The 111,187-nt window shown below is 58.9% G+C and carries 122 protein-coding genes, 1 tRNA gene and 1 pseudogene (2 of these 124 cut by a window edge); 71 read left to right on the top strand and 53 right to left on the bottom strand.

The genetic code is table 11. The features are described 5' to 3' along the window. The 4 genes in view from A6U86_RS05390 to A6U86_RS05375 are tightly spaced (at most 15 nt apart) and all read left to right on the top strand, a layout consistent with a single transcriptional unit that may run on beyond the window. Window positions 1-166: the final stretch of an HAD-IIIC family phosphatase gene (locus A6U86_RS05390; RefSeq protein ID WP_083196722.1), read on the top strand. The gene continues 1,553 nt to the left of window position 1, outside the view; only the last 166 of its 1,719 coding nucleotides appear in the window; its start codon lies off the left edge, out of view; its stop codon occupies window positions 164-166. Between the two features lie 15 nt (window positions 167-181). Further along, complete coding sequence (locus tag A6U86_RS05385; protein ID WP_068386913.1) at window positions 182-409, top strand: hypothetical protein; 228 nt, start codon at window positions 182-184, stop codon at window positions 407-409. Window positions 410-414: 5 nt separating this feature from the next. Then, on the top strand, window positions 415-1,668 hold the full coding sequence (locus tag A6U86_RS05380; protein ID WP_068386908.1) for a hypothetical protein: 1,254 nt from the start codon (window positions 415-417) through the stop codon (window positions 1,666-1,668). Beyond that, window positions 1,668-2,144, top strand: coding sequence for a VOC family protein (locus A6U86_RS05375; protein ID WP_068386905.1), 477 nt, complete (start codon window positions 1,668-1,670; stop codon window positions 2,142-2,144). Before A6U86_RS05380 ends, A6U86_RS05375 begins: the two co-directional genes overlap by 1 nt. A 13-nt stretch (window positions 2,145-2,157) precedes the next feature. On the opposite strand, the gene A6U86_RS05370 is transcribed toward A6U86_RS05375, so the two are convergent. Beyond that, entirely contained in the window at window positions 2,158-2,898 is a 741-nt protein-coding gene (locus A6U86_RS05370; protein ID WP_068387939.1) for an ABC transporter permease, read from the bottom strand. Window positions 2,899-3,252: 354 nt separating this feature from the next. On the opposite strand from A6U86_RS05370, the gene A6U86_RS05365 reads away from it, so the two are divergent. Genes A6U86_RS05365 through A6U86_RS05350 form a run of 4 tightly spaced genes read left to right on the top strand, consistent with a single transcriptional unit; the run spans window position 3,253 to window position 4,950 of the window. Next, complete coding sequence (locus A6U86_RS05365; RefSeq protein WP_158008729.1) at window positions 3,253-3,807, top strand: peptidoglycan-binding protein; 555 nt, start codon at window positions 3,253-3,255, stop codon at window positions 3,805-3,807. A 54-nt stretch (window positions 3,808-3,861) separates the two neighbouring features. Then, window positions 3,862-4,251 (top strand): hypothetical protein, encoded by a 390-nt coding sequence (locus tag A6U86_RS05360; RefSeq protein ID WP_068386900.1) that lies wholly within the window; start codon window positions 3,862-3,864, stop codon window positions 4,249-4,251. Between the two features lie 14 nt (window positions 4,252-4,265). Further along, the gene (locus tag A6U86_RS05355) at window positions 4,266-4,580 is read left to right on the top strand and encodes a hypothetical protein (RefSeq protein ID WP_068386897.1); all 315 of its coding nucleotides are present in this window, start codon (window positions 4,266-4,268) and stop codon (window positions 4,578-4,580) included. A 25-nt stretch (window positions 4,581-4,605) separates the two neighbouring features. Beyond that, window positions 4,606-4,950, top strand: a complete 345-nt coding sequence (locus tag A6U86_RS05350; RefSeq protein WP_141683631.1) for a hypothetical protein — start codon at window positions 4,606-4,608, stop codon at window positions 4,948-4,950. A gap of 95 nt (window positions 4,951-5,045) precedes the next feature. Here A6U86_RS05350 and A6U86_RS35120 read toward each other — a convergent pair whose 3' ends face one another. Next, window positions 5,046-5,750 (bottom strand): hypothetical protein, encoded by a 705-nt coding sequence (locus tag A6U86_RS35120; RefSeq protein ID WP_141683630.1) that lies wholly within the window; start codon window positions 5,748-5,750, stop codon window positions 5,046-5,048. A 507-nt stretch (window positions 5,751-6,257) separates the two neighbouring features. Between A6U86_RS35120 and A6U86_RS05335 the strand changes: the two genes are divergently transcribed. Next, complete coding sequence (locus tag A6U86_RS05335) at window positions 6,258-7,478, top strand: hypothetical protein (protein WP_068386885.1); 1,221 nt, start codon at window positions 6,258-6,260, stop codon at window positions 7,476-7,478. 517 nt (window positions 7,479-7,995) lie between these two features. On the opposite strand, the gene A6U86_RS05330 is transcribed toward A6U86_RS05335, so the two are convergent. The 4 genes from A6U86_RS05330 to A6U86_RS35560 form a co-directional block, all read right to left on the bottom strand. Continuing rightward, the gene (locus A6U86_RS05330; RefSeq protein ID WP_068386880.1) at window positions 7,996-8,412 is read right to left on the bottom strand and encodes a hypothetical protein; all 417 of its coding nucleotides are present in this window, start codon (window positions 8,410-8,412) and stop codon (window positions 7,996-7,998) included. Between the two features lie 477 nt (window positions 8,413-8,889). After that, window positions 8,890-9,162, bottom strand: a complete 273-nt coding sequence (locus A6U86_RS05325) for a hypothetical protein (protein WP_068386877.1) — start codon at window positions 9,160-9,162, stop codon at window positions 8,890-8,892. Between the two features lie 165 nt (window positions 9,163-9,327). Then, entirely contained in the window at window positions 9,328-9,489 is a 162-nt protein-coding gene (locus A6U86_RS35395; RefSeq protein ID WP_158008728.1) for a hypothetical protein, read from the bottom strand. Between the two features lie 212 nt (window positions 9,490-9,701). Continuing rightward, window positions 9,702-9,869: a hypothetical protein gene (locus A6U86_RS35560; protein ID WP_198929022.1), complete on the bottom strand. Its 168-nt coding sequence runs from the start codon at window positions 9,867-9,869 to the stop codon at window positions 9,702-9,704. A gap of 573 nt (window positions 9,870-10,442) precedes the next feature. Between A6U86_RS35560 and A6U86_RS05320 the strand changes: the two genes are divergently transcribed. Then, a complete protein-coding gene (locus A6U86_RS05320) occupies window positions 10,443-10,760 on the top strand; it encodes a hypothetical protein (RefSeq protein ID WP_141683629.1) in 318 nt (105 codons plus the stop codon). A 298-nt stretch (window positions 10,761-11,058) separates the two neighbouring features. Further along, window positions 11,059-11,592, top strand: a complete 534-nt coding sequence (locus A6U86_RS05315; protein ID WP_068386871.1) for a hypothetical protein — start codon at window positions 11,059-11,061, stop codon at window positions 11,590-11,592. A 66-nt stretch (window positions 11,593-11,658) separates the two neighbouring features. Here the strand turns inward: A6U86_RS05315 and A6U86_RS05310 are convergent, their stop codons facing one another. Further along, on the bottom strand, window positions 11,659-12,153 hold the full coding sequence (locus A6U86_RS05310; protein ID WP_068386868.1) for a peptide deformylase: 495 nt from the start codon (window positions 12,151-12,153) through the stop codon (window positions 11,659-11,661). A gap of 307 nt (window positions 12,154-12,460) precedes the next feature. Here A6U86_RS05310 and A6U86_RS05305 point away from each other — a divergent pair, with 307 nt between their 5' ends. Beyond that, on the top strand, window positions 12,461-12,850 hold the full coding sequence (locus A6U86_RS05305) for a MerR family DNA-binding transcriptional regulator (protein WP_034480869.1): 390 nt from the start codon (window positions 12,461-12,463) through the stop codon (window positions 12,848-12,850). Between the two features lie 96 nt (window positions 12,851-12,946). After that, window positions 12,947-13,387 (top strand): hypothetical protein, encoded by a 441-nt coding sequence (locus A6U86_RS05300; protein ID WP_141683628.1) that lies wholly within the window; start codon window positions 12,947-12,949, stop codon window positions 13,385-13,387. 57 nt (window positions 13,388-13,444) lie between these two features. On the opposite strand, the gene A6U86_RS05295 is transcribed toward A6U86_RS05300, so the two are convergent. From A6U86_RS05295 to A6U86_RS05285, 3 genes are all read right to left on the bottom strand, one after another. Further along, entirely contained in the window at window positions 13,445-13,918 is a 474-nt protein-coding gene (locus tag A6U86_RS05295) for an isoprenylcysteine carboxylmethyltransferase family protein (RefSeq protein WP_068386863.1), read from the bottom strand. Window positions 13,919-13,930: 12 nt separating this feature from the next. Next, a complete protein-coding gene (locus A6U86_RS05290; RefSeq protein ID WP_068386860.1) occupies window positions 13,931-14,920 on the bottom strand; it encodes a DUF1624 domain-containing protein in 990 nt (329 codons plus the stop codon). 64 nt (window positions 14,921-14,984) lie between these two features. Continuing rightward, entirely contained in the window at window positions 14,985-15,677 is a 693-nt protein-coding gene (locus tag A6U86_RS05285) for a DUF599 domain-containing protein (RefSeq protein WP_068386857.1), read from the bottom strand. Between the two features lie 200 nt (window positions 15,678-15,877). Here A6U86_RS05285 and A6U86_RS05280 point away from each other — a divergent pair, with 200 nt between their 5' ends. Both A6U86_RS05280 and A6U86_RS05275 read left to right on the top strand, forming a co-directional pair. Next, a complete protein-coding gene (locus A6U86_RS05280) occupies window positions 15,878-17,287 on the top strand; it encodes an L-serine ammonia-lyase (protein ID WP_068386854.1) in 1,410 nt (469 codons plus the stop codon). 58 nt (window positions 17,288-17,345) lie between these two features. Further along, entirely contained in the window at window positions 17,346-17,780 is a 435-nt protein-coding gene (locus tag A6U86_RS05275; RefSeq protein ID WP_068386852.1) for a DUF1489 family protein, read from the top strand. Window positions 17,781-17,793: 13 nt separating this feature from the next. Here the strand turns inward: A6U86_RS05275 and A6U86_RS05270 are convergent, their stop codons facing one another. From A6U86_RS05270 to A6U86_RS05240, 7 genes are all read right to left on the bottom strand, one after another. Further along, window positions 17,794-18,069, bottom strand: a complete 276-nt coding sequence (locus tag A6U86_RS05270; RefSeq protein ID WP_068386849.1) for a hypothetical protein — start codon at window positions 18,067-18,069, stop codon at window positions 17,794-17,796. 127 nt (window positions 18,070-18,196) lie between these two features. Further along, window positions 18,197-19,702: a D-alanyl-D-alanine carboxypeptidase gene (locus tag A6U86_RS05265; RefSeq protein ID WP_083196721.1), complete on the bottom strand. Its 1,506-nt coding sequence runs from the start codon at window positions 19,700-19,702 to the stop codon at window positions 18,197-18,199. Between the two features lie 116 nt (window positions 19,703-19,818). Continuing rightward, the gene (locus A6U86_RS05260) at window positions 19,819-20,589 is read right to left on the bottom strand and encodes a hypothetical protein (RefSeq protein ID WP_083196720.1); all 771 of its coding nucleotides are present in this window, start codon (window positions 20,587-20,589) and stop codon (window positions 19,819-19,821) included. 342 nt (window positions 20,590-20,931) lie between these two features. Continuing rightward, on the bottom strand, window positions 20,932-21,537 hold the full coding sequence (locus tag A6U86_RS05255; RefSeq protein WP_068386840.1) for a transglutaminase-like cysteine peptidase: 606 nt from the start codon (window positions 21,535-21,537) through the stop codon (window positions 20,932-20,934). A 390-nt stretch (window positions 21,538-21,927) separates the two neighbouring features. Beyond that, the gene (gene pip / locus A6U86_RS05250) at window positions 21,928-22,890 is read right to left on the bottom strand and encodes a prolyl aminopeptidase (RefSeq protein ID WP_083196741.1); all 963 of its coding nucleotides are present in this window, start codon (window positions 22,888-22,890) and stop codon (window positions 21,928-21,930) included. A 73-nt stretch (window positions 22,891-22,963) separates the two neighbouring features. Continuing rightward, a complete protein-coding gene (locus tag A6U86_RS05245; protein WP_244509842.1) occupies window positions 22,964-23,494 on the bottom strand; it encodes a PilZ domain-containing protein in 531 nt (176 codons plus the stop codon). Window positions 23,495-23,677: 183 nt separating this feature from the next. Continuing rightward, on the bottom strand, window positions 23,678-24,340 hold the full coding sequence (locus A6U86_RS05240) for a PAS domain-containing protein (RefSeq protein ID WP_068387935.1): 663 nt from the start codon (window positions 24,338-24,340) through the stop codon (window positions 23,678-23,680). A 317-nt stretch (window positions 24,341-24,657) separates the two neighbouring features. On the opposite strand from A6U86_RS05240, the gene A6U86_RS05235 reads away from it, so the two are divergent. After that, window positions 24,658-25,428, top strand: coding sequence for a rhomboid family intramembrane serine protease (locus A6U86_RS05235; protein ID WP_068386831.1), 771 nt, complete (start codon window positions 24,658-24,660; stop codon window positions 25,426-25,428). A 168-nt stretch (window positions 25,429-25,596) separates the two neighbouring features. After that, entirely contained in the window at window positions 25,597-26,031 is a 435-nt protein-coding gene (locus A6U86_RS05230) for a CBS domain-containing protein (RefSeq protein WP_068386828.1), read from the top strand. Window positions 26,032-26,105: 74 nt separating this feature from the next. On the opposite strand, the gene A6U86_RS05225 is transcribed toward A6U86_RS05230, so the two are convergent. The 3 genes from A6U86_RS05225 to folE all read right to left on the bottom strand — a co-directional run bounded on the left by A6U86_RS05225 (window position 26,106) and on the right by folE (window position 28,258). Next, window positions 26,106-27,065, bottom strand: coding sequence for a patatin-like phospholipase family protein (locus A6U86_RS05225; RefSeq protein ID WP_068386826.1), 960 nt, complete (start codon window positions 27,063-27,065; stop codon window positions 26,106-26,108). 106 nt (window positions 27,066-27,171) lie between these two features. Further along, on the bottom strand, window positions 27,172-27,621 hold the full coding sequence (hisI, locus tag A6U86_RS05220) for a phosphoribosyl-AMP cyclohydrolase (RefSeq protein ID WP_068386823.1): 450 nt from the start codon (window positions 27,619-27,621) through the stop codon (window positions 27,172-27,174). A 25-nt stretch (window positions 27,622-27,646) separates the two neighbouring features. Then, entirely contained in the window at window positions 27,647-28,258 is a 612-nt protein-coding gene (gene folE, locus A6U86_RS05215; protein WP_068386820.1) for a GTP cyclohydrolase I FolE, read from the bottom strand. Between the two features lie 402 nt (window positions 28,259-28,660). Here folE and A6U86_RS05210 point away from each other — a divergent pair, with 402 nt between their 5' ends. The 5 genes from A6U86_RS05210 to A6U86_RS05190 all read left to right on the top strand — a co-directional run bounded on the left by A6U86_RS05210 (window position 28,661) and on the right by A6U86_RS05190 (window position 33,192). After that, window positions 28,661-29,122 carry an iron-sulfur cluster assembly scaffold protein gene (locus A6U86_RS05210; protein ID WP_068386818.1) on the top strand — a complete coding sequence of 154 codons (462 nt, stop codon included), beginning with the start codon at window positions 28,661-28,663 and terminating at the stop codon, window positions 29,120-29,122. 15 nt (window positions 29,123-29,137) lie between these two features. After that, entirely contained in the window at window positions 29,138-29,557 is a 420-nt protein-coding gene (yidD, locus tag A6U86_RS05205) for a membrane protein insertion efficiency factor YidD (RefSeq protein WP_068386815.1), read from the top strand. 4 nt (window positions 29,558-29,561) lie between these two features. Then, window positions 29,562-30,089, top strand: coding sequence for a DUF1697 domain-containing protein (locus A6U86_RS05200; RefSeq protein ID WP_068386812.1), 528 nt, complete (start codon window positions 29,562-29,564; stop codon window positions 30,087-30,089). A gap of 127 nt (window positions 30,090-30,216) precedes the next feature. Then, window positions 30,217-32,208, top strand: coding sequence for a threonine--tRNA ligase (gene thrS / locus A6U86_RS05195; RefSeq protein WP_068386810.1), 1,992 nt, complete (start codon window positions 30,217-30,219; stop codon window positions 32,206-32,208). A gap of 144 nt (window positions 32,209-32,352) precedes the next feature. Further along, window positions 32,353-33,192: a lysophospholipid acyltransferase family protein gene (locus tag A6U86_RS05190; RefSeq protein WP_068386807.1), complete on the top strand. Its 840-nt coding sequence runs from the start codon at window positions 32,353-32,355 to the stop codon at window positions 33,190-33,192. 60 nt (window positions 33,193-33,252) lie between these two features. Here the strand turns inward: A6U86_RS05190 and A6U86_RS05185 are convergent, their stop codons facing one another. Continuing rightward, entirely contained in the window at window positions 33,253-34,374 is a 1,122-nt protein-coding gene (locus A6U86_RS05185; protein WP_068387932.1) for a hypothetical protein, read from the bottom strand. Window positions 34,375-34,483: 109 nt separating this feature from the next. Here A6U86_RS05185 and A6U86_RS05180 point away from each other — a divergent pair, with 109 nt between their 5' ends. The 4 genes from A6U86_RS05180 to A6U86_RS05165 all read left to right on the top strand — a co-directional run bounded on the left by A6U86_RS05180 (window position 34,484) and on the right by A6U86_RS05165 (window position 37,432). Next, window positions 34,484-35,071, top strand: a complete 588-nt coding sequence (locus A6U86_RS05180; RefSeq protein WP_068386804.1) for a nitroreductase — start codon at window positions 34,484-34,486, stop codon at window positions 35,069-35,071. After that, window positions 35,071-35,676, top strand: a complete 606-nt coding sequence (locus A6U86_RS05175; RefSeq protein WP_068386802.1) for a flavin reductase family protein — start codon at window positions 35,071-35,073, stop codon at window positions 35,674-35,676. The genes A6U86_RS05180 and A6U86_RS05175 overlap by 1 nt, the downstream gene beginning before the upstream one ends. A gap of 108 nt (window positions 35,677-35,784) precedes the next feature. Then, window positions 35,785-36,936 (top strand): DUF2336 domain-containing protein, encoded by a 1,152-nt coding sequence (locus A6U86_RS05170; protein ID WP_141683626.1) that lies wholly within the window; start codon window positions 35,785-35,787, stop codon window positions 36,934-36,936. Window positions 36,937-36,967: 31 nt separating this feature from the next. Continuing rightward, window positions 36,968-37,432: a GNAT family N-acetyltransferase gene (locus A6U86_RS05165; RefSeq protein ID WP_068386796.1), complete on the top strand. Its 465-nt coding sequence runs from the start codon at window positions 36,968-36,970 to the stop codon at window positions 37,430-37,432. Here the strand turns inward: A6U86_RS05165 and A6U86_RS05160 are convergent. From A6U86_RS05160 to parE, 3 genes are all read right to left on the bottom strand, one after another. Further along, window positions 37,404-38,618, bottom strand: a complete 1,215-nt coding sequence (locus tag A6U86_RS05160) for an AI-2E family transporter (protein WP_068386793.1) — start codon at window positions 38,616-38,618, stop codon at window positions 37,404-37,406. The genes A6U86_RS05165 and A6U86_RS05160 overlap by 29 nt on opposite strands. Window positions 38,619-38,759: 141 nt before the next feature. Next, the gene (locus A6U86_RS05155) at window positions 38,760-39,893 is read right to left on the bottom strand and encodes an esterase-like activity of phytase family protein (RefSeq protein ID WP_068386790.1); all 1,134 of its coding nucleotides are present in this window, start codon (window positions 39,891-39,893) and stop codon (window positions 38,760-38,762) included. A gap of 149 nt (window positions 39,894-40,042) precedes the next feature. Next, entirely contained in the window at window positions 40,043-42,106 is a 2,064-nt protein-coding gene (parE, locus tag A6U86_RS05150) for a DNA topoisomerase IV subunit B (protein WP_068386786.1), read from the bottom strand. 206 nt (window positions 42,107-42,312) lie between these two features. Between parE and A6U86_RS05145 the strand changes: the two genes are divergently transcribed. The 4 genes from A6U86_RS05145 to A6U86_RS05130 all read left to right on the top strand — a co-directional run bounded on the left by A6U86_RS05145 (window position 42,313) and on the right by A6U86_RS05130 (window position 46,535). Further along, the gene (locus A6U86_RS05145; RefSeq protein ID WP_068386783.1) at window positions 42,313-43,209 is read left to right on the top strand and encodes a dienelactone hydrolase family protein; all 897 of its coding nucleotides are present in this window, start codon (window positions 42,313-42,315) and stop codon (window positions 43,207-43,209) included. Window positions 43,210-43,348: 139 nt separating this feature from the next. Then, window positions 43,349-44,119 (top strand): triose-phosphate isomerase, encoded by a 771-nt coding sequence (gene tpiA, locus A6U86_RS05140; protein ID WP_068386780.1) that lies wholly within the window; start codon window positions 43,349-43,351, stop codon window positions 44,117-44,119. A gap of 113 nt (window positions 44,120-44,232) precedes the next feature. Next, complete coding sequence (gene secG / locus A6U86_RS05135) at window positions 44,233-44,763, top strand: preprotein translocase subunit SecG (RefSeq protein WP_068386777.1); 531 nt, start codon at window positions 44,233-44,235, stop codon at window positions 44,761-44,763. A gap of 143 nt (window positions 44,764-44,906) precedes the next feature. Continuing rightward, window positions 44,907-46,535, top strand: coding sequence for a CTP synthase (locus A6U86_RS05130; protein ID WP_068386774.1), 1,629 nt, complete (start codon window positions 44,907-44,909; stop codon window positions 46,533-46,535). On the opposite strand, the gene ftrA is transcribed toward A6U86_RS05130, so the two are convergent. Continuing rightward, window positions 46,498-47,535: a transcriptional regulator FtrA gene (ftrA, locus tag A6U86_RS05125; RefSeq protein ID WP_068386770.1), complete on the bottom strand. Its 1,038-nt coding sequence runs from the start codon at window positions 47,533-47,535 to the stop codon at window positions 46,498-46,500. The genes A6U86_RS05130 and ftrA overlap by 38 nt on opposite strands. A gap of 65 nt (window positions 47,536-47,600) precedes the next feature. On the opposite strand from ftrA, the gene A6U86_RS05120 reads away from it, so the two are divergent. The 4 genes from A6U86_RS05120 (at window position 47,601) to A6U86_RS05105 (ending at window position 51,677) form a co-directional block, all read left to right on the top strand. Continuing rightward, complete coding sequence (locus A6U86_RS05120) at window positions 47,601-47,993, top strand: rhodanese-like domain-containing protein (RefSeq protein WP_068387929.1); 393 nt, start codon at window positions 47,601-47,603, stop codon at window positions 47,991-47,993. Window positions 47,994-48,136: 143 nt separating this feature from the next. Beyond that, the gene (locus A6U86_RS05115) at window positions 48,137-49,186 is read left to right on the top strand and encodes a HoxN/HupN/NixA family nickel/cobalt transporter (RefSeq protein WP_068386767.1); all 1,050 of its coding nucleotides are present in this window, start codon (window positions 48,137-48,139) and stop codon (window positions 49,184-49,186) included. Between the two features lie 85 nt (window positions 49,187-49,271). Further along, entirely contained in the window at window positions 49,272-49,805 is a 534-nt protein-coding gene (locus A6U86_RS05110; protein ID WP_083196740.1) for a FecR domain-containing protein, read from the top strand. A 12-nt stretch (window positions 49,806-49,817) separates the two neighbouring features. After that, window positions 49,818-51,677: a CHASE2 domain-containing protein gene (locus A6U86_RS05105; RefSeq protein WP_068386764.1), complete on the top strand. Its 1,860-nt coding sequence runs from the start codon at window positions 49,818-49,820 to the stop codon at window positions 51,675-51,677. Window positions 51,678-51,704: 27 nt separating this feature from the next. On the opposite strand, the gene A6U86_RS05100 is transcribed toward A6U86_RS05105, so the two are convergent. Then, on the bottom strand, window positions 51,705-52,304 hold the full coding sequence (locus A6U86_RS05100) for a LysE family translocator (RefSeq protein ID WP_068387924.1): 600 nt from the start codon (window positions 52,302-52,304) through the stop codon (window positions 51,705-51,707). A 98-nt stretch (window positions 52,305-52,402) separates the two neighbouring features. Between A6U86_RS05100 and A6U86_RS05095 the strand changes: the two genes are divergently transcribed. Continuing rightward, the gene (locus tag A6U86_RS05095; RefSeq protein WP_198929028.1) at window positions 52,403-53,278 is read left to right on the top strand and encodes a LysR family transcriptional regulator; all 876 of its coding nucleotides are present in this window, start codon (window positions 52,403-52,405) and stop codon (window positions 53,276-53,278) included. Window positions 53,279-53,301: 23 nt separating this feature from the next. On the opposite strand, the gene A6U86_RS05090 is transcribed toward A6U86_RS05095, so the two are convergent. Beyond that, on the bottom strand, window positions 53,302-54,390 hold the full coding sequence (locus A6U86_RS05090; protein ID WP_068386758.1) for a citrate synthase/methylcitrate synthase: 1,089 nt from the start codon (window positions 54,388-54,390) through the stop codon (window positions 53,302-53,304). A gap of 84 nt (window positions 54,391-54,474) precedes the next feature. On the opposite strand from A6U86_RS05090, the gene A6U86_RS05085 reads away from it, so the two are divergent. Beyond that, window positions 54,475-55,608, top strand: coding sequence for a citrate synthase (locus A6U86_RS05085; RefSeq protein ID WP_068386755.1), 1,134 nt, complete (start codon window positions 54,475-54,477; stop codon window positions 55,606-55,608). A gap of 30 nt (window positions 55,609-55,638) precedes the next feature. Here the strand turns inward: A6U86_RS05085 and A6U86_RS05080 are convergent, their stop codons facing one another. Both A6U86_RS05080 and tehA read right to left on the bottom strand, forming a co-directional pair. After that, on the bottom strand, window positions 55,639-56,010 hold the full coding sequence (locus tag A6U86_RS05080; RefSeq protein ID WP_068386751.1) for a VOC family protein: 372 nt from the start codon (window positions 56,008-56,010) through the stop codon (window positions 55,639-55,641). Between the two features lie 31 nt (window positions 56,011-56,041). Then, entirely contained in the window at window positions 56,042-57,037 is a 996-nt protein-coding gene (gene tehA / locus A6U86_RS05075) for a dicarboxylate transporter/tellurite-resistance protein TehA (protein WP_068386748.1), read from the bottom strand. A 96-nt stretch (window positions 57,038-57,133) separates the two neighbouring features. On the opposite strand from tehA, the gene A6U86_RS35115 reads away from it, so the two are divergent. Beyond that, window positions 57,134-57,385 carry a hypothetical protein gene (locus tag A6U86_RS35115; protein ID WP_141683625.1) on the top strand — a complete coding sequence of 84 codons (252 nt, stop codon included), beginning with the start codon at window positions 57,134-57,136 and terminating at the stop codon, window positions 57,383-57,385. Between the two features lie 22 nt (window positions 57,386-57,407). After that, window positions 57,408-58,433 (top strand): phosphogluconate dehydrogenase (NAD(+)-dependent, decarboxylating), encoded by a 1,026-nt coding sequence (gene gnd, locus A6U86_RS05070; protein WP_068386745.1) that lies wholly within the window; start codon window positions 57,408-57,410, stop codon window positions 58,431-58,433. A gap of 65 nt (window positions 58,434-58,498) precedes the next feature. Here gnd and glp read toward each other — a convergent pair whose 3' ends face one another. Genes glp through A6U86_RS05045 form a run of 5 tightly spaced genes read right to left on the bottom strand, consistent with a single transcriptional unit; the run spans window position 58,499 to window position 63,990 of the window. Beyond that, window positions 58,499-59,725 carry a gephyrin-like molybdotransferase Glp gene (gene glp / locus A6U86_RS05065; RefSeq protein ID WP_068386742.1) on the bottom strand — a complete coding sequence of 409 codons (1,227 nt, stop codon included), beginning with the start codon at window positions 59,723-59,725 and terminating at the stop codon, window positions 58,499-58,501. Between the two features lie 3 nt (window positions 59,726-59,728). Next, window positions 59,729-60,223: a cyclic pyranopterin monophosphate synthase MoaC gene (moaC, locus tag A6U86_RS05060; RefSeq protein ID WP_068386739.1), complete on the bottom strand. Its 495-nt coding sequence runs from the start codon at window positions 60,221-60,223 to the stop codon at window positions 59,729-59,731. 1 nt (window position 60,224) lies between these two features. Continuing rightward, a complete protein-coding gene (gene trpC / locus A6U86_RS05055; protein WP_068386736.1) occupies window positions 60,225-61,040 on the bottom strand; it encodes an indole-3-glycerol phosphate synthase TrpC in 816 nt (271 codons plus the stop codon). A gap of 12 nt (window positions 61,041-61,052) precedes the next feature. Further along, the gene (gene trpD, locus A6U86_RS05050; RefSeq protein ID WP_068386733.1) at window positions 61,053-62,069 is read right to left on the bottom strand and encodes an anthranilate phosphoribosyltransferase; all 1,017 of its coding nucleotides are present in this window, start codon (window positions 62,067-62,069) and stop codon (window positions 61,053-61,055) included. Window positions 62,070-62,097: 28 nt separating this feature from the next. Then, window positions 62,098-63,990 carry a peptidylprolyl isomerase gene (locus tag A6U86_RS05045; protein WP_068386730.1) on the bottom strand — a complete coding sequence of 631 codons (1,893 nt, stop codon included), beginning with the start codon at window positions 63,988-63,990 and terminating at the stop codon, window positions 62,098-62,100. Between the two features lie 181 nt (window positions 63,991-64,171). Between A6U86_RS05045 and A6U86_RS05040 the strand changes: the two genes are divergently transcribed. From A6U86_RS05040 to A6U86_RS05025, 4 genes are all read left to right on the top strand, one after another. Next, window positions 64,172-64,453: a hypothetical protein gene (locus A6U86_RS05040; RefSeq protein WP_068386726.1), complete on the top strand. Its 282-nt coding sequence runs from the start codon at window positions 64,172-64,174 to the stop codon at window positions 64,451-64,453. Between the two features lie 317 nt (window positions 64,454-64,770). Continuing rightward, on the top strand, window positions 64,771-65,235 hold the full coding sequence (locus A6U86_RS05035; RefSeq protein ID WP_068386723.1) for a MarR family winged helix-turn-helix transcriptional regulator: 465 nt from the start codon (window positions 64,771-64,773) through the stop codon (window positions 65,233-65,235). Then, window positions 65,228-66,457, top strand: coding sequence for an HlyD family secretion protein (locus tag A6U86_RS05030; protein ID WP_068386719.1), 1,230 nt, complete (start codon window positions 65,228-65,230; stop codon window positions 66,455-66,457). The genes A6U86_RS05035 and A6U86_RS05030 overlap by 8 nt, the downstream gene beginning before the upstream one ends. Beyond that, window positions 66,450-67,994 (top strand): DHA2 family efflux MFS transporter permease subunit, encoded by a 1,545-nt coding sequence (locus A6U86_RS05025; RefSeq protein WP_068386714.1) that lies wholly within the window; start codon window positions 66,450-66,452, stop codon window positions 67,992-67,994. The genes A6U86_RS05030 and A6U86_RS05025 overlap by 8 nt, the downstream gene beginning before the upstream one ends. A 74-nt stretch (window positions 67,995-68,068) precedes the next feature. Here the strand turns inward: A6U86_RS05025 and A6U86_RS05020 are convergent, their stop codons facing one another. Beyond that, a complete protein-coding gene (locus tag A6U86_RS05020) occupies window positions 68,069-68,665 on the bottom strand; it encodes a DNA-3-methyladenine glycosylase (protein ID WP_068386711.1) in 597 nt (198 codons plus the stop codon). Window positions 68,666-68,818: 153 nt separating this feature from the next. Between A6U86_RS05020 and A6U86_RS05015 the strand changes: the two genes are divergently transcribed. Next, window positions 68,819-68,908, top strand: a tRNA-Ser gene (locus tag A6U86_RS05015). Window positions 68,909-69,003: 95 nt separating this feature from the next. Here the strand turns inward: A6U86_RS05015 and A6U86_RS05010 are convergent. Next, window positions 69,004-69,600, bottom strand: coding sequence for a MarR family transcriptional regulator (locus A6U86_RS05010; protein WP_068386708.1), 597 nt, complete (start codon window positions 69,598-69,600; stop codon window positions 69,004-69,006). Between the two features lie 261 nt (window positions 69,601-69,861). Beyond that, window positions 69,862-70,752, bottom strand: a complete 891-nt coding sequence (locus A6U86_RS05005) for a LysR family transcriptional regulator (RefSeq protein ID WP_068386705.1) — start codon at window positions 70,750-70,752, stop codon at window positions 69,862-69,864. Between the two features lie 120 nt (window positions 70,753-70,872). On the opposite strand from A6U86_RS05005, the gene A6U86_RS05000 reads away from it, so the two are divergent. From A6U86_RS05000 to A6U86_RS04955, 10 genes are all read left to right on the top strand, one after another. Next, on the top strand, window positions 70,873-71,598 hold the full coding sequence (locus A6U86_RS05000; protein ID WP_068387921.1) for an SDR family oxidoreductase: 726 nt from the start codon (window positions 70,873-70,875) through the stop codon (window positions 71,596-71,598). Between the two features lie 77 nt (window positions 71,599-71,675). Continuing rightward, entirely contained in the window at window positions 71,676-71,948 is a 273-nt protein-coding gene (locus A6U86_RS04995; RefSeq protein ID WP_083196739.1) for an Atu4866 domain-containing protein, read from the top strand. A 111-nt stretch (window positions 71,949-72,059) separates the two neighbouring features. Then, on the top strand, window positions 72,060-72,686 hold the full coding sequence (locus tag A6U86_RS04990; protein WP_068386700.1) for a flavodoxin family protein: 627 nt from the start codon (window positions 72,060-72,062) through the stop codon (window positions 72,684-72,686). Continuing rightward, a complete protein-coding gene (locus A6U86_RS04985) occupies window positions 72,683-73,555 on the top strand; it encodes a sigma-70 family RNA polymerase sigma factor (RefSeq protein ID WP_068386697.1) in 873 nt (290 codons plus the stop codon). The genes A6U86_RS04990 and A6U86_RS04985 overlap by 4 nt, the downstream gene beginning before the upstream one ends. A 21-nt stretch (window positions 73,556-73,576) precedes the next feature. Next, on the top strand, window positions 73,577-74,080 hold the full coding sequence (locus tag A6U86_RS04980) for a GNAT family N-acetyltransferase (RefSeq protein ID WP_068386694.1): 504 nt from the start codon (window positions 73,577-73,579) through the stop codon (window positions 74,078-74,080). 323 nt (window positions 74,081-74,403) lie between these two features. Continuing rightward, window positions 74,404-75,579, top strand: coding sequence for a septal ring lytic transglycosylase RlpA family protein (locus A6U86_RS04975; RefSeq protein ID WP_068386691.1), 1,176 nt, complete (start codon window positions 74,404-74,406; stop codon window positions 75,577-75,579). Between the two features lie 70 nt (window positions 75,580-75,649). Further along, window positions 75,650-76,861, top strand: coding sequence for a D-alanyl-D-alanine carboxypeptidase family protein (locus tag A6U86_RS04970; RefSeq protein ID WP_068386688.1), 1,212 nt, complete (start codon window positions 75,650-75,652; stop codon window positions 76,859-76,861). A gap of 152 nt (window positions 76,862-77,013) precedes the next feature. Further along, window positions 77,014-77,697 (top strand): dTMP kinase, encoded by a 684-nt coding sequence (tmk, locus tag A6U86_RS04965; protein WP_068386685.1) that lies wholly within the window; start codon window positions 77,014-77,016, stop codon window positions 77,695-77,697. Continuing rightward, window positions 77,694-78,725, top strand: coding sequence for a DNA polymerase III subunit delta' (locus A6U86_RS04960; protein WP_068386683.1), 1,032 nt, complete (start codon window positions 77,694-77,696; stop codon window positions 78,723-78,725). Before tmk ends, A6U86_RS04960 begins: the two co-directional genes overlap by 4 nt. Before the next feature lie 27 nt (window positions 78,726-78,752). Continuing rightward, on the top strand, window positions 78,753-79,196 hold the full coding sequence (locus A6U86_RS04955; RefSeq protein ID WP_068386681.1) for a hypothetical protein: 444 nt from the start codon (window positions 78,753-78,755) through the stop codon (window positions 79,194-79,196). Window positions 79,197-79,246: 50 nt separating this feature from the next. On the opposite strand, the gene A6U86_RS04950 is transcribed toward A6U86_RS04955, so the two are convergent. Continuing rightward, window positions 79,247-79,711, bottom strand: coding sequence for an SMI1/KNR4 family protein (locus tag A6U86_RS04950; RefSeq protein ID WP_068386678.1), 465 nt, complete (start codon window positions 79,709-79,711; stop codon window positions 79,247-79,249). Between the two features lie 41 nt (window positions 79,712-79,752). Then, entirely contained in the window at window positions 79,753-80,553 is an 801-nt protein-coding gene (locus A6U86_RS04945) for a sulfite exporter TauE/SafE family protein (RefSeq protein ID WP_083196719.1), read from the bottom strand. A 250-nt stretch (window positions 80,554-80,803) separates the two neighbouring features. On the opposite strand from A6U86_RS04945, the gene metG reads away from it, so the two are divergent. From metG to A6U86_RS34605, 5 genes and pseudogenes are all read left to right on the top strand, one after another. Next, complete coding sequence (gene metG, locus A6U86_RS04935; RefSeq protein ID WP_068386672.1) at window positions 80,804-82,357, top strand: methionine--tRNA ligase; 1,554 nt, start codon at window positions 80,804-80,806, stop codon at window positions 82,355-82,357. An 8-nt stretch (window positions 82,358-82,365) separates the two neighbouring features. Beyond that, complete coding sequence (locus A6U86_RS04930) at window positions 82,366-83,148, top strand: TatD family hydrolase (protein WP_068386669.1); 783 nt, start codon at window positions 82,366-82,368, stop codon at window positions 83,146-83,148. 4 nt (window positions 83,149-83,152) lie between these two features. Further along, window positions 83,153-83,980 carry an MBL fold metallo-hydrolase gene (locus A6U86_RS04925; protein ID WP_068386667.1) on the top strand — a complete coding sequence of 276 codons (828 nt, stop codon included), beginning with the start codon at window positions 83,153-83,155 and terminating at the stop codon, window positions 83,978-83,980. Further along, the gene (locus tag A6U86_RS04920) at window positions 83,977-84,468 is read left to right on the top strand and encodes a YbaK/EbsC family protein (protein WP_068386666.1); all 492 of its coding nucleotides are present in this window, start codon (window positions 83,977-83,979) and stop codon (window positions 84,466-84,468) included. Before A6U86_RS04925 ends, A6U86_RS04920 begins: the two co-directional genes overlap by 4 nt. Before the next feature lie 199 nt (window positions 84,469-84,667). Next, window positions 84,668-84,811 (top strand): annotated as a pseudogene (locus tag A6U86_RS34605) (helix-turn-helix domain-containing protein); the annotation flags it as partial. 542 nt (window positions 84,812-85,353) lie between these two features. Here A6U86_RS34605 and A6U86_RS04910 read toward each other — a convergent pair. Further along, the gene (locus A6U86_RS04910) at window positions 85,354-86,451 is read right to left on the bottom strand and encodes an agmatine/peptidylarginine deiminase (RefSeq protein WP_068387917.1); all 1,098 of its coding nucleotides are present in this window, start codon (window positions 86,449-86,451) and stop codon (window positions 85,354-85,356) included. A 171-nt stretch (window positions 86,452-86,622) separates the two neighbouring features. Then, window positions 86,623-87,474, bottom strand: coding sequence for a D-alanyl-D-alanine carboxypeptidase family protein (locus A6U86_RS04905; protein ID WP_068386660.1), 852 nt, complete (start codon window positions 87,472-87,474; stop codon window positions 86,623-86,625). Window positions 87,475-87,849: 375 nt separating this feature from the next. Between A6U86_RS04905 and A6U86_RS04900 the strand changes: the two genes are divergently transcribed. Further along, entirely contained in the window at window positions 87,850-88,458 is a 609-nt protein-coding gene (locus A6U86_RS04900) for an outer membrane protein (RefSeq protein WP_068386658.1), read from the top strand. Window positions 88,459-88,634: 176 nt separating this feature from the next. Here A6U86_RS04900 and A6U86_RS35390 read toward each other — a convergent pair whose 3' ends face one another. Together A6U86_RS35390 and A6U86_RS04890 are read right to left on the bottom strand one after the other, a co-directional pair. Further along, complete coding sequence (locus A6U86_RS35390; RefSeq protein ID WP_068386655.1) at window positions 88,635-89,006, bottom strand: hypothetical protein; 372 nt, start codon at window positions 89,004-89,006, stop codon at window positions 88,635-88,637. An 11-nt stretch (window positions 89,007-89,017) separates the two neighbouring features. Continuing rightward, the gene (locus tag A6U86_RS04890; RefSeq protein WP_068387912.1) at window positions 89,018-89,242 is read right to left on the bottom strand and encodes a DUF1127 domain-containing protein; all 225 of its coding nucleotides are present in this window, start codon (window positions 89,240-89,242) and stop codon (window positions 89,018-89,020) included. A 99-nt stretch (window positions 89,243-89,341) separates the two neighbouring features. Between A6U86_RS04890 and A6U86_RS04885 the strand changes: the two genes are divergently transcribed. Beyond that, window positions 89,342-90,238: a LysR family transcriptional regulator gene (locus A6U86_RS04885; RefSeq protein WP_068386652.1), complete on the top strand. Its 897-nt coding sequence runs from the start codon at window positions 89,342-89,344 to the stop codon at window positions 90,236-90,238. Window positions 90,239-90,279: 41 nt separating this feature from the next. Here the strand turns inward: A6U86_RS04885 and A6U86_RS04880 are convergent, their stop codons facing one another. Next, window positions 90,280-90,936 carry a dihydrofolate reductase family protein gene (locus tag A6U86_RS04880; protein ID WP_068386649.1) on the bottom strand — a complete coding sequence of 219 codons (657 nt, stop codon included), beginning with the start codon at window positions 90,934-90,936 and terminating at the stop codon, window positions 90,280-90,282. A 229-nt stretch (window positions 90,937-91,165) separates the two neighbouring features. Here A6U86_RS04880 and A6U86_RS04875 point away from each other — a divergent pair, with 229 nt between their 5' ends. From A6U86_RS04875 to A6U86_RS04850, 6 genes are all read left to right on the top strand, one after another. Beyond that, entirely contained in the window at window positions 91,166-93,055 is a 1,890-nt protein-coding gene (locus tag A6U86_RS04875) for an ABC transporter ATP-binding protein (protein WP_068386645.1), read from the top strand. A 2-nt stretch (window positions 93,056-93,057) separates the two neighbouring features. Then, a complete protein-coding gene (locus tag A6U86_RS04870) occupies window positions 93,058-94,959 on the top strand; it encodes an ABC transporter ATP-binding protein (RefSeq protein WP_068386642.1) in 1,902 nt (633 codons plus the stop codon). A 195-nt stretch (window positions 94,960-95,154) separates the two neighbouring features. Continuing rightward, complete coding sequence (locus A6U86_RS04865) at window positions 95,155-95,745, top strand: NADPH-dependent FMN reductase (protein ID WP_068386639.1); 591 nt, start codon at window positions 95,155-95,157, stop codon at window positions 95,743-95,745. A gap of 70 nt (window positions 95,746-95,815) precedes the next feature. Further along, the gene (locus A6U86_RS04860) at window positions 95,816-96,322 is read left to right on the top strand and encodes a helix-turn-helix domain-containing protein (RefSeq protein ID WP_068386636.1); all 507 of its coding nucleotides are present in this window, start codon (window positions 95,816-95,818) and stop codon (window positions 96,320-96,322) included. 18 nt (window positions 96,323-96,340) lie between these two features. Then, window positions 96,341-97,606, top strand: a complete 1,266-nt coding sequence (fabF, locus tag A6U86_RS04855) for a beta-ketoacyl-ACP synthase II (RefSeq protein ID WP_068386632.1) — start codon at window positions 96,341-96,343, stop codon at window positions 97,604-97,606. A 59-nt stretch (window positions 97,607-97,665) separates the two neighbouring features. Continuing rightward, window positions 97,666-98,085 (top strand): DUF4864 domain-containing protein, encoded by a 420-nt coding sequence (locus A6U86_RS04850; RefSeq protein WP_068386629.1) that lies wholly within the window; start codon window positions 97,666-97,668, stop codon window positions 98,083-98,085. A 55-nt stretch (window positions 98,086-98,140) separates the two neighbouring features. Here A6U86_RS04850 and A6U86_RS04845 read toward each other — a convergent pair whose 3' ends face one another. The 7 genes from A6U86_RS04845 to coaD all read right to left on the bottom strand — a co-directional run bounded on the left by A6U86_RS04845 (window position 98,141) and on the right by coaD (window position 103,963). Then, the gene (locus A6U86_RS04845; protein WP_068386625.1) at window positions 98,141-99,046 is read right to left on the bottom strand and encodes a cell wall hydrolase; all 906 of its coding nucleotides are present in this window, start codon (window positions 99,044-99,046) and stop codon (window positions 98,141-98,143) included. A 258-nt stretch (window positions 99,047-99,304) separates the two neighbouring features. After that, a complete protein-coding gene (locus A6U86_RS04840) occupies window positions 99,305-99,724 on the bottom strand; it encodes a VOC family protein (protein ID WP_068386622.1) in 420 nt (139 codons plus the stop codon). 243 nt (window positions 99,725-99,967) lie between these two features. Then, complete coding sequence (gene tgt, locus A6U86_RS04835) at window positions 99,968-101,098, bottom strand: tRNA guanosine(34) transglycosylase Tgt (RefSeq protein WP_068386619.1); 1,131 nt, start codon at window positions 101,096-101,098, stop codon at window positions 99,968-99,970. Window positions 101,099-101,104: 6 nt separating this feature from the next. Next, window positions 101,105-102,190 (bottom strand): tRNA preQ1(34) S-adenosylmethionine ribosyltransferase-isomerase QueA, encoded by a 1,086-nt coding sequence (queA, locus tag A6U86_RS04830; protein ID WP_068386616.1) that lies wholly within the window; start codon window positions 102,188-102,190, stop codon window positions 101,105-101,107. A gap of 74 nt (window positions 102,191-102,264) precedes the next feature. Further along, window positions 102,265-102,765, bottom strand: a complete 501-nt coding sequence (locus A6U86_RS04825; RefSeq protein WP_068386614.1) for a peptidylprolyl isomerase — start codon at window positions 102,763-102,765, stop codon at window positions 102,265-102,267. 83 nt (window positions 102,766-102,848) lie between these two features. Then, on the bottom strand, window positions 102,849-103,421 hold the full coding sequence (locus A6U86_RS04820; protein WP_068386608.1) for a peptidylprolyl isomerase: 573 nt from the start codon (window positions 103,419-103,421) through the stop codon (window positions 102,849-102,851). A gap of 29 nt (window positions 103,422-103,450) precedes the next feature. Then, a complete protein-coding gene (gene coaD, locus A6U86_RS04815; RefSeq protein ID WP_068387908.1) occupies window positions 103,451-103,963 on the bottom strand; it encodes a pantetheine-phosphate adenylyltransferase in 513 nt (170 codons plus the stop codon). A 91-nt stretch (window positions 103,964-104,054) separates the two neighbouring features. Between coaD and A6U86_RS04810 the strand changes: the two genes are divergently transcribed. Both A6U86_RS04810 and A6U86_RS04805 read left to right on the top strand, forming a co-directional pair. After that, window positions 104,055-104,390, top strand: coding sequence for a hypothetical protein (locus tag A6U86_RS04810; protein WP_244509826.1), 336 nt, complete (start codon window positions 104,055-104,057; stop codon window positions 104,388-104,390). A gap of 637 nt (window positions 104,391-105,027) precedes the next feature. Further along, window positions 105,028-105,918, top strand: coding sequence for an NAD(P)-dependent oxidoreductase (locus tag A6U86_RS04805; protein WP_068386605.1), 891 nt, complete (start codon window positions 105,028-105,030; stop codon window positions 105,916-105,918). 156 nt (window positions 105,919-106,074) lie between these two features. On the opposite strand, the gene gyrA is transcribed toward A6U86_RS04805, so the two are convergent. Beyond that, window positions 106,075-108,870, bottom strand: coding sequence for a DNA gyrase subunit A (gyrA, locus tag A6U86_RS04800; RefSeq protein WP_068386602.1), 2,796 nt, complete (start codon window positions 108,868-108,870; stop codon window positions 106,075-106,077). Window positions 108,871-109,097: 227 nt separating this feature from the next. On the opposite strand from gyrA, the gene A6U86_RS04795 reads away from it, so the two are divergent. Then, window positions 109,098-109,730 (top strand): MarC family protein, encoded by a 633-nt coding sequence (locus A6U86_RS04795; protein ID WP_068386600.1) that lies wholly within the window; start codon window positions 109,098-109,100, stop codon window positions 109,728-109,730. Window positions 109,731-109,853: 123 nt separating this feature from the next. Continuing rightward, window positions 109,854-110,090, top strand: a complete 237-nt coding sequence (locus A6U86_RS04790; protein ID WP_141683624.1) for a hypothetical protein — start codon at window positions 109,854-109,856, stop codon at window positions 110,088-110,090. Between the two features lie 77 nt (window positions 110,091-110,167). Here A6U86_RS04790 and A6U86_RS04785 read toward each other — a convergent pair whose 3' ends face one another. Further along, window positions 110,168-110,734, bottom strand: a complete 567-nt coding sequence (locus A6U86_RS04785; RefSeq protein ID WP_068386595.1) for a single-stranded DNA-binding protein — start codon at window positions 110,732-110,734, stop codon at window positions 110,168-110,170. Window positions 110,735-111,005: 271 nt separating this feature from the next. Here A6U86_RS04785 and uvrA point away from each other — a divergent pair, with 271 nt between their 5' ends. Further along, a protein-coding gene (gene uvrA, locus A6U86_RS04780; RefSeq protein ID WP_068386592.1) for an excinuclease ABC subunit UvrA crosses the window boundary here: on the top strand, window positions 111,006-111,187 show its beginning. Its footprint extends 2,740 nt past the window's final position; only the first 182 of its 2,922 coding nucleotides appear in the window; it begins with the start codon at window positions 111,006-111,008; the stop codon falls past the right edge of the window.

Here is a 111,187-nt window from a genome sequence, read left to right as displayed (position 1 = left end):
CGTCAACTTCCGCGAAACCGGAAAAAACAAGCCATCACGAGACTTTATTTTGAGCCTTGATTTGCCGCTGATTGATGGGGAGTTCGTAGACTGCAGCGAGCTCCTGGCCGCGATGCCGCAGATCTATTCCTCAATCGAAACCAAGAACAATGCATACACGCCATAAATGTGAGGAATCCAAATGATTGATCTGAACCAGGTCGAGGAAGCAGTGCGCGTTCAGTTCCCCGATTATCTGGGGCCGGTAACACGTGAGACGTCTGCAGCGGAAATCCCTGGATGGGATTCGATCGCTCACGTTCAGCTCATGCTTCTGATTGAGGAAATCAGCGGCCAAGAGGTGAATGTGGGTGCCACGATGACTGCAAAAGACATCGGAGAGTTGCTCGATTTGTTCGAAAATAAGTGAAATTCATGAAGAGCTTGCTTGTATTTGATGGGAACTGTCTATCGCAGCATCTCGCATCGATGTTTGATGGAAGTGGCCTTGCGGACGCAATCTACGTCGGAAATGATTTCGGATATATTCCTGCGTATCGAGGAGTTGGTTGCAAATTCCTTTCCCCCCAGGAAGCTGTAGCCAAAGTGAAAGCAGCTCGACAGAGCGGCCGAAAAACATATCAGGTCTCTCAGACATCACAGAGATCGGGAGCTGGTAATTTCGCTTACACTGAGCATGTTGATCATGTTCTGAAGTTCCCGCATGTTCAATTCTACGCGATGGCCCCGCAAGTCTTCCAGCAGGAATACGGCAGAGGCATGAAGGTATCTCGGCTGTTCGATTTAGACATGGAGGTGATTCGCGCGTGCCAGGCTAACGCTGGATCGTCCATCGACTTCGCGACTATCATTGCAAGGGAAGCGCCTCGCCGTAACATCTTCCACGCTGTGACGCATCCAAGCGGCTTTGTGAATGCACTCAAGTTTCGGCTCATCGCATCACAGATCGAGGGTCTTGAAGAGGCTGAGTGGAAAAGAGTTGAAGAGGACATAGCGAAGAGCGAAGGAATAAATTTCCCTTCGCAGCACCCGCTCAGCCGGGAGGTTTATACGGAGCTTGGCGCCAATTGGGATGGCTACGACGAGTACTGTGGGTTTCTGGCTTTAGCATCCGCTCAGGAGTGGGGTAAGATACTCCGTCAATCGGATGAGATTATCGCGCAATTTGGCTATGACAGCCAAGCTATTTTGGCGTTGATCCGCGCATCGATTGCGCTGAACGATGAGCCTACTGCGAATTTTGCCACTGGCCGGTTTTTAGAGCTATCCCCTGGTTTCTACCATTCTTGGCTGCTGCGTTATGAATACCTGATGAAATTCAAGCAGGGTGACGGCATTGATGAATTGATGCTGATGGCCAAGGGTTTCTATGGTGAGCAGCGTAACTCCCAGTTGGTCCTTGGCTGGATCAATCTTCATCTGAGGAGATACGCCGACGCCGCCCCATATATTGAGCGCTGGGTAAAACTCGCGCCAGATCTGGCAAATGCTATCGTTCCTATGCTTCATCTACTTGTTCGCACAGGCAGGCCGGAAGAAGCCTCGGCCGTCGCACTCGACTATGTAAGGGGCCGGAAGAAATCTGAATTCAACACAATCAAACGCTTCTATGATGACATTGGTGGATTCTCGTTTGATCCGGTTGCTATGGAAAGCGTGATGGTCTGATGGGCGGTATCTCGTTACGAGGCTTGCCAGATTCGTGTGGCCTCCGATTTCATCATTTCGGCCTCGCGGTCAGGCAACCAGACCAGGCGGTACGCTTCCTAACGGCTCTCAATTATCAATTGGGAGAGGCTGTGTTTGACCCTCTCCAAAACGTGATGTTGGCGATGGGCACCCACATCAACATGCCTGACGTGGAGCTTATTTACCCTGCAGATAGCGGATCTGGCCCAATAGGTCGGCTCCTCGCATCGCACAAGGATGGCTTGATTTACCACCTCTGCTACGAGACTGATGATCTTGAGGAAAGTCTATCGGCTTTCAAAAATGGCGGCTCAGCGCGCGTCGCTTGCGTCGTGCCCCCTAAGCCTGCAGTTTTATTCGGGGGCAAGCCTGTATCATTCTACATGGTGAGTGGCGTTGGTTTGATCGAGATTATTGATAACGCGGCCATTGGTAATCAATCCTCTGAAACCTAATCCTGCGACGGGCTTAGCTCTCCAGCAATTTTCCTCTGGCGAATTTTTCCATAAGAAGGCCAAGGCACAAAGAGCCCAAACCGAACCCGACGAGGTATTCCTTATCCAGCAGCCGGTTGCTGTAGGTCTCGAAATAGGCAGTACGCATCCATTCTGTGCACTGGATCACAGGATTGTAAGACAATGGGATAGCGATTGAATCCGGCAGGTTCGATGCGACAAACAAGGCCCCGGACGTCAAATAAAATAGGATCCCCATCAAAGCGTACACGGTGACAAAGACCGGAAGAAACAGCGATGCGACGCCTGCCAATGTCCCAATGCCGACAGCCAGCAAAATCGTTGCCATGTATGCCAAAACCGCTTGCTCTAGATCGACGGGCATAGGGTCAACACCGAGGCACACGAATATCGCTACGACCATCGCCAGAGTTATACAGCCGGCGATCACCTCAAGGAACGCTCTGCCAAAGAGAATGTCGGTTATTCGGACGACCGGAAAGGCGAGCATCGGCTTGTTGAGAACGAGTGACAGGCACATGAACCGCGAGATGTATATGAACGTCAGTGCCGGTATAATTCCAGTCGCGAAGAACAGTATCGGGCTATCGCCAACTGGTGCGGTCCTCCCCAAAGAAGCGCTCATCCCCAAAATCACAAACATATGCACCAGTGGCCAAAGGGACTGCACCAGAAATCCAAGCCCATGATTAAAAAACCGAGTCCGCATATCGCGGAGGATAACAGCGTTCATGACATTCCGCCTTTCGGAGAGCGCGCTTATGATCGAATGGCGTTTGTTGTTAGGGGTTGTCCTAGCCATGACGAACTGTCTTTCCTCGGTTGAGTGCAGAAGAGTTTTTACGGGGAATTTCGCCCCACGCAATGGGCCGAAAGCACTTAAGTAAATCCGAAAAAAGGAAGAATCATGCGTCTCTCTCCTAACGGAGCGGCCGATATCCGGCTGCACGAAGGCTTTTCCGCGTCTTATTATGCCGATCCAGGCGGCGTCGGGACCATCGGAACCGGCTTCACATGGGCTTCTGCGTCCTTCCGCGAATGGTGGGCTAAAAATCGGCCTGGTCAGACCTTTGGTGCTGGCGCGACGATGACCAAGGCAGAATCCGATGCAGTGCTACAACTGATCTCTGATGAAGAATACGGCGCTGCCGTCGATAAGTTCCTGGCTGGTCGAATGACGCCCCAGACTGCCTTTGATGGCGCGACCTCGGTTGTCTTCAATTGTGGTGCCGGCGCTTTAGAGTGGACTTGGGCAACGGCGATCAAGGCCGCAGAATATGACCTAGCGGGAACTCGATTGCTTTCGACCGCAGTCACCCAAAAAGGAAAGGTTCTTGCCGGGTTGGTTGCTCGGCGGAAGGATGAGGCTCGACTGATTTCGCAGGGCATTTATGCCAGCGGCGGGGCGGGGGCGACGATGCCTGACCCTGCAATGGCAGATGGCATCCTTGAACGCGGCGAACGAGGACCATCCGTCCTACAGCTTCAGCATCGCCTTATCGCCGCTGGCTATAAGCCCGGCAATCCTGATGGCATCTTCGGCTACGGCACCCAATCGGCCGTTCTGGCCTTCCAGCGCGCTAAAGGCCTTCAGGCGGATGGTTTTGCCGGCCCGAAGACGCTCGCGGCCCTAGCGGCTTAATACCGCCCGCGCGGATCGCGGATCTCCTTCCTCAATAATCCAAGGACATCTCCCATGCGCATCTTTAGCTTGGTGGCAGTAGCCGCCATGACGATCTCGCTCGGCTCGTGTGCGGCCCTGCAGAAGCTCTCCAGCACCGAAGTCCCCGTGTCAGCCATCATCGTGGCAGGCAATAGCGTGAACGCCGCTGAGACGGCCGCCACCGCCTACATTCGATACTGCACACCGAACCCATCGCCGGCCGGCTGCAATGACAGCGTGATCAGGACCAAGATAGTTCCTGCCGTGAAGTCGATCCGCATCGCTCGTGATGCCGCGGAACAGTTCGCCGTGGACAATCCGAATGCGACGCTCGGGCCCGCGACGCTCGTTGATGCCGTCACCACTTCGGTCTCGGCTCTGACGGCGATCCTCGCCCAGTACAACATCCCCACCAAGTCCTAAGAGACCAGACCCCCATGAACCTCTCTATTCTCCTCACGGTGCTGAATGCCTTCCTGGCGATCATCCCGAACATCTCGAACTCGACGGCGCTGAACAAGGTTGTTGCGGCGATCCTGTCGTTCGAACCGATCATCACTCAGTTCTACAGTGAGATCAAACCGACGATCGAGAACATCATCGCCGCGGTTTCCGCCAATCCGACTTCAACGGCGACACAACTCGCCGCCCTGAAGGCGCTCGATGCCGCCACCGACAAGGCATTTGACGACGCCTTCGCGGCGTACTCGGCCAATCATACCGATGCGGCTCCGGCCGCTGCTGCCAGTTGAAGCTCCAAAGAAGGAAGTCCTGAAAATGGTTGACACTCAACTTCAGATCAAAGCCCAGATGGCCGAGGTAGTGACTTCGGCTGTCGCCAATCCGAAGGTTCAGGCCGAACTTGCCGCCGTACCGGCTATCATCGACGCCCTGACGCCGGTCGTGAATGCCATCCTCCACTCGACCAATAACGAGCCGTGGTATCAGAGCCGCGTGACGTGGGGTTCCATCATCACCGTCGTGGGCCTTGTAACTTCTGCGGCCGGCATCAATCTCGGCGCCAGCACGCAGGAATTGCTCGTCACCCTTGGGGTGACCCTGGCGGGGCCACTCGTCACACTCTGGGGCCGTTATTGGTCGAAGAAGCCCATCGGCTCGTGATCTCTCGCCTCTATCTCCTCGGCTTCATCATATCCATAGCCACGCTGGCGGGGTTTGTCCTACTGGCGTGGTCATCTGTTAGATGATGCGCAGATCTACTCTAGCCATGCCCAGCTTTTCTTACGTTTGATTTTCGTGATGGCGGTTCGGCTGACGCCATAGCGGATCGCCAAATCGCTTGGCAGATCTTCAGAAGAGCGAATTGCTAGAACATCATCGGCGCACAATTTGGCCATCCCATGATTCTCACCTCTGTTATGTGTGCCGTGCCTTAGTTTGTCAGCCTCATTCTCGGTTTTTGTTTTCCAGGATAGGTGTCGAGGATTGACGCAACCGAGATTCCCACGGCCGCAATCGTGAGCGGCCTCAAAGTCTTTCGCTGGCGGCTCTCCATGCGCAGCAATGCACATAATGCGGGAAGCATTCGAAAACTCTCCGTTATGATATGCGGTGCCGTATCCGATGATGCTGTACGAGAATGGCCAAGTCAGGCATTCGTCACTTTGATAGGAGCGATGCGCCTCAATCCAGGCAGATGTTGCCTTCATTGATGTGCCGCCACCGGTTGGATCACCGTGACGCAAAAATCTTTTGTAATGTGAGACGCAATATCCGTGCGCAGTCGGCTGCTTATTGCAGCCATCTACAATACAGAAAGCTCCCATACGATATCGATTGGGTCCCCCAGCGAGCGGATCTCCATATTTCCAATGGCGCATATAATGAGCTGTGCACCAGCCGCAAGCTCCGCGAGCATTCTTGCCGCAGCCGTTGACAGAGCATAGAATTTTCGTAGCCATTTCGACCTCCTGTAAAGGTTGGCTTGGTTAGAACGCGTCGTTGGCCTGGCAGCCTTCGGCGCGTTCACTTTTTGTACCATGGTTTGGGTCCAAGCCAAATAGGCGGCTGTTCCTAAGTGAACGCGCCGATTCTCCTCCTCATAAATATGGCCCTGAGGGGCTTTCACATGCGATTGAAGGGCGTGGCGCATGAATGTATCTTTGACTTGGGAAACACTCTCCGCAGTGGCAGGCGGCATTGTCACCATCATAGTTGTGGCTTTTGGAGTGTGGAAGTTCTTCCGGGCCGAAGTGGAGAAAGTCGAAACTAGGGTGGCAGAGAACGCCAAGGAGTTGGCGAACTATAAGACCCACGTGGCCGAAACCTACATAAGTAAGGCCGGGCACCGGGAGACCACCGATCAAATCCTTCGAGCGATCGAGGGATTGGGAGGGAGGATAGATAGTCTATTCCAAAGCATTCCCGCTGCGCGCCGCCCTCGTAGCGGTCAGGATTGAGGTGCGGCGATGCCTACATCTCCGTTCAGCGATGCCGAATGCATCCAGGCAGCCCAACTCCGTTCCCAATATGGGACCAATAAGGAAGCCGCCGACTCCATCGGGAAACAGTGGAATTGGCTAGATCGTCGTGTAAAGGAAGCCGTTAAGCGCGGCCTCGCCGAGCCTGTATTTGGCTCCGGCATCAACGTCATGGATGGCTTTGAGGTCACGCGGGTCAATGTCGGCCCTCGGGGTACGACCGTTGAGCAGAGGCCGCGCCGCGGAGCGCCGGTTGAACTTCTCAAGGGCCATCAGATACGCGAACAATCCATCCTTTCCGACGCAGAGGGTAGGGAAGTTCTGAAATGGTCAAAGACCAAAGAGGCAGAGCGCTCCCCTGAAGAAACTGCTCAGATTATCCGTGTGGCGTTTGAGAATTTCACGCCGGCGGCACCTTATATCCTCCCTCCCAAAGACAATGATGATGAACGTCTGACAGCCTATATCCTCTGTGATTGGCATGTCGGCCTCTTTGCCTATGGTAAGGAAACTGGCGGTCCCGATTGGGATCTGTCCATCGCTCGCAAAGTGCTCTCCGAAGCCATGCGAGAAATTGTCGAAACATCTCCTCCAAGTGCTAATGCCGTCATTCTCGGGCTCGGCGACCTTCTCCATGCCGACAACAGTCGCAATCAGACGGAACGATCAGGGAACGTCCTTGATGTCGACACGCGATATTCCAAGTGCCTGGAAACCGTCTGTGACCTGCTGGTGGAGACATCAGAGCTGATCGCGGCCAAGCATCGCCACGTCGAGGCGACTTTCAAGCCCGGCAATCACGACGAGAACAGCACGAGCGGCATCCGGCAGGCTCTTCGCATGTACTGGCGAAACCAAGACCGGATGAAGGTCGACACCTCTCCAGACCCGTTCTATTGGCGCCGCTTTGGCGTGAACCTTATCGGCGGCACGCATGGCGACAAAGCCAAGATACCCGATCTCCCCTTGATCATGGCGAATCGCCGTAAGGATGACTGGGCTGCCTCATCGACCCGGCACATACATTCGGGCCACATTCATCATGACACTGAGCGGGAGATCGGCGGCGTCAAAGTATACTCCCATCGCGCCCCAGTTGCCCAAGACGCCTATCATGCCGCTCATGGCTATTTGGCTGGGCGTTCAATCAAAAGCTTTACCTACCACGTCGAAAAAGGCTCAAGAGGCCATTCGGAAGTTGAGATCTGATCGGCCATCATTCCTATCGTTTCTGGGATTTTTGGTCTTGTCATTCATGTTGATTATTTTGCGGAAAGGGCCGAAATCAAATGAGCGGCATGGTCGGCCCAAATATCCGGATCAAAGTCACGATGGACGGTGACAAGCCAGTTCATGAGCTTTGGATCGGGAACGAGAATTTGGGCCGCGTGTCCTTCCTTTGGATCGTAGAGGCCATCATGCAGTTGGCTAGCTCACTGCGATTCCGATGATCGGCGATCGCGACTGCCCCCGCTGTTACGGATCGGGCCTTGTCCGATCTCCTGATACTGGTTTTTCAGTATGCGAACGGCCCACCGTGGCCGTTCCTAAGCCAATTCCTGATTTCGATGAGGAATGGCAGGCGTTATCCACCAGCGACGAGCGCCATGTTCGATCAGAGATAATGCCAGATCCGAAGCCCGCGACCAGATCGCCCCGCCTGTAGGCTTCGCAATCCCCCTCCCATCTATGCCTATACACACCAAGAGCATCCATACAGGCTTGCCTATACATCGGCTCCAGATTTGGCTGTGATGCGTTCCTTATAATCATCCGTCCCGAACTCGTCACGCATGACAAAGCCTCCCTGGCGGAGCTGCAGCCGTGTTCTCTTTGAATGATGCGATAGCAGCTCTGCAAATGCTCTCTGGGCCGCGACGACATTGTTCATCCCGCCCACGCGCTCCATGCGCCTGCCGTCTTCCGCATAGACTTCATCGATTGAAAAGTTGAAGCGATCACCGAAGAAGTTTTCTTTCTCGGACCCCGGAAGCTGATAGACGGCACTCTCTCTCCCCACATCGCAGAAGTAAATCCGCTCTTTGCCATAGATCCAGACGATTCTCTCGCCGTGGCCTCTACGCGCCTTTGAGCAGACCTGCCACTCCCCATTGAAATTGATGAGCCGATAATCGCGGGGCATCTCTCGTCCTCGGAATTTGAGTTTGCCGCCGCCCTGATGTTCTAACTATGTTCTGGTTTGGGGTGAAGTCAATCCGCCTTGGTGATAAGGGTGCCGAGATCATCGCCGCATTGCTTTTGGACGCCCCTAATGATCTTATCCACAGGCACCGATTTCTGTGGAACATCCTATGAACACTCGTTGGACCGTTTTCCGTTAAGTGGCTGATTCATAGCGCCCAAAAATGGACGCCATTGGACCGCGAAAGCCTTTATTCTCAGGGCTTCGCAGCGATCGTGCGGTGCTTCTCGACCGCACCAAATACTACAAGAAAAGCCCGCTTTTGCGGGCTTTTTCTTTTTTAATCTCCCCGCAGAAGATATGGCGTTGGACACCGGGCTGATTTGGCCGATAGCCGAAATTCGCTTGCCGTAGTGCAGGATTCCTGGCTTGTTTTTATCCAAGCTCAACGAATTGGCCGTCTAGCACTGCAGAAGATCACTGCCGGCGGCCGCCAGTCCAGTCTGGGGCTTCCGACCAGTTTTCACCATCGCTCAGAGCACCGGCCGGCGGCAGATCGCCGATGACGACCGTCGTGTACAGCTGGTCGTCATTGATTCTTGTTCCGATCTGATAGATCTGCAGCCAATTGCCTGTTGGCTCCGTCTTGACGAATTGGCCGACGCTGAACGGAACCGGCTGGTCGCTGATCTCCAGGATGTGGAAGGGTTGTTCGGTAATCTTTTTCGTAAAGCCGACAACATGACGCATGAGATTGCCTCCTGATCGAATGGGTATTAGCCAAACGTCAGCTTCGTGCTGGTTGTTCCGGATTCTTTTGAATGAATGATGCTTCGTGTGCGACGACGCGGAGATTCATATCGCGGTTGCGGCCGACTCAACATTGAAGCCGACCGCCATTGAGCCTTTTGGCCTTTAAGAGATCAGTACCTTTGACGCTTCATCCAGAAGCAATTCCGATTCGTCCGGAATGGTCTGCTTCGATTCCGTCACGCGATCCATTTCGTCTTCCGCTTTGAGAAGATCATGCAGTTTCTGGTCGGTGAGAATATTGTCGCCATTGTCATGTGAGGTCATGCGGGCAACTCCTTGACCTCTGCAGGCGAGAGCGCAAGGCTCTCGGTTGCTGGCGCCTACGGGTTCAATTGCCAGCCATGTTGCCAAACTATGCCCATTTGTGGGCCAAGGCCAGTCATTTCGTCGCTGCAGATGCTCAATCGAGCGGCGCATATCTTTTCTATGAGTGCTGATTCTCAGAAAAAAGGGCGGCTTGCGCCGCCCCTCTGTTTTTATCTGCAGACCCTGACGGCCTTGACGATCCACTTGCCGTGGACCTTCACCTTGTGGTGCTCGGTGTGGCAAACCGGCTTATGATGGTGGCGGGGAGCCGCGTATGCCTGGCCAGATGCAACGATCGCGGAAGCGGCAAACATAGCTGCAAGAGTGAATTTACGCATTTCATAGCTCCAGATGTTTGAGGGCACACGGATGCGTACGCCATCAATGGTTAATGAATGACTATTAATCGTTCGTTCGCCTTAGTTTTTTGGCGGATTCCAGATACTCAAGGGTAAAGGAAATCCCGATGGCGATGGGGTGCCGTTATCAAGAAAAATGCCCTGGAAGGGAGAGCATCCAGGGCATAAGGAGGGGAACTGCCTGAAAGAGAATAGGGCGGCATCGACACACTTCAAGGCTTCAACTTTATGGTAATGCACGCGAGCTCTCAGCCGCGCCGGCATGAGGGATCGCGAAACAGTGATCGCGAATTGGCTGCTGTTCGAAAACCCAAGCTTTCGGCCCTGCGCCGACGGTGCTAGCCTTCGATAACGACACGGGATTTGGATTTTTCTCGCCACTGTGCGGTTCATGACCGTCGATGCGATTTGACATCATGTGAAGGTGACGCGCCAATTCATTGAATTGACAAGCGGCGCGGGGGAAACACTTCGCAATCGAGGGACAAATGCGAGAAATACTCCCTGGCTACAAGCGGCCCCGTATGGCGGTCTATCGGATGGAGTAAAGACATGAGAGATATTACTGGCGCGGCAAGATATCTGAGGATGTGCTGCAAGGCGTCGTTGATTGTGGCCTTGATCGGACTGCCTTCTGTCATCCACGCTGCGGATACCAAGCCTGCCGCCGGCAATTCGGCCTCGAGCTTCACCTATCGGCGCGCGGATCTCGGCAGCGGCTATTCGACCTCCAGCATCCTGAAGCTGCCCAACAATTCATCCTACTTCGTGACATGCAATTGCGACGATCGCACACTGCAGGATCTGTCATGCCCGACCCAGGCTTATGCCTGCACCTGCGTGCCGCATGCCTATCTGATGTGCCAGTAGGAAGGACGGCGGCATGGGCGTCCCTTATCTGTGATTGAGATCATCGTAAGCAAGGTCGTCCCATATCGGTACCGGGCTGCACCTACCTGTGGCTGAGTCCAATGCCGCCGCGAATTGCCATCAAGGATTGATGATCGGGCTAAGATACTATTTTCGATCGCTATTTTCGTACAGTCTGCGTTCATATTCGTCCGCATATGGTGTCATCCGTCGCCCCGAAATCGCGTGTCGATTGACAATCGGTAGGGACGATACGATTAATAGTTTCGACATTCGTCATAGAGCGGAGGATTTGCCAATGACTAGTCGTGCCATCCTGTTGATGTCTCTCGCGTCCCTTACGGTTGCAGGCTCGTTAGGCCTCGCTTCTTCGGCTTCTGCGCTGACCATGAAAGAATGCAGCGCCAAATATCAGGCTGCCAAGACTGCTGGTACCTTGAACGGCCAGAAGTGGAACGACTTCCGCGCCACGCAATGCAGCGCGGACGCAAGCGCCACGACCACCGCACCGGCAACGACCGCACCCGCTGCAACGACGCCGGCAAAGCCCGCAAAGACGACTGCAGCCGCCAAGGTTGACGCCAGCGAGCCGGACGCCACCAAGCCGCCGGCAACCGAACCGGCAAAGCCGACGATCGCTGCCCCTGCTGGCGTAAGCTTCCCGGCAAGCATCGACCCGAAGTATGCAAGCGACACGCCCGGCAAGGGCCGTTTCCATACCTGCGTCGACGCGTACAACGCCAACAAGGCCAAGAATTCGCTCGGCGGCCTGAAGTGGATCCAGAAGGGCGGCGGCTACTACAGCCTCTGCAACTCCAAGCTCAAGGGCTAAGCCTTGGATTGGACGAATTGATCGAACGGGCGCCTTCGTGGCGCCCGTTTGTTTTTCCAGACCGCTTCAAGTCCGGATCTTTTCCCACTTCTTCGCCAAGCGGTCACGCTTGAGCTTCGAAAGGCGCTGAAGCCAGAAGATGCCGTCGATCTGGTCAATTTCGTGCTGGATGCAGATGGCGAGAAAATCCTCGGCCGCCGCCTCGTGGGCCACGCCGTCGATATCCTGATAGCGAAAGCGGATGCCTTTCGGCCTGACAATCTCTTCGGTGATGCCAGGCATGGATACGCTGCCCTCCATATGCCGCATGGTCTCTTCCGAGGATGAGAGGATCTCCGGATTGATATAGGTGCGCACGCCGTCTTCGCGGCTGAGTTCTATCACGACCACACGCTTGAGCACGCCGACATGCGGGCCGGTGATGCCAACGCCGGGTGCGGCGCGCATCGTATCCAGCAGATCCGCCGCAAGGGCACGCAGATCGTCATCGAAAACAGTGACCGGAGCGCAGGCGGTTCGCAGCAGCGGATCGGGGAAGCTGATTATGGGGCGAACCGGCACGGAATTCCCTATAGATGGAAGAGTGGTTTTAATACGAGGTCGAATGGATGTGATTCCTGCAGGCCTCTGGATTGATAGAGTACATTAGATTTTGTATCTATCCATCTATTGATAATGAGCTTTTCCCTTGTTCCATCTGTGCTTAGATCGCCGGCTGGAGCTCGTGGCGAGGATTTAGCTGTCCGGGTTTGCGGTGTGGCCGTTCGTGCATTCACGGCACGAGAATGCGAAAACAATGTCATTTTGGTGAAAATTGACTATTACGTAAAAGTCAATATTATAGTCCCCATCAATAAGGGGCGGATTCTTGGTCGACGGATACTATAGCATAACGGAGCTTACGCGGGAATTCGGGGTTTCCACCCGAACGCTGCGTTTCTACGAGGACGAAGGCCTTATCCATCCTGAGCGCCGGGGCCGCACGCGCTTGTTCCGTGCAGCCGACCGACGCCTGATCATGGAAATCCTGCGTGGGCGCCGCATCGGCTTCACCATCGCTGAAATCCGCGAAATCATCCAGGTCTACAAAGAGCCTCCAGGCGAGATCGGCCAGCTGAAGCTGCTGATGAAGCGCGTCGACGAGAAGCGCGACGAGTTGCGCCAGAAGCGCAAGGATATCGATGACACGCTCAACGAACTCGACAATGTCGAGGAGGCCTGTCTTGGGAGACTGGCTGATATTGGCGTTGGTACCTGATCACTTGCACACAAGAGGCAAACTCCCAACATTGCGGCCATAGTTGCGGCAAGAATGCTTCGTAAAAAGTGAAGTGTTCTTTTCGGGGGTATTGGCGTGACGACAAAATTGGGGGCTGCCCTTATTGCGTTCGCAGCCGCTGTTTTAACCAACCTCGGCAGTAGCTACGCAGCCGAGATCGATACATCTGATATTCCGGTTGGGTACGTCCTTCTTCTGGATGGCAAGGATGCGATTTATGGGCAATTTGTTTGTAAAGTTCATGTTCGCTGCCAGCTTGCAAATAACAAGGAAAGCGGCTTCCAATTGAGTTTGACGCTCGATTCCAAGGAGTTTTTGGCGGGCGACGTTAATGTGAACTGCGGCAAACAAGAGTGTTCTTTTTCAAACTGGAAAGCATCGACCCGGTTGGAAGGAATCCGTGGTCAAAAAAACATTCGTGAATTTGATCTGTACTCCGGCAGAGATAGCGCCATCGAGGTGGATCTAGTTTATCGCGAAAGGACGAAGATCGGCCGGATCGCGATCCTCTTTTAGAAATGGCAATCACTGATACCACGGACTCCGCGACCGGAACGGCAAGTCCATCCGCTTTTAAAACCACCGTCGCGTGTGCTTGCAATAAAATTCGAACTCACAGCCGAAGCGGGATAGCAGATGCATTTCCTCGCAGCGGATGACGAGCAGTGTGGTCAGCGCGGCAGCGACAGCCGCCATTGCCACGAACCAGAGATTGCCGATCATCAGGCCAAGCCCGGCCGTCAGCAGCGTATAGCCGAGATAGGTCGGGTTACGGGTGAAGCGAAATGGGCCTGATGTCACCAGATGTGTGCTGCAGCGCTGGGTCAGCACGGTGGTGCGCCTCTCTACCAGCGTCTTGACGGCCCAGACATTCAGCATCACCGCAAAGGCCGTGAGGATTGCCCCGATAGCCCATGCTATGATCGACCAGATGAACGGCAAGGGCAATGGATCGTACCTTTGGAGGTACAATGCGATAAGGACCGCACCACTATAGATCAGCGGCGGCCACGGAAAACTCAGCGACTTCGAACGATAGGCATTCATAGAATAACCCTGTCATTGCGCTTCATCCGTGCATTGTATCGCGATTCGGTTTACTCGCTCATCACTATCTGCCTTGATCGCCCCGGAATTCAGGGGCGTGAAGAGATTTTGCGCCTGCAACTTGTCGAGGGTGCATTGGCAGAAGCTGCGGCACATGGCTTCACTGCCCGATCGCGTGCATGACGCCACGCATTGCCTGACATAGCCGACGGCCGGATCCTGCTGCGGGGCTGGGGCTACGGTCGATATAAGAAAGACAAGCCCAAATAGCAGCGGCTGGTGAATAAGATAGAAGGCCAGGCTGTGGCGACCGGCGCGGGCAATCAGATTGCTGCCCGGACCGAATTTCGCCAGCCATTTCAGCCAACCGAAGGAAATTGCCAGCTGCGCCATGCCGAGGCCGAACAGAAACGGCGTCAGCCACGGAAAGAGCGGCACATAGTCGTTCGATTGCTGCGGCGTCTCCGACAGGCCGACCCACCAGAGCCAAGGTGTATCGAAGGCGGCCGAATGCAGCGAGAAGGGCGCAATGACATTGTCGACGACGATGCTCGCCGCCAGCAATGCGGCGATCAGCAGCGTCGCGAAAGCCGGCAGCCGCAGGAAAAGCAGGCCGATGATGCTGGCGGCCGCGATCGAATGAAGGATCCCGAAGTAGATCCATCCCGCGCCGATCAGGAAGTAGGTAACGAGCGAGATCGCGACGGCCGCGACCACGATCATGCCGAGGCGGCGCCAGTAGGAACGCCAGCGGATCTCGGGCGTATTGGCAAGCACAAGGCTGAAGCCAGCCAGGAACAGGAAGGTGCTGGCAATGGCGCGGGCATAGAGCTTCAACCAGCCTGTCTCCGCCGTGCCGCCATCAAGATAGCCGAAATACTCGAAATCCCAGGTGAAATGATAGCTCGCCATCGCCAAAAGCGCGATGCCGCGCGCCGTATCCAGAATGCCGATGCGTGGCGTTTTTACGGGTGCATCGGCGCTCTCGACGATCGCGACCATGGGGCGGGTCCTTCCAGGGCATGAATTCAAAACATTTGCGCCGGCTCAAGGCGGCGCGGCCTTGTCATTGCACATCGATATCCATGATGGCCAGACGGGCATCGGAAAAAAACTGCCGGCGGATCAGCACGACAATGATGAATATGGTTGTGGCCATGAAGACGTAGGGACTGAGGAACCAGCCGAGATAGCCGATCGACAGGAAGATCGCCCGCAGACCCGCATTGAAATTGCGCGCGGCAATGACGTTCATGCGGATGACCCGCTCGGCGGCGCGTTCGGCGCGCACGGGATCGAGCAAGGCATCCTCGACCATCGGCAGGGAACCGAACAGGATCGTGCAGTAGTTGAACAGGCGATAGGCCCAGCCGAACTTGAAGAAGGCATAGCCGAACAGACAGGCCAACCCTGCCACCTTGAGCTCGAAGGCCGCGCGGCCGCCATTGAGAATGAAGGGGAGGTCGGAGAAGAAGGCGTTGATCTTGTCCGTGGCGCCCAGCAGCGCGAAGCAGCTGCCGATGGCGAAGATCGAGGTGGAAGCAAAGAAGCCCGTGCCATTCTGCAGGCCGGAGAGGATTTGCGTATCGATCATCTTCAGATCGCGGCGCAGCGAGTTATAGATCCATTCGCGACGACGCTCGTTCATCGCCAGCGTCAGGCTGGTGCGATTGAAGAAGTGGGCGCTGCTGGTGATCCAGTTCAGCGTAACCCAGAGAAAAATGAAAAGGGCGAGGGCGACATAGTCGGCAGTCGTCATAAAGGCAGATTCCCCAGCATCGATCCGATGTGAACTGTAACGCAGCTCCGGCCGCGTGCAATGGCCTTCTGTTTGCCTCGCCGAATGCCTATATGTTATGTCGCTGCCATGAAATCCGATGTCGGTTGATCGCCGTGCAAGGTTGCCCCGATAGCGTAGCCTTGCCAACAATCGATTTGCCGAGGAGGCACCAAAGGTCCATGTTTCTTTCTGTTTTCGATGTCTTCAAGATCGGTGTGGGACCGTCCAGCTCACACACGATGGGGCCAATGTCCGCCGCGAATCGTTTCCTCGATCTCGTGCTGTCGAACGAATGGCCGCGCCCATCCTCGAATGTGCATGTTGCCTCGATCAAGGTCAGCCTCCATGGCTCGCTTGCCCATACGGGTATCGGCCACGGCACCGGCAGGGCCGTCATTCTCGGCCTGATGGGAGAGCGGCCCGACAATGTCGATCCGGACCAGATGGACGCCACCATCGACGAGGTCGAGCGCAGCGGGCGCATCACGCCGCCAGGCCATCCCGCCTACCAGTTTCAGCCCAGGACCGACCTTATCTTCGACAAGAAGGTGCCGTTGCCGGGCCATGCCAACGGCATGAGTTTTTCCGCCTTCGACAAAGACGAGCGCCTGCTTGTCAAGCGCATCTACTACTCTGTGGGTGGCGGCTTCGTCGTCACCGATACCGAGCTGGAACAGCTGAAGGCGGACAAGAAGAAGCCGGCGGCTGCGGGCGACCGCGTTCCGTTCCCCTTCTCCAGTGCCAAGCAGATGCTCGAAATGGCGGAACGCTCCGGCCTGTCGATCGCGCAGATGAAGCGTGCCAACGAAGAAACGCGGATGAGCAGCGACGATCTGGATGCAGGCTTGGACCGCATCTGGGCCGCCATGAGCAGCTGCATTGACCGCGGCCTCAAGGTCGACGGCATCATGCCGGGCGGTCTGAAGGTGCGTCGCCGTGCCCGCGCCATTCACGACAAGCTGCAGGAGGAATGGCGCAGCAATCGTATCAATCCGCTGCTGGCCAACGATTGGCTGAGTGTCTACGCCATGGCGGTCAACGAGGAAAACGCGGCCGGCGGTCGCGTGGTGACCGCGCCGACCAACGGCGCTGCCGGCGTCATCCCGGCGACGGTCCGCTACTATCAGCATTTCCATGAGGATTGGGACCAGGACGGCATCCGCAACTATCTCCTGACGGCTGCCGCCGTTGGCGGCATCATCAAGCACAATGCTTCGATTTCCGGCGCCGAAGTCGGCTGTCAGGGCGAGGTGGGTTCGGCGGCTGCGATGGCGGCTGCGGGGCTTGCCGCCGTCATGGGTGCAACACCGGCGCAAATCGAGAATGCCGCGGAAATCGCCCTGGAGCATCATCTCGGCATGACCTGCGATCCGATCGCCGGCCTCGTCCAGGTGCCCTGCATCGAACGAAATGCCCTCGGCGCCGTCAAGGCTGTCACCGCCGCCTCGCTTGCCCTCAAGGGCGACGGCCAGCATTTCGTACCGCTCGATGCCTGCATCGAAACCATGCGCCAGACCGGCAATGACATGAGCGAGAAGTACAAGGAAACCTCACTGGGTGGCCTTGCGGTGAATGTGGTGGAATGCTGAGTGTGGATGCTTGATCTAGAGGCTTGACGCTGCCCGTCAAAAGGATTTCAACGGCGTTATGGCTTTGCATCTCATTAAATTATGCGTGGGTGCGGACTCGATCGATGATCTGCGCGAGTGGGTTTCCGAGCGGGCGATGAACGCCATCGCCGCCGGGCTCGAGCCGCATACCACCCACACTACGCGCATGGTGCCGAAGCGCGTCGACGATCTGCTGGATGGAGGCTCGCTCTACTGGGTGATCAAGGGGCAGGTGCAGGCGCGGCAGAAGCTGCTCGGCATCGAGACCTTCACCGATGCGGAAGGGATACACCGCTGCCGGCTGATACTGGACCCGAGCGTTGTTGAAACCACCGGCCAGCCGCGCCGACCGTTCCAGGGCTGGCGCTATCTGCCGCAGGAAGATGTGCCGCGCGATCTCGACAGTCTCGGCGCTGCCGCAGAAATGCCCGCCGACCTGCGGCGGGAACTTTCCGAACTCGGATTGCTGTAAGATAGGCGCCTGCTTAGCGCAGGCGCATCATGACCGGTGCTCGACCAGTCGGCGCGGTGATGTGCAGATGGATATGTGCGTCCGGCTGCGAATAGCGCCAGGCTCGTGCTCCATGGCAAAGCAGGATGCCGATCAGGTCTTTCGTCTTGCTGCGCGGTCGCGAACGGTTCAGACCCAGGTCTGCCAACCGCATCGCTGCCTCATGCAGCGGATGAAGAGCAAAGCTCTTCGGTTTCATCTTGCCCCCGCCATCGAGCGAGAAACCAGGAAAGTTCTCGTTCACTGCCATTTCAAATCCCCGTACACGTTACAAACTCAGGGCCGGCCCGATGACATTCGGAACCGGAGGGGTCAGGCATCCTCAATGGACACCGGACCAATTCTCAAACAATGCGGCACAAAACGCGGCCGCACCGTTATTCCGTACTTGCCCAGCACTTCACGCCGGCCCGCTTGAGAGCCTTGCAGGCGTTGATTGCCGCATTCTGATCTTCGAAGCCGCCGAAGCGGGCGCGATAGCCGCCATCGAAGGCGACGGTGTAAGGCTTGGCGGAACGCAATGCCTTGCCGCCCTTGTTCCTGGCTGCGTCGAGAAGATCGCTGGCGCCGTCCTTGCTGGAGGAAATGCCGATCTGCACGACCCAGCCGGTGGGTTCGCGTTCGGCCCTGCCTGCCTTTGCAACCTTCTCTGTCTTTTCCGCCTTCTCAGCCCGCTGCAGCTTCACGACCTTCGTATCGTCCTTGGATGTCGAAGCGGTCGTAACGGTATCGATCTCGTCCTCATCGGCACTGTCGGAAGCCGATATAGACGCAAGTTCGTCAGAGGCGGGGCTCTGGACAGGCTTGGTCGCAAGCAGCGGATTGGTGGATCTCGGCGCTACTGCGGCAAATGCCGCCGCGCTGGAAGGTTGTTGCGTCTCGACTGCTTCCGCGGTCTCGTCATTCCTGATCTTGCCGCGGGTCACGTCGCCAAAACGGGCGCTTGCGACCTGGACATTCGGTGACGTTGCCGATGCATGGGCAATGACATCGGAAGCGATATGTCGCGTCGAGGCTTCCGGCAGGTATTGAGCAATCAGCTTGCGCATCTGGTTGTCGCGAGCCGGCGTCGAAGCGCCGCCCAAGACGACGCCGACGATGGAGCGTCCATCAACCTTCACGGAGGTCGCAAGATTATATCCCGCGGCGCGCGTATAGCCCGTCTTGATGCCGTCGACACCGCGCACCGAACCGATCAGATGGTTATGCCCCGGGATAATGCGGTTGCCGAGGCGAAAGCTCGTCTCGGAAAAGAAGCCGTAATATTGCGGAAAATGTTCGCGCAGTGCGATGCCGAGGCGTGCCTGATCGCGCGCAGTCGTCATCTGCGCCGTATTCGGCAGGCCGTTCGGATTGCGATAGGTGGTGCGCGTCATGCCGAGCGCACGCGCCTTGTCATTCATCATGCGGGCAAAGCCCTCTTCGGAGCCGCCGAGCATTTCGCCAAGCCCCATCGCGGCATCGTTGGCGGACTTGGTGACGATGCCGAGGATCGCCTCGCGCACGGTCACGGAGCGACCGGCACCGATGCCAAGCTTTGTCGGCGCCTGGGCCGCGGCGTTTCTTGAGAAGACGACGGGTGTATCAAGAGTAATGCGGCCCGCTTCAAGCGCTTCGAAGGTCAGGTAGACCGTCATCATCTTGGTCAGCGAGGCAGGGTAGTGAAGTGTATCGGCGTTTTCGCTGTAGAGAACATTGCCCGTATTGGCGTCGATGACAATGCCGGCATATTTCGAGCCGCTGGCAGCATTCGCCTCAAAACTGACGGTAACGGTCGCTGTTGCAAGCGAGAAACCGAGAAGCATTTTCGCCAGAATCTTGCCGGATTGAGACGACGATACGGGAAGGATTGTTCTGGACACTAAATCACTCTCTGCTTGCATTTACATTCTCGATGATCCGGCCGCCGCCTCCAGAAACGCCCGTTGGGTGGAGACTAAGGGCTTAGCGTTACCAATCGGTTTATGATGAACTTTTGGTTTCAGGTTTTTGCGCCATTTTAGCGACCATCGACAGCCGGCGCCGCGAGGCTGGTGGTATTCGCCAGATGCGCCTTGATGAAGTCCTGCACGCTGGCATCCATGATCCGCCAGTCCCCAAGCTGGTTACTGGAGAAGCGATAGAGCACACTCAGATCCTTGCCGACCTTGACGTCTCTCTGACAATCGCCACTGGTCGCCTGGTCGGGCGAGGGAGGCAGAATGCAGCGCACCACGTAATCCGGCTGGTCAGGACGGGCAGCCGTCAGAAGTACCTCGTCATTGTAACCAGCATCGGCACGCAGGCGATGGGCAGTCAGTCCGTAGGGGCCGGCATAGGCGGCACCATCCATAATATGCGAATAGATCGGCTCGAGCCGGCCGGACATGTCGCGGGACATCGTGCTCTGGCTGAGCTGAAGGAAGATCAGGGAAGACGATTGGGAGATGTCGTCGAAGCGCAGGCGATCGGCCTCAGCATAGCCCTGCATTTGCGGCCAGGTGAGGTAAAGATCGACACGATCGGCTGCGCCATCGACCCGCTCGCTCGGGAAACGGATGGTGTTTGCCGTCAGGCGAAGCGTGTCCTCGCCGATCGTCACGGAAACGGGTCTCGTATCTGTCGTATGGCCGGCGAGCGAAATCTTTTCGCCAAGCCAATGACCACCAACGGTTATACCGACGGTGAGGGCGGCCAGGACGGCAATGCCAGCCGTGAGCCGATAGACGAAGCCGCTTGATATCAGCGGCCGCTCTTCGATCATTGTGGCGGATGACGGAGAAGAAACCATGCTCTTGCCTTCATTTCCTTCCGCCCTGGAAACGATCCCCAACTCGATGAAGGATAGATCCGCCGCGGCATCAGACTTTAGATGAGTCTTGTCGAGAAAATGATTGGCGCCTTGATGGTTAATGAAGCTTTAAAAGTATATCGGCAGGCATTCTATTTCGGATGCCTATCTGCACACCAATTGCCACTCGTCTTGAAATAGGCCGGCAGTAACGAAAAGAGCCGTTCCCGGGACAGTGGGAACGGCTCAGAGGCACCGGCCTGGACAGAAGTCGGGGACAAGACCGGGCCTCTGATGTTGGTCACCGGCGCTAGGCCGCCGATGACCCTGTATCCTGCGTCTTTACTTCAGGCTGCCGACTGCGACGGCGCGGCCGTCCTGAATCTTCACCCAGCGAGCCGGATCGTCAGCGGACTGGCGCTTGAGGAAGGTGTATTCCGTCTCCGACCAGAGCTTCACCTTGTTGCGCATGTTGTCGAGAACGAAGTCGCCGCGATCGGTGCGAACGGTCAGAACGGCATGGCCTTCGCCATTCGGCTGCAGCACGACGGTCATCAGGAGATCGGAAGGCGAGAAGCCCGCATCGATCAACTGCTTGCGCTTCAGCAGCGCGAAATCTTCACAGTCGCCGGCAGTGGTCGGGATCGCCCACTTTTCCTCGACGCCGTAGAGTTCCATGTCGGTCATCGGCTTGATCGTCGTGTTGACGGTGTAGTTGATCTTCAGGATCGTCTTCCAGTTATCCTGGTTGAGGATGATCGCCCCGGCATCGCCGCCGGCATAGGCGCATTCACTGGGGTTCTGCTTGCAGAATTCGTAGTGACCGATCGGGGGAGCTGCGTCACCGGTAATCGTCATGTTGGCAGGAGCAGCCTGAGCCAGGCCAAAGAAGCCGAGCGTGGCGAGTGCCAATGCGGCGCAGCCGCTGAGTACGAATTGAAAGTTCATGTCCCTGTCCCTTTTTTGTTGGGCTCAGAATGACACTCATCATTTTATCTGACGCAAAATTACGTAGTCAAATTAAGGGCTTAATTGATTCAAATCCGGATCGAATTTTCATAAAACACGCAGAAAACTTGAAGCAAATTTTCGGCAAATTCGATTAAAATTTGAATGTTTCCGGTATCGGATCTTGGCCGTCGAAATGAAGTACCGCACTGTTTTGAAATGGTTTCCCGCCGATCGGGTTCTTAACGGCGAGAGCGCATTTAGGCTGGAATTCGTCCCAAAATGAAACATCGAATCCGCATTGCGGCTTCAATGCGATGCCCAAAGGGGCTGAACAGACACGAAGCTGTGCCATTCCGGGAAAACGCGCTCAAAATTTTTTTTAATATTTTATCGCTGGTTGAGCGTGCGAAGCGCATCGGTCACGCCGACGATGGCAATGGCCATATCCGAGGTCGCAAGCGAATGAGCACCGCTGGGAACGATCACCAGCTTGGCTTCAGGCCATGCCTGCGACAATTCCCAGGCCGTAATGACGGGTGCCTCCAAATCGAGACGCCCCTGGATCATCGTGCATGGAATGCCGGCGAGCCGCTTGATGTCCCGCAGGATCTGTTGCTCCTCCAGCCAGGCCAGATGGTGAAAGTAATGCGTGATGATGCGTGCCCGCGCTGTCACATAACGTGGATCGGACCAGCGCATCGGCATGGTGGATCGAGGATCGACGACGATCGAGGCGGCCTCCCACTCATGCCAATCCTTTGCAGCCTTGATATAGACTGCCGAATCCGGATTGCGCAAAAGGCGATAATAGGCCTCCACGAGATCGCCGTCGCGATCCTGCACCGGCACCGCCGCGCGAAAGCGAGCCCATTCCTCGGGAAAAAACCGGCCGAGCCCACGATAAAGCCAGTCTATTTCCGATTGTCTCGTCATGGTGACACCGACAACGAGCAGAGATGAAACGCGATCCGGGTGGGTTTCCGCATAGAGGAGGGCAAGCGTGCAGCCCCATGAATTGCCGAATACGTGCCAGCGCTCGACACCGAGAAAGAGCCTTAGCTGCTCGATATCGGCGACCGTATGCCATGTCGTATTGGCTGACATGTCGATTTCGGGTTCGGATGCATGCGGCAGACTGTTGCCGCAGCCGCGCTGATCGAACTGGATGATCCTGTAATGCTGCGGATCGAAATAGCGCCGCGCGCTGGAGGAACTGCCGGAGCCTGGGCCGCCATGCAGGATGAGAACGGGCACGCCGTCCGGATTTCCGGATTGCGTCCAGAAAATCCGCTGGCCGTCGCCGACATCCAGCAGGCCTTCATCATAGGAAACCAGGTCTGGATAGAGCATCTCGTCGTCACGCATCTAATGGAAAGACAAGCGTCGCTATTTCGAGACGCTGCGTAACAAGAGGATGACAGTATCAGAGAAATTCGCGCAAGGTCTCGCGCGATTGCAGGGAGAGAAACTCGATCGCAACGCCTTCCATGAAGTGGCGGACGATGCGGCCACGCATATTGCCGAGGCGGACCGCGGTGCCGATAGGCGGGCGCACTTCAAGGTCGACCGCAGCGCCCGAAAGCGAAAGGTCCATGATGCGGCATACATACATAGTGCCGTCTTCAAGGGTGAGTTCGCTGCTGGTGCTGCGCGGCGTCAGGCGATCGTGACGGCGATCTTCCGGCAGGCCGAGTTCATGCTTGTTGGCAAGCCATGTCAGCTGAGCTGCGAGTTTTTCGCGCTTCCGCTCGGTGGCGTTGATCGACATGCTGAAACCGCGTCCATCGACGGCAACCACATTGCCCTCAACACGGCCAAGATGATCGACATAGGCGATGACGCGTTCACCCGCACGCGGGCGTCCCAAGCAGGTGACATACATGTCTCCGGGCGACATTTCCGTGACCAGGCATTCGTATTCCTCATAATTTGCCAGCATCAGGCGGCCCTGCATATTGATCGGGACCCGCTGAAAGGTCCGCTGATCGCTGCGAGCGCCATTGCCTGCAAATTGACTTGACCGAGTCGCATGGGCCGGCTGGAACAAATGCATGGAGAAGCTTCTTTAACCGATTGCGTCGACTGCAATATTTAGCCGAAACTTCTTAAGGTATGGTTGTCTTTCCTAAGGCATGACTTAGAGACGACGCCGGACTTTGTCTCGTGATGGTTCAATCTCGCCAGCATTTCGCGCGGAGATAGCGCGATTTAACCTTTTTCGCATCCACTCACCTAGGCCGATACTTTCCTGGCTTGGCAGCAGATCACTTGGATCCGGATGGGGAGGCAAGTCCACGAGGCGGGCAGGGCGGTCGTGAAGCAGGCGACTGCGATCGAGCGCCAGGAACTCAAGACGCTCGTTGCCGAGCCATGCCGAACGAGCCGTCGGCGTCAGACATCCCAACAGCCTGTCGCATGTGTTGCCAGAAGTCCGTAATGGCATCAGCACCAGCTCGAAGGTCATGCTACGGCCGCTGATGCAATAGCCTGTCGCGTTGATCAAGGCGGGCACGACATGCGTCATCACGCCAGCGGCGATGCGAACCGGATCTTCCTGCTGGCTTCCGGCCCACAATGCTGCAAAATTCTCTCCGCGAATTTCACGGCCCATGAGATTGCAGATTGCCGTGCCGGCAAGGCGGAAGCGCGGATTGTCGTCGGCAGTGTTCTCCAGGATAAACAGCTCGGGGAGAATATGGCTGACCGCTGATGGCTGTATCAGATTACGCATGGGGGCATCCGCATCGCCACGGATCCGCTCCCAATAGGTAAATATTTCGATGCTTGTAGCCTGGCGCATGATGCGTCCGTGTCCCATTTCAGTTCAAATACAAAGGCGTTCATCGCCCTCACATCAAGCCCTGCCAGTTTCATGCCAAAGCCGGGCCGTTAGGGTTAATGAATGGTTTCGATTGCCTTGTGTGACACCAAATGAGAGAAGTTTTTCATCACTTCGCCAAGTGACCTTCAGCACGAACTTCCGGGCGCGGCTCGGCTTTTCCAAGCCTATTCTGCACAGAAACGCCCGATGCGCCGCCCGGCATGACTGGGCGGCTTTTTTTTTGAGTTTTGCTGGGCTATGTGTCGGTCACATCTACAGAAAAGCAGAGCCAAGACATGGATGATGAACAGCTGCCGCGCCCAGAGCCGGAATATCCGCGGCCGCAGCAGCGTGTTCCGGCGTTCAACCTGCCGCCGGTCATCCTCGTCAGCCTTGCCCTGCTGGTGATCGTCTTTGCGGTCATGAACGTGCCGTCATGGTCGGACGACACCTTGAACTGGATCTATTTCACCTTCAGCTTCATTCCCGCACGTTACGCATTTTCGCTGTCGCAGCAGGGTCTCGAATGGCTTTGGACGCCGGTGACCTATTCGCTCTTGCATGGTGGCATCGAGCACATTGTTTTCAACAGCCTTTGGCTTATGGTCTTTGCCGCGCCGGTGGCTCGGCGCATCGGCACGTTGCGCTACGTGATTTTCTGGATTCTCTCGTCTGCCGCCTCCGCCTTCATGCATGCTGCCCTATATTGGGGCGATCAGACATTGCTGATCGGCGCATCCGGTGTCGTCTCGGCGCTCATGGGCGCTGCCTGCCGTTTCGCCTTTCCGGCCATGGATGGCCGCCGGCGCTCCATGGGGCAGGCGCATCTGAACCCGCGCCTCACCATTCTTGCATCGTTGCGCAGCCGCACTGTCGTTGCCTATATCGTCATGTGGATTGCCGGTAACGCCCTCGTGGCCTTCGGCATCACCCTTGCCGGCGACAGCTCCCAGCCGGTGGCCTGGGATGCCCATATCGGCGGCTTTCTCTTCGGATTTCTGCTGTTCGCGCTGTTTGATCGGCGGCCAGTCACAGAAGAGCAGGCAGGCCCGCCGCTCGACGAATGAAGCTGTTGCTTTATTGACGCCGCGGGCGCACCATTATCATCCGTCGGTCTTGGGATAGAGGAGATCGACTCGACCGACGGGCCGTGCGCCGGTTTGAGCTCCGGGGGTAGTTTCGGAACATATCGGACGCTTGAAGTGTTCACCATGCTTTCGAGATGGGAGGATCGAATGTCAGTTTCCGTAAAAGCCATACTTGATGCCAAAGGCCGCGACGTTGTTACCACCGGGGGTAACACCACGGTTGGCGAGGCCGCCAGGATACTCAACGAAAAGCGCATCGGCGCAATCGTCGTCGTTGGAGCAGGCGGCAAGATCTCGGGTATCTTTACCGAGCGAGATGTCGTCAATGCCGTTGCCAAGGATGGCGCGGAGTGCCTCGATAAGCCGATTGCATCGATGATGACGGCGAAGGTGCATCGCTGCAAGGAAGACACCACCACCGACGAGTTGATGGAACTGATGACGTTGCGTCGCTTCCGCCACGTCCCTGTCGAGGAAAAGGGTAAGCTCAGCGGCATCATCTCGATCGGTGACGTCGTCAAATGGCGTATCCGCGAGATCGAACTCGAGGCCGAACAGATCAAGGCCTACATTGCCGGGTGAGGAGCGGTTCGGCTCAGTCGATGCAGTCGACCCGGCGGGGTCGATTGCGGCGACGAATGGCCTGATCCCAAATATTAGCGCGCATAGGCTTCCTGCATCCGGCGGATTTCAGTCAGTCTCGCCAGCGTTTCCTCGTAGCCGCGCTCGATTGCTTCGCCGGCGCGATGAAATTCCGAAAGGCCGATGTCGCTCAGGCGCGGATGCAGCGCCAGGTCCGGCGGGTCTCCGGCCAGGCGTGCGCGCGCAATCCTGTCCTGAATGATGTTGAAGGCCTGCACCATGACGCCGGTCATGCCGAGTTTCGTGGCAGGCGCGTCTTCGCGGCGCAACAGGTCGCCATTTGGCGGGCCGACATTGTGTTTGATCACGGCGGATCGGCCATAGAGATCGTAGTGCAGGTTCACCCCGACGACGAGCGGCTGTTCATAGGTCCGGCACACAGAAACCGGTACGGGATTGACCAGCGCGCCATCGACCAGGGTTCGGCCGTTGGAGCGCACCGGCTCGAAAATGCCGGGCAGGGCGTATGACGCTCGCAGGGCCGTGATCAGGGAGCCATTGGCAATCCACACTTCATGGCCGGTGTTCAGCTCCGCGGCGACGGCGACGAAAGGATGCTCGAGATCTTCGATCGAAAGCCCTTCGAGATGTTCCTGCATGCGCTTGGTCAGCCGCATCCCGCCGAACAGACCACTGCCGCCGATCGTGAGATCAAGAAGGCTTGCGATGCGGCGCATGGTCAGTGAACGAGCGAAAGCCTCCAGTTCGTCGAGCTTGCCGGCGAGATAGCAGCCGCCAACGAGGGCTCCGATCGATGTGCCGGCAATCATGCCGACAGCTATCCCGGCCTCATCCAGGGCGCGCAACACGCCGATATGCGCCCAGCCTCGCGCCGCACCGCCGCCGAGTGCCAGCGCGATCTTGACCTTCTTTGGGGGAGCGGCGACTGGAGGCGAATTGGATGTATCTTGCGAGGTGCTCAAACCGGTCGAGTTCTGTCCGCCGTTATGACGATTCAAACCCCAATTCAGCATTTGAACTCTCCTCCGGAGCCTAATGTGCCCCCAGCAAAATACTGTCCCTTTTTCGTTTCCAAATCGTATATCGGTTGTAACTAATTAGCGCACTTCGCCAATAGGTCTAATGCTTGTAGACTTCGTCCGGATCGAAATGCAGGTGATCATCGACCACGCTCAGCATCGGCTTTCCGTCTTCCAGCTCGACAGTACGATAGAAACAGGACCGGCGTCCGGTGTGACAGGTGGCGTCATGCCCGGCGACTTCGACCTTCAGCCAGATGGCGTCCTGATCGCAATCAGTACGGATTTCCTTCACCGTCTGCAGGTTTCCGGATGTCTCGCCCTTCTTCCAGATTTTTCCGCGAGAACGGCTGAAATAGTGCGCCGTGCCGGTCTTGATCGTCAAGGCAAGTGCCTCGGCATTCATATGAGCGACCATCAGCAGTTCGCCGTCATGCGCATCGGTCACGATCGCGGTGATCAGACCGCGATCGTCGAAACGGGGCGTGAAATCGCCGGCGTCTTCGAGCTCGGACTTGTCTTCGGAAGGCGCATTGAAAATCATATTCATTTCCGGCTCTTTCCTTGGAGCCCGGTTAGCGGCCCCGGACCATCGACATGAAACGTACTTGTTCAGCAGGATCTGCCTTGAAAGCGCCGGTAAAGGTCGTGGTCAAAGTCGTCGCCCCCTGCTTCTGCACACCGCGCATGGCCATGCACATATGCTCGGCATCGATCATGACGGCAACGCCGCGCGGGCGGAGCGTATCGTCGATCGCATTGGCAATCTGCGCAGTCATGGCTTCCTGGGTCTGCAGCCTGCGGCCGAAGATTTCAATGACGCGCGCGATCTTCGACAGACCGAGCACGCGACCGTTCGGCAGATAAGCGACATGCGCCTTGCCGATGATCGGCACCATGTGGTGTTCGCAATGCGAGAAGAACGGAATGTCGCGCACGAGGACGATGTCGTCATAGCCGGCAACCTCTTCAAAGGTGCGGCCTAGTACATCCTCGGGATTCTGGTCATAGCCGGCGAAAAGCTCGCGATAGGCCTTGGCGACACGAGCCGGCGTATCGAGCAGGCCTTCGCGCTGCGGATCGTCACCAGCCCAGCGAAGCAGAACGCGGACTGCGTCTTCGGCTTCCTTCTGCGACGGACGTTCGGATTCAACGACTTGCGGAAAATTCTTTACAATGGCGTCCATTACCTGTGGTTCTCCTACCCGCTTAGCGGATATCATCTATCGGACTCGCCACTGGCATCTCCGAGGCACGGAGATTGTGTACCTTTGGCGGGCTCCGGGGCGTTCTGGCTGGCGGACAAGCCTGCCGTCCTGCACGGTTTCCCATCAAACTTACAGAAGACCATTGCATTTCTATGGTCTTCGAACGACATACATATAGTATGGCATCGTTCCTGTGAAAGTGTCCTAAACGGACACGCTGTGTTTTTTATTACGCAACACTAGAGCCGAATTATTTTAGGTCTGCTCGACCTAAAATCTGAATTGGCTCTAGAATCAAATAAATAGAGCATGATGTCATCCGAAAACCGCTTACACTTTTCGGCATCATGCTCTAACGGGTGCATCGGAGCAGAATCTGTGATGGACGAAATCTACAACAGCAAAATCCTGGAATTTGCCGGTAATATCGGCCTTATCGGCAGTCTTCCTGACGCCGATGCCAGTGCCCAGGCCCATTCCAGACTGTGCGGTTCTCGCGTAAAAATCTGGCTGAAAATGGACGGCGATGTGGTGACCGATTTTGCCCATGACGTCAAGGCCTGCGCGCTCGGCCAGGCGTCGTCTTCGATCATGGCCCGCCATGTCGTTGGAGCATCGGCGGAAGAATTGCGCCAGGCGCGCGAGGATATGCTCGCGATGCTCAAGGCTGATGGTGAGGGACCAAGCGGTCGCTTCGAGGACATGCGCTACCTGAAACCCGTCCGGGATTACAAGGCGCGTCACGCGTCGACGATGCTGACATTCGATGCCGTTGTCGATGCGATCGGCCAGATCGAGGCGGAACGCCAGGGCGGAAACGCTAAAACGGCCGCAGCCGTCTGATCGAGGCTCCGTGCGATGTGTCAATTCTGTCTCATGCAGGACGACGATGAAGACGAGGGCGGCGCCGAGGCTCCGAAGAGCGCGAGACGCAATGCGGAGCCACCCAACCGGATAAATCAATCACGTAACTATTCCGGTCCTTTCCGCAAGACGCCAGACCGCCTCTTCGGCATGGGCTTCATTCGCCTCTACCAGCTCACCCTGTCCGGCTTCATCGGTAATTCCTGCCGCCATATCCCGACCTGCTCGGAATATGGCTATGAGGCGATTGCCCGGCATGGTCTATGGGCCGGCGGTTGGATGACGCTGTTTCGTGTGGGGCGCTGTGGTCCCGGGGGCACCAACGGTCTCGATCCGGTGCCCGATACATTGGAGAATCGCTATCATTGGTGGGCACCCTGGCGCTATTTCCGGCTCGGGCAAAAGGCCGCCTGACCAGATGGCGATCTATGTCGCACTGCTCTACAGCATCGTTATTGGCCCGGGCCGCAGGGTCGTGATGGCGGATCTGAAGGCGATGGCGGAGGGGCTGGGCTTTCACAACACCAGAACGCTTGTCGCAACCGGCAATCTGATTTTCGAAGGCGCGAAACAGCCCATTGCCTCGATCGAGGCGAAGCTCGAAGCCGGCTTTGCAGCAGCCTTCGGAAAACATGTCGATATCATCGTGCGCGACGCCGATACATGGCTGAAGCTCGCAGAAGGCAATCCTTTCCTTGATGGCATCGGTAGCGAGGTCATCATTCGCGTCATGCGCCAGCCGCTTGAGCCTCAAACCCTCGATATATTTGCCAGATATCGGCAGGACGAGCGCATGGCAATTATCGATGGCGATCTCTGGATCGATTTCGGCCTCAAAGCCAGCGAGACGAAGCTATTGCCGGCTCTGACCACCAAGCGGCTTGGCATCGGAACGATGCGAAACTGGAACACCGTGCGCGGTTTGGCCGAGATGATCGGCCGCTAGCGCCGCTTTTCCTTTACTAGACGGCTAAATACAGCTATCAGGCGCGCGGATCCAAGCTGCATCTGCCTGGGTCTTCATCTTTAAAACCACCCGCATTCGTTGGCGGGACTGGACAAGGAGAATATCGATGTCCCAATCTGTTTCCCTGACATTTCCCGATGGTTCCGTGCGCAGCTTCGCTGCCGGCACGACCGGTCGCGATGTCGCCGAATCCATTTCAAAGTCGCTGGCCAAGAAGTCGGTCGCCATTGCCATTGACGGCACCGTGCGTGACCTCTCGGATCCGGTAACTGACGGCAAGATCGAAATCATCACCCGCACGGACGATCGCGCGCTGGAGCTCATCCGGCATGACGCGGCACACGTTATGGCCGAAGCGGTTCAGGAACTGTGGCCCGGCACGCAGGTGACGATCGGTCCGGTCATCGAGAACGGTTTCTACTACGATTTTGCCAAGAACGAGCCTTTCACACCCGATGATCTTCCGGTCATCGAGAAGAAGATGCGCGAGATCATCCAGCGCAATGCCCCCTTCACCAAGCAGATCTGGTCGCGCGAGAAGGCAAAGGAAGTCTTTGCCGCCAAGGGCGAGCGCTACAAGGTGGAACTGGTCGATGCGATCCCTGAAGGTCAGGATCTGAAGATCTACTATCAGGGCGATTGGTTCGACCTCTGCCGTGGTCCGCATATGGCGTCCACTGGCCAGATCGGCACGGCGTTCAAGCTGATGAAGGTGGCCGGCGCCTATTGGCGCGGCGACAGCAATAACCCGATGCTGACCCGCATCTACGGCACGGCATTCGCCGAACAGGCCGATCTCGACAACTATCTGCATATTCTTGCCGAGGCCGAGAAGCGCGACCATCGTCGCCTCGGCCGCGAAATGGACCTGTTCCATTTCCAGGAAGAAGGCCCAGGCGTCGTCTTCTGGCACGGCAAGGGCTGGCGCATGTTCCAGACGCTGGTGTCCTATATGCGCCGGCGGCTGCAAGGCGACTATCAGGAAGTCAACGCACCGCAGGTGCTCGACAAGTCGCTCTGGGAAACCTCCGGTCACTGGGGCTGGTATCGCGACAACATGTTCAAGGTCACCGTCGCCGGCGACGATACGGATGATGATCGCGTCTTCGCGCTGAAGCCGATGAACTGCCCCGGTCATATCCAGATCTTCAAGCATGGCTTGAAGTCTTACCGCGAACTGCCGATCCGCCTTGCGGAATTCGGCGCAGTCCATCGCTATGAGCCTTCAGGCGCATTGCATGGCCTGATGCGCGTGCGCGGCTTCACGCAGGACGACGCCCACATCTTCTGCACCGACGAGCAGATGGCCGCCGAGTGCCTGAAGATCAATGACCTTATCCTGTCGGTCTACGAAGACTTCGGCTTCAAGGAAATCGTCGTCAAGCTGTCGACCCGTCCGGAAAAGCGCGTCGGCTCCGACGCGCTCTGGGACCGCGCCGAAAGCGTGATGATGGATGTGCTGAAGACCATCGAGGCGCAGTCCGAGGGTCGCATCAAGACCGGCATTCTGCCGGGCGAGGGTGCGTTCTACGGTCCGAAATTCGAATATACGCTGAAGGACGCCATCGGCCGCGAATGGCAGTGCGGCACCACGCAGGTCGACTTCAACCTGCCGGAACGCTTCGGTGCCTTCTACATCGATCAGCATTCGGAAAAGACCCAGCCCGTCATGATCCACCGCGCCATTTGCGGCTCGATGGAGCGTTTCCTCGGTATCCTGATCGAGAACTTCGCCGGTCACATGCCGCTTTGGGTTTCGCCGCTGCAGGTCGTCGTGGCGACGATCACGTCTGAAGCCGATTCCTATGGCGAAGAAGTTGCCGAAGCGCTGCGCGATGCCGGCCTCGATGTCGAGACCGACTTCCGCAACGAGAAGATCAACTACAAGATCCGCGAACATTCGGTGACGAAGGTTCCGGTGATCATCGTCTGCGGCAAGAAGGAAGCCGAAGAGCGTTCGGTCAACATCCGCCGTCTCGGCAGCCAGGTTCAGACGGCTATGTCACTTGATGAAGCCATCGCATCGCTTACTCTCGAGGCCACGGCGCCGGATATTCTGCGCAAGCGGGAAGCACGGCGCGCCAAGGCCGCTGCTTAACGGCAAAATGATACCTGACGGCACTTTAAGGGTGCCGTCAGACAACTGACATAAATCTTTCATATAGTTTATAAATCAAAGCGTTGCTGCGGCCGCTGTACATCGCGCAGCTGAACGATAGGAGCGGGGCAGCCCGTCGCGCATTTGGATTTCAAAGAATTATCCTACGCCAATGAACGGGACCCGCGCATCAAGCGCTGGTTCATCCGCTCCATCGAAGGCCTGTCCGGCCGCGATCGTTATGCCCGACTTTATGATATCTGGCGTAGCGATATCGTCGGCAAGAGCGAGCGCGTCTTCGGTAAGATGCTCGATCTCATCGACGTGCGCCTGCTTGCCAAGGGCGAATGGCCTCCGGTCCAAATTCCCGACGCGCCGATCGTCATCGTCGCCAATCATCCCTTTGGCATTGGCGACGGGATCGCCGTCCTGGCGCTTGCCGAGCAGCTCGGCCGTCCGTTCAAGGTCCTGATCAACAACGAGTTGTTGAAGGTGCCGGAGATGCATGATTATTCGCTGCCCGTTTCCTTCGAGGAAACCAAGGAAGCGATGGCGATCAACATGAAGACGCGTCATGAAGCCGTTCGTCTGCTCAAGGAAGGCACGACGATCATCATCTTTCCCGCCGGCGGCGTCGCCACTGCGAAGAAGGGTTTTGGCCGCGCCGAAGACCTGCCGTGGAAGATATTTCCGGCTAAGCTGATCCAGGCGGCGCGCGCTAGCGTCATACCGGTCTATTTCGAGGGGCAAAACGGCCGGCTGTTTCATCTGGCGAGCCGCCTTTCGATGACGCTGCGCCTCTCATTGTTGATCCGCGAATTCCGGCGTCTGTCAGGAAGCACGATCACAGCGCATGTCGGTGCCCTGATGAGCTGGGAAGCGCTGAGCGAAGGAAGCGACCGCAAGGATATGCTCTCGAAGCTATACGGTGCCGTATTTTCGATGGCGCCACCGAGAAGGATGCTGCGGCGAAAGGCTGTCTGAGGGGCGAGATACTTCTGCCTGCTTTCGCGCTTCGATGGCGGAGAAGCAGCCCTCAAGGCCTCAATCCATGCTTTCGCCTTCGTCGCCTCCGGCGGGTACCAGTTGCTCATATGTCGGCAATGGTTGTTGGGTGGAGGTCGCCGGTTGCGTCTGGGGGCTTTGGGTCTGGCGCATCTGCGGCATCTGGATCGGGAGCTGCTGGGCCGGTTGCTGGTCGTCGACTTCCTGCGGCTGCTGTTCCTTCATCAGCACTTCCACATCCGTGTTCGTGCCTGCCACCACGGTAAAGTCCCGCTGGTAGATCTTGTCCTTGTTACGAGCCACGGCAGTATAACGGCCCTCGGCGAGTACCATAGTCGGGAAGGCGCTCAGGCTTTCCCCGACTATATCGCCGGCAGAGGTCAGGATCGACCAGGCGGTATCGGCGATCGCTTCGCCGCCGGCATCCGACACCAGTTTGAGCGTGATCTTTGCCGCCCGGTGCTGGATGGTCGCCTCCGTTACCTTGCCGGCTTCAACCTGAATATCGGCTCGGATGACTGCGTTGACGCTGCCATACTCCGAAACAATGTGGTAGGTGCCTGCGCTCAGGCCCACCAGCGTGTTCGGCTTGACGTCGGCCATGACAAGGCCGCGTTCGCCATCTTCCTTGGCCTCGCTGGAATAGATCGCGAAACTCAACTCTTTTGGCGGAATGCGGACATCGGATCCGGAAACGGCGTTCAGCACCATGCCGCCGGCATCAAGAACCATGGTTTGTTTCTGGGTATCGCCCGTTTCCGCGACGCTCAACTTCTTGGTCACGCCAGCACGGCCGAAGGAGACATTGACGAAGTAGTCACCGGGCAGAAGATGGAAGGCGGCCGAGCCACCCTTCGAGCTTGCCACCAGCGGCAGCTTGCCGTCGGCGCCGGCGATCGGGCTGAAGACATACCAGGACAGGCCCTGCTGCTGCGGGCCGCTCTGCGGGGTCAGTTTGGCTTCAAGCCAAACGTCACGCAATGTGCGGGAGGGCGAATTTTCGCCGCCGGGCGCTACGAATGCGTTGAGCTTCGGCATCTTCACGCTGCCGTCGAGCTGCTTGAACTCCTTGAAAGCCTCCTGCGCGGATGCGGTGCTATTGAGGCTCAGCAGGACGGCAAAAGCCGCGCTCAATCGGCGAGCGGATGAAATGCCTGACATGGGTTCCGAACCGATTGACTTCCGATAAAACACACGCCACTTCAAAACCAATGCGGTGGCAAATTCAAGACCCACATCCTCGTATCCGTAAAATGAGAGCAATCACTCAATGAAAACCGACATCAAGCTGATCGATTATCTCGCCGTGCGTCGATCTATCCCTGCATTTCAAATGGCAGAGCCAGGTCCGGAAAAGGCCGAGATCGAGGAGATCATCCGATTGGCCTCGCGCGTGCCGGATCACGGCAAGATCGCCCCTTGGCGCTTCATCGTCTATCGCGGCGAGGAGCGTGCACGCATCGGCGAGGAGCTGCTGACGCTTGCATTGGAAGCAAAGCCGGATCTGTCGGAAGAAATGATCCAGGTGGAGCGCACCCGCTTCACGCGCGCGCCGGTCGTGATCGCCGTCGTCAGCAAGGCGGCGCCGCATGTCAAGATCCCGGAATGGGAGCAACTGATGTCGGCAGGCGCGCTTTGCCTGAACCTGTTGATTTCGGCCAATGCTCATGGCTGGGTATCCAACTGGCTGACGGAATGGTTTGCCTATGACGAGCGGGCCTATCCGCTGCTCGGCGTCGCCTCGGGCGAGAAGGTCGCCGGCTTCATCCATATCGGCTCATCGAGCTTCCCGCCCGTCGAGCGTCCGCGTCCGGAATTGTCGGAAACGGTGACATGGGTCGGTGGCGGGGACGCCTGATGTTCTACACGACGGATACCAATCGTCACGGTCTGGCGCGCGACCCCTTCAAGGCCATCGTCGCGCCAAGGCCGATTGGCTGGATCGGCAGCAAGGGCAGGGACGGTTCGCTGAACCTGTCCCCTTACTCCTTCTTCAACGCGGTCAGCGACCAGCCGAAGCTGGTGATGTTTTCGTCGGCCGGACGCAAGGACAGTGTTCGTAATGTCGAGGAGACAGGCGTCTTTACGGCCAACCTCGTCAGCCGCAACATCGCCGAAAAGATGAACCAATCATCGATCGCCGTGCCTTATGGCGTCAACGAGTTCGAATTGGCGGGGCTGACCGCAAGGCCGGGCGAATTGGTCGATGCGCCCTATGTCGGTGAGGCCTTTGCGGTGCTGGAGTGCCGTGTCACCGAAATTCTGGAGCCGAAAGGCCTGGATGGCGAGGCTTCGGAAAACATCATGGTCATCGGCCAAGTTGTTGGCATCCATATTGATGAAACGATCATTCGCGATGGGAGGCTTGATATGGCGCTGGCAAGGCCGATCGCGCGCATGGGCTATATGGACTATAGCGAAGGCAGTGATGTCTTCGAAATGATACGCCCCAAGGCACCCTGACACATATCGCGCTAATTTTTCTTGGTTAATGAACAAGGTAAACGCCCCGTAAACCTTTGCCCGCTAAGGTTGGCAGCATGAGTTCGCGGGGCGGGAATCGCCTCGCCGATATCGAGGCGTAACGTGATCATAGAAGCATTCCTTCGCTGGGCCGAGACCGCAAAGGCAGACAACAGAGCCAGGGCAGCCAATGCCCTCGGCCGCGCCTATCTGCAATCGGACATGCCGAATGAGGAACGCGTCGCCGCCGAGATGGCGATGACCTATCTGCTCGATGATCCGTCACCGCGCGTACGACTGGCGCTGGCCGAAGCCGTCGCCCGCTCATCTGATGCTCCGCGCAACGTCATCTTGTCCCTTGCCGAGGATCAGCCCGAAATTGCAGGGCAGATCATCCTGTTTTCTCCGGTGTTCACCGATGCCGATCTGGTCGATCTCGCGCTGCATGGTAGCGATGTGACGCGGATTTTGATCGCATCGCGCGGGCAGGTGCCTCGGATGGCTTGTGCGGCCCTTGCGGAGATCGGCGGAGAGACCGAAATCCTCTGCCTTCTCGAGAATGACGGAGCATTGCTTTCGCAGGCTTCGCTGAAGCGTATCGCAGAGCGGCTAGGCGATTGTGCCGACATACGCGGCCTGCTTCTGTCTCGTGATGGCCTGTCTTCGGACATCAGGCACCTGTTGATGCGGCGGGTCAGCGAGGCGCTATTGGAATCGAGCCTCATCCAGACGGTTATCGGCGCCGGCAGGCTCCAGCAGGTGACCCGCGAAGCCAGCGAATCGGCGACCGTTGCCATCGCCGGATCTGCGCAACACGAACAGCTGCCGGACCTGGTCGAACATTTGAGGCAGAGCGGCTGGTTGACACCGGCTTTCCTGATGCACGCACTTTGCTCCGGCAAGGTCGATTTCTTTGCCTGCGCCATCACCAATCTCTCCGGCTGCGACGAACGACGCACCCGTTCGATCATTTCCAGAGGCCGAGCCCATGCCATCCGCGCGCTTTACGAGAGCGCCGGACTATCCCGCGACATCAGCACAGTATTCGTGGAAGCAACGCTCACCTGGCGTGATGCGTCGCGGGCGAATGGCGGAGCCATGCTCGAGAATGTCTCGTCTCTCCTGATGCGCAAATTCCGCCTGACGGAGCAGCCGGCTGCGGCCACGCAGCTGCTCGACATGGTGGAGAAACTTGCAAATGCCGAACGGCGGCAGGCCGCCCGGGGCTTCGCCGCACTGGCGACCCTCGCCGCCGCGTGATATCCAGCGACAGTCTTCACCGAGGTGTATCTTGTCGCTGTCTATTGCTATTGAATCTCCCCGCCAGGATGGCGTTATCCGCCTTCTCAACATGTCGGATGCCTATGCGGAATCGCTTTATCCGGCCGAGAGCAACCACATGCTCGACCTTGCCTCGCTGGAAAAGCCGGAGGTGACGTTCTGGGTTGCGAGAATCAACGGTGATATCGTCGGGTGTTGCGGGCTTGTGGAAGCAGGCGAGGGCACCGCTGAAATCAAACGCATGTTCGTGGATCCCGCTGCCAGAGGGCTTAGCGTTGCGCGCAAGCTGATGGAGACACTTGAAACAGCCGCATCCGAAAAGCGACTTGAAGCCATCCGCCTGGAAACCGGCATATATCAGCCGGAAGCAATCGCCCTCTACAAAAGGTTCGGTTATGTCGAGATTGCGGCCTTCGGTAGCTATCAACCAGACCCGCTCAGCCTGTTCATGGAGAAGAGGCTGGCTCTGACCTAGGCACGCGATCAGCGTTCGGAACCGTCGGGCCACGCAGTTGCAACTCAGGCTCCTGCGCATGCTGCTCTTCGGTCAGTTCCGCCTCGCGAATCCATTCGCGCCAGATGGCGACGATGATTGCCATCAAGACCGGGCCGATGAACAGACCAAGGAAGCCCATGGTCTTTACGCCGCCGACGAGACCGAAGAAGGTCGGCAGGAAGGGCAGCTTGATCGGGCCGCCGACAAGCTTCGGGCGAAGCGTCTTGTCGACGATGAAAAGCTCGACCGTGCCCCAAACAAACAATCCAACGCCCGCCCAAAGTGACCCGCTGGCAACAAGATAAACCGAGACGAGAAACATCGACAGCGGGGCGCCACCCGGCACAAGGGCCATGACGCCTGTGAGAACGCCAAGCGTGATCGCAGAGGGGGCGCCGGCAATCCAATAGGCCACGCCGAGAACGATGCCTTCGCCGATCGCGATCAGCGTCATGCCCATGACGGTGGAGCTGATGGTGGCCGGCACGACACGGGAAATCCGTTCCCAGCGGTTCGGAAGGATGCGCTCGCCAAGGAGATCGACCTGGCGCACGAAGGTCGAACCATCGCGATAGATGAAGAACAGGGCGATCAGCATGAACAGCAGGGTTAAGACGACATGAAACGCGTTGCCGCCCGCCGCAAGGACCGCCCTGTAGATGTTGCCGATATGCGCGCCACTGACCAGTTGCGCCAGCTCGCCGATTGAGCCCGGGCTGCCGACATATTGCGTCCATTGTTCGCCAAGCCATTGTCCAACGACTGGCAAGGCCAGGATCCATTCCGGCGTTGGCGCGCCTTCGCGGTTGACGTGAACGGCCCAGCCGAACCATTCGCGCACTTCACCAGCCATATAGATGGCCGACAGCACGATCGGCAGGACGAGAAACGTCACGATGAACATAAGGGCGATGGTGGCCGCGAGCGTCGTATTGCCACCAGTGCGGCGCAGCAGCTCGCTATAAAGCGGCCAGGTGGCGAAACCGATCACCGCTGCGGCTAAAACCGGAACAAGAAAGCCGTAGAAGAAATAGGCGCCGGCAATGGCAATCAGAATTAGCAGCCAACGCGCAGCGGAGATGGATGGAATAAGCGGCATGCGCGCATGCGCACTCGACCCCAGCCAACGATGCTCCTTCGGCTTCTGACGTTCAAATACACCCACCGGACTTACTTTGCCCCTCTTCAACTAGATCCACCCGGTTATGGGGTACGATCTAGGCTCTTTCAAGAGCAACGCCCTGAAAGCCTCTTTATTCCGATGCCGTGACAATAACACGACTGCCGTAAAGATAATAACAAGGCTTCAGGAGGGACGGCGGATCACCTTGAATGCGAAAAACTGGGTCTTTTGCATCGGATTGAAGTTGTTGTCGGCGACAAGGATCAATACATCCGTGCCGTCCCTGGCCTTGCCGAAGGCAATGCCTTCGATGTTGTCAGGGGCAAGGCCGAGAGCCCGCAGATCCATGATCTGGGCCTTGCGCACCGGCACGACGCGCTGATCGGTCTTGGCAAGCGAAGGGATGTTCGACACATCGGTAGCGCCGTCGAGATCGACCATATTGATCACGATGGTATTGCCGATACCCTGGGCGTAGCCGCGTTCGATCGCGAGCAGATGGTGGTCGTCAAGTCCGATGATCTCGGACAGGCCGGAATCGTTCCAGCCGTTTGCCGTGGGTGGCGCCTGCGGAATTGGCGAGACCGGATAGACATATTGCGCCTTCGGTTCGCCGGTCGCGACGTCATAGCGGATGAGGCGGGCAAGCGCGCCGCCGGTGAGCGTGGCGATCTGCCCATCCTGATAGAGCGCGGATTCCGTGCCGACGATCAGATCTCCACCGGAGAGAAAAGCCAGGCCTTCGAAAGCGAGATTGTCACGGATGCCAGTGCTCTTGTCGGCGGTGGGCGCGAATCCGTCCGGCAGTGAAAATTCGCGCATGTAGCCGCCGGCTCGGTTGGCAATACGCACGAAGGGCGGCAGCAATGCCTTTCCGTCGCCTTCACTGCTCCAATATATGCCGTCCCTGCCAAGGCGAATGGATTCCGCATCCACCTTTTTCGTCGCGAAAGGCTGGCCATCCTTATCCTGCAGCGTAACGTGATCGAGAACCGCTACGCCTTTCAGGCCTTCGGCGCTGACGTCAATATCCAGGCGGTAGAAGCGGGCCGGCGCCTTCTCGGAGCGATCATCGCTGATGGAAATATAGCGGCCGGTTGACGGATCAAATTCGATGCCCGACAGGCCGCCGACCTCAACGCCATTTTCCGTGAAGCCTGTCGGGATATCGTAGCTGCCGAGATAGGCGAGGCTGATGCCGGCGTTGCAGTCGCCAAAGGGGCAGGGCACGTCGATAATCGTGCCGATGTCTGCAGCGTGAACGGGAAGGCCGAACAGGAAGGCGGCGGCAACAGCCGACAAAATGGGCTTCAACATGGCGATATGGTCAATCCGAATGGTTAAATAGCGACATTCAAGCTAATGCCGCCATCTATGCATCCGTCCATGACGCGTTCGTAACGAATATCCGACATTCCGATAAAATATCGGGGATGGTGCCGGGCAACGGCAACCCGTTGCGGTTGTCAGATATCCAGATCCTCGGCGAAGGCCGCACGCTCCTGAATAAAGCGGAAGCGGGCATCGGCCTTGGTGCCCATGAGATTGTCGACGGCATCGCGCGTGCCCTCGAAATCGACCTCATCGATCTCGACACGCAACAAGGTCCGCTTGGACGGATCCATCGTCGTTTCCTTGAGCTGCGCGGGAAGCATTTCGCCCAAGCCTTTGAATCGGCTGATCTCGAGCTTGCCTTTGCCCTTGAACTCCGTCTCCATCAGCTCCAGCCGATGCGCGTCGTCGCGGGCATAAATCGATTTCGCCCCCTGCGTGATCTTGTAGAGCGGCGGAACGGCCAAGAAAAGATGGCCACCGCGGACCAGTTCGGGCATTTCCTGATAGAAGAAGGTAATCAGCAGCGAGGCGATGTGAGCACCGTCGACGTCGGCATCGGTCATGACGACGATGCGCTGATAGCGAAGGTCTTCTTCCCGGTATTTCGAGCGCGTGCCGCAGCCCAGCGCCTGGATCAGATCGGCGATCTGCTGGTTGGCCGAAAGCTTTTCGCGGCCGGCGCTGGCGACATTGAGGATCTTGCCGCGCAGCGGCAGGATCGCCTGATTCATGCGATTGCGCGCCTGCTTGGCAGAGCCACCGGCCGAGTCACCCTCGACCAGGAAGAGTTCGGCGCCGGCGGCGGAGTTCTGCGAGCAGTCCGCGAGCTTGCCGGGCAGGCGCAGCTTGCGCACGGCGGTCTTGCGGTTGACTTCCTTTTCCTTGCGGCGGCGCATGCGCTCCTCAGAGCGCTCGATCACCCATTCCAGCAGCTTTTCGGCTTCGGTCGGATTATCGGTAAGATAGTGGTCGAAGGGATCGCGCAGAGCGTTTTCGACGATGCGCTGCGCCTCGACGGTCGCGAGCCTGTCCTTGGTCTGGCCGACGAATTCCGGTTCGCGGATAAAGATCGAGAGCATGCCGACGCCCGATATCATCACGTCTTCCGTGCTGATATTGGCGGCGCGCTTGTTCTGCGTTAGTTCGGCGTAGCTCTTCAGACCCTTGGTAAGCGCGATGCGGAAGCCGGCCTCATGCGTGCCGCCCTCAGGCGTCGGGATGGTATTGCAATAGGAATGGATCTGCGGATCGCCGCCGTACCAGGTGATCGCCCATTCCAGCGAACCGTGACCGCTATCCTTCTCCGTCTTGCCGGCGAAAATCTCTCGGGTAACGGTGAACTCGTTGCCCATCGTCGCCTTGAGATAATCTTTCAAGCCGCCAGGGAAATGGAAGACGGCTTTCTCAGGAACATCGGAGCCCTCCGGCGCCAGTTCCGGATCGCAGCTCCAGCGAATCTCGACGCCGCCGAACAGGTAGGCCTTGGAGCGCGCCATGCGGAAGACACGGGCCGGCTCGAAGCGGGCATGATCGCCAAAGATCTGCGGATCGGGATGGAAGCGGACCCGGGTGCCGCGGCGATTATGGACATCGCCCATTTCTTCAAGGCCGCCGACCGGCACGCCGCGCGAAAAGCGCTGGCGATAGAGCTTGCGATTGCGGGCGACCTCGACTTCCAGATCATCCGACAGCGCGTTGACGACGGAGACGCCGACGCCGTGCAGACCGCCCGAGGTCTCGTAGGCCTTGCCGTCGAACTTGCCGCCGGCATGCAGCTTGGTCATGATCACTTCGAGCGTCGATTTGCCCGGTACCTGCGGATGGTTTTCCACCGGGATGCCGCGACCGTTGTCGGTGACGGTCAGATAACCCTGCCGGTCGAGATAGACCTCGATGAAATTGGCATGGCCGGCAACGGCTTCGTCCATCGAATTGTCGATGACTTCGGCGAAGAGATGGTGCAGCGCCTTTTCATCCGTGCCGCCGATATACATGCCCGGACGCATGCGGACCGGCTCAAGCCCCTCAAGAACGCGGATCGAGCTTGCGCCATATTCCTCGGCTGAAGATGTCGTCGGCGCCGCGCGCTGCGGCGTCGCTGCCACAGGCTTTTCAACTTTCAGGGCGGGCTTTTCCGTTGCCTCCGGCTTAGGGGCACTAGGCAGTCCGGAGAAGAGATCGTTGCTGTTATCCATAGAATTTCAAGCTGCTCAGATTTGTTCTGGTGGGGCCAGACCCCTTTTATTATCGCATTTGCGGCCGCTATTCGCGAATCACCGTGATTCTGCCAGAAACGGCACACAAGAGCGATGGCGCCCCACGACGGGGCAGATTTATAAAGAGATTTGCGTTGCCGGGTGACGAATGGCAAGCCCGGTGGCCGATCGGAGGAAGTGTCCGCATGCGAATGTCCACAGCTCATTTGCCTATCCTGGCCGCGATATCAAGCTTTCTGCTGCTTGCGGCCGCTTCCAGCGCCGATGCGGAGATGCTGAAGCCCTTCAAGGACGAACTCTTTTCTAATCAGACCGTGCTCGAGAGCCATGACAATGGCGCTTTCCAGACGATCGATTATCAGGAGATGCGGGATATCAACGGTCGCGACCAAATCCCGGAAAAGCGCGTCAAGCCGGCCTATGTCGACACGGGCGTCCGCTGGAAGGCGCAGGAAGACGAGACCCTGCAGCTCGGCGATCACAAGGTCGATGTCACGCGGATAGGGCCGGCATCGAAACAGGCTTTCACCGTCATTTTCATCCATGGCCGTGGCGGCGATCGCCGGCTCGGCTCCAACGACTATACGTTCGGCGGCAATTTCAACCGGCTGAAAAACCTCGCCTACGCAAACGGCGGCACCTACTATGCGCCAAGCGTCAAGAGCTTCGACAGCAATGGCGTGGCCGATATAGCAGCGCTGATCCGCTATTCCTCCGAACAATCCGGCGGCAAGCCCGTCATTCTGACCTGCGCCTCGATGGGCAGCTTCATCTGCTGGGGCATCACCCGCGATGCCGAAAGCGTCAAGCGCCTGAAAGGCATGGCGATTCTAAGCGGTGTCACCGATCCGGATTTTACGAAGAGCGCCTTCTACAAGGCGAAGCTGCCGCTTTGGTTCACCCATGGCAGCAAGGATCCGGTCTATGCGGCAGCCGACCAGCAAGCCCTGTTCGAGAAGCTCTACAAAGCGCATTACCCGACGCGGTTCACGCTTTTCGAAACCGGAAATCATGGAACGCCGGTGCGGATGACCGATTGGCGCAGGGTGCTCAACTGGATCGCTGATCCACAGGCCTCCTGAAACATATCAGCCAATTCGACTTATTTTCCGGATAAGCATCTTTCAAACGATTTGAACCGGTTTCGACCCCTTTCCATAACTTTCCTTTCCTCCACAGTTTTGTTAGTCCGACAGGTGGATCAAGGGGGAGAAGTTCGGAATGACGAAGACTGTACGGCCGCTTCTGGCCGGAAACTGGAAGATGAACGGCACGCGTGCGAGCCTGGATCAGATCAAGGCGATCGCAGACGGCGTCAAGACGCCGCTATCGGAGAAAATCGATACGCTGCTTTGCCCTCCGGCCACCTTGCTCTATGTCGCGACGGCGCTCTGCGACGACAGCCCGCTGGCGATAGGCGCCCAGGATTGCCACCAGCAGGTCAGCGGCGCACATACCGGCGATATCTCGGCCGAGATGATTGCGGATTGCTTCGGCACCCATGTGATCGTCGGCCATTCCGAGCGTCGCCGGAACCACGCGGAAAGCGACATGCTGGTGCGCGCCAAGGCGCAGGCCGCCCATGAAGCGGGCCTGACGGCCATCATCTGCCTTGGCGAAACCGCCTATGAGCGCAACAGCGGCCAGACCCTGGATGTGCTGAAGCGCGAGCTGGCCGGCTCGATTCCAGACAACTCGACGGCAGAATCGACCGTCATCGCCTACGAGCCTGTATGGGCGATCGGCACCGGTCAGGTTCCGACCCGCGAAAATGTCGAGGAGGCCCATGGCTTCATCCGTTCCGAGCTCGTCGAACGCTTCGGCAAGCAAGGCGGCAAAATGAGAATCCTCTACGGCGGATCGGTCAGCGGCGCCAATGCGCGGGACCTTCTCGATGTTCCCAACGTCAATGGTTTGCTTGTCGGAGGTCAAAGCTTGAAAGCGGTCGATTTCCTCGCCATTTATGCCGCATTCGAACGGCAGTTCGCCTAAAGACCGGCTTGTCCGGAATTCCGGCCTCAAAAGGGCTTGGAATAGGCGAGAGCCTCATGTAAAGAGCCGCGAGCTTTTCTTTTTGATGCCCGCATGCGGGCAGGACTGGACCTATGCAAACCGTACTGCTTGTCATCTATCTCATGATCGTTGTCGCCCTCATCGGCGTGGTGCTGATTCAGCGCTCCGAAGGCGGTGGCCTCGGCATCGGCGGCGGATCGGGCTTCATGTCCGCGCGTGGTACGGCCAATGCGCTGACGCGCACCACGGCCATCCTGGCGGCGCTGTTCTTCGCACTGGCGCTTGGCATGAATGTTCTGTCGCGCTTCGAATCGCGCCCGACCGACATTCTGAACCGTATCCCGAGCACGGCGGGCCAGGGTAACGGCATTCTCGACTCACTCGGCGGCCAGAAGGGTGCTGCTCCGGCGACGACTCAGCCGAAGCCAGCCGACAATAGCGGCGTTCCGAACAGCGGTGCCGTCGCTCCGCAGTCGCAGGCAACGCCGCCCGCAACGACGAACCAGCCGGCAGCTGCAACGAGCACGCAGCCGGCTCCGGCCGCTACCGGTCAGCAGACCGCGCCGACGGCTACGACACCTGCGCCAGCCCAGAGCGGCGGCGAAGTCCCGACCGGCAAGTAAGCCAGGTCGGCCAAGATCATCCCCGGCAGGTCCTTGGATCTGCCGGTTTTGTTTTGTCGATATTCCGTCTTCTGTGTCCAAAATTCCGGAAACGAATTTTAGGGCTAGCGGAATCATTTGTTAAAAGGTATCCGGTGACTCCCATGGCGCGATATGTATTCATCACAGGCGGCGTGGTTTCTTCCCTCGGAAAAGGAATTGCGGCCGCGGCTCTCGGAGCGTTGTTGCAGGCTCGTGGTTATCGAGTCCGCCTTCGCAAACTCGACCCCTATCTGAACGTGGATCCGGGCACGATGAGCCCGACCCAGCACGGTGAGGTCTTCGTCACCGACGACGGTGCGGAAACCGACCTCGATCTCGGCCACTATGAGCGCTTTACCGGCCGCTCGGCCACCAGGACCGACAACATCACCACCGGTCGCATCTACAAGAACATCATCGACAAGGAACGCCGCGGCGACTATCTGGGCGCCACCGTTCAGGTCATTCCGCACGTCACGAACGAGATCAAGGATTTCGTCATCGAAGGCAATGACGACTATGATTTCGTCATCTGCGAGATCGGCGGCACGGTCGGCGACATCGAAGCCATGCCGTTCATGGAAGCGATCCGCCAGCTCGGCAACGACCTGCCGCGCGGCACTGCGATCTATGTCCACCTGACGCTGATGCCTTATATTCCGGCTGCCGGCGAGCTGAAGACCAAGCCGACACAGCATTCCGTCAAGGAATTGCAGGCGCTCGGTATTCATCCCGATATCCTACTCGTGCGTGCCGATCGCGAAATCCCTGAGGCCGAGCGCCGCAAGCTTTCGCTTTTCTGCAACGTCCGTCCTTCGGCCGTCATCCAGGCGCTCGACGTCGCAAACATTTATGACGTGCCGATTGCCTACCACAAGGAAGGCCTCGACAACGAGGTTCTGGCCGCCTTCGGCATCGAGCCGGCGCCGAAGCCGCGTCTCGATCAGTGGGAAGAAGTCTGCAATCGCATCCGTACGCCGGAAGGCGAGGTGACCATTGCCATCGTCGGCAAGTACACCGGCCTCAAGGACGCCTATAAGTCGCTGATCGAAGCGCTGCATCACGGCGGTATCGCCAACCGCGTCAAGGTCAATCTCGAATGGATCGAATCCGAGGTCTTCGAAAAGGAAGATCCGGCGCCCTATCTCGAGAAGGTTCACGGCATTCTCGTGCCCGGCGGTTTTGGCGAGCGCGGCTCGGAAGGCAAGATCCTTGCGGCCCGTTTCGCACGCGAGCGCAAGGTGCCGTATTTCGGCATCTGCTTCGGCATGCAGATGGCTGTCATCGAAGCGGCCCGCAACCTGGCCGGCGTCGAACATGCCTCGTCGACGGAATTCGGACCGACAAAGGAGCCTGTCGTCGGCCTGATGACCGAATGGCTGAAGGGCAATGAGCTGCAGAAGCGCACCGCGGCCGGCGATCTCGGCGGCACCATGCGCCTCGGCGCCTTCAAGGCGGCTCTCAAGAAGGGTACGAAGATTTCGGAGATCTATGGCTCGACCGATATCTCCGAGCGCCATCGCCACCGCTACGAAGTCAATGTCGACTACAAGGACAAGCTTGAAGACTGCGGTCTCATCTTCTCCGGCATGTCACCGGACGGCATCCTGCCGGAGACGGTCGAATATCCGGATCATCCTTGGTTTATCGGCGTCCAGTATCACCCGGAACTGAAGTCCCGGCCGCTGGAACCGCATCCGCTATTCTCCAGCTTCATCGAAGCTGCGACGGAACAGAGCCGCTTGGTCTAAGGCCGGAAAATCGCTTGCGGTAGTCGCTCGGGCTGACCGCAAGCTTTTCCCTGAAATGATGGCGCATGGTGGCGAGCGACCCGAACCCGCTCGCCACGGCCACATCATCGAGCGAAATGGCCGCTTTCTTTTCCAAAAGGTCGCGAGCGCGCCTTAATCTCTCGCCCAGCAGCCATTCCCCCGGAGACATGCCTGTGGTCGCCTCGAAGCGACGCTGGAAGGTTCGCGTGCTCATGCCGGCTCGTGTCGCGAGCGCTGATATGGGCTGATCCTCCTGCAGACGTTCGCGCATCCATTCGAGCAAGGGCCCCAATCGAGCGCCTTCGCGCTGCCTGAGAACGGGCGTCTCGATATATTGCGCCTGGCCGCCCTCTCGATGTGGGGGCACCACAAGCCGACGGGCGACGCTGTTGGCGGCATCAGGTCCGAAATCCCGGCGCACGACATGCAGGCAGAGATCGATGGCCGCAGCACTTCCAGCGGCCGTCAGCACGCTGTCTTCGTCGACATAGAGGACATCGGCATCGACTGAAATATCCGGATAGCGCGCGGCTATGGAATCCACATAGCGCCAATGCGTCGTTGCCTTTCGGCCAGCGAGCAATCCTGCGGCGGCAAGCACCGCTACGCCCGAGCATAAAGACATGATGCGCACGCCACGGCGACCAGCCGCCTGCAGCTCTGTAATCAGCGGGGCGGGGACAGGCGTGCCGATGCCACGCCATCCGGGCACGATAATCAGATCGGCATCGGCAATCGCTTCCAATCCGTGATCGACCTGCACCGTGAGGCCGCCGGCAGCCCGCAACGGGCCATCCTCGATCGCGCAGGCAGAAAATCGATACCAGTCGCCCCCCATCTCCGGCCGCGACAGGCCGAAGATTTCATGGGCGACGCCGAATTCGAAAGTGCATAGCCCGTCATAGACGAGCGTGACGACATGCGGGCCGAGAAGATTGGGGATGTGAGCGTTTGGCATGATTTTGACGCTATATGGCATTTCGGCCAATTTCAACTCTCGAACCGCTCGGGCATGAATGCAGCGAACCAATGAAGGAGCGTTACATGTCCCTAGTCAGTGAAATCCCCGCCGCAGATCCGCAGCTCGTTGCCGAACATTATGCCCGCAGGCTCGCCTTCGAGACAGATTGTTCCGATGTGCAGCAGGCCATGACCTCAGGCAACGCGGATTTCGTCCTCATCGATGTTCGCGGTCCAGCCCTGTTTCAGGAGCAGCATATTCCCGGCGCGATCAATCTGCCGCATGGCAAGATGACGGCGCGAAAGATGGCGGAATGGCCTGAGGATACACTGTTCGTGGTCTATTGCGCCGGTCCGCATTGCAACGGCACCGACAGGGCCGCCTTGCGGCTCGGCACGCTCGGCAAGCGCGTGAAGGTGATGATCGGCGGCATTACCGGCTGGGCAGACGAGGGCCATCCCTTCGAAAGAGGATGATTGAATAATGACGCAAGCCCGGCTCATGTCGGGCTTGCCCAAATTTGCAACACTGCGAAAAACTTCGGCATCTACGTCATTTGACTGTCGCGCCCCTTGGGTTTCCGTGGCACTGTGCGAGTAAGCATAACGGGAACAAAAGTATGATCCTCAATCCATTTGACGATGGCGTCGAGCGGCCGAAAGCCAAGATCGCCTTCACTTTTGCACTTTTGATTATTTTCAACATTGTTGCCTGGATCTGGGCCTGGGTCGCATTCTCGGACAGGCCATCGCTGCTCGGCATTGCATTTCTTGCCTATATGTTCGGCCTTCGTCACGCCTTCGACGCCGACCATATCGCCGCCATCGACAATGTCGTGCGCAAGCTCATCCAGGAAAAGAAGCAGCCCTATGCCGTCGGCTTCTTCTTCTCACTCGGTCACTCCTCGATCGTCGTCATCGCCTCGATCCTGATTGCCGCGACGGCCGCCGCGATGCAGAGCCAACTCGATTCGTTTCACGATGTCGGCGGTGTCATCGGCACCACCGTGTCGGCGGCCTTCCTGCTCCTGATCGGTATTGCCAATCTCTTCGTGCTCAAGGGCGTCTGGTCGGCGTTCAGGCGGGCGCGGAGAAGCGAGAGGATCGCGGAAGAAGATCTGGATACGCTGCTTGCCGGCGGGGGCTTCCTGGCGCGCATCTTCCGGCCGATGTTCAAGGTCGTGACCCGCTCATGGCACATGTATCCGATCGGCTTCCTCTTTGGTCTCGGTTTCGACACCGCAACCGAGATCGGGCTTCTCGGCATTTCCGCCGCGCAGGCCGCGCAGGGCATGTCCTTCTGGACGATCCTGATTTTCCCGGCGCTCTTCACCGCCGGCATGTCGCTGATGGATACGCTCGACAGCACGCTGATGACCGGCGCCTATGGCTGGGCCTTCGTCAAGCCGATCCGCAAGCTCTGGTACAATCTGACAATCACCGCCGCTTCCGTCGTCGTCGCCATCTTCATCGGCGGCATAGAGGCGCTCGGGCTTATTTCGGACAAGCTCGGTCTCGAAGGCGGATTCTGGCGCTTCATCGGCGAACTCAACGACAATCTCGCCAATTTCGGCTTCGCTGTCGTCGGTATTTTCCTGTTGAGCTGGTTGATTTCGACGGTGCTTTACAAGGCGCGAGGCTACGACAACTTGCAGATCAATCATCCCTGACGCATCATCACCACCAAGTATCTGGAATGCCGTGACTGGACATCGTCGTCTTCGGCCCCAGTTATAGGTGATGAGGGCCAAAATGATGATTCAAATGAGTAATTTTCTCAGCGCGGCGCTGGCAACGGGCCTTCTATGCCTCGTCGGGGCCGGCACGGCTTCTGCCGAATCCGCCGGGAACTGCTCGCTTCAACCGACTGTCAGCACCGAACGCCAGACGTTGAATTGCCAGCCGGGGCTCAGCATTACCATCGAGCGCGGCGCACATTACCGGCTTGCGGACCGCAATCATGATGGGCAGGTGGATGCGCTGGTGCTCAGCGGCAAGGCAGCCTTGGTCGATGTCGACAGCAGTCGCGTCAAAGGCGGGTTCGAGGTGGTAACGCCGCAGGCAATCGCCGCCGTTCGTGGCACGCGGTGGGCGGTCGATGTGAAGGCGGGCAAGACATCCGTGCTCGTCTTGCGCGGCCGTGTCGCCGTCAACAAGGTATCAACGGGGCAGGGCGTCACACTCGGCCAGGGACAGGGCATCGATGCCGACAAGGGCCGCTCGCCGTTGCGTGTCATACCCTGGGCACAGCAGCGCATCAGCGCATTGATGACCCGTCTCGGCCAGTGAGATCCTGAGCCGATGCGCAGACCGCCGCTGCAGACGCTGATCGCGCTTGTCCTGACTGCTGTCTGGGGCCTTGGCCTCGGCATTATGAACCTGCATGGCGATATCCCGTTTGTCGACGGCGCCGAGGCGACCCTGACGAATCTGAGAGATACGATCGGCGGCAGCCGCCAGCCTCCCGATATCGTCACCATCGTTGCCATTGACGATGAGACGTCGCGTGTGGCCGGACATTATCCGCTTCCCCGCGCCACGCTTGCCAAGGTGGTCGACGCCATCGCGGCACTGGGACCAAAGGCTATCGCGCTCGACATGCTCCTGATCGATCCCGGTGACGAGGCCGGCGATGCGGCGCTGGAGCAATCGCTGAAGCGGACGAATGCCGTGCTGGCCGCCGCCGGCATTTTTCCCGAAAGCCGCCAGCGCGTTGCCGATGACAGCAAGGAGCCTCTCGCCCGCGTACCGAGCGCGCTGCAATTCCTGGAGCCACAGGAGAGATTCGCGGGTGCCGCAAGCACCGGTGTCGTCAACGTACAGACCGACAAGACGGGGACGCCGCGATTCGTGCCGATGCTGTTTCGCAGCGGCGAACGCATCGAGCCGTCGTTTTCAATGCGTGTGGTTTCGGCGGCCACCGGCGAACAGCCGGTCGTCATCTCGGACCGCATCAAGATCGGTGGCCACTCCGTCTATACCGACACCGGCTATCTGATGCCGCTTTCGTTCTATGGGCCGCGCGGCACGATCCGCACCCTCAGCGCCAGTGCTGCGCTTAGCGGTCAACTGCCGGAGGCGGCAATCAGGGATCATATCGTCGTCATCGGTGCGACAGTGACCGGCGGCGGCGATGTCTTTCCGACGCCTTTCGATCCGGTATTGCCTGGTGTCGAAGTCATATCCACCTCGATCACACATCTGATCGCAAGAGACGGGCTCATCCGGGACCACGGCATCCGCTATATCGATCTCTATTTCGCTGTGGGCATGCCCCTCATCATCGTCGGCCTGCTTGCCTGGCGGCGCAACACCATCGGCTTGATCATGGCGCTTTGCGCCATCCTCGCCTGGCTGGGGATCAATATCAGTGCTTTTAAACACGGCTTCTGGCTAAGCGCTGCCCTGCCGATCGCGGCGACTGTACCTCCAGCACTGCTCTTCGGTGCGGCCCAGATCTGGCTCGGCCGCAGGCAGGCCGGGCGCCTCGCGGCGCAGAGCGAGCGGCTGCAGCGCATCCAGGCACCGGGCCTGGCCGAACATCTGGCCCGCGACCCCGCCTTCCTTGCAGAGCCTGTGCACCAGGAAGCAGCCGTGGTCTTCATCGACATCAATGGCTTTACCGGTCTCAGCGAGACGATCGGCCCGACGGCCGTGCGTGAGCTGCTGAACGGCTTCTATCATCTGGTCGACGAGGAGGTGACGGCCAGTGGCGGTGCCATTACCAGCTTCATGGGTGACGGCGCCATGATCCTCTTTGGCCTGCCGCAACCAAAGCGAACCGATCCGGCCAATGCGGCGCGCTGCTGCATTCATCTCGCCGGTCGGATGAGAAGCTGGCTCGCAACGCTACCCGAAGAGACGGCTTCCCGCATCGGCTTCAAGATCGGCGCGCATTTCGGCACCATCGTCGCCTCCAGGCTCGGCGATGGCGGGAGGCAGCAGATCACCGCGACGGGCGACACCGTCAATGTGGCAAGCCGCCTGATGGAAGTGGCTGCCAGCAACGGCGCGGAGATCGCCATCAGCGACGACCTCCTGCTTTCCGCCGGTAGCGATAGTGCTCCCTACATCGAAGGCAGGCTCGACGGCCCGATCGACACAAGTTTGCGCGGCCGCGCCGGATCGCTGACCGTGTGGCTCTGGCACAGCCGTGTGTGATTGCAAACGATCTCGCCATTTCTGGCTTCAGCCGCGCCACATCGGGATGATGGATATCACCAGCAGGCAAGCGAGCGAGACATTGAGGACGCGCCATTGCCACGGCGCATTTAGCAGGCGGGCGAGCAACTGCCCCAGAGCACACCATAGTGCCAGAGAGATGGCCGCCATCAGACAGAAGGTGGAGGCTAGCAGCATCGCGAGCATCAGCGGGCCGTTTGCCAGCATGGCAAAGGAGGCGGCGGCACCCATCGTCATCGCCCAGCCCTTGGGATTGTGCCACAGCATCCAGACGCCGGCGGCAAAGCCTGTCGGCTTCGCCATCTGATCGGCGTTATGCGGTTGACCGCTCTTGCCGATCCGTACCGCCAGCCACAGCAGATAGAGCGAGCCGAGCGTCTTCATGGCGATCTGCAATATCGGGAAAGCCAACAAGACACCGCCAAGTCCGGCGGCGGCCGCACCGGCCATGGAGCCGAGGCCGAAGGCGAAACCTGCCATGACGGGGATCGACCGACAAAAACCGAAATGGGCGCCGGAAGCGGTCGCAAGCGTTGTCGCGCCGCCCGGTGTTATGGTTGAGACGAGTGCAAACAGAATCAGCGGCAACAGGGATTCAATGGTCATTTCGGCCTTTCTCCAATTCCGGAGAAGGGATAGGCGCGCAACACCCATCAAGAAATCGAATATTGAAGGACATGAGCATTAGCATTTATAATGCTTGGATGGCCCGAAACTTCGATATCGCACTGATCAGAACCTTCACCGCCGTTGCCGATCAGGGCAGCATGACCGTTGCAGCCAATATGCTGCACATGACGCAAGGTGCCGTCAGCCAACAGGTCAAGAGGCTGGAGGAGATGCTGGGATCCACTTTGTTTGAGCGCGACAAGCGCGGCTTGCGGTTGACGGACGCCGGCGAGCGGCTGCGCGGTAATGCCCGCCGATTGCTGATGCTCAACGACGACATCTGGGCCGACATGACCGAGCGGACGGTTCAGGGAAGTGTGCGGCTCGGCGTTCCCTATGATCTTGTGGGTGCAACACTGGCGCCGGTGCTGAAATCCTATGCCGACCGCTACCCGCAGGTGGAGATTTCTCTGGTTTGCGCCTCATCGCCGGAGCTGCTGGAGGAATTGGAGAAGGGCGCTATCGATCTCTGCGTGGTCGAAGAACCGTTCGGTTCGTCTCAAGGCGAGTGTCTGGTTGTCGAGCGACTGGTCTGGGTCGGGGCGAAAGGCGGAAACGCCTATCGCAAGATGCCGCTACCGATCTCGATGGTGGCCGATACCTGCGCTTTCCGGTCGTCCGTATTTGCTGCACTGAGTAGTGGTGGTCGGCGCTGGCGCACCGTGTTCGAGAACGGCAATATCGAAGCCACCACCGCGACCGTGCGCACCGATCTGGCGGTTACCGCCTGGCTGGCTTCCACTGTTCCTGCCGATCTCGACATTCTCTCAATCGAGGAAGGCCTGCCGGAGCTGCCGGTTTTCGCGATCAATCTGCATTTGCCCAAGGGGAATGCCATGCCGCCGGCACAGGAGCTCGCCCGCCACATCCGCGAAGGATTGGTGCGGCCGCGTCAATCCGCGGCCGCGTGAGCATCGATCAGCCTTAGTACGGCTTATGCTGCCTTTGGCAGCGGACCGACATAGCGCGACTGCGGACGGATGAGGCGCCCGTCGAGCGTCTGTTCACGCGCATGGGCAATCCAGCCGACCGTACGGCCGATCGCAAAGACGCCGGTGAAGGAGTTTCGCGGAAAGCCGAGGGCGTCGAGCAGCAGGGCCGTGTAGTATTCAACATTGACGTCGAGTGGGCGATCAGGCTTGCGCTCCTTGAGCAGGGCGAGTGCTGCAGCTTCAATCGCCTCCGCCAACGCGATACGGCCGGCATCCGCCTGGCCGCTGGCAAAAATCGGCTTCAGCGCGGTTTTCAACGCATCGGCACGCGGGTCGCGGACACGATAGATGCGATGGCCGAACCCCATCAATCGCTCGCCATGATCGAGCGCATTCGACAGCCATTCACGCGCGTTCTCCGGCTTGCCGACGCCATCGAGCATATCGAGGACGGGGCCGGGTGCGCCACCATGCAACGGACCCTTCAGGGCGCTGATCGCCGCCAGCACGGAAGAGGTCAGGCCGGCATGAGTGGAAGCGATGACGCGTGACGCGAATGTCGAAGCATTCAAACCATGATCGGAAATCGTCACGAGATAGGCGTCGAGCCCCGCTGTCTGCTCTGCTGTCGGTACACGACCACTCAGCATGCGCAGGATATCGGCCGACTGGGATAATGAGGCATCCGGTTTGATCGGCGTGTCACCCTTCTGCAGCCGCAACACGGCCGGCAGGAAAACGGCCGGCGCCGCCATCAGATTGATGGCACTGGCGAAATCCTCGCCGTCCGTGATTCGTGCCAGCAAAGCGCGCATCGCGTCCACCGGCGGCAGAGCGAGCAGCGCTGCATCGGCGGCCGCTACGTGTGCAAACAGCGAAACACGAGCTGCGCCAAGCTGCTTCCGGATGGAGGCTGCATCGATATGTTCGTCGAACAGGCCATCGAACAGCAGCGCCGCCACATCCTCGAACCGGCTGGTCGCCACAAGATCATCGAGCGACACGCCGCGTATGATCAGGCGACCGGCGGCGCCATCGACGTCGGATAGCTTGGTTTCTGCGGCAATGACATCTTCAAGACCACTTTTCATTACGGTTCTCCTTTGACTATCCGATTAGATCGGGTCTATTTTCATTGACGTCAATCTTGATGCAATTGATCAATATGAGGACTTATGAGCTGGCTGACGGCGGAGCAGGCGTTGACCCTGCTGGGGACGAAATCGCAGACGCTGTACGCCAATGTCAGCCGTGGCCGCATTCGCGCCAAGCCCGATCCGGCGGATACTCGGCGCAGCCTCTATTTCACCGATGACGTGAAGCGGCTGGCAACTCGCCATGCCGGCCGGCGCAAGACGGAGGCGGTGGCCGCCGAGGCGATTCAATGGGGAGACCCGGTGCTGCCTTCGGCCTTGTCGACGGTTTTCAACGGGGGGCTTTTCTATCGCGGTCAGAATGCAGCCAAGCTTGCCGAGAGAGCGAGCCTCGAAGATGTCGCGATATTGCTTTGGGACATGAAACGACCGCTGCGACTGGAGGAAGGGGAGATGCGGCGAAAGCTTCCTTCCTTGAATGCAGCATTTTCGGCGCTTGCCGAGCGTACGACCACCGATCTGCCCTCGCTGGGGCGCTCGCTTCCAGCGCTGCAGGGTGAGGCGGAAAGCGTGCTCGCAACCGTGGCCGATGCGCTGGCGCCAGGATCTGCCGACAAACCACTGCATCAGCGTCTCGCCGTGGCCTGGGATCGCCCGGATGCCGGTGACCTGATACGGCGCTGTCTGGTGCTGCTCGCGGACCACGAGCTGAACGCCTCGACATTCACCGCACGAATCACGGCTTCCGCCGGCGCGACCTTATCCGCCGCAGCCTTGTCCGGTCTTTCCACGCTGACCGGCCCGCTGCATGGCGGCGCGTGGCAAAGCGTGCGTTCCTTGATTGCCCGCGCCGCCACGATTGGCGCGGAGGAGGCGGTCCGCAGCTATCTCGCGGAAGGAAGGCCTTTACCTGCCTTCGGCCACCAGCTCTATCCTGATGTCGATATTCGTGCCGAGGCATTGCTGCGTTGCTTGACGCTGCCTCCACTGTTCGCAGAGGTTCGCGATGTCGGCGAACAGCTTGTCGGCGAACGCGTCAATGTTGATTTTGCGGTGACCGCGATGACGCATGCCTTTCACCTGCCTGAGGATGCGCCCTTGATCATCTTCGCGCTGGCGCGGACGGTAGGCTGGCTGGCTCATGCCATGGAACAAGCGACCAGCGGCCGCCTCATCCGGCCGCGAGCGCGCTATGTCGGGCCGCCGCTGCAGTGATCTTGCCCGCGCGAAAATCCAAGCGTGCGGCTAGCTCACCGGGAGGTGACATACCGCCTCGATATTGTGGCCATCGGGATCGAGGATGAAGGCGCCATAATAGTCGGGGTGGTAATGCGGACGAAGACCGGGCGGCCCGTTGTCAATGCCGCCAACGGCAAGTGCTGCTTGGTGGAACCGATCAACCGCCTCCCGGTTTTTCGCGGTGAAGGCGATATGCGTACCTGTCTGCGCGTCAGCGCGCTGGCCGATCCAGAAGAATGCCTTTGGCCTGATGCCGTAACCCGCGAAGGTTTCGCCTTCCGCATAAAGGCGTTCAATGCCGAGAATATGCAGAACCGCATCGTAAAAGATCCTCGATTTCTCGATATCCCGAACACCGATTGTCACGTGATCCAGCATGTTGTCCTTCGATACGTTGTGTCGGTTTCGTTTAACGCCGGCCGACGGCGCTGATATCCGTGAACTCGGCCCAGCCGATAACCAGCTTGCGATTGGCGATCAGCCATATGGTTGCCGCGGCGACCAGAATGACGACGATATTGGCTGCGATAAAGAGGACGGGCGCCAGTTTCACCATGGGACCGATATCGCCGCGCTCGATCAGCCGCATCGGAGCCGTCGCCAGTGCCGTGGCACCGAAGGTGAAGGCCCAATAGCCCGGGCTGAAGGAATCTTTCATGAGCCACGGCAGAAGGCGAAGCAGGATCAGCGCCTGCAGCAGGCCGTAACCGATCATGGCGTGCACGAGCGTATCGGCCGGCCCTTGCATCACGCTCATATAGGCGAGGGCACCGACGGTTGGCGGCGCCAATTGAATGCCGAGCGTCGGCCGCAGCGGCGGAGGAAGCGCCGGTCCCGTCAACAGACGGTGCAACAGAGCCGATTCGATCGCGAGCCAGCTGAAGAAGCCTGCGCCAAAGAAAAGTTGCGCCCAATCGGGGAATCCGAGAGCCGCGCTGACGATGGCGGTAACGAAGAATCCTGCACCACTCGGCAGGTAAAGCACGGCGGTCGTTGCTGCAATATCGCGTTCGCCATGCCAGAGGCCGCCTGTGCGCCAAACTGAAAACGCAAGCGTGAAGGCGGCGCCGACGAGAAAAATGGTTTCTGCGCCAATGCGTGAATAGGGCAATAGGCCACCGGCCGTGAGCATTGTCGTCACCCCAAGGAGACCGATAAAGCAGCACTGAACAGGATGCGCCACTTCCTTGAGGGCTTCCTCACGGGCCACGATCCACTTCAGCGAGAAAAGCACGATCAGCAGCAGCCAGACCACGAAACTGACGAAGGTCAGTATCTCGCCGACCATAGACGGCAATTGCCATATGCGCGCTGCGACGCGCCAGGCGTTTGCAAGCCCGGAAAGTCCCAAAACGATGCCAAAAAATGAGGCCGGAATGAGCGGCAGTTTCAGCGACGCAGACATATGACTCCTATGACGCTTGACGTTCAGCGCATTAGATAGAGAACGATGCAAAGAATCCCGGGATCGATAATAAGCAGCTCAACGTTACATCGAAACATGACGAGCGATGAAAACTATTTTTCAGCTGGCGGACATGGATTGCAGAACTCTGATAGCGCCGTGAAATACCGCTTTCATCGACACGGGCAAAGCACGGTCACAAAGGCAAACGGCATACTGCGGTATGCAGCATCACAGATGCGTGAACGTGACCGATTTTTTTCGCTCTCCGGTCTGCGCATGGCTCGCCCGTCATTTGTTCATTGGAAAATATTGCGAAATGTCTTTATTGAGATTCAAAACGATTAAAACCGTCCTAGGAGACTGACATATGCAAATCGGAATGATTGGCCTTGGCCGCATGGGCAACAACATGGTGCAGCGCCTGATGAAGGGCGGTCATACCGCGGTTGTTTTCGATGCACGTCCGGAAAGCATCGCAGGCCTCGAGCAGCTCGGCGCCACCGGCAGCAAGTCACTCGAGGATTTCGTGTCGAAGCTCGCCAAGCCCCGCGTGGTTTGGCTGATGCTACCGGCTGCGATTGTCGATCAGGAGCTGGCGGCGATCGTACCGCTGCTCGAGGAAGGCGACATCGTCATCGATGGCGGCAATTCCTATTACCATGACGATATCCGCCGTGCCGAAGAGCTGAAGGCCAAGGGCATTCATTATGCCGACGTTGGCACCAGCGGCGGCGTTTTCGGCCTGCAGCGCGGCTATTGCCTGATGATCGGCGGCGAGAAGGATGTCGTCGAACATCTCTCGCCGATTTTCGCAACGCTGGCGCCAGGTGTCGGTGACGTTGCCGCTTCGCCGATGCGCTCCGAAGAAGCCGCCAAGAAGAGCACCGCCGAACAGGGCTATCTGCATTGCGGCCCGTCGGGTGCCGGCCACTTCGTCAAGATGGTTCACAACGGCATCGAATACGGCCTGATGGCTGCCTATGCCGAAGGCCTGAACGTGCTGCGCCACGCCAATGTCGGCAAGCTGGATGCCGAGAAGGATGCCGAAACGGCGCCGATCGCCCATCCGCAATATTATCAGTACGATCTCGACATCGCCGAAATCAGCGAAGTCTGGCGTCGTGGCAGCGTCATCACCTCCTGGCTGCTCGACCTCACCGCCGACGCCCTGCATGGCGACGCCGCCCTCTCGCAATATGCCGGCCGCGTTTCGGACTCGGGCGAGGGCCGCTGGACGATCTCGGCCGCGATCGACGAAGGCGTGCCGACGCCGGTGCTGAGCGCCGCGCTTTACGGCCGCTTCGCCTCGCGCGGCAACGATGATTACGCCAACAAGGTTCTCTCCGCCATGCGCGCCGGCTTCGGCGGCCATCACGAGAAGCCCGTCAAGTAATCTGTTCGCAGATGTGATGAATATGAGCCGGGAGGATCAAACCTCCCGGCTTTTTGTTATCCGGCTTAGCCCAGCAGATCCGGCCGGAGAACTATGATCGGGCAGGGCGAGCCGACAGCAAGCTCCGGCGCGTGCGGCGGGCGCACGACCAGGCAATCGGCGCGCGCGAAGACCTTCATCATCGAGGAATCCTGCTTCGAGAACGACTCGGCGAGCCAGCCGCCATCAGCGGATTTAGTCAGCGTCGCGCGCATGTAATCCTGACGCTGGTCGTTCGCCGCGAAGGGTACCGCTGCCTGCGCGACGCCCTCGCGCTTTACCGGCGGCAGTGACGCAAGCTTGCGGATCAAGGGTTCCAGGAACAACACGCCGCATACAAGGCTGGAGACGGGGTTGCCGGGCAGGCCGAGAACATGGGTTTCCCCAAGGCTGCCGACCATTAGCGGCTTGCCGGGACGCATGGCGATGCGCCAGAAATCCAGCTGCATGCCGGCGGCAATCAAGGTGGCCTGCACCAGATCGTGATCGCCAACCGAAGCGCCGCCGAGCGTGACGATGATATCGGCCTTTGCCACCTGCGCGCGGCCGATGGCGGCAGTGATCTCGTCGCTATTGTCGGGGACGATGCCGAGGTCTAGCACATGAGCGCCGGCGCTGCGTGCCAGCGCAGCGATACCAAAGGTATTCGAAGCAATGATCTGCGAAGGACCAGGTACGCTGCCCGGCACCACCAGCTCATCGCCGGTTGCAAGGATGGCGACCAGCGGCCGGCGAAAAACGTCCAGCGCCGGATGGTTCATGCCGGCCGCGACCGTCAGCCGCGAAAAATCCATAACCGTACCGGCCGGCAGCACGACTTCGCCCTCGAGGAAATCCTGGCCGCGCGGACGTATGTGTTGTCCTTTGCGCAGGGCATAGGTGGTGCGAATGCGATCGCCCTCCAATCGCCCGGCATCCTCCTGCAGAAGAACCGTATCGGCGCCCGCTGGAACCGGCGCTCCCGTGAAGATGCGTACGGCCTCGCTCTTACCGACCGTGCCTTCGAAAGCATGGCCCGCGGCAGAAGCGCCGATGACCTGCAATTCGGAGCCGGGCGTTGCCGCGTCCTCGAAACGCAGGACATAGCCATCCATGGCCGAAGCATTGAAAGGTGGCTGCGTCAGGCGAGCAGCCAGATCTCTGGCCAGCACTCTGCCCTCCGCCATATCGAGCGGAACACTTTCGATCCGATGAAGCGGCGTGGCGCTGCCCAGGAGGCGCGCCTGTGCTTCAGCGACAGGTAAAAGGCTCATGTGTCAGGCCCCCGGATGGCGGAAATCCCCGGATTTGCCGCCGGATTTCTCCAATAGCGTTATGCCGCCGATTTCCATACTGCGGTCTGCGGCTTTGGCCATATCGTAGATCGTCAGGCAGGCGACGGAGACCGCCGTCAGCGCCTCCATCTCGACCCCAGTGCGACCGGTAAGCTTTGCCGTCGCTGTCACGCGCAGGCCGGGCAGGGCGGTATCTTCGACGATGTCGACCGCCACCTTCGTCAGCATGAGCGGATGGCATAGCGGGATGAGATTGGATGTCTGCTTGGCCGCCATGATGCCGGCAAGCCGCGCGGTGCCGATGACATCGCCCTTCTTGGCGTTGCCGTCGCGAATCAGCGCCAGCGTTTCCGGCTTCATTCTGACATAGCCGCCGGCCGTGGCGCTGCGCGCCGTTTCGGCCTTGTCGCCGACATCGACCATATGCGCTTCGCCTGACGCGTCGATATGGGTGAGGCCGGATTTTGCGGTGCTCATTTCACTCGGCCGCCAGAATGCCGGCTTCGCCGTTCAACAGCAGCCGTGTCGCTGCCGTTACGTCGTCTTTGCGCATCAGGCTTTCGCCGACGAGGAAGGTGGTGATAGCGACGGCTTCAAGACGCTTGCAATCGGCATGGGTGAAAACGCCGCTCTCGCCGACCAGCAGCCGTCCCTCCGGCACCATGGCCGACAAGGTTTCACTGACCGTGAGGCTGACTTCAAAGGTGCGCAGATTGCGGTTGTTGATGCCGATCAATGGCGAGGACAGCTTCAGCGCCCGCTCCATCTCTTCGGCATCGTGAACCTCGACCAGCACATCCATGCCGAGGCCAAAGGCTTCATCCTCAAGGCGTTGCGCGTCGTCGTCGGAAAGCGAGGCCATGATCAGCAGAATGCAGTCGGCACCCCAGGCGCGGGCTTCCTGCACCTGATAGGTCTCGAACATGAAATCCTTGCGCAGCGCCGGCAGGGAGCAGGCGGCGCGGGCCGATGTCAGGAACTCAGGAGCGCCCTGAAAGCTCGGTGTGTCCGTCAGTACCGAGAGACAGGCAGCGCCGCCAGCTTCATAGGCCTTTGCAAGCGCCGGCGGATCGAAATCGGGGCGAATGAGGCCCTTTGACGGGCTTGCCTTCTTGATCTCGGCGATCAGACCGAAAATGCCGGCGTTCTTCTTTGCGAGCAGCGCCTTGTGGAAGCCGCGCGGTGCGGACTGGCCGGCCTGCATCGCCTTGAGGTCGGCAAGGGAAACCTTGGCCTTGGCGGCGGCGATTTCCTCGCGCTTGTAGGCTTCGATCTTCTGAAGGATATCGGTCATGATGTCCTGAACCTATTCTTCCTCGTTGGAGACGGCGATCAGCTTTTCCAGGGCGACAGCGGTCGCACCGCTATCGAGCGACTGGGCCGCGAGCCTCATGCCATCATGGAGCGTTTCCGCCTTGCCGGCAATGACAAGCGATGCGGCTGCATTGGCCAGCGCAATGTCGCGATAGGCATTCTTCTCGCCTCTGAGCACAGCACGCAACGCCGCCGCATTGGCAACGCCATCGCCGCCCTTGAGGTCAGCAAGATCGGCATGCTGCAGGCCGAAATCCGATGGTGTCAGTTCGAAGGTGCGGATCTTGCCGTTTTCAAGCGCGGCAACCGAGGTGGTGCCGGTGGTCGTGATCTCGTCGAGACCTTCACCGTGCACGACCCAGACGCTTTCGGCGTTGAGATCCTTCAGCACTTCGGCGAGCGGAACGACCCACTGCGGCGCAAAGACGCCCAGCAGCTGACGCCGTGCGCCAGCGGGGTTCGACAACGGCCCCAGCAGATTGAAGATCGTGCGCGTGCCGAGCTCGACGCGGGAAGGGCCGACGTGGCGCATCGATGAATGATGCAATTGCGCGAACATGAAACCGATGCCGGCCTCGCGAATGCAGCGGGCGATGACATCGGGACCGATATCGAGCTTGATGCCCAATACCGATTGCGTGTCGGCGGTGCCGGCCTTGGAACTCTGTGCGCGATTGCCGTGCTTTGCCACCGGCACGCCTGCGCCGGCAACGATGAAGGCTGCCAGCGTGGAAATATTGTAGGTGCCGAAACCGTCGCCACCCGTACCGACGATGTCGATGGCATCGGCAGGCGCGTCAACCGGCAGCATCTTCGCGCGCATCGTTGTGACGGCGCCGACGATCTCGTCGACCGTCTCGCCGCGCACGCGCAGCGCCATCAGGAAGGCGCCGATCTGTGACGGCGTCGCTTCGCCGGACATCAGGATCTCGAATGCCTGGCGGGCTTCATCCCGCGTCAGCGCCTCGCGATTGGCGACCTTGGCAAGGAAAGGCTTCAATTCAGCCATTGACTATCCATCCTCCCGACGACCGGGCCTAGCGGGACATCGCCTGTTCGGCGAGGCTCTGGTTGACCGTGACGGCGTATTTGGATTGCAGCTGGTTGACCATCTGATCGAGGATATCGTCGCCTGCGGCATTGGCGATTTGGGCGACCTGCTGATCGTCATTGCTCAATGCGTCCGTCGTCGGGTTATCATTGACATCGGTAACCTTGAGCAGGATCTGCGTCGTGTCGTCAGCGCCAACGGCGTTGGCAGCCGTATCGACCGGGCCGGAGAAGGCAGCGGCGATGCCGCCACGACCCAGAACCGGATCATCGGTGGAGCGGAGCACATTGCTCTTGCTCTCGACGGCAATGCCGAGCGGTGCGGCGATATCAGCAAGCGACTTGCCCTTCTGCGCTTCCTGCTTCAGTTCGGCGGCCTTGGCGGCCAGCGCGATCTTCTGCTGTTCGGCAGTCCAATCAGCCACAGCCTTCTCGCGAACGTCGGCGAGCGCGCGGTCGTGATCGGGCGTAATGCCCAATATGTCGTACCAGACATAGCCGTCATTGCCGACGGTCAGCGGCGCGGGATTGCCACCCTGATCGGCCTTGAAGACCTCCGAAAGCAGCTGCTGGCGAACCGGCAGATCCTTGATGTCGTTGCCGCTCTGGTCGAGGCCCGTCGCATCGATCGCATCGATCGTCACGAGCTTAAGCTTGAGCTGTGCTGCAGCTTCCTGCAGCGAGGCGCCGGAGCCACGCAGATCCTCGAACTTGTCATGGACGCTGGTGATTTCGGTGGCGGCGTTGCTGAGCGCAATCTGCTTGCGGATGTCTTCCTTGACGTCGTCGAAGTTCTTCGCCGTTTCATCCTTCACGTTCGTCACGCGCAGAATGACGGGGCCGAAAGAGCCGTCGACGACAGGCGTCGTACCGCCATCCTTGGTGACGCTAAAGGCGGCATCGGCAATCGTCTTGTCAGGAACCTGATCCTTGGTGAAGTTGCCCAGCAGAACGTCTGCCGGCTTCTTGCCCTGATCGGAGACCAGCTGGTCGAAGGTCGTGCCAGTCTTCAGCGCGTCGGAGGCTGCGTTGGCAAGATCCTTGTTGGCGAAGGTCAGCTGTTCGATCGTCCGCGTTGCCGGGGTCGTGAAGCTATCCTTGCGCTTGTCGTACTGGGCACGCAGCTCCTCATCGGAAACGCTTGCCGGATCGGCCAGATCCTCGGCCTGCAGCTTCACATAGGCGAACTTGCGATATTCCGGAGCACGATACTTGGACTTCACGCCATCGAACCACTTGGACAGCACGTCGTCGGCCGGAGCCTTGACGGGGTCGATGTTGGCGTTGGTCAGCAGCAGGTAGTCGATGCTGCGGCTCTCGTCGTGATACTGCTTGACGGCATCGACCAGCACCTGTGGCGCGACAAAGCCGTTGGACACCGCTTCAACGATCTGGCTGCGGACCGCGACCTTGCTGCGCTCCTTGATGTAGTCGTCCGGCGTGATGCTGCTGTTGCGCAGAAGCAGTTCGAACTTCTGGCGGTCGAAAGCGCCGTTCGGCGCCTTGAATGCCGGATCGTCGCCAATGAGCTTGGCGAGACGATCCTGCGAAAGGCCGAGGTTCATGTCGGCAGCGAGCTGATCGAGCGAGGCGCCTGCAACGAGCTGCGCAACCGTCTGCTGCCCGATGCCGAAGGCGCGCGCCTGTTCCGGGGTGATCTGCATGCGCAATTGCTGGCTGATCGCCTGAATCTGGCGACGATAGGCGAGGCGGAATTCATTGGTATCGATATGCTGATCGCCGACGGTGACAACGGTATTGCTGTTACCGCCCGATATCAGCGAACGCTCGACGCCCCATACGCCGAAGGCTGCCGCCAGAAGAAGTAACAAACCCTTGGCAACCCAAGTCTGGGCGATTTTTCTCAGCACGTCGAACATCGGAAAGCAAACCTCGTCATCATCACGTCTTCGCCCGCAGGCGAAACAATCGACGTTCCTTAGAACAATCCGAACCGGAATTGAAGAGCCACGGGGGAAATCACCCAACTCGGCGCGAAAGTGCCGGAACCTTTGATCCGGAATGACGTTTTGATGAACAAGAAAACACTAGGAGCTCACGATGGCAGAGACGAAATCAGCTTCCAACCAGTCTTCTTCGGCGCGCGCGCAGACCGAAACGGCGATGGAGGATCTGGCCGCGCAGGTCGCTGCATTGCGGGAAGATTTGACAAGGCTGTCACAGAGTGCGGCCGCAGTCGGGCAGGGAGCAAAGTCGGTCGTCGCGGAAGAAGCCCAGGAGATCACAGAGCAGTTGCGCGAAAGGGTTCGCGAAGATCCGATCTTCATGGTCGCCGCCGCCGCAGGCATCGGCTACCTGATCGGACTTCTAAGCCGACGCTAGCTTCAACGCTGAACTCTCGAGGGTAGGAAGCAGCCCCCACGCTTCCAATCCCGTTTGTGAAACTGCCGAAAAGGCGCGGACAAATCGTCCGCGCCTTTTCAATTATGCGGTGCTCTTAGCGATGAGTCCGTCCCATTTGACGTTGTGCTTTTCGGCGTGAAATGGGCGCGCGGATCGACTGCGACATCTTTGCGACACCCCTGCGACATCTTCGACCATCGCCACTTCTTGAGCGCTCGCCCTCTTGTATCGAGTGGACGCTTACTATACGTAGCAGTAATTATAAGGTTGCTTATGAATAGCAGGCTTGCTATAAAATGAACTCGACACCCACTCTCGGCTTTCTCCTCCATGACGTTGCCCGGCTTCTTCGAAAGAGGTTCGAGCAGCGCGCAAAGGATTTGGGGCTCACGCGTTCGCAGTGGCAGACGCTGGCCTATCTCGCAAACAACGAAGGTATCCATCAGGCCGGATTGGCGGAAATCCTGGAGATCGAACCGATAACCCTGGTCCGCATCCTGGACAAGCTGAGCGAACGCGGTTTCGTGGAGCGCCGGCAACATCCCAACGATCGACGCAGCTGGCTCCTCTACATGCGCGACGAGGCTCGGCCGCTGATGGACACGATGCGCAGCATAGGCGACCAGACCCGCAGGGAGGCGCTCGACGGAGTGCCCCAGGAAGATCACGAACGCCTCTATGAATTGCTTACCCTTATGAAATCGAACCTGCTCAACGCCTGCCGCTCGAAGGCAGTCGACAAAGAGATCCAACATGGCTGACGCATCCTCTCCGCTTCGCGTACCCGCAAACGCAAACTCCTCGGAACAAATTCAAGCTCCCGTAGCCGAGGCGCCATCTTCCAACCCGGCACCACAGCCCGCAGCGACCGCCGCCGCGGCGGCTCCGGTCACGCCGCCTGAAACGCCGCGCAAGCGGCGCAGCCCGACGCGCCCGATCCTGTTTGCGCTGCTGCCGGTCGCTCTCGTTATCGGTGGCTACTATTACGTTACCGGCGGACAGATCATGTCCACGGACAATGCCTATATTCAGGCAGACATGGTCGGGGTTTCCACCGACGTTTCCGGCACGGTGATTTCGGTCGACGTCCACGAGAACGAAGTGGTAAGGAAGGGGCAGGTGCTTTTCCGCCTCAAACCCGATTCCTTCCGAATCGCGCTGGAAGGTGCGCAGGCACAGCTCGGCAACGCCAGAAACCAGATCCTGAACCTGCAGGCGAGCTACAAGCAATCCGTAGCCGAGATCGCACAGGCGCAGGCCGACATCCCTTACTACCAGACAGAGCTGGAGCGTCAGCAAAATCTGATCAACAGCTCGGTCGCTTCGAAGGCGGCCTTTGACCAGGCCAAGCAAAATCTCACCGCTGCCCAGCAGAAGGTCACGGTAGCGCAGGCGCAGGCTGCCGCGACACTCGCGCAGTTGGGTGGCGACGGTACTGCCGATCTGCCTCCGGAACAGAACCCGCTCTACCTGCAGGCCAAGGCTGCGGTCGACAATGCACAGCGCGAGCTCGACGACACTGTGGTACGGGCTCCATTCGACGGCGTCACCGCCAATGTTCCCTCACTGCAGGTCGGCGCCTATCTGACAGCCGCTCAGCAGGGCTTCTCGCTGGTCTCGACCACGCATATGTGGGTCAATGCCAGCCCGAAGGAAACCGAGCTGACCTACGTGCGAACCGGCCAGAAGGTCGACATCTCCGTCGATGCCTATCCGGGCGTAACCTGGAAGGGCACGGTCGCCAGCATCGCGCCGGCATCCGGCTCCAGCTTCTCGCTGCTGCCCGCACAGAACACGACCGGCAACTGGGTCAAGGTCGTGCAGCGCATCCCGATGATAATCAATATCGACGATACGCAGGGCAAGCCGCCGCTGCGCGTCGGAATGAGCGTCGTCGCTGGTGTCGACACCGGCCATGCCCGCGGCCTGCCCGATTTCATCAGCAATCTGCTGGGCCATTCCCGCGGTCAGGACCATGAGTAACGCTACCACCGCTTCGCCATCGGCGCCGATCGCCAATCGTGGCGCGATTACCGCCTGCGTGATCCTGTCTGTCATCATGCAGGCGTTGGACACCACCATCGCCAACGTTGCCCTGCCGCATATCCAGGGCGACGTTTCGGCCAGCGCCGACCAGATCAACTGGGTGCTGACCTCCTACATCGTCGCTGCAGCCATCATGACGCCGCCGTCCGGTTTCCTCTCGGCGAAGTTTGGCCGCAAGCGCGTGCTGCTGGTGGCGATCGCCGGGTTTGTCGCCGCCTCCGTTCTGTGCGGCCTCTCGGAATCCTTGAACCAAATCGTCGGATTCCGCCTGTTGCAAGGCCTTTTCGGCGCTGCCCTGGTGCCGCTGTCGCAGGGCATTCTTCTCGATATCTACAATGTCGAGGAGCGCGGCCGCGCCATGGCATTGTTCGGCGTCTCGGTCATGGTCGGCCCTGTGCTCGGCCCTGTGATCGGCGGCTGGCTGACGGACAATATCAGCTGGCGCTGGGTGTTTTACATCAACGTGCCGATCGGCGCGCTCGCCTTCTTCGGCATCGTTGTCTACGTGACCGAGACCAAGCTCGATGCTCTCGCCAAGCTGGATCTGTTCGGCTTCGGCATGCTGTCGACCGCCATTGCCGCGCTGCAGCTCTTTCTCGATCGCGGCGAACAGCTGGACTGGTTCTATTCGAGCGAGATCATCATCGAGGCGCTCGTTTGCGTCTGCGCCTTCTATCTTTTTATCGTGCATACGTTCACGGCCGAACGAAGTTTCGTCAATCCGAGGTTGTTTCTCGACCAGAATTTTGCCGTCAGCATGCTGTTCATCTTCATCGTCGGTGTGACCTATCTGGCTTCGCTCGCCCTGATGACACCCTATCTGCAAACGCTGATGGGCTATCCCGTGGTCACTGCCGGCATCGTCATGGGGCCACGCGGCCTCGGCACGATGTTCTGCATGTTCCTTGTGGGACGGCTGATCGGCAAGGTGGATACGCGCTTCCTGCTGTTCATCGGTCTCGCCCTGACCGCATGGGCCATGTACGACATGACCGGCTGGACGCCCGATGTTTCGCAGTGGACGCTGATTTCGGTCGGCTTCGTCCAGGGTGCCGGCCTTGGCTTCCTCTTCGTGCCGCTGACGACGATCGCGTTTGCGACGTTGCCTGCGCAGATGCGCGGCGAGGGCACCGGCCTCTACAATCTCTCGCGTAATATCGGCTCGAGCGTCGGCATTTCGGTCGTCTCGATGCTGATCACGGAGAACACGCAGGTCAACCATGCGAATATTGCCGCCTATGTCACGCCATTCAACCGTTACTTCGACGCAACGGCTGCCCAGGGTATCAGTCCGCTGACGGCTGTGGGACGCGCCACGCTTGACGGCATGATCACCACGCAGGCGACCATCATTGCCTATATAGACGATTTCAAGCTGCTGATGCTGATGTCGATCTGCGCCATACCGCTGCTGGTTCTCCTGCGCAAACCAAAGGCGCCGCCGGTCGTCGATCATAGCGTCGCCATGGAATAGCCGCGCAGTCTTTCCAGTTTCACTGCGTGGCCATATGGCCGCCGGGCACCACCCCGGCGGTCATTTTTATTCAATCAGGGGAAGCGGCGGCTGACGAAGCGGGAGCCCGCCGCGCCGAAACGCCAGAGCGGATCGACATTCTTGGTGATCCCAATGCGCTTGCCCGACACGACCGCGACTGGTTCGGCAAGGAAAAAGGCAAAAGGCGTCTCATCGAGCGACAAAGCGTTGAGACCGATATCGATGGCCAGCGCCTGCGAGAGCTTTCCCGGGCCATTGCACAGCGAGATGATATTGGCCATGCCGCGCCGCCGTATCATCTCCTCGATACCCGTTTCCGGCTCCAGCGCCCGAATGAGCACGGCGCTTCCGGTAAGGCAGACGAAGTTTATGCACCAGTGAATACCATAGGAGCGGTAGATATAGACGCGGCCCGGCGGACCGAACATGGCGGCGTTGCGCGGGGTAGGGCCGCGATAGGCGTGCGAAGCCTCGTCATCAGGCCGATAGGCCTCCGTCTCGACGATACGGCCGCCGATACCCGAAACCGTAAACCGCGCTCCGATCAGATCCGATGCGACAACAACGGCATCGCGGGCAAAGAAGGCGGCAAGGGCAGGGCCGGCCAACGGTTTTTGACCGAGAGACAAAGGTTGATCGTCAAATGTCATGGGCGAGGCAATGTCCTTCCGGATAGTCGATGCCAAATCCTTCACACAAGGCTGCCCGATCACCAAAGATGCACGGCAGCCCGGTTGACGCTTCGGCCCGAATAGCTGTAAAGCCAGCCAACCACTTTATACAAGGCGCATGCCGCCGTGACAGGAAGAGTGTCCGAGTGGTTTAAGGAACCGGTCTTGAAAACCGGCGTGCGGGAAACCGTACCGTGGGTTCGAATCCCACCTCTTCCGCCATACGCCTTCGATTGTACCTCGGCGCGGCGAGCCGCTGTAACGTGTTAACGACCAGAGCTGCAGCCAAAAGCTGGTTCGAATCTTCTCCAGAACCCTCAATCATCTTCCTCGGAACTGACACGCTTTGGCAATGATGGTAGCGCCGCCCGCCCTCTGGGCGACAGGCGATAGCCGGATGACAGGCTTTCCGTGAGGCCCAGCTCCTTTAGCTGCCGGATGCGCCGTTTGACGACGGGCTTTTCGAGACGAATGGCTGCGGCGATCTCGACCGCCGTGGTCCCATCACGCTGTCCGATCAGGCGGAGGACAGCGGCGGTCCAGGGACGGTCGCGATCAAGCCGCGCCAAGCTGGCCGTCAGGTCCGCCAAGTCTATGTCATCGAGGCAATCTTCGAGGCGCAGAGCTTCGCGCGGGTCGTCTCCCAAGCGGCTGAAGGCGATACGGTAGAGTGCTCCCTCGCCACGAGGCACCACACTTTTGAGAAGCGCATCGCGGCTCACAAAGCCGGATCGACGCGCATCATCCTCTGTGAGGTCTTCGGCCCGCACCGCCTCTACGGCTTCGATCAGCAGCACACCAATGGCCGTCCGCAGCGTGCCTCCCGCCCGCACCGTTGGCCGGCGCCAGTGTCGGAAGGCAAGCGTGACGGAACCATCCGCGATCAAGTTCAGGAGAGCGGCTTTGAACAACATCCGCGTATTTTGTCGATCTGGACGCGCTTGCTCAAGTGACATGATCGATATCGGTTCGATAAATGCTCAACCGAAACATCAAAATGCGTGATTGGAGGGATTGCCCGCGCCGACAAGCAACTACCGCACTGGTCGCGATTGACAAAAACTAAGCTTAACTTATTACTAGGGTGCTTCAGTCAGATTTGACCCCTGACCTGGCAAAGGTGGCTCAGCCGTCTCCAGCGGCTGGGCCGTTTCATTTCTGCCGGATCGCCAGCACTACCTCAAGGCACGCAGGTGGTCGACAAGGGCTCGCAATTTCGGGGCCAAGTGGCGGCGGCTGGAGTAATAGAGGTAGAAACCAGCAAAACGTGGGCAGAAGCGTTCGAGGATGGGCACGAGCTCGCCTCGATCGATAAATGGACGGAAGCTCTCCTCCATGCCGAATGTGATTCCAGCCCCGGCTATGGCAAGCTTTGTCATCAACGCCATGTCGTTGGTGGTGATCTCCGGCGCGACCGCCACGCTGAACTCCTTGCTGCCTTCGGCAAATTCCCAGCGATATGGGGCGACCTTCGGTGCCGAGCGCCAGCCGATACAGCGATGAGCGGCCAGCTCGCTCGGATGCGAAGGCGCGCCAACGCGCTGCAGATATCCTGGCGAACAGACTGCGAGCTGCCGTTCGTCGCCGGCCACGGGAACCGCGATCATGTCCTGCTCGATGACTTCGCCAAGCCTGACGCCCGCATCGTATCCTTCCGCAACGATGTCGAACTCCTCGTCCGTCACGGTGACATCGATCTGAACCTCGGGATTGGCCTCGGCAAAGCTGGCGAGGAACGGCCCGGACAGAAAGCGTTCGGCAATCGATGAGACCGCCAGCCTCAGCTGGCCGCGCGCGGGCCCACGCAAATTTCCGGTGGCTTCCACGGCGACACGCATGTCCGCAATTGCGGGTGCGACTTCGCCATAGAGGCGCTCGCCCGCCTCGGTGAGGCTCACGCTGCGGGTCGTACGCAGCACCAGTGCTATTCCCAGCGTTTCCTCCAACCGTCGGATCGTTTGGCTGACCGCTGATCGGGTAACACCCATACGGTCGGCAGCCGCACGGAAACTCCGCTCTTCGGCGACGAGTGCGAAGACGGCGAGAGCATTGAGATCCGGTTCCATTGGTTAGTAAAACTTTCCATATTGGCAATGACTTGGCGTCTTATCACAACAATGCGCTGGATCTACCTTCCTGACAACTGCTGCAGAGCGGTTTGAAGATCAACCAGGAAGGAAATGAACATGTCCCTCAATAAAGTCGTCCTCATAACCGGAGCTTCGAGCGGCATCGGCGTCGGGATTGCCCGGGAACTCGGCGCAGCGGGCGCGAAGGTGATGCTCGGCGCGCGCCGCACAGATCGTCTGGAAGCGCTGGCAAACGAAATCAGGGAAAGCGGCGGCGAAGCGATGACGCGCCGCCTTGATGTGACGGATCGCGCCGACGTCGCCGCTTTTGCCGAGGCCGCACGCCAGGGCTTTGGTCGCGTCGACGTGATCGTCAACAATGCCGGCGTCATGCCCCTGTCGCTCATGGCCTCGCTGAAGGTCGAGGAGTGGGATCAGATGGTCGATGTCAACATCAAGGGCGTGCTCTACGGCATCGCCGCCGTATTGCCTGAGATGAAGGCCCGGGGCTCCGGCCATATCATCAACATCGCCTCCATCGGCGCGCTCGCCGTCTCGCCCACGGCCGCCGTCTACTGCGCCACCAAATATGCGGTGCGGGCAATCTCCGATGGCTTGCGGCAGGAAAACGACAAGCTCCGCGTCACCTGCATCCATCCCGGTGTGGTCGAGAGCGAGCTTGCCAGCACGATCACCGATCCGGTGGCGGTGGAAGCCATGAAGACCTACCGCGCCATAGCGCTGCAGCCGGATGCGATCGGCCGGGCCGTGCGCTTCGCCATCGAGCAGCCTGACGATGTCGACGTCAACGAGATCGTCATCCGCCCCACGCGCAATCAATGAAGCAAGTTTCGCTTCTTGCCGCAGCCGGACTTTTCGCCGGCGCGGCTATCCTAACCACAGAGAAAGGTCTAGCTCAGATGAGTATCGAGCAAAACACTGTTACCCGCCCCTCAGAAAACCACCCCTATGTCGGCATGTGGATCACGGGCGATGGCCATGTCCGCCATCACCTGCTTGCGAACGGCCGTTACGACGAAGCACGCGGCAAGCGGGAGAGCGCCTATCAGGGACGCTACGAGGTTCGCGGCAATCATATCGACTATTGGGACGATACCGGCTTTACCGCCGATGGAACATTCATCGACGGCGTGCTGCATCACGGCGGCATGATCCTCTATCGGCAGAAATAGGCGCAGCCGGCCACCAAGCCGATGCCAGGAAGAAAAAAGGGCAGGGCATGTCACAGATGGCATCCCTGCCTTGTCCTATCCTTCGCAACGCCATTTTCGAAGGAGATAACAATGGTTCGCCAGCGCATCGCAATCGTCTATCACACCGGCTATGGGCACACCGGTCGCCAGGCCGAAGCCGTCAGGGCAGGGGTCGAGCAGGTCGACGGTGTCGAGGCCATGCTGTTGAGCGTGGACAAAGTGGAGCGACATTGGGAGGATCTCCATGCCGCGCAAGCGATCATCTTCGGTTCGCCAACCTACATGGGCTCCGTTTCGGCCGCGTTCAAAGCCTTCGAGGAGGCGACCTCGACCGCCGTCCTTGCCAAGGGCTTTCTCTGGAAGGACAAGATCGCCGCCGGTTTCACCACCTCGGGGTCCCGCTCCGGTGACAAGCTTTCGACCCTGATCCAGCTGGCAATCTTTGCCGCGCAGCACGGTATGCATTGGGTCGGTCTCGACCTGCCGCCGGCCAACTGCTCGTCAACGGGCTCGGAAGCGGATATGAACCGGCTTGGCTTCTGGCTCGGCGCCGGTGCCCAGGCAAATACCGATGAGGGTCCTGAGACAGCACCACCCGAATCCGATCTCGCGACTGCGCGTTATCTGGGGCGACGCGTCGCGCTGACGACGCTACAATTCGTTCGCGGCCGCCAAGTCTTGGCCGCTCCGTTGCAACACGCTCTTGTGACCTCATGACCGAGATACCTGCCGATCCGATCTTCTCAGAGCTGCGCCCGCGTCTCGTCCGGCTTGCGTACCGGATGCTCGGATCGGTCGCCGATGCCGAAGACATCGTGCAGGAAGCCTGGCTGCGCTGGCTCGCGACGGATCGTCAATCGATTCGCGAGCCGGCTGCATTCCTGCGGACCATCGTTACGAGGCTCTGCCTGAACGAGTTGAAATCCGCCCGGCGTCGACGCGAGACCTATGTCGGACCTTGGCTGCCAGAGCCGATCTTCGACCCGGAAGACGATGATGCAGCCGACGATCTCACGCTGCCGTTGATGCTGGCGTTGGAGCGCCTGTCGCCGCTGGAGCGTGCGGCCTTCCTGCTGCATGACGTGTTCGGCATGGGCTTCGAGGACGTGGCGCTGGCAATCGGCCGCGAAGAAGCCGCCTGCCGCAAGCTCGCGAGCCGGGCGAGGGCACATATCCTCGACGCCCGGCCTCGCTTCGCTGTCGGCAAGGAGCAAGGCCTCAAGCTTGCCACCGCATTCTTCACCGCGTCCAGAACCGGCGACATGGCCGCATTGCGCGCCCTGCTTTCGGAGGATGTCGTTGCCTATGCGGATGGCGGCGGTAAGGTACCGGCATCAAGGCAGCCGCTGATCGGGCTCGATGCAGTCATGCTGCGCCATGAGATGATGGCGCGCATTTTCCTCTCGCAGCCATCACGATTGATCCATTATGCCATCATCGATGGCTTGCCCGGTTTCGTTACGATGGAAGGCGGCGACGTCGTGCAGACGACCGCACTGCATGTGGAGCAGGAAAAGGTCGTTGCCATCTATTGCACGCGCAATCCGGACAAGCTGCGGCACATAACCAGTGTCATGGCCCACTGATCGTTGACGAAAGGAACACCCATGCAGCTTTTCAGCATACGTCGTCTGGAGCGCAGTGATGCGCCCGCTTTCAGGGATATCCGCCTGGAGGGGCTGGAGCGCCATCCTGAAGCTTTTGGCGCGTCCCATGAGCAGGAGCTGCAATATTCCGAGACGCAGATCGCAGATATGATCTCAAACAGCGTCGTATTCGGCGGCTTCGCGGAAGACGGCGCACTTGCCGGCGTCATTGCCGTTGCCAGATCGAAAGGCGCCAAGATGAAGCACATCGCGTCGATCTGGGGAATGTATGTTCGGCCTGATGCGCGAGGTACCGGGCTTTCGCGGCTGCTGATGGAGGCCGCGGTTAAGGAGGCGAAGACCACATGCCGCTCGATACGCCTCTGCGTCGTGTCATCGAATGGCGCAGCCATCCACCTTTACGAATCCTTCGGTTTCAAGGCGTGGGCCAGGGATACCGAGGCACTCAAGGTCGGAGATGTCTATCACGACGAAATACTGATGCGTCTCGATACAGGTGATTGATATGGTTGTTTTATTCCGGTCCGGCTGCAAGCCGCAAACAGTATGAATCCGCTCCCATCTGTCACGATCCGGGATTATTGATGATGATCCGAAGTAGGGATTGTTCGGCAATCCAGGCAACACATCGGACAAGTCGCACTTTACTGCGCATTAACCATGATCTTCAGAATTTCCCCAGTGCGCTCAATTTGCATCGCAAAATGGACAAACTCCAATCATGATTAAAGTACCGTTAGGTGATTGAGGCGTAGCAGGGTACCGGAATGAGGGATGTGCCGGTTCTGCAGACCTCCGTCAAAGTAATGAGTAGCGGCGTGGGACAGATGAAATTCGAAAATCGTGCGGTGACATGCGCAACGGGTATGCGTTGGTTTGCTCTCTCACTGATGTGCGCAACCATCACTGCCTGCGGAACGACCCAGAAGGTTGCTTCGACGCGCCAGCATGGCAAGGAATACTTCTCCGAGAAGGAGTATGGCGTGAAGGCCAGCCCGCGGGTCGTCAACAACGGCCCCGTTCCCAAGGGCGGCGGCCGTTTCATGGTCGGCAATCCGTATCAGGTGAAGGGCAAGTGGTATTATCCCAAGGAAGATTTCGGCTATAGCAAGGTCGGCATCGCTTCCTGGTACGGCTCGGCATTCCACGGCCGCCTGACCGCCAATGGCGAAGTTTATGACCAACAGTCGCTCACCGCTGCGCATCCGACCTTTCCGTTGCCGAGCTATGCGCGCGTTACCAATGTTGAGACCGGCTCTTCCATCATCGTTCGCGTCAACGATCGCGGCCCCTATCATCCCGGTCGCATCATCGATCTTTCCAACAAGACGGCGCAGTTGCTCGATCTCCAGCACAGCGGCACCGGCGACGTGCGCGTGCAATATGTCGGCCGCGCCCGCATGGACGGCCATGACGAACCTTATCTGATGGCATCCTATATTCCGAAGGGTTCGCGCCTACCGAGCATCAATCCCGGCGGTCAGATCGCGACTGGCGTGATGGTCGCCTCGGCCGGCCGGATGACCGCCGATCAGCTGCCGGATTCGTATACGCCAACACCAACACGCGCCAGCCGCGAAGTGCGCAGCTTTGATGCTACGCCGGCCATCGCTCCCATTCCGCGTCAGTCGCCCTATGCGACCACTGCTTTCGCCGATGCGCCCAAGCCAGCTTACAATAACGACAAGCGCAACAACAATCCGCCTCCCATGACGTGGAACGGCGGTGCCATGCCTTCAGTCGAGTCTGCTCAGCCCGTCATGATCGTTTTGCCGCAGATCGGACCGATCCCGCGCGAACGGCCTGACTTCACGCCTCGCATGGCAAGCCTGGACGACCAGTCGCTGGGCTCGGCGGTCGCCGCCTACCAAAATGCGCCCATCAAGACTGTCTATGTCGACTTGGCCTTCGATGCCGTCATGCTCCGCAATGACGGCCTGACGCAGGAGTCGATCCTCTCGGCCTATCGCCGCCAGCATCAGGGCAGCACGCAGGCTGATTGATCAGCATCATTGCCTGAATCTTTACCTGTCTCTAAAATAATGGGGCAGGTGATCGGATTGAGGGGACGGCATGCCAAAGCGCTTGATTCTTTTGTTCCTTTTTCTCCTCGGTATCGGCAATGCGGTAGCCTTGGCGCAGCCGGCCACGCCAGGCGCCTTCGATACGAAAGCCGCACAGGCATTCATGATCGAGGCCTCGACAGGCACCATTCTCCTTGCAAAAGCCGAGGATCAACCGATCTCGCCAGCATCGCTTGCGAAACTGATGACGCTGGACGTCATCTTCGATGCCATCGGGCGAGGGGAGATTTCGCTCGATACCGAATATCCAGTCTCGGAAAATGCCTGGCGGACCGGTGGTGCTCCCTCCCGGGCGTCGACGATGTTCGCCGCTTTGAAATCCCGCGTACGCGTCGGAGACCTTATTCAGGGCGTCGCCGTGCAGCAGGCCAACGACAGCTGCATCGTGCTGGCCGAGGGTATTTCGGTGAGCGAGCGCGAATTTGCCCGGCGCATGACGGCGAGGGCGCGCGAGATCGGCATGCCCCGCGCCACCTTCACCAATTCCACCGGCTTGCCGGACGCCAACGACCCCAGCGGCGGCGGCAAGGTCTCGATGCGGGAACTGGTAACGCTGGCGCAGGATCTGCAGCAGAAACACCAGGATCTCTACAAATATTTCGGCCAGCCGGATTTCACCTGGAACAAGATCTACCAACGCAACAAGAACCCATTGCTGCTGCTCAACATTGGCGTCGATGGTCTTGGACTGGGCTTTACCGATGGCGAAGGATTTTCGATCGTCGCATCGGTGGAACGTGACGGCCGTCGGCTGTTTCTGGCGCTTGGTGGGCTCAAGAGCGACAAGGAGCGCACCGAGGAAACCCGCCGCGTGCTCGAATGGGGGCTCAGCAATTTCAAGAGCCAGCGCATTTTCGCAGGCGGTGAAGTCATCGGCGATGCCAGCGTCTATGGCGGCGCACAGTCGACGGTAGGCTTGCTGGCGAAGATGCCCGTCGATGTCTACGTTCCAGTGGATACGCCCGATCGCCTGTCGGCGCGAATCGTCTATCGCTGGCCGCTGACAGCGCCCGTCGCCGCGGATTATGATGCCGGGACGCTTCGCGTGTTCTTGGGCGCGCGGCTGGTGCGCGAATTGCCGCTTTATACAAAAGAATCAATCGCTCAGGGCACGCTCAGCCGACGTGCCTTCGATGCTTTCATGGAATTGACCGAATCCCTGCTATTCTCTTGGCTATGGGACAGGCCTCTGCCGGCCTGACGGATTGCGCGGCTCGCGAAATCCCTGTTCACACCCCATATAGAATGCCTGACGCCGACACATGCACGGTTCCACGCGGGCATGTCTTGGGTTAAACAAGAGACGTATCGCATGCCGAGCGACAGGCAGGCGAAAAGTGCAGGACATGATCATTGGCTGATGCAAACGGATTATTCGTAAGCTTCGAAGGCGGCGAAGGGGCTGGTAAATCGACCCAGATCCGCCGGTTGGCCGAGCGATTGCGCGAACGTGGTCATGACGTGCTTGTGACACGCGAGCCAGGTGGATCTCCCGGTGCCGAGGCTGTCCGCCATGTGCTGCTGTCCGGAGCTGCCGAGATCTTCGGCACGCGCATGGAAGCGATTCTCTTCGCCGCTGCCCGCAACGACCATGTCGAGGAAGTCATTCGCCCGGCGCTGGCACGCGGCGCCATCGTCCTTTGCGACAGGTTCATGGATTCCTCACGCGTCTATCAGGGCGTGACCGGCAATCTCGAGGCCGACTATATCGAGGCCCTGCAAAGAGTTGCCGTGAATGGCGTCGTCCCTGACTGCACGCTGATCCTCGATATTCCCGCCGAGATTGGCCTTGAGCGCGCGCGTAAGCGGGCCTCCGCCGTCGTCGCTCCCGACCGCTTCGAGAAGGAAGAGATGCAGACCCATGAGAAACGCCGTGAGGCTTTTCTCGATATCGCCGCACGCGAGCCGGAGCGCTGCCATGTCATCGGCGCCCAGCGCTCGGAAGACGAGATCGCCGCAGACATCGCCGCGATCGTCGACAGGCGCCTTGGCCCTGCCGCGACTATCGCTGCGGCCAGATCGGAAGCGGCGCAATGAGCGAGGATCGGCCCGGCGTTCTCGATGGCGCGATCGCTCCACAGGACAATACCAAGCTCTTCGGCCACGAGGAGGCGGAAGCCTTCCTGGCGCAATCCTATCGCTCCGGCAAAGGCCATCATGCCGTGCTGATCGAGGGACCCGAGGGGGTCGGCAAGGCGACGCTGGCCTTCCGGTTTGCCAATCACGTTCTGTCCCATCCCGACCCGGCATCCGCACCCGAGACGATCGGAGATCCCGATCCGTCCTCCGCCATAAGCCGGCAGATATCCGGCGGCGCATCCCATAATCTGCTGCATCTGAGCCGTCCCGTGGACGACAAGACCGGCAAGGTGAAGTCGGCTATTACGGTGGACGAAGTTCGGCGCGCCGGAAAGTTCTTTTCGCAAACCTCGGGCACCGGCAACTGGCGGATCGTCATCATCGACCCGGCCGATGATCTCAACCGCAACGCCGCCAACGCCATCCTGAAGATTCTCGAGGAGCCGCCGAAGCGGGCGCTGTTCCTCGTACTGTCGCATGCGCCTGGCCGTCTGCTGCCGACCATCCGTTCGCGCTGCCTGCCATTGAAGCTCGCGCCACTTGGAGACGAGATCTTGCGCTGGGCGCTTGCAAATCTCGGCGTGCCGGCAGAGCAGGGGAGTGAACTGCTCTCGGCCGCCAAAGGCAGTGTCAGCGAGGCGCTGAAGCTTCTGAACTACGGCGGCGGCGAGATCATCGAAGCCTACCGGCAGGTCCTTTCCGCGGAAGGTCCCGCCTCACGCAAGGCGATGCATCGCCTCGCCGACGCGCTTTCCAGCAAGGACAGCGACACGATCTTCGGCTTCTTCATATCCCATATCGGTGACGATATCGCCGAACGCGCAAGGGCTGCCGCATTTGGCGGATACCTCGGCATGGCGGAAAGGCTGGCCCGTCTCCACTCCGAGACCACCGAACGGCTCAATATCTCGCAAGCCTACAATCTCGATCGCAAGCAGACACTCATGACAGTCCTCGGTGAGCTCAAGCAACAGCTTTCGGCATGAAGCATTAGCTCAATTGGCGGAGGAAGCATGCAAAACGCAGAGCCCTTGTTGACCTCCATCAGTGATCCGGATTCCGGGTGCAGCGTCTTGTTCGAGGACAATGGCCACGTTGCCTACGCCTATCTTTTAGCTGCGGATGGTGAAATCATCGGGGACGTTTGGCTTTATAACGTAGGCGAACCACCGGCAGAGCCTGCGTGGCACGACAAAGAAGAGATGCCATTCGCGAATCCGCGTGAATTCGTGCGTGAGGATCTGGCTTTTGAATTTGCCAAACAACCATCAGATATCGTTGTTCTATGGAAAACACACGAGCAATACGGCCCCATGGCTCGCATCTATCTGCATAGCAGACTGTTTGGTATTCTCTCACCCGGGGCAAAGCCGGGATGGAGCCTGCTGGCGGCGAAGAATGGTCCACTTGCCCGGAAACTTACGTCGAACTTTGAAGAGCTTCCAGCTCAAACGTAGACGCAGTTCGATGGCTGTCATCGTCGTTGGCGAGCCCGTACGACGTTTGCCTAGAAGCCCGGGGCTCCCGCGCTTGCCATAAAGGCTGCAAAGCTCTCCGATGCTGCGGTCACACCTGCATCTCCGACCATTTCATGGTCGATGAAGACAATGGCTGGATCGGTTGAATTGGTGCGAAAATCGAAAGCCCAGTAGTTTCCGCCCGTATCATCGGCAAAAGGGAACAGGCCTGCCGGATAGCGGTCTTGCATGCCTTCGAAGCAGTATTCCACACAATAGGATGCGCTTTGCCTTTCAACGGCGAGAGGAGACAAGGCCAACAACAAGACGCCGAAATTGATCGCGCCCTCGCCCTCCAGCTCAAGCTCGGTATCCAGGACCTCTCCCTGATGTGAACCTACCATGCGCCAGTAAGCGTCGGGCAGGGCCGCGCCTGCGAGATACTCGAGCCGAGTTCTGTCTTCATCAGTCGGCTGCGGAAATGCGGTTCGCAGATAGGGTTGCCAGTCGCTCATCGCTTCTCTCCTGGTAATTTCTCGCTTTGCTTGGAGCTACTTCAGGGAAAAATAAGCTTCCAGGCGACAACGGCCAGCGTGACGGCAAGGATGATACGCACGGAGCGCTCGTGCAGGCGCGGAGCGAGCAGGCTACCGGCAACGATGCCGGGGATCGATCCCACGAGCAGTGCGAACAGCATCGTCCAGTTGATCTCGCCGATGAACCAATATCCCATGCCGCCGATCAAGGTGAGCGGTACCGCATGAACGATGTCCGAGCCGACGATCTCGCGGACGTCGAGCTGCGGATAGAGCACCAGCAGCACGGTGACGCCGAGCGCGCCCGCGCCAACCGAGGTCATGGTGACCAGAATGCCGAGCACAAGGCCGAGAATGATGGTCAGCAATGCGATCGTACGCGGGGTCAGCTTGCCGCGCTCGCCTCGCCATTTGCGTATGGAGTCCAGTATCTGGCCGCGGAAGATCAGCATGACCGCCGTCAACAACAGAAGACAGCCGAGGGACAGGGTGATGGTATGAGCGACCGCCGGGCTCTCGCGATTGACGCCCGCCATGATCCAAAGCATGGCCAGGGCCGCTGGGACGCTGCCTGAAGCCAGGAAACCAACGACCTTCCAGTTGACGCGGCCGTGCATGCCGTGAACGGCCGTCCCGGCCGTCTTGGTGATCGCGGCATAGAGCAGGTCGGTACCGACTGCCGTTGCCGGATGCACGCCGAACAGTAGCACCAGCAACGGCGTCATCAGCGATCCGCCGCCAACGCCGGTGATGCCGACCAGCATGCCGACGAAAAAGCCGGAAATGGAATAAAGCGGCTGATAGGAAGCGATGAAACTCAAAACGACGGCCCCGTGAAGCCGTCAGCCAGGCTCATGAAAAAATCGATGACATTCACTGTGATTTCGGTCCTGTGCTCTGGTTCATCGAAGGGGTAAAGCTGGGGCAGGACCCTGTCAAGGAAGGCCGGCTCCGATCTCGCTGAATGCTGCGCACGCGAAACTTGGTGTTTCGCTCCCGGCAAACATGCGCTAAAGCGAGCGGAGCCAAGAATAACAGAGACGCAACCGTAAAAGCGGATCCCTGCCTGACATGACCGAAAAGACCCCGTTCTACATCACCACAGCCATCGCCTATCCTAATGGCAAGCCGCATATCGGCCACGCCTACGAGCTGATTGCCACCGACGCCATGGCGCGATTCCAGCGACTGGACGGGCGCGACGTCTTCTTCCTTACAGGCACGGACGAACATGGCCAGAAGATGCAGCAGACGGCGCGGGCCGAGGGCTTGACGCCACAGGAGCTCGCCAACCGCAATTCCGATGAATTCCAGGCCATGGGCAAGCTGCTGAACGCGTCCAACGACGACTTCATCCGCACGACGCAGCCGCGGCACCACGAGACCTCGCAGAACATCTGGAACCTGATGGCCGATGCCGGCGACATCTACAAGGATTCCTATGCCGGCTGGTATTCGGTTCGCGACGAAGCCTACTACCAGGAAAACGAGACCGAGCTGCGCGCCGATGGTGTGCGCTACGGACCGCAAGGTACGCCGGTCGAGTGGGTGGAGGAGGCGAGCTACTTCTTCAAGCTCTCGGAATACCAGGACCGGCTGCTGAAGCTCTATGAAGAGAACCCTGACTTCATCGGACCGGCTGAACGCCGCAACGAAGTGATTTCCTTCGTCAAATCCGGCCTCAAGGACCTGTCGATCTCGCGCACGACCTTCGACTGGGGCATCAAGGTGCCGAACGACCCGTCGCATGTCATGTATGTCTGGGTCGACGCGCTGACGAACTACATAACCGCCACCGGCTACATCGAAGACCGCAACAATCCGCGAGCAAAATACTGGCCGGCTGACGTACACATCATCGGCAAGGACATTATCCGCTTCCACGCCGTCTACTGGCCGGCCTTCCTGATGTCGGCAAAGCTGCCGCTGCCGAAGCGCGTCTATGCTCACGGCTTCCTGCTCAACAAGGGCGAGAAGATGTCGAAGTCGCTCGGCAATGTCGTCGACCCGGTTAACCTCGTGAACCACTTCGGTCTCGACCAGGTACGCTACTTCTTCCTGCGCGAAGTTTCCTTCGGCCAGGACGGAAGCTATAGCGAAGAAGCGATCGGCATACGCATCAACTCCGATCTCGCCAACGGTATCGGCAACCTCGCCAGCCGCTCGCTGTCGATGATCGTCAAGAACTGCGACGGACAGATCCCCGAATGCGGCCCACTGACAGACGAAGACAAGGCGCTGATTGCACAAGCCGACGCACTGCTGGCTTCTACCCGCGAGGATATGGGCAAGCAGCTCATCCACCGTGCTCTGGCGTCGATCATCGCCGTGGTCTCGGAGACGGACCGCTATTTCGCAAGCCAGGAGCCCTGGGCGCTGAAGAAGACCGATCCGGCCCGCATGGCGACCGTGCTTTACGTCACGGCCGATGTCGTGCGCCAGATCGGTATCCTGCTGCAGCCCTTCATGCCGGAATCCTCCGCGAAGCTGCTGGATCTCATCGCCATCCCCGCAGACAAGCGTGACTTTGCAGCGCTCGGCGAGGCTGGCCGTCTCGTTGCCGGTACGCCGCTGGAAGCCCCCAAGCCGGTCTTCCCGCGCTATGTTGCGCCGACTGTCGAATAAGGTTTTCCATGCTGATCGACACGCATTGCCACCTGGATTTTGCCGACTTCGAGGAAGAGCGCGACGCGATCGTCGCGCGCGCTCACGAAATGGGCGTCAAGCAGATGGTCACGATCTCGACCAGGGTTCGAAAGCTTGACGGGTTGATCGCGCTCACCGAGCGCTATCCATCGGTTTTCTGCTCTGTGGGAACACATCCGAACAGCGCCGATCAGGAGCTTGATATCCAGACGGAAGATCTCGTGCGGCTGGCAAACCAGCATGCGAAGATCGTCGCGATCGGCGAGGCGGGGCTCGATTATTTCTACGACACGGTGAAGCCGGAAGACCAGAAGACCGGTTTCCTGCGTCACATCGCGGCTGCCCGCGAAACCAAGCTGCCGCTCGTCATTCACAGCCGCAGCGCCGACGAGGACATGGCCGCGATCCTGACCGAGGAAACAGGGAAGGGGGCTTTCCCCTTCATTCTCCATTGCTTCTCGGCCGGCCCTGCCCTTGCCCAGACGGGTGTCGAACTTGGCGGCTATATCTCCTTTTCCGGCATCCTGACCTTCCCGAAGTCGGAAGAGCTGCGCGACATCGCCAAGACGATCCCGCATGACCGGCTGCTCGTCGAGACCGATGCGCCGTATCTGGCGCCGAAGCGCTGGCGCGGCAAGCGCAATGAGCCTTCCTATGTCGTCAACACAGCCGAAGTGCTGGCCGAGACGATTGGCGTCAGCATGGAAAAGATTGCCGAGATCACCACGGCGAATGCCTTCCACTGCTTCTCGAAGATGACGAGGGTCTGACGGCGTGACATACCGGCGGCGCTTCACCATATTGGGCTGTTCCTCGTCGCCGGGTGTGCCGCGCATCACCGGTGACTGGGGCGCCTGTGATCCGAAAAATGCAAAAAACCGCCGCACGCGTGCGGCTTTCCTGATCGAGCAGATCGCGCCGGATGGCGGTATTACGACCGTCGTTATCGATACAGGCCCGGATTTTCGCGAGCAGATGATCCATGCCGGCGTCAGTTCCGTCGATGCCGTACTTTATACCCACGCCCATGCCGACCATATTCACGGCATCGACGATCTTCGCGGCTTCTTCCATAATGCCCATGAGCGCATCCCGATCTATGCCGACCGGCAGACGATGGATCGCATTCGCGAGGGCTTCCGCTATTGCCTGGAAACGCCGCCCGGCAGCAGCTATCCGCCAATCGTCCGGCCGGTGCTGATTGAAACTTTGGCGAAAAGCTTCACGATCGAAGGGGCAGGTGGCCCTATCCGCTTCTGGCCGCACAAGCAGATCCACGGCGATATCCACTCCTTGGGTTTTCGTATCGGCAATCTCGCTTATTGCAGTGATATCAGTGACTTCCCGGCGGAATCTGTGGAAAGAGTCCAGGATCTCGATGTCTTGATCATCGACGCCCTCCAGTACCGCTTCCATCCAAGCCATCTGTCGCTGGAGCAATCGCTGGCCTGGATCGAACGGCTGCGGCCGAAGCGTGCTATCTTGACCCATATGCATACGCCGCTTGATTATGAAACCGTGCTCGCGGAAACGCCCGATCATGTCGAGCCGGCCTATGATCAGATGCAGATCGAGCTAGACGTGGAGGATGACGATCTATGAGCGAAGACAGCAGGAAGCTTTCCAGCCTGGAACGCGTCGAGCTTGCCGCGCGCAATCTCGGTCTCGATATCTCGATCAAGCGCATGGAGCAATCGACGCGAACGGCGGAAGAAGCCGCCAAGGCGGCCGGATGCGCCGTCGGCCAGATCGTCAAGTCGCTGGTCTTCGTCAATGCCGATACGCATCAGCTGACGCTGCTTCTCGTCTCCGGCGCACACAATGCCGATACAGCACATATAGCAGCAACTTACGGAATTCGGCTCAAGCGCGCCGATATCGACCGGGTCCGCGACGAGACCGGCTTTGCCATCGGCGGCGTCGGTCCGATCGGTCATCTCGTCGAACTGCCTGTCTTCATCGATGAAAGCCTTCTTGCCTACGATCAGGTCTGGTGCGCAGCCGGACGGCCCGACAGCATTTTCGCCTGCAATCCGACGCTGCTGGCCGAGAAGATCGCCGCAAAGGTAATCCGCATCAAGGCGAGTTGATGAGGCAAGAGGCGCGCTTGGGGGAAACAGCCAAGTAGATGGAATAATTCACATATTTCGCGTTTTTCATCAAAACGGATATCAAATTTAGTTCCATAATCTATCTTATCTGATCTTCGTTTGTAGCGGGGGTGGGTTCAAGGATGAAGTGCGACATGCGAATGATACCAATTGGTTTGTCACTCGCAAGGAAGATGCAATGAAGCGCACCTACTCCCATATCGACATGGATGAACGTCGCAGGATCGCCCACTGGCGAACGGTTGGGCTGAGTGTCGAGATCATTGCGGAGAAGCTCGGGCGGCATTGTTCGACGATCTTTCGTGAGATCAAATGCAACACGTTGTTAGAATGTCCTGTTTCTGCAAAGTTGGAATGTCACACTCCCCGGCGCTGAGCGACGTTTGGGAGATTGCAGATGGGATTGATAGCGATGAGCGAACGCGATTTGCAGCGCATAAAGACTGCGGAATGACAGCATCAAGGCGAATATCGACGCCGTGATCGACAGCGATCCCACCGTAATTTACGCGCATCGACCACATTCGCACCCATATGAAAAATGAAATACGAACGCAAAGTCTCACGATGTTTCATGGCAATGGGGTCGCCGAGCCAATGATTACCCTCGGCTAAAAATACCCAGTCTATGAACTGCTCCGCTGTGACTTGTCCTCGATCCGGGATGAAGTCGGTTACATGCACGAACCGGCCGTCCTGCAGGCTTCCACAGTAACCGTGTCCTACGCAGACGGCGGTCATAAGTGTGTCGAAATTCGGCTTCTTTGACATTGGAAACCCGGATAACCGGGTCTGATTTGACAGTATTCATCACAGTATAACAGGCGCCCGATCAAGATTCAACTCTGACCAGCCGCTATGCGATCAGACTTTCGGCTGCTCATGCGTCGCGCAATGAATGCCGCCGCCGACCTGGCCTACGTTGTCGATATCGAGCATTACGATCTTACGCCCCGGATAAAGATCGGCCAGTGTCGCCTTCGCTTTTTCATCGGCTTGCCTGTCGCCGAACTGAGCGGCGATCACGGCGCCGTTGCAAACGTAGTAGTTGACATAGGACGAGACGAAGTCGTCGGCCTCGGTGCGGATGTCGGAAGGTTCCGGCAGAACGACCAGATTGAGCTTGCGGCCTTCTGCGTCAGTCGCCTTGGCCAGAATGTCATGTGTCTCAAAGGCAGAGACTGACCATGGGTCCTTTGGATCTGGCTCGTCGCCCATCTGGATCACGACGACGCCCGGCTTCACAAATCGCGCCAGCGCGTCGATGTGGTAATCCGTGATGTCGGCACCCTTTATGCCCGGCGCCCAGATCATCTTCCTCGCGCCCATGGTTTCCAGCAGCATCGCCTCGATCTCGGCCTTGGTGTCCCTGTTGCGGTTGGGGTTGATGAAGGTGCTTTCGTGCGCGATCAAAGTGCCGTGGCCGTCAGTTTCCACCCCTCCAGCCTCGCCAACCAGGCCGGCGTTAAAAACCTGAAGGCCCAGCCGCTCGGCAACGCGCGCTGCAATCCGTCCATCATTGCCGTGAAGCTGCTTATTGCCCCAGCCGTTGAAATTAAACTGCGTCACCGCAATGCCGCCCTTGCCGTCAACGACAAGGGATGGCCCAGAGTCTCGGCACCATAGATCGTCCGTCGGGATATCCCAGAGCTCGACCTTCGATGAGATGCGCTTTCGGATCGCCTTGTGATGTTCAGCAGAAGCCATCATCACCACGGGCTCGAAATCGACGATCGCATTGGCAATCCTGGCGATCGTGCCCTGTAGATCGAACAGGAAGTCAGGATCGTCATAGACCTTCCGATTGTTGGGCCACTGCATGAAAGTGCGTTCGTGCGGATCGGTCTCTTCTGGATAACAGAATCCGGTGCTACGCGCCGTCGTCTTTGCTTCGGCGGCTTGAGAGAACACAGAGAGTCCGCCAGCCAAAGCGGCCAATTGAAGCAGAGTGCGGCGTGGCATCGGCATCATGACACCTTGTTGGATGATGTTGATCTCGACTATTGGGGTTCCCGGCCGCCTAGACAAGTCGAGACGCGTTCGTATCGCCCTCGCCCCGGCATTCTGCGGCGACAGCGCGGGTTCATTTCACGGCCGAAGACGATCCAAATTCCTGCGCGTCAAACGCAGCGATCAATTGGTGGTGCTCTGCTTGGCTATGCCGGTGGAGACTGTGGCGGTGGCTGCTGCCGGCACATAGGTGTCGATAAGACCAGCCATCTTGTCGTCACGAATCTGCGCGGTCTTTTCGCCCATGACGACCCCGACGACGCGGCGGCCATTCTTGGTCGCGGAGGTGACGAGATTGTAGCCGGAGGCTTCGGTGTAGCCGGTCTTGATACCGTCGGCGCCGGCATAGCGGTACATCAGATTGTTATGGCCGCGCAGCTTCATGCCGCGGAACTTGATCCCACGCATCGAGAAAAGCTTGAACTCCTCCGGAAAGTCGCGCATCAGCGCGACGCCGAGTGTCGCCATGTCGTGTGCGGTCGTCACCTGTTCCGGATCCGGCAGGCCGGACGCATTCTTGAAGACGGTGTTGCTCATGCCGAGCTGATGCGCCTTTGCGGTCATTACCTTGCCGAAGCTGTCCTCATTGCCGCTGAGCTGTTCGCCGATCGCAACAGCCGCGTCGTTGGCGGAGAGAACGACGATGCCTTCCACCGCTTCGCGTACGGTCACCTTGCGGCCGACGCCGACGGCGAGCTTGAACGGCTCCTTGCCCTCGGCATTCTCCGACATGGTCAGCTTCTGATCCCATTTCAGGCGGCCGTCGTGCAGCGCTTCGAAAGCAAGATAGAGCGTCATCATCTTGGTGAGCGAGGCCGGATAGTTCAGCTCGTTCTCATTAGACGCCTCCAGCACCTGGCCGCTATGCGCGTCCACGAGATAGCTCGCCTGCCCGGCCTCTGCCGCCGAAACAACAGAGAAAAGCGACACGGCGGATATTGTCGCGGCAAGGAGCGAAGAAGTGATGTTGCGCATGGATTTTTGCAGTCTCTATTATTGATGTTCTTGACGGAGCAGCAAGCGGCCTGAGGTGAATTCGCGGCCGGCTTTCGAGCTGGATGGATCGGGCAAATCTATGGCGGAAACAAGAACGATGCCATGAAAAAAGGACTATCCGGGAATAGTCCCCAGCCCTGTTTATTGAAGGGGGCAAAGCCCACCTTGGCCGCCGTCCGATCGCCCTGTCGATAAAAGCCCCTTCCCGACCTCAGCATCCCCTATCCGCAACATAACGCAATGTGAAAAGACACTCCGCAACAAGGCCTCGACACATAGTGAACCGTCGCGAGTCGGACCTTGCGTTTTGCAAGCGCCGTCTCTTTCGCAGCACGAAGATGAGGCATCTCCCTAATGCATATCAAAACACTCGCCATGGTCGCCCTGGCCCTCTCCTCGACCATGCCCGCCATGGCCGCGGATATGGCTTTCGAGCAACCGGCTCCCCAACCCCAACAATCGGCCTATGATTGGTCCGGCTTCTATCTCGGTGTTCAGGGTGGATACTCCTGGAACAAGGCAAAATATCTCGGAACGGAGCAAAACCTCGACGGCGGCTCGTTCGGGGCGCATGCGGGTTATAATTTTCAGAGCGGAAATATCGTCTACGGCATCGAGAACGATTTCAACTACAGCTTCAACAAAGACAAGGACGCCAATCTTCAGTGGGATGCATCGGGCCGCGCCCGTGTCGGCTATGCCTTGGATCGAACACTGTTCTTTACGACGGCCGGTCTCGCAGCAGCCGGCGGCAAGGTCGATGCCCCGTCAATTGGAAAGAAGGATGATATCCTGATCGGCTGGACGGCCGGCGGCGGCGTCGAGCACGCCTTGACCGACAATATCCTGCTGCGCGGCGAATATCGCTACTCCGATTTCGGCAAGAAGGATTTTGGTTCGCGCATCGGAGACTTCAGCGGCGATCAGCAAAAGATAGTCTTCGGCGCAAGCTACAAATTCTGACAGGAGCGACGGGCCTGGAATTCAACCAGGCCGACCGCCCTGCTTTCAAGAACAAGGCCAGGAACAAGGACCAACAATCAAGCGAAAGCGCTTTATCGGGGGTTTTGATCCCCCATATCGGCCATCAATAGACAAAGGATATGCCAATGAAGCCTGTCGTCATCGCTTTGGGTCTATCAACCATCATTTTGGCCGGCCTTGTCATTCCGGCAACTGCACAGGTCGTCCTTCACCAGAACCAATCGCCGGGCGATGATGGTGCTCAGGATGAAGTGGAGTCCGACTTTCTTCACGCCTGGAATCGCCATCACGACGCGCCTAACATGTGGGGAGAACGCCGCAACAATTTCGGTCCGGATGATGTGATAAGTCTTCTCGAGCACCGCGGTTATCGAGTGCGAGACGTTAGAGATGTCGGTGTTCGCTATCTTGTTCAGGCAACGCGAGGCGACGATAATCTCCTCGTCAGCGTATCCCGGAGCGGGGATATCGTCGGTGTCGTACATGATGACGGCGGCTATTGACGCTGACGAGTAGGGCTCGGGCATCGTTCTGCATCCTAGTCCCAAAACCATGACTTGCTGACCTCTGCCCGCGCCTCGGCTGCTGTCACGCCAATATCGCGAAGCTGATCTTCGGTCAGCTCGCGCAGGTCCCATCTTGTTCCGCGCTTTTCGAGGTAGGCAAGAAATCTGGCCAATGCTGTCAGCAGAAATCCGGGCTTGTGCCGATCCCTGCCCTCGCCTGTCGCCGTCAGCATCGGCCTGTCGACATCGATCGTCATCTTCATGCTCCTTAAGCTCACATCAACGTGGCTTCAGGATGCACTGGTGAACGCAATGAAAGAAGCTTATGGTAATTATACAATCCATAAGGAATTCTTTTGTTGCTTAATCTGGATCAGCTTACCGCTTTCCTCAATGTCGTTGATCTCGGCAGTTTCACCGCCGCTGCCGACAAGGCCGGGCTCACGCAACCGGCCGTCAGCCTGCAGGTGAAGCTTCTGGAGCAACGTCTCGGTGTGAGATTGATCGAACGCGTGGGACGGCGGGCGCAGCCGTCGCCGGCGGGACTTGAGCTCATTCCCCAAGCGCGTCGCATCATCGAAGCCTGCTCCCTGGCGGAAGAGGCGATGATGCCTTTTCGCGAGGGCTCGAGTGGCCGTGTGCGGATCGGCAGTGGTGGTACCGCGTCAATCCATCTGCTGCCACGCGCCATCGCCATCGCAAAGAAGCGCATGCCCGATCTCGAAATCATCGTCCGCGTTGGCAATATCGACGAGATTCTCCGTGATCTCGAAGCCAATGCGCTGGATCTGGCTGTGGTAGCCCTACCCGCCTCCGGCCGTTCCCTCGAGGTCGAGCCATTTCATGAGGACGAGCTCCTGGCCGTGGCGCCAAAGGGAAGCGTGATGCCGGATGGCGGACCGGATGTAGAATTCATGAAGGAGAAGACACTCCTGCTTTATGAAGGTGGAAACACGCGTCGCGCCACCAACGAATGGTTCGAGGCTTCCGGAGTTCGCCCAGAGCCGGCCATGGAGTTCGGAAGCGTCGAGGCCATCAAGGAGCTGGTCGCCGCGGGTCTTGGATGGTCTGTCCTTCCTGACATGGCGCTGCGGCGTGAGGAGTCGGACCGGCTCGTCACTTCGCCGCTCAAGCCGCGGCTCGTCCGGCAACTCGGCATCGTGCTGCGCCGTGACAAGCACCTCACAAAAGGTCTTCGCGAAATCCTGAAATCCCTGCGTGAACTTCAAGACGACCGGGAGCATGAAGCCTAGTCTCTATCGGAGACAGCTCTTCAAGCTCCCTCGCCTATTGATCATTGCAGCTGGTTGCGGTGCTCGATTTCCTCGTCCGACGGATCGGGCAAAGCGAAGGAGCCCGTCTTGACCGGACCATCAGGTTGATAGGTCGCAAAGATGACGCCCGTCGGAGACGACTGCGTGCGCAGCAGCTTCATCGCCGCCGGGACGGCGCCATCGGCAAACAGCTTCTTGCCGCCGGCAAGCACGAGCGGAAAGATCATCAGGCTGAATTCGTCGATCAATCCGTGGCGCAGCAGGGTCTGAATGAGAACACCACTGCCCTGGATGAGGAGATCCGGTCCCTCGCCTGCTTTCAACACCTTGATCGCCGCCACGACATCGCTGCCGAGCGACTGGCTATTGTTCCACGTCAGCGCGCCGCTTCCGCGCGTCGCAACATATTTGGTGACCGAGTTGAACTGCCTGCCGATAGGATCGTCGTCGCCGACATGCGGCCAATGGGCCGCGAAAATATCATAGGTCTTGCGTCCGAGCAGAAGATCGAACGGCTTTTCGAAGAGCTCGAAAAGGATCTTGCCTGTCGCTTCGTCGGCATGGGGAAATACCCAGCCGCCATGCTGGAAACCACCGGTCGGATCCTCCTGCGGGCCGCCAGGTGCCTGCATGACGCCGTCGAGGCTGATGAATGTTGCTGCTATGACCTTGCGCATGATGTCCTCCTTGTTTCAGGCTTAGTGCCCCAAGGACGTCCCGCCGATTTCGATGCCGACATCTCATCGATAATTTTTCGAACACGCAATCTAACGTTCGCGTGGGACTTGTGACCAATTGACTCTTGAACCTCGCCACGGAATCGGCAAAATTCATCCTATCAATACTTCCCCTGAGATACGAACCCGACTCCGGGCCCGCCTCATTTGAAAACACCTGGATAAAAGCGTGAGCAGCGATTCATCAAGAAGCGCCGCGAAGTCCTTGGCTTCGCGTGCGCATGTCAATGCGACCGGTTGGGGACAAGGTCTCTCCACCATCGTGCGGATCACCCATATGACGCTGCGCCATCCCTGGCAGACAAGCTTCGCCATTGGGGCAACTTTTGTAGCTGCAACGTTGCAGTTGATGATACCGCGCCTGCTTGGCCGTGCGGTCGATCAGACGCAGACGGCGGTTGCCGGCGGAGCGGCCGGGCATATTGCCGAGAATGCGCTGCTGACGACCGCCCTGCTGCTGCTCGTCATCAGCATTCTGCGCGGCCTGTTCACGATGGTGCAGAACTATTACAGCGAGTCCGTCGGCCACCATATGGGCTATGAACTCAGGCTCGCCTGCTACGAGAAGATCCAGCAGCTCTCCTTCAGCTTCCACGACAAGGTGCATTCCGGCGACCTCATCACCGTCGGGCTGCTCGATCTGGAAGGTGTGCGCATGTATTTCTCCACCGCACTGGTGCGCATGCTGCTGCTCAGCGTGCTCATCGGTGTCGGTGCCTATCTGCTGCTGTCGACCGACGTTGTGCTCGGATTTCTCGCCCTGAGTTTCGTGCCCTTCGTGGCCTGGCGCTCCTCCGTCACGCAATTGAGGTTGCGCGCGACCTGGCTCGATCTGCAGGAACGCCTTTCCGTGCTGACGCGCGTGATGGAAGAAAATCTCGGTGGCATTCGTGTCGTCCGCGCTTTCGCGGCGCAGCTGCACGAAATTGCGAAATTCGACCGTGCCTCACACAGCGCGCTTACCCTCGCCCACAAGCGTGTCGGCATCCGCGTTATCAATACCAGCGCGATGAACCTCTCCTTCTTCATCGCCATGGGCCTGGTGCTCTGGGTGGGCGGCCTGAAGGTGATTGCGGGCGAAATCAGCGTCGGCACCCTCGCCTCATTCCTGACCTTCATGACCATCCTGCAGATGCCGGTGCGCCAGCTCGGGCTGATGGTCAATGCCTTCGCCCGTGCTTCAACCTGCGGCTCGCGCCTGTTTGCGTTGCTCGATCTCGACATCCCGATCAAGGATGCACCGGACGCAAAGCCATTGGCGGTAACCGAGGGCGTGTTGCGCTTCGAAAATGTCGGCTTCAGTTATCCGGGTCCGGACAAGCGCCCGGTGCTGAAGGATATCTGTTTCGAGGCAAGACGTGGCGAGACGATCGGCATTGTCGGACCACCTGGCAGCGGCAAATCCACCATCGCCCATCTCATTCCGCGCTTTTATGACGTCACCTCCGGCCGTATCACCATCGACGGCCAGGACATCGGCAAGGCGACGTTGCAATCCCTCAGGCAGAACGTCGCCGTCGTGCAGCAGGATTCCTTCCTGTTCACGACGAGCATCGAGAACAACATCGCCTATGGCGACCCCTGGGCGAAAGAAGGCCGGATCGAGCGTGCCGCCGAGTCGGCGCAGCTACACAACTACATTCTTGGCCTGCCGGCCGGCTACACCACCGTCGTGGGCGAGCGTGGCGTGTCGCTGTCCGGCGGCCAGCGCCAGCGTCTGACCATTGCGCGGACTCTGATGTTGAAACCGGCAGTGATGGTTTTCGACGATTCCACCGCCGCCATCGACGCGGCAACCGAACAGCGTATCCGCAGCGCCATGAAGCGCTTTGCCCGCGACCGGGTGACGCTGATCGTCGCCCACCGGCTGAGTTCGCTGATGCATGCCGACCAGATCTTGTTCATCGAGGATGGCAAGATCGTCGAACGCGGAACCCATGAGCAGCTTTTGGCCGCGGGAGGCCGGTACAAGGCGCTTTACGATCTGCAGGTTCGCCCTGAGGACGATGTCGTCAAGACATCCGGCGGCAAGCTCGAAAGAGCGAAAAGGGAGGTCTGACAATGTCGGAAACTATCGAAACCGAGCGCAACGATGTGCGCGAAGATGGGCGTCGCCCTCCCCGTGCCGTGGTCGGTTCGCATCGTGTCGAGGAAGAAATTTTCGGCAAGGTCTTCGACACAAAGATCATCGGTCGTATCTGGTCCTTCGTTAGCCCCTATCGCCGCCAGATCTATATTTCGGTGGTCGCCGTGTTGCTGTTCACGGCGTCGCAGATCGTCATACCGTTGGTCATTCGCCACGCGATCGACAATGCGATGGCGCCGGGAGCGATCGATTACTCGGCGCTCTGGCTGTCGCTGGGGATTTTCGCAGTCGCGATCCTCGTCAACTACGGCGCGAGCTATGTTCAGGAGACCTATGTCGGCGAGGTCGCGGAAGAGGTGCTGTTCGACATACGCCGCGCGATGTTCGCCCATCTGCAACGCGTCTCGCTCTCCTTCATGGACAAGACGGAAGTTGGACGCTTGATGTCGCGCCTTCAAGGCGACGTTAACTCCATGCAGGAATTCCTTGAAACTTCAGTACTTTCCGTCGGCGATATCGCCCTGCTCTTCGGCATCGTCATCGTCATGCTGTCGCTCGATTTCCGGCTGGGCCTGCTGACGCTGTCCGTCATGCCGATCCTCTTCATCGTTCGGCTGTTCTGGCTGCCGAAGGCGCGCGTCGCTTTCATGAACGCGCATGAGACGAACTCCATTACCAATGGCGCGTTGGCGGAAGCGATCCATGGCGTGCGCGCCGTGCAGGGCATGCACCGGCAAGGGGTCAACTTCTCGCTTTTCGACGACAAGGCCCATACCAATCTCGAAGCGCATCTGACCGCAGCGCGCTACGCCCAGATCATGGTGCCGATCGTCGATACGCTGACCGGAATGGCCATGGCGATCGTCATCATCGTCGGCGGTTCGATGGTTCTGAACCACAAGCTCGATGTCGGCATCATGGTCGCCTTCCTGTTCTACATTCAGCGCTTCTTCGATCCGATCCGCTCGCTCACCATGCAATATTCCGTCATGCAGCGCGCCATGGCTTCGGGCCAGCGCTTGACCGAAGTGCTCGATGTGCCGATAGACATCAAGGATGCACCCGACGCCAAGGAGCTTTCGCCCGATATGGACGGCTCGGTCGAGTTCCGCGACGTCGTCTTCGGCTACAATCCCAACCATCCGGTGCTGAAGAATGTCAGTTTCAAGGTCAATCCCGGCGAGACCGTAGCGCTGATCGGCCCCACGGGCTCGGGCAAGTCCAGCTCCATGGCGCTCATCCATCGGTTTTACGATGTGCAGGAAGGCCAGGTGCTGGTCGGCGGTCACGATGTGCGCTCCCTCACCCAGGATTCGCTTGGGCGGCAGGTCGCCATGGTGCTGCAGGAACCCTACCTCTTCACCGGTACGGTGTTGGAGAATATTCGCTATAACAAGGCGGAAGCGACGCGCGAGGAGGCCATCGAAGCCGCCAAGGCGGTCGGTGCGCATGAGTTCATCGAGCGGCTGCCTGATGGGTACGAGACCATTCTCGGCGAACGCGGCGGCGGTCTTTCGCTTGGCCAGCGCCAGCTTGTCAGTTTTGCGCGTGCCCTCGTTGCGGACGCCAAGATCCTGGTGCTGGACGAGGCTACGGCGAATATCGACAGCTATACCGAAATGCTGATCCAGAAGGCGCTGGTCAAGCTGCTCGAAGGCCGCACGGGTCTCGTGATCGCCCACCGCCTTGCCACAATCCGCGAGGCCGACCGCATCATCGTCCTGCAGAACGGGCAGCTGATCGAGAGCGGCAATCACAACCAGCTTATGGCCAACGGCAAGCTCTATTCGAAGCTCTACAACCTCAACTACGCTTCCTTCGACGATATTCCGGAGGATGAGGTAACGACTTCCGTACCGGCGGAGTCGCAAACCTAGTCGTCCGTCTCGCCCAAGTGGAAGGGTTACATTCAGCCCCTTGAGGCGCCCCATTTTGTTGGAGCGCCTGTCAGAGCTCCGGAATTAGATCTATATCCTTTCCATGCGACGTAGCGCGTTGGCTGCCGGCTATGCGTGTGGCGATGGCTTGCGTCCACTTTATTTCTGCGTTGGCCATGGAGGACATATTCAACAATGACCAACAATATCCTGGTTCTCTACGGCTCTTACCGGTCGGATCGCGTCGGCATCCGTCTCGCGAATTACATCGTCAACAGCCTTCGCGAACGCGGAGAGGACGCGGAACTGATCGACGCCAAAGATATTGGCCTGCCAATGCTCGATCGGATGTACAAGGAATATCCGAAAGGCTCTGCTCCGCCGGAAATGGAGAGGCTTGCCGAGAAAATCCGGAATGCCGATGCCTTTATTTTTGTGACCGGCGAATACAATTGGGGCATGCAGCCAGGTCTGAAGAATCTGACCGATCATTACCTTGAGGAGTGGTTCTGGCGGCCAGCCGCCATTGCCAGTTACTCGGGCGGCCGCCTTTCCGGCGCGCATGCGGCGGGCCCCTGGCATGGCACCCTTTCGGAGATGGGAATGGTCGTGATCTCAAGCACCCTCGCCGTCGCCAATATCTCGGCAGCATTGGACGCAGACAACAAACCTCTCGGAAGCGGCGGCGGCGCCCTTGCAAGAGCTTTTCCCCGCTTCGCCGACGACCTGTCATGGTGGACCGAGGCGGTAAAACGACAGCGCGCTCACAAGGCGCCTCCGTACTGACGTCTCAACCTGCCTTCCGCCGGCTTTAGTAACTTGCATAATGATAGTTACTCGTGCTATTCGCCGTCGCATGCAAAGAACCAGCTTCAGTACATTCAAATGCCCCGCCGCTCGCGCGCTTGAAAGCGTCGGTGACTGGTGGAGCATCCTGATCCTGCGCGACGCGTTTCAGGGTTTGAGCCGGTTCGATGAATTTCAGAAAAATCTCGGCGTCGCGCCGAACATCCTCACACGACGGCTCAAGCACTTGACCGATGAAGGCCTGTTCGAGCGGCGCCTCTATAATGAGCGGCCGCCACGCTACGAATATGTGCTGACTGCCAGGGGTCGGGATTTCTTTCCTGTTCTGATGGCGCTCTTCACCTGGGGCAATCAGCATCTGCCGCCAGAGGAAGTCTCGATGCGGCTTGCCGATGTAAATACCGGAGAAGACCGCGATCCGCTGCTTATCGACAGGGTAACCGGCCACACCTTCCACCCCGAAGACACCATATTGGTGCCGGGGCCTGCAGCCGACGATGAGGTTCATGAGCGCATCGCTCAGATGAAAGCATGGTTCTTGGGCTTCGACGCCTGAGCGAAATAGGAGCAAGACATGGATCGTATCGTCGTAACCGGCATGGGCCTGGTTTCTCCCCTCGGCGTCGGCGTCAACGCGAGCTGGCAGCGGTTGATCGCCGGGCGCTCCGGCCTCAGGCTGTTGCCCGAAGAGATGGTCGGCGATCTCGCCGCCAAGGTCGGTGGTATCGTTCCGAACTTTGAGGAAGACGCGGAAGCCGGCTTCGATGTCGACCGCTACGTGCCGATCAAGGACCAGAAGAAGATGGATCGTTTCATCCTCTTCGCCATGGCCGCTGCCGAGGAGGCGATCCTTCAATCCGGCTGGCAGCCGACCGCGCCTGTTGATCTGGAGCGCACTGCCACGATCATAGCCTCTGGGGTTGGCGGCTTTCCGGCCATCGCCGACGCCGTGCGCACGGCGGAAACGCGCGGTGTACGGCGACTGTCGCCCTTCACCATCCCATCCTTCCTCGTCAATCTCGCCGCCGGCCAGATCAGCATCCGCTATGGCTACAAGGGACCGCTCGGTGCGCCGGTCACGGCTTGCGCCGCCAGCGTACAGGCAATCGGCGATGCCGCACGCCTGATCCGCTCCGGCGAAGCCGATGTTGCCATCTGCGGCGGTGCCGAAGCCTGCATCGACAAGGTCAGCCTCGGAGGCTTTGCAGCAGCTCGCGCCCTTTCCACGGGCTTCAGCAACAGGCCGGAGGAAGCCTCTCGCCCGTTCGATAGCGCCCGCGACGGTTTCATCATGGGTGAAGGCGCCGGGATGCTTGTCATCGAAACGCTGGAGCATGCGCTTGCCCGCGGCGCCACGCCACTTGCCGAGCTTGTCGGCTATGGCACAGCCGCCGACGCCTATCACATGACGGCCGGTCCGGAAGATGGCGACGGCGCACGGCGGGCCATGCTCGCGGCTCTGTCGCAGGCTAAGATCTCTCCTGCGGAGGTCAAGCATCTCAATGCGCACGCAACATCAACGCCTGTCGGCGACCATGGCGAGATGGAAGCCATCAAGACGGTGTTCGGCCGCGATGGCGCGATTGCCGTCAGCGGCACGAAGGCGGCAACCGGCCATCTTCTCGGTGCGGCCGGCGGCATGGAGGCGATCTTCACCATCATGGCGTTGCGCGACCAGATCGCCCCTCCGACCCGCAATCTGCAGGAACCGGATGCTGCGGCCGAGGGCATCGATATTGTTGGTGCCACTGCCCGGCCGATGGCCATGGATTATGCGATCTCCAACGGCTTCGGGTTCGGCGGCGTCAATGCCAGCGCCCTCTTCCGCCGCTGGCAGTAACCGCTTTCACCAAGGCGATAAGCGCGCTATTCTGGAGGGGATATAGCCGGAGATCGCCCATGCGTGCATTTCCCATCGCCGCCATGCTCTGCCTTCTCTTCGCGTCGACGGTACGCGCGGAAGACCCGGTGCAAACAGCCCAGACCCTGATCCAGGATCAGATAGGTGCGTTCCTGCACAATGATGCCACTGCCGCCTATTCTTTCGCGGCGCCCGGTATCAAGGCGATGTTTCCCGACAAGGATACCTTCTTTGCCATGGTGAAGAAGGCCTACCAGCCGGTTTACCACCCCGGCAACTATGCTTTCGGGAAAAGCCGCGCCATCGACAATGGCGCCGTCGTCTATCAGGAAGTGCTGATCACCGGCACAGACGGCAAGGACTGGACGGCTATCTATCAGATAACCCGCCAGCCCGACGGTAGCTACAAGATCAATGGCGTGCAGATCCTTAAAAATACCACCAGTGAAGGCATCTGAGTGCCTGGAGACGGCGCGTCTGCTGCGCGCCGTCGAAATGAGGTGGCAATCCCTATCAGCCTCGAATTCTAGGTGATTTGGCGGACAGACTGGTGCCCTCGAGTTCGGGGCGTGGCTGCGGAATGACGACCGTTGAAATCGGAGCCGGCGCCGCGGCGGCATTTTCATCCGAGAGAGGTGTGGAAATAAACGTCGGAGCCGGCGTGGGAATGGGAACGGCTGCGGGGATGTAAGTGGCCGTCGGAATCGGAGTTGTCGTTTCAGGCATTACGACAGTCGGATTGGAGACCGGCGTAAAGGCGGCAACAGCAGACACTTGCGGCACGGCAGGCTGCGTTTCCGGTAGCGTGAATGGCGACTGCGTTGCCGACATGCCTTGTCCCGGCACGTAGTTCATCGCAACCTCGTAGGCCGGAAGCGGCGCAGGCGTCTGCAATTCGCCATCACGGCCGCGCTTTTCGTAGAAAGCATTTCCGCCGGCATAGGCGACATAGTGCATATTGTCGTATGGGAACCTGAGGCCCTCGGTATGAAAGAACATGGCGTCCTTCACCTGGGGATGCCGTTCGCCGCGCAAGATCGCAGAAGCAGCATTTTCAAGATCCGGCTTCGCCTGATCCTTGACCTCCTTGGACATCACGCCTGGAGCGAACTGCTTTTCCTGGGATACAACGCCACAGATCGTCGGCGGATAGGCGCCGGAGGTCAACCTGTTCATCACAACCGTGCCAACGGCCATATAGCCGCTCGGATCAGAACGCTCTGACTCGAAATACATCGCGCGTTCGAGACATTCCTTGTCCTTCGCGGTGTAATTATACGTCACTTTCGCACCACGAATAGGCTTCGTGGCAGTGCGTGGAGCGGGGGATGTCTTCTGCGTCGTCGTACAGCCAGTTGCTGCCAGACCAACGACCAATAGCCCTGAAAGACATGCCCCAAACTTGCGTTGCGCCCTCAACGGCAGGTGCCTCCTAGTTTCAATAGAACAGCCCTTATCGATCAAGAGAAAGCGTTGTAGCCGGATTTATTTAAAATTCCAAGCGTCACGCAATCAATTTAGCCAGTGAAGCTTATCAATGGCGGATGGACCGTTTATTCCGATTCGTTACTTTTCCCAAAGCTTTCTTGTCACAAAGCTATATCGCGAGCGCAGCCGAAGCAGCGAATGCAAACTGGCATACGCGCGTCGACCGGCTCGAAATAACGTTGGTTAAGGTTAGCAATCAATTGATAATAAATGATTTACCACGCAAGCGAGCTCCATCCGCCAACCTACCTCGATGAGGATTCGCCCCGGCGCAAAACAATAGAACAGCCACCCTCCGCGTATGGCGGCAGGCGGCTGCCAGATCTCGCAACCGGCCGATTTTGCTCGTTCATAGAGCACATCCACCGCCTCGCGAGAGGGCTGCATAAAGCCGATATGGTAGGTGTTATGGCCAACGGATACGCTATCGGCCCCGCCGAATTTCTCGATCGGCCGGCTGATGACAAGCTCAAGACCCGCATCGTCGCGTAGAATCGCAAGGCCGTTCGCCCCGCGCGTTTCGACCTCGGTCAGGCCAAAAACGGAGACGAGAAAATCCCGGGTCGCGGCGACATCGGGAACGTGAAGATCTAGATGGTTCAATCGCATGACAGCTCCAAGAGGCATTCCCGCGGAGACATGTCGGTCGAAACGACCCACGCCAACGCGGGACACTTAACCACAATGGCCAAGTTCCGCGTCGTGGGTTCTCACGCCAGAGGCGAGGAGCAGATCTTCCGCATGGAAGGGGTCGGGCTTACCGATCCGACCCTGCCTTTTTCGACGAGCTTCGATTAGCGCGAAATTGCGATAGGAGCAAGAGTGTGGATCGAGGCCCTGCTTGTAGCCGGATTACACCGGCTCGAGATCACCCCTCGCCCAGTTTTCCTGCGTCTCAGCCATGAAATCGGTGAAACGATCCTCGGCGATCGCCTTGCGGATGCCCTGCATCAGTTCCTGATAATAGGCAAGATTGTGCCAGGAGAGCAGCATGCCGCCAAGCGCCTCGTTGGCGCGGACGAGGTGGTGCAGATAGGCGCGGGAATAGTCGCGCGAGGCCGGGCAACTGGACTGGTCGTCGAGCGGGCGCATATCCTCGGCGTGACGCGCATTGCGGATATTGACCTTGCCGCGGCGGGTGAAGGCCAGCCCGTGACGGCCTGAGCGGGTCGGCATGACGCAATCGAACATGTCGATACCACGCGCCACAGACTTCAGGATATCGTCCGGCGTGCCGACGCCCATCAGGTAGCGCGGCTTTTGTGTCGGCAGCTCGGGCAGCGTGATCTCGAGCATGCGCAGCATGACCTCTTGAGGCTCACCGACAGCAAGACCGCCGACGGCATAGCCCTTCAGGTCCAGTCCACTCAGGGCCTGCGCGGAGCGAACACGTAGCTCGGGGATATCGCCGCCCTGAACGATGCCGAACATCGCCTTGCCCGGCTGATCACCGAAGGCCACCTTGCAGCGATCCGCCCAGCGCAGGGACATTTCCATGGCGCGCTCGATCTCTTTGGGAGTCGATGGCAAAGCCACGCATTCGTCGAGCTGCATCTGGATATCGGAGCCAAGCAGACCCTGGATCTCGATCGAACGTTCGGGCGACATATGATGCAGGCTGCCATCGACATGCGACTTGAAGGTGACGCCCTGCTCATCGAGCTTGCGCAGCCCGGAAAGCGACATCACCTGGAAGCCGCCGGAATCGGTCAGGATCGGATGCGGCCAGCGGATCAGTTCGTGCAGGCCGCCAAGACGGGCGACACGTTCGGCGCCCGGACGCAGCATCAGGTGATAGGTATTGCCGAGGATGATGTCGGCGCCGCTCTCGCGTACCTGATCGAGATACATCGCCTTGACCGTACCGACCGTGCCGACGGGCATGAAGGCCGGCGTGCGGATCGTGCCGCGCGGCATGGAGACTTCGCCAAGACGAGCACCGCCATTGGTCTTCTTCAATTGAAACTGAAAGCTCTCGCTCATCTCGTCCTAGTCTTTCCGGTGGAGAAGGCTGCCATCGCCGTAGGAATAGAAGCGATAGCCCGTCTCGATAGCATGGGTATAGGCCGCGCGCATCGTATCGAGGCCGGCAAAGGCCGATACGAGCATGAAGAGGGTCGAGCGCGGCAGGTGAAAATTGGTCATCAGCATGTCGACAGCCTTGAAGCGGTAGCCAGGTGTGATGAAAATACCGGTGGCGCCTTGCCAGGGCTGGATGGTGCCATCGTCGGCGGCAGCACTTTCGATCAGCCGCAGCGACGTCGTGCCGACGCAGAGAATACGGCCACCCCTCGCCTTCACGGCATTCAGCTTTGCGGCCGTCGAAGCATCCACATAGCCGATCTCGAAATGCATTTTGTGGTCGTCGGTATCGTCGGCCTTGACTGGCAGGAAGGTGCCGGCGCCGACATGCAGCGTCACGAAGTGGCGTTCGACGCCCATGGCATCGAGCGCGGCAAACAGCGATGGCGTGAAATGCAGGCCGGCCGTCGGCGCGGCGACGGCGCCCTCTTCGCGGGCATAGATGGTCTGATAGTCGGCACGATCACGCTCGTCCTCCGGACGCTTGGCAGCGATATAGGGCGGCAAAGGAATATGCCCCACGGTGGCGATCGCCTCATCCAGCGCCGGGCCGGACAGATCAAACAGCAGCGTAATCTCGCCGCCGTCGCCCTTCTCCTCTACGGTGGCGTCGAGTGTGCCGAGCGCGCAGACATTCTCGCCATGGCCGAACTGGATGCGATCGCCGATCTTGATGCGCTTGCCGGGTTTGGCAAAGGCTTTCCAGCGATCAGGCGCAACGCGCATATGCAAGGTCGCCGATACCTGCTGGCCGGGTGCACCCTCACGATGGCGAATACCTTCCAATTGCGCCGGGATCACCTTGGTATCGTTGAAGACCATGGCATCGCCGGGTCGCAGAAAGGACGGCAGATCCCGGATCAGATGATCACTCAGCGTGTTATCGCCGGCATTCGGATCGACAACGAGCAGGCGCGCGCTATCGCGCGGCTCGGCGGGCCGAAGCGCAATACGCTCATCCGGCAGATCGAAATCGAAAAGGTCAACACGCATTCAACTCATCCAGGCAAAGCGAAACCCGCCCCCACGCCCGAGGCGCAAGAGGCGGGTTTCAGGAATAATCACGATCAGACGTCGGCGGCAACCCGCGCGGATACGATCGAATCCGGATCCTTCACCGGCTCGCCGCGCTTGATCTTGTCGACATTGTCCATGCCGCTGATCACCTGACCCCAGACGGAATACTGCTTGTTCAGCCAAGGCGCATCGGTGAAGCAGATGAAGAACTGCGAGTTGGCCGAGTTCGGGTTCTGCGAACGGGCCATCGAGCAGGTGCCGCGCGTATGCGAGGTGGCGGAAAATTCAGCCTTCAGGTCCGGCTTGGACGAGCCGCCCGTGCCGGCACGCGCGGTGTTGCCGCCGACCTTGCCATGCTCGACATCGCCGGTCTGAGCCATGAAGCCATCGATGACGCGATGGAAGACGACATTGTCGTAGGCCTTTTCGCGGGCAAGTTCCTTGATGCGGGCAACATGCTCCGGAGCGACCTGCGGCAGAAGCTGAATGACAACCTGGCCCTTGGTGGTTTCCAGGATGAGGGTGTTTTCTGGATCCTTGATCTCAGCCATGTTCGTTTCCTCTTTCTGTGTTTTGATTGCGCATGATCTTGTCCAAAAACCGCGTGGCACTTTTTGGGATCATGCCCGTGACATTACTTCTTGGTGACGGTGACCTTGACCATCTTGTCCGGGTTGCTCACTTCGCCGTTCTGGCCTTCGCCGCGCTTGATCTTGTCGACGAGTTCCATGCCGGAGATGACCTTGCCGACAACCGTGTACTGGCCATTCAGGAAGGCGCCATCGGCGAACATGATGAAAAACTGCGAGTTGGCGGAATTCGGATCCTGGGCGCGCGCCATGCCGACAACACCGCGCGTGAACGGAACCTTGGAGAATTCTGCAGGCAGGTTAGGCAAATCGGAACCGCCGGTGCCGGCCTTGTTCGCATCATAGCCCTTGGTGGTGTTGCCGTACTGGACGTCGCCGGTCTGTGCCATGAAGCCATCGATGACGCGATGGAAGACGACGTTGTCATAGGCACCCTTCTTCGCCAGCGCTTCGATCTGCGCGACGTGCTTGGGAGCAACTTCGGGCATCAACTGGATGACCACGGGGCCGTCCTTGAGCTGGATCGTCAGAAGATCGGCAGCTGCGGCCGAGAATGCGCTGCCTGCAAGGGCGGCAAGGCCCAAAAAGCCTGCCAATGCGATATGAAAGAGTTTCATGGGTGCTCCGTTCGAAAATGGATTTCGGCTCAGCTCTTGGCGCCAGCCGCATCTTTGAGTTTGCCAGTCAGGGCTTCGAGGACCGCCGGCGGTACGAAGGCGCTGACATTGCCGCCCATGGATGCGATCTGCCGCACCAATGTGGCGGTTATGGGCCGCGAGGCAGTGCCGGCAGGCAGAAACAGCGTCTGAATATCCGGCGCCATCTGCCTGTTCATACCGGCCATCTGCATTTCATAGTCGAGATCCGTGCCATCGCGCAGGCCACGGACCAGCAAGGTGGCGCCATGCGCGCGCGCTGCGTCGACCACCAGATTGTCGAAAGCCACGACGGAAATGTCGGCCACCTTTTGAGGCAATGCTTCGCCGAGCGATCTGCGGATCAATTCCGCCCGCTCTTCAAACGAAAAAAGCGGCTTCTTGCCGGGGTGAATACCGATCGCGACGATGACCTTGGAGGCAACATTCAGCGCCTGCACGAGGACATCCAGATGTCCGTTGGTCATCGGGTCGAAAGATCCGGGATAAAAGGCTGTCGTCATACCAAGCCGGCTCGTTGTTTCGACGCCTTTTGTCACGGATGGGGCCGCATCGCAAGTCATTTGCAACCCATGCGCCGCCTCTGAACCGTAGATGAACGCGATGTTCAAGCCTGTTTCAGATCGAGAATGCTTTACTGGCACCAACATCGAAACGGGCCTCTCTCAACGGCTTGTCGATATCAGGCTCAAGGAATGTCATGCCATGCTGGTCTTCATTATTGCAGGCGCCGTCATCGGTTCATTTTTCGTGGAATACCTCGTTCATCTTCTCGCCGACAACTACGAGATCGAATGGACCGCGGCCACAGAAACGGCCAAAAGCATGAATTCTGCTCAAGAAATCGCCATTGCCATGCGCAAAACGCATCGCGAATCTGAACGCCAGATGAACAAGGCATTCAAGATGGCTTCAGGAGCGCATTGCTAGATACCCCTCAACATCGGCGGAACCATTTGCGAACCGCTGCGTTTAACCACCGAACTCAGATTGCACGTTGCGGCAAGAAGGAAGATGAGCATGCCCGGTAAGATCACCCTCATTAACGCTGTTTGGATGACCATGATTACGGGAATGCTGGCAGCTACCATCGCGCTTTACGATCAGAAAACCGACCAGTCGAAGGTCTATGGTCCCTTTGCTTCGGCTCGTCCCTACGTTGTCTCGAGCCAGTACTAAGGGATCTGAACGCTAGTCCCACCAAGGAGGGGAGCGATCATGTTCACGATTTTGACGCTGCTTACGCTTTTCATCAGCATCATGTTTGTTGTCTCAGTCGCATCCACCATTTTGGCGCTCCACCGCGAAAGCGAAGAGAGCAAAAGGCTGCATAAGCGTCACAAGACGCTCTGACCTCCGCGTACCGAGCACTTCTCCCCACCAAGAGCTCGGCTGGACTTTTAACCGGACGCCCCAAGCGTCCGGTTTTTTCGTTTCCGGAGTGCCAACATCATTTTTCGGCTTTTCCGGATATATTCGAGTTGCCGCAAGCAACTGGTTTTGCGACATAAAGCGAGGCTATCGCCTCAATCGCGATGGGGATGTTCAGTTTCGTCGAGGTAATGAGATGCGCATTGTCCTAACCGGCAGCTCCGGGCGGCTCGGCCGCGCCATCTTCAATGCCTTGGCGACGAGCCACACGCTCGTCGGCGTCGATCGCTCGCCATTCTCGACGACGCATCTTATCGGCGATTTTACCGACACGGGATTATTGGAGGACGCTCTGGCCGATGCCGATGCGATCGTTCATTGCGCAGCACTGCACGCTCCCCATGTCGGGACCATATCGGACGATGAATTCCAGCGCATCAATGTCGAAGGAACGCGCCTTCTAGCCGAGGCCGCTCTCGCCGCCGGCATCAAGCGGCTGGTATTTACCAGCACCACGGCGCTCTATGGCCATGCAGTCGTTTCCGGGCAGTGCCGATGGATCGACGAGAATACCGCGCCGCAGCCGAAAAGCATCTATCACCGCACGAAACTGGGGGCTGAGCGGATCCTGGAGGACATAGCCTGTTCAGATTTGCAGATACGCGTTTTACGCATGTCTCGTAGTTTCCCGGAACCTGCCGATGCAATGACTGCCTATCGCCTGCATCGTGGTATCGATATCCGCGATGTCGCCGATGCCCATGCGGCCGCCCTGACGAATGCCGGCGATCACTTTCAACGGCATATCGTTTCGACCGAAACGCCCTTCAAGCCAGAGGATTGTGAAGCTCTGGCGACTGATGCGGCCTCCGTCATCAGATTGCGTGCTCCGACACTTGCCGCAGAATTCGACCGCCGAAGATGGTCTCTGCCGCAAACGATCGACCGTATCTATGCTTCGACGTCGGCACATGGCGCTCTGGGATGGCGCGGCCGCTTCGGTTACGACGAGGTGTTGGCGCAATTGGACCGGGGAAGCCTGGAGGTTTTGCCGCCTTTTTCTTCGATCAACAGGCAGGCTGAGTAGCACGGCCGGCATCTCGGAAATTCCAGCTCGCGGGTCAATCTGGGTATCGATCCAAAAGAAATCGCCCGGGCCTGCTTTTCATGGCAGACCCGGGCGATTTTTCTAACTGCGGCGGGCTTTCGCCCGCCTTCGCTTCAGCGTGGTGCGCTGCGAGCCCTATTCCTCGCTCGCGCCATCGACATCACTGCCGGCCTCAGTGGACTCACCATTGACGGCTTCATCCTCGGCGCCTGCATCATCTTCGCCTTCCGGCTCGCTGATGCGCTCCACGGAAACAACCTTTTCGTCCTTCGCTGTGGAGAAGATGGTCACACCCTTGGTGGCGCGGCTGGCGATGCGGATGCCGCCGACGGGAACGCGGATCAACTGGCCGCCATCGGACACGAGCATGATCTGATCGCCATCCTCGACCGGGAAGGCGGCGACGAGTTCGCCGATTTCGCCCGTCTTCGACGTGTCGGTAGCGCGGATACCCTTGCCGCCACGGCCGGAGATACGGAAATCGTAAGAGGAGGAGCGCTTGCCGAAGCCCTTTTCCGATACCGTGAGCACGAATTGCTCCAGTGCCTTCAGTTCTTCGTAGCGCTCGTCGCTGAGCTGTCCCTCTTCGGTGACTTCCTCGCCGACCAGCGCGATTTCCTCTTCCTCGCCCGTCGCCGTTCGGCGATCGAGAACCGACCGCTTCAGATAAGCAGCACGCTCCCAGGGCTCGGCATCCACATGGCGAACGATCGTCATGGAAATAATACGGTCGCCGGCTGCGAGATTGATGCCGCGAACGCCGATCGAGTTGCGGCCGGCAAAGACGCGTACATCCGAAACGGAGAAACGGATGCACTGGCCAAGCGCCGTCGTCATCAGCACGTCGTCCTGCTCGGTGCAGGTCTCGACGGAGAGGATTTCATCACCCTCCTCTTCGAGCTTCATGGCGATCTTGCCGTTACGGTTGACCTGAATGAAGTCCGACAACTTGTTGCGGCGTACGGTACCGCGCGTTGTCGTGAACATGACGTCGAGATTGTCCCAGGTATCCTCGTCCTCGGGCAGTGGCATGATGGTCGTAATGCGCTCACCTGGCTCCAGGGGCAGCATATTGATCAATGCCTTGCCGCGCGACGTCGGCGTGCCGATTGGCAAGCGCCAGACCTTCTCCTTGTAGACGATACCGCGCGAGGAGAAGAAGAGAACCGGCGTATGCGTATTCAATACGAATAGCCGGGTAACGAAATCTTCGTCACGCGTCGTCATGCCGGAGCGGCCCTTGCCGCCTCGGCGCTGAGCACGGTAGGTCGTCAGCGGCACGCGCTTGATGTAGCCGAGATGCGAAACGGTGACGACCATGTCCTCGCGGGCAATCAAGTCCTCGTCGTCCATCTCCAGACCGCCATCAACGATCTCGGTGCGGCGCGGCGTCCCGAACTCGTCGCGAACAGCGATAAGCTCATTCTTTACAATGGCTTGGATACGGACACGCGATGAGAGAATATCGAGGTAATCCTTGATTTCGACGCCGATCTGATTGAGCTCTTCGTCGATTTCGTCGCGGCCGAGAGCGGTCAGACGTGCCAGACGCAGTTCGAGGATGGCACGCGCCTGTTCTTCCGAAAGGTTGTACGTGCCGTCGTCGTTGATGCGGTGGCGCGGGTCATCGATTAGCCGGATAAGGGATTCAACATCTGCGGCCGGCCAGCGGCGGGTCATCAGCTCTTCGCGCGCCGACTGCGGATCCGGAGCGCCGCGAATAACGCGGATGACTTCGTCGATGTTGGCGACGGCGATTGCAAGACCGACCAACACATGCGCGCGATCGCGAGCCTTGCGCAGCAGGTACTTCGTGCGACGGCTGATCACCTCTTCACGGAAGACCACGAAGGCGCGCAGCATGTCCAGCAGGTTCATCTGCTCAGGCTTGCCGCCATTCAGCGCCAGCATGTTGCAGCCGAAAGAGGTCTGCAGCGGCGTATAGCGATAAAGCTGGTTCAGAATGACGTCGGCATTGGCATCACGCTTCAGTTCGACGACGACGCGATAGCCTTGACGGTCGGATTCGTCACGCAGATCGGAGATGCCCTCGATGCGCTTGTCGCGCACCAGCTCGGCCATCTTCTCGATCATCGACGCCTTGTTCACCTGGAAGGGAATTTCGGTGATGATGATCTGCTCGCGATCGCCGCGCATCGGCTCGATCGTGGCAACGCCGCGCATGACGACGGAGCCGCGACCGGTCTCGTAGGCGGAGCGGATGCCGGCGCGGCCGAGTATCTTGGCGCCCGTCGGGAAATCCGGACCGGGGATAATTTCCATGATTTCAGGCAGCTCGATCGCGGGATTATCGATCAGGGCGATACAGCCATCGACCACTTCCGAGAGATTGTGCGGCGGGATATTCGTCGCCATGCCCACGGCGATGCCGCCCGAGCCGTTGACGAGCAGGTTGGGGAAGCGCGCCGGCAGAACCTTGGGTTCTTCCATGGTCGCGTCGTAGTTTTCCTGGAAATCGACAGTTTCCTTGTCGATATCCTCGAGAAGCTCGTGGGCGACTTTCGTCAGGCGCGATTCGGTATAACGCATCGCCGCCGGCGGATCGCCGTCGATTGAGCCGAAGTTCCCCTGCCCGTCGATGAGCGGCACGCGAAGCGACCAGTGCTGCGCCATGCGGACCAAGGCGTCATAGATCGAGGCGTCGCCGTGCGGATGGTATTTACCCATGACGTCGGCGACCGGACGGGCCGACTTCACGTATTTGCGGTTCCAGTGATAACCGCTTTCATGCGCTGCATAGAGGATGCGCCGGTGGACGGGCTTGAGACCATCGCGGACATCGGGAAGCGCGCGGCTGACGATCACGCTCATGGCGTAACCGAGATACGACCGCTGCATTTCCTCCATGATGGAAATCGGCTCTATGCCTGGCGGGAGCTTCCCGCCGCCGGATGGTGTTTGCTCAGTCAAAACAGATCACGATCTCTTTTAGAATCACTGTGAAATTTATAGCGGAAAGGCTCGGCGAGCGCCAATTTAGCCCGATGTTTTTGAACAGGCTTTTGCCCCTTTAAGCCATGAAATCGAACATTTCCGTGGCGCAACCTGCCTATAGCGCTGCATTGCGCTTTGCGAAAGTCTATTCGTCGCATAACAATGGGTCATAACAACGACAAAGAACCGTTGCCGGGGATCATATGGCGAGCGCAGACACGCTGATCAATGCCTTTACGACGCTGCTTGTGACCGTCGATGCACCTGGCCTTGCGCCGCTATTCATCGGCCTCACCGTCGGCATGAACCGCGCCGAACGCAAGCAGGTGGCGCTGCGCGGCTCGCTCATCGCCTTCTTCATCCTGGCCGCCTTCGCCCTGTTCGGCGCGAGTGTGCTGGGCGTTCTCGGCATCTCCATCGGCGCCTTCCGCATCGCGGGCGGCCTGCTGCTGTTCTGGATCGCCTTCGAGATGGTGTTCGAGCGGCGGCAGGACAGAAAGGAAAAGACGACCGAGGTTGCGATAACCAAGGATCATATCCGCAATATCGCGGTCTTTCCCCTCGCCTTGCCGCTGATTGCCGGCCCCGGCGCGATCTCCGCCACGATCCTGCTCGCGGGCTCGCTGCAGACCATGCTCGACCGGGCGCAGCTGATCGGCGTCATCGCCGTCAATCTCATCGTGGTCTTCGCAGCACTTGCCGTTTCGGACAGGCTCGACCGCATGCTCGGAGCAACCGGCAGAGCCATTCTGACACGGTTGCTCGGCGTGATCCTCGCCGCACTCGCCGCGCAATTCGTCATCGACGGTGCGCGGGCAGCGCTGAAGCTGCCATGAAAAAGGCCTGCCTATGAAGAGCTGATTGGCGAAATAGACAGTCCAAGACGGATGGCACTCGCGGAGCTTTGGATGCTTAAAACGATAATAAGATTCGTCTTCAAAAAGTATGGATATACGTTTTTGAAGACTGAATACCTCAGCGACAGCAAGGATTGCGAATATGTTTCACTGAGTATCGTCACTGAGGATGATCTGCAGAAGAAAATCTTGTTTACTTACCTGAGTGATGAGATTGCACGGGTACATATTCTCAGTGAGAAAAACGTCACCCACGCCATTCGTAGCTTTGAAGCCATCCTGAAGCAGCTAAACGAGCCTACCGGCAATAGCCACCCTGACAGTTCAGCCGCTCAATAAGCGCGCCAAAAGAGAGGGTGATCGATACAAAAAACCCGCCAAGAGGCGGGTCTTTGCATTCAATACGATCAACTCGATCAGAACGGAATATCGTCGTCCAGATCGCGCGAGAAGTTTCCGCCGCCGCCTGTCGGGCTGCCGCCACCGCGATTGCCGCTTCCGCCACGGGAGGAGCCCTGCGACGATGGCTGGCCGTAATCGTCGCCACCGTAATCGCCGCCGCCAAAGTCGCCACCGCCGCTGCGTCCGCCGCGACCGCCGCCCTCGAAGGAGCCACCGCCGCCGCCTTCACCGCGACCGTCCAGCATGGTCAGCGTCGAATTGAAGCCCTGCAGCACGATTTCGGTCGAATACTTATCCTGACCGTTCTGATCCTGCCACTTGCGGGTCTGCAGCGCGCCTTCGATATAGACCTTGGCGCCCTTCTTCAGATACTGCTCAGCAACCTTGCAGAGACCTTCATTGAAGATGACGACGCGGTGCCATTCCGTCTTTTCCTTGCGCTCGCCGGAATTGCGGTCGCGCCAGGTTTCCGATGTCGCGATGTTGAGGTTGGCGATCGGGCGGCCGTCCTGCGTGCGGCGAATTTCCGGATCCGCCCCGAGATTTCCAATCAGAATTACCTTGTTCACACTACCGGCCATGACACCACCCTACTTGCCGCCCATCGACGGCTCTTAAATTTCATCCGCACACCTTAGACCATTGCTGTCCTCAGGTGTCACCCAAGCACCGCCCGAGGGCTCTTCATCCACAAAGAAATGTCCAAAGGCAATTTTGTTCTTTCTTTGTTCTAATTTGTCTTTATGATCCTGTCAACGGAATCGAAAACCTGGTCCTGTCCTTCTTTTCAGCCTCGACTCACGGCTTGGCATCACTAAATAAGGGCATACTCCAAGGGATAAGCGTAAGACGATGAGCGAACTGAAGACTATTTCCATACGTGGTGCCCGCGAGCACAATCTCAAGGGCATCGACCTTGACCTGCCGCGCAACAAGCTGATCGTCATGACCGGGCTTTCGGGCTCGGGCAAGTCGTCGCTGGCGTTCGACACCATCTATGCCGAGGGACAGCGCCGTTATGTCGAGAGCCTGTC

The sequence above is a fragment of the Rhizobium sp. AC27/96 genome (genome assembly GCF_001692325.1).
Lineage (GTDB): Bacteria > Pseudomonadota > Alphaproteobacteria > Rhizobiales > Rhizobiaceae > Rhizobium.
Note: the sequence above shows the minus strand (reverse complement) of the source record. Positions and strands in the feature narration are given on the sequence as shown.

Coding starts and splice junctions, on each gene's coding strand:
- A6U86_RS05090 (WP_068386758.1), bottom strand. CDS start 54,390: ATGAAAAGTGGTCTTGAAGATGTCATTGCCGCAGAAACCAAGCTATCC.
- A6U86_RS04870 (WP_068386642.1), top strand. CDS start 93,058: ATGTCGGAAACTATCGAAACCGAGCGCAACGATGTGCGCGAAGATGGG.
- A6U86_RS05365 (WP_158008729.1), top strand. CDS start 3,253: ATGACCAAGGCAGAATCCGATGCAGTGCTACAACTGATCTCTGATGAA.
- A6U86_RS05225 (WP_068386826.1), bottom strand. CDS start 27,065: ATGCTGAATTGGGGTTTGAATCGTCATAACGGCGGACAGAACTCGACC.
- A6U86_RS05020 (WP_068386711.1), bottom strand. CDS start 68,665: ATGACATTTGACGATCAACCTTTGTCTCTCGGTCAAAAACCGTTGGCC.
- A6U86_RS35560 (WP_198929022.1), bottom strand. CDS start 9,869: ATGCGTAAATTCACTCTTGCAGCTATGTTTGCCGCTTCCGCGATCGTT.
- A6U86_RS05285 (WP_068386857.1), bottom strand. CDS start 15,677: ATGACGACTGCCGACTATGTCGCCCTCGCCCTTTTCATTTTTCTCTGG.
- A6U86_RS04995 (WP_083196739.1), top strand. CDS start 71,676: ATGAGTATCGAGCAAAACACTGTTACCCGCCCCTCAGAAAACCACCCC.
- A6U86_RS05320 (WP_141683629.1), top strand. CDS start 10,443: ATGAGAGATATTACTGGCGCGGCAAGATATCTGAGGATGTGCTGCAAG.
- A6U86_RS05275 (WP_068386852.1), top strand. CDS start 17,346: ATGGCTTTGCATCTCATTAAATTATGCGTGGGTGCGGACTCGATCGAT.
- A6U86_RS05230 (WP_068386828.1), top strand. CDS start 25,597: ATGTCAGTTTCCGTAAAAGCCATACTTGATGCCAAAGGCCGCGACGTT.
- A6U86_RS05175 (WP_068386802.1), top strand. CDS start 35,071: ATGTTCTACACGACGGATACCAATCGTCACGGTCTGGCGCGCGACCCC.
- A6U86_RS05360 (WP_068386900.1), top strand. CDS start 3,862: ATGCGCATCTTTAGCTTGGTGGCAGTAGCCGCCATGACGATCTCGCTC.
- A6U86_RS04825 (WP_068386614.1), bottom strand. CDS start 102,765: ATGGCTGAGATCAAGGATCCAGAAAACACCCTCATCCTGGAAACCACC.
- yidD (WP_068386815.1), top strand. CDS start 29,138: ATGTGTCAATTCTGTCTCATGCAGGACGACGATGAAGACGAGGGCGGC.
- A6U86_RS05180 (WP_068386804.1), top strand. CDS start 34,484: ATGAAAACCGACATCAAGCTGATCGATTATCTCGCCGTGCGTCGATCT.
- A6U86_RS05380 (WP_068386908.1), top strand. CDS start 415: ATGAAGAGCTTGCTTGTATTTGATGGGAACTGTCTATCGCAGCATCTC.
- A6U86_RS35120 (WP_141683630.1), bottom strand. CDS start 5,750: ATGGCTACGAAAATTCTATGCTCTGTCAACGGCTGCGGCAAGAATGCT.
- A6U86_RS05040 (WP_068386726.1), top strand. CDS start 64,172: ATGGCAGAGACGAAATCAGCTTCCAACCAGTCTTCTTCGGCGCGCGCG.
- thrS (WP_068386810.1), top strand. CDS start 30,217: ATGTCCCAATCTGTTTCCCTGACATTTCCCGATGGTTCCGTGCGCAGC.
- A6U86_RS05240 (WP_068387935.1), bottom strand. CDS start 24,340: ATGCGCCAGGCTACAAGCATCGAAATATTTACCTATTGGGAGCGGATC.
- A6U86_RS05000 (WP_068387921.1), top strand. CDS start 70,873: ATGTCCCTCAATAAAGTCGTCCTCATAACCGGAGCTTCGAGCGGCATC.
- A6U86_RS04960 (WP_068386683.1), top strand. CDS start 77,694: ATGAGCGAGGATCGGCCCGGCGTTCTCGATGGCGCGATCGCTCCACAG.
- trpC (WP_068386736.1), bottom strand. CDS start 61,040: ATGACCGATATCCTTCAGAAGATCGAAGCCTACAAGCGCGAGGAAATC.
- A6U86_RS05375 (WP_068386905.1), top strand. CDS start 1,668: ATGGGCGGTATCTCGTTACGAGGCTTGCCAGATTCGTGTGGCCTCCGA.
- A6U86_RS05185 (WP_068387932.1), bottom strand. CDS start 34,374: ATGTCAGGCATTTCATCCGCTCGCCGATTGAGCGCGGCTTTTGCCGTC.
- A6U86_RS35390 (WP_068386655.1), bottom strand. CDS start 89,006: ATGCCCGAGCCCTACTCGTCAGCGTCAATAGCCGCCGTCATCATGTAC.
- A6U86_RS05085 (WP_068386755.1), top strand. CDS start 54,475: ATGAGCTGGCTGACGGCGGAGCAGGCGTTGACCCTGCTGGGGACGAAA.
- A6U86_RS05255 (WP_068386840.1), bottom strand. CDS start 21,537: ATGAACTTTCAATTCGTACTCAGCGGCTGCGCCGCATTGGCACTCGCC.
- A6U86_RS05260 (WP_083196720.1), bottom strand. CDS start 20,589: ATGGTTTCTTCTCCGTCATCCGCCACAATGATCGAAGAGCGGCCGCTG.
- folE (WP_068386820.1), bottom strand. CDS start 28,258: ATGGACGCCATTGTAAAGAATTTTCCGCAAGTCGTTGAATCCGAACGT.
- A6U86_RS04860 (WP_068386636.1), top strand. CDS start 95,816: ATGCAAAGAACCAGCTTCAGTACATTCAAATGCCCCGCCGCTCGCGCG.
- A6U86_RS04990 (WP_068386700.1), top strand. CDS start 72,060: ATGGTTCGCCAGCGCATCGCAATCGTCTATCACACCGGCTATGGGCAC.
- A6U86_RS04850 (WP_068386629.1), top strand. CDS start 97,666: ATGCGTGCATTTCCCATCGCCGCCATGCTCTGCCTTCTCTTCGCGTCG.
- A6U86_RS05080 (WP_068386751.1), bottom strand. CDS start 56,010: ATGCTGGATCACGTGACAATCGGTGTTCGGGATATCGAGAAATCGAGG.
- A6U86_RS05370 (WP_068387939.1), bottom strand. CDS start 2,898: ATGAACGCTGTTATCCTCCGCGATATGCGGACTCGGTTTTTTAATCAT.
- tehA (WP_068386748.1), bottom strand. CDS start 57,037: ATGTCTGCGTCGCTGAAACTGCCGCTCATTCCGGCCTCATTTTTTGGC.
- A6U86_RS05325 (WP_068386877.1), bottom strand. CDS start 9,162: ATGCGTCATGTTGTCGGCTTTACGAAAAAGATTACCGAACAACCCTTC.
- glp (WP_068386742.1), bottom strand. CDS start 59,725: ATGAGCCTTTTACCTGTCGCTGAAGCACAGGCGCGCCTCCTGGGCAGC.
- A6U86_RS04950 (WP_068386678.1), bottom strand. CDS start 79,711: ATGAGCGACTGGCAACCCTATCTGCGAACCGCATTTCCGCAGCCGACT.
- A6U86_RS05350 (WP_141683631.1), top strand. CDS start 4,606: ATGGTTGACACTCAACTTCAGATCAAAGCCCAGATGGCCGAGGTAGTG.
- A6U86_RS05330 (WP_068386880.1), bottom strand. CDS start 8,412: ATGCCCCGCGATTATCGGCTCATCAATTTCAATGGGGAGTGGCAGGTC.
- A6U86_RS05010 (WP_068386708.1), bottom strand. CDS start 69,600: ATGTTGTTCAAAGCCGCTCTCCTGAACTTGATCGCGGATGGTTCCGTC.
- A6U86_RS05115 (WP_068386767.1), top strand. CDS start 48,137: ATGATCCTCAATCCATTTGACGATGGCGTCGAGCGGCCGAAAGCCAAG.
- A6U86_RS04820 (WP_068386608.1), bottom strand. CDS start 103,421: ATGAAACTCTTTCATATCGCATTGGCAGGCTTTTTGGGCCTTGCCGCC.
- A6U86_RS05315 (WP_068386871.1), top strand. CDS start 11,059: ATGACTAGTCGTGCCATCCTGTTGATGTCTCTCGCGTCCCTTACGGTT.
- A6U86_RS04840 (WP_068386622.1), bottom strand. CDS start 99,724: ATGCGATTGAACCATCTAGATCTTCACGTTCCCGATGTCGCCGCGACC.
- A6U86_RS04985 (WP_068386697.1), top strand. CDS start 72,683: ATGACCGAGATACCTGCCGATCCGATCTTCTCAGAGCTGCGCCCGCGT.
- A6U86_RS05110 (WP_083196740.1), top strand. CDS start 49,272: ATGATTCAAATGAGTAATTTTCTCAGCGCGGCGCTGGCAACGGGCCTT.
- fabF (WP_068386632.1), top strand. CDS start 96,341: ATGGATCGTATCGTCGTAACCGGCATGGGCCTGGTTTCTCCCCTCGGC.
- A6U86_RS04980 (WP_068386694.1), top strand. CDS start 73,577: ATGCAGCTTTTCAGCATACGTCGTCTGGAGCGCAGTGATGCGCCCGCT.
- queA (WP_068386616.1), bottom strand. CDS start 102,190: ATGCGTGTTGACCTTTTCGATTTCGATCTGCCGGATGAGCGTATTGCG.
- moaC (WP_068386739.1), bottom strand. CDS start 60,223: ATGAGCACCGCAAAATCCGGCCTCACCCATATCGACGCGTCAGGCGAA.
- A6U86_RS04785 (WP_068386595.1), bottom strand. CDS start 110,734: ATGGCCGGTAGTGTGAACAAGGTAATTCTGATTGGAAATCTCGGGGCG.
- A6U86_RS04910 (WP_068387917.1), bottom strand. CDS start 86,451: ATGCCACGCCGCACTCTGCTTCAATTGGCCGCTTTGGCTGGCGGACTC.
- A6U86_RS04865 (WP_068386639.1), top strand. CDS start 95,155: ATGACCAACAATATCCTGGTTCTCTACGGCTCTTACCGGTCGGATCGC.
- A6U86_RS05200 (WP_068386812.1), top strand. CDS start 29,562: ATGGCGATCTATGTCGCACTGCTCTACAGCATCGTTATTGGCCCGGGC.
- A6U86_RS04880 (WP_068386649.1), bottom strand. CDS start 90,936: ATGCGCAAGGTCATAGCAGCAACATTCATCAGCCTCGACGGCGTCATG.
- coaD (WP_068387908.1), bottom strand. CDS start 103,963: ATGACGACAGCCTTTTATCCCGGATCTTTCGACCCGATGACCAACGGA.
- secG (WP_068386777.1), top strand. CDS start 44,233: ATGCAAACCGTACTGCTTGTCATCTATCTCATGATCGTTGTCGCCCTC.
- A6U86_RS05385 (WP_068386913.1), top strand. CDS start 182: ATGATTGATCTGAACCAGGTCGAGGAAGCAGTGCGCGTTCAGTTCCCC.
- A6U86_RS05095 (WP_198929028.1), top strand. CDS start 52,403: ATGGCCCGAAACTTCGATATCGCACTGATCAGAACCTTCACCGCCGTT.
- gnd (WP_068386745.1), top strand. CDS start 57,408: ATGCAAATCGGAATGATTGGCCTTGGCCGCATGGGCAACAACATGGTG.
- A6U86_RS05355 (WP_068386897.1), top strand. CDS start 4,266: ATGAACCTCTCTATTCTCCTCACGGTGCTGAATGCCTTCCTGGCGATC.
- A6U86_RS05045 (WP_068386730.1), bottom strand. CDS start 63,990: ATGTTCGACGTGCTGAGAAAAATCGCCCAGACTTGGGTTGCCAAGGGT.
- A6U86_RS05280 (WP_068386854.1), top strand. CDS start 15,878: ATGTTTCTTTCTGTTTTCGATGTCTTCAAGATCGGTGTGGGACCGTCC.
- A6U86_RS05265 (WP_083196721.1), bottom strand. CDS start 19,702: ATGCAAGCAGAGAGTGATTTAGTGTCCAGAACAATCCTTCCCGTATCG.
- A6U86_RS05100 (WP_068387924.1), bottom strand. CDS start 52,304: ATGACCATTGAATCCCTGTTGCCGCTGATTCTGTTTGCACTCGTCTCA.
- tgt (WP_068386619.1), bottom strand. CDS start 101,098: ATGAGCGAGAGCTTTCAGTTTCAATTGAAGAAGACCAATGGCGGTGCT.
- pip (WP_083196741.1), bottom strand. CDS start 22,890: ATGCTCTATCCAGACCTGGTTTCCTATGATGAAGGCCTGCTGGATGTC.
- A6U86_RS05290 (WP_068386860.1), bottom strand. CDS start 14,920: ATGGTCGCGATCGTCGAGAGCGCCGATGCACCCGTAAAAACGCCACGC.
- A6U86_RS05005 (WP_068386705.1), bottom strand. CDS start 70,752: ATGGAACCGGATCTCAATGCTCTCGCCGTCTTCGCACTCGTCGCCGAA.
- A6U86_RS05145 (WP_068386783.1), top strand. CDS start 42,313: ATGCGAATGTCCACAGCTCATTTGCCTATCCTGGCCGCGATATCAAGC.
- A6U86_RS05030 (WP_068386719.1), top strand. CDS start 65,228: ATGGCTGACGCATCCTCTCCGCTTCGCGTACCCGCAAACGCAAACTCC.
- metG (WP_068386672.1), top strand. CDS start 80,804: ATGACCGAAAAGACCCCGTTCTACATCACCACAGCCATCGCCTATCCT.
- tpiA (WP_068386780.1), top strand. CDS start 43,349: ATGACGAAGACTGTACGGCCGCTTCTGGCCGGAAACTGGAAGATGAAC.
- A6U86_RS05025 (WP_068386714.1), top strand. CDS start 66,450: ATGAGTAACGCTACCACCGCTTCGCCATCGGCGCCGATCGCCAATCGT.
- ftrA (WP_068386770.1), bottom strand. CDS start 47,535: ATGCCATATAGCGTCAAAATCATGCCAAACGCTCACATCCCCAATCTT.
- A6U86_RS05105 (WP_068386764.1), top strand. CDS start 49,818: ATGCGCAGACCGCCGCTGCAGACGCTGATCGCGCTTGTCCTGACTGCT.
- A6U86_RS04890 (WP_068387912.1), bottom strand. CDS start 89,242: ATGACGATCGATGTCGACAGGCCGATGCTGACGGCGACAGGCGAGGGC.
- A6U86_RS04795 (WP_068386600.1), top strand. CDS start 109,098: ATGGCGAGCGCAGACACGCTGATCAATGCCTTTACGACGCTGCTTGTG.
- A6U86_RS05270 (WP_068386849.1), bottom strand. CDS start 18,069: ATGGCAGTGAACGAGAACTTTCCTGGTTTCTCGCTCGATGGCGGGGGC.
- trpD (WP_068386733.1), bottom strand. CDS start 62,069: ATGGCTGAATTGAAGCCTTTCCTTGCCAAGGTCGCCAATCGCGAGGCG.
- A6U86_RS05335 (WP_068386885.1), top strand. CDS start 6,258: ATGCCTACATCTCCGTTCAGCGATGCCGAATGCATCCAGGCAGCCCAA.
- parE (WP_068386786.1), bottom strand. CDS start 42,106: ATGGATAACAGCAACGATCTCTTCTCCGGACTGCCTAGTGCCCCTAAG.
- hisI (WP_068386823.1), bottom strand. CDS start 27,621: ATGAATATGATTTTCAATGCGCCTTCCGAAGACAAGTCCGAGCTCGAA.
- A6U86_RS05130 (WP_068386774.1), top strand. CDS start 44,907: ATGGCGCGATATGTATTCATCACAGGCGGCGTGGTTTCTTCCCTCGGA.
- A6U86_RS04930 (WP_068386669.1), top strand. CDS start 82,366: ATGCTGATCGACACGCATTGCCACCTGGATTTTGCCGACTTCGAGGAA.
- A6U86_RS04970 (WP_068386688.1), top strand. CDS start 75,650: ATGCCAAAGCGCTTGATTCTTTTGTTCCTTTTTCTCCTCGGTATCGGC.
- A6U86_RS04900 (WP_068386658.1), top strand. CDS start 87,850: ATGCATATCAAAACACTCGCCATGGTCGCCCTGGCCCTCTCCTCGACC.
- A6U86_RS05120 (WP_068387929.1), top strand. CDS start 47,601: ATGTCCCTAGTCAGTGAAATCCCCGCCGCAGATCCGCAGCTCGTTGCC.
- A6U86_RS04920 (WP_068386666.1), top strand. CDS start 83,977: ATGAGCGAAGACAGCAGGAAGCTTTCCAGCCTGGAACGCGTCGAGCTT.
- A6U86_RS04805 (WP_068386605.1), top strand. CDS start 105,028: ATGCGCATTGTCCTAACCGGCAGCTCCGGGCGGCTCGGCCGCGCCATC.
- A6U86_RS05155 (WP_068386790.1), bottom strand. CDS start 39,893: ATGTTGAAGCCCATTTTGTCGGCTGTTGCCGCCGCCTTCCTGTTCGGC.
- A6U86_RS04905 (WP_068386660.1), bottom strand. CDS start 87,474: ATGCGCAACATCACTTCTTCGCTCCTTGCCGCGACAATATCCGCCGTG.
- A6U86_RS35115 (WP_141683625.1), top strand. CDS start 57,134: ATGACGAGCGATGAAAACTATTTTTCAGCTGGCGGACATGGATTGCAG.
- A6U86_RS05295 (WP_068386863.1), bottom strand. CDS start 13,918: ATGAATGCCTATCGTTCGAAGTCGCTGAGTTTTCCGTGGCCGCCGCTG.
- A6U86_RS04975 (WP_068386691.1), top strand. CDS start 74,404: ATGAAATTCGAAAATCGTGCGGTGACATGCGCAACGGGTATGCGTTGG.
- A6U86_RS05245 (WP_244509842.1), bottom strand. CDS start 23,494: ATGCAGGGCCGCCTGATGCTGGCAAATTATGAGGAATACGAATGCCTG.
- A6U86_RS05235 (WP_068386831.1), top strand. CDS start 24,658: ATGGATGATGAACAGCTGCCGCGCCCAGAGCCGGAATATCCGCGGCCG.
- A6U86_RS05035 (WP_068386723.1), top strand. CDS start 64,771: ATGAACTCGACACCCACTCTCGGCTTTCTCCTCCATGACGTTGCCCGG.
- A6U86_RS04955 (WP_068386681.1), top strand. CDS start 78,753: ATGCAAAACGCAGAGCCCTTGTTGACCTCCATCAGTGATCCGGATTCC.
- A6U86_RS05210 (WP_068386818.1), top strand. CDS start 28,661: ATGGACGAAATCTACAACAGCAAAATCCTGGAATTTGCCGGTAATATC.
- A6U86_RS35395 (WP_158008728.1), bottom strand. CDS start 9,489: ATGACCTCACATGACAATGGCGACAATATTCTCACCGACCAGAAACTG.
- A6U86_RS04810 (WP_244509826.1), top strand. CDS start 104,055: ATGAACGCGATGTTCAAGCCTGTTTCAGATCGAGAATGCTTTACTGGC.